Origin of the sequence: Dactylosporangium roseum, assembly GCF_025264685.1 — a bacterium.
GTDB lineage: Bacteria > Actinomycetota > Actinomycetes > Mycobacteriales > Micromonosporaceae > Dactylosporangium > Dactylosporangium roseum.
The window spans coordinates 5,656,683-5,772,025 of record NZ_CP073721.1; the positions used below are offsets into that span (position 1 = coordinate 5,656,683).

A 115,343-nucleotide genomic window follows, 5' to 3' on the forward strand; every position below is an offset into this window, starting at 1 on the left:
CATTTGCAGTCGCCGAGGCTGGCCCCGAGGGGAACGGAGTTCGTCGCCATGCCGAATTCGACACAATCTTTACTCGCTGACCTGATCGAGAAGGGACTGCGCCGAGAACCGCCGGACCGTGACGAACTACTCGCCGTGCTGGCCACCGGTGATGAGCAGATGATGGAAGTGGTCGCCGCCGCCTATCGGCTCCGCCACCACTACTTCGGCCGCCGGGTGAAGCTCAACTATCTGGTCAACCTGAAGTCCGGGCTCTGCCCCGAAGACTGCAACTACTGCTCGCAGCGGCTCGGCTCGCAGTCACAGATCCTCAAATACTCCTGGCTCAGCTCGCAGACAGCGGCGGCCGCGGCCGCGGCCGGTGTGCGCTCCGGAGCCAAACGGGTCTGCCTGGTCGCCAGCGGCCGCGGGCCCAGCGACCGGGACATATCTCGCGTCGCCGACGTCATCACCGCGATCAAGCAGGAGTCTCCGGACGTGGAGATCTGCGCCTGTCTCGGCCTGCTCGCCGAGGGTCAGGCTGCCAGGCTGCGCTCAGCCGGCGTCGACGCCTACAACCACAACCTCAACACTGCCGACGATCGGTACCGAAGTATCTGCACCACCCACACATACGCCGACCGCGTCCGCACCGTCGAGAAGGCTCAGAACTCCGGCATGTCGGCCTGTTCCGGTCTCATCGCCGGCATGGGCGAGACCGACGCCGACCTGGTCGATGTCGTGCTGGGGCTGCGTGAACTCGACCCCGACTCGGTCCCCGTGAACTTTCTCATGCCGTTCGAGGGCACTCCGCTGGCAGGGACGTGGCAGCTCACGCCGCAGCGCTGTCTGCGCATTCTGGCCATGGTCCGCTTCGCGTTCCCCGACTCCGAGGTGCGCCTCGCCGGCGGCCGCGAGATCCACCTGCGCAGTCAGCAGCCACTCGCGCTGTACGTGGCGAACTCGATTTTTCTCGGTGACTACCTGACCAGCGAGGGCCAGCCCGGACAGGGCGACCTGGACATGATCGCCGACGCCGGGTTCGAGGTCGAAGGCGTCGAACAAGAGACCCTTCCCGGGCATCGCCGGACCGAGTTGCGCCTGCGCCACCGCGGCGCCGGCACAGACCGGGCTGCCAACGCGTGAGCACACCGCCGGTCGCCGAACGCGACAGGCACGCAATCCTCTGCGGCGCCTGCGGATCCGAGCTGACCATCGTGGAGTACGTTGCGGTGGTCCGGTGCCCGACCTGCGATTCGCCGTTCAACGAGCGGTGCCGGCTGCACCACGACCTGTACTTCGAGACGCGGTGAGCGCCGATCACGAGGGCGTCCGCGAGCCGGCGCAGCCGGTCGGCCGGGTGCAGTTCGCCGATGTGGACATGCACGGCAACATGCACAACGCGCGCCTGCTGGTGCTCATGGAGGCGGCGATCGACGAAGCACTGCTCGCGGCGGGGATAGACCTTTCCTACGACCCAGCCACGGCCGAAGCGGCGTTTCTCGTGAAGCGGACTTCCGTCGAGTACCTCGCGCCGCTGCGATACCGCGACCACTACGCCTGCGCCCTGCGCTCGGTCGACGTCGGCGCCGCGAGCGTCACGTTCACCGTCGACATCCACCGGGTCCGGCAGCGCCGGGAACCGGCCGCGTCGGCCACCATCATGTGGGTGCGCGTGAACCTCGGGTCGCAGTCGCCGGTTCGTATCCCATCGCAGCTCGCCGAGGATCTGAAGGACATCGGTGCTACCTCGAACCGTTGACGCCCAGACCATCGGCCTCGATCACGTCACGGTCAATCGCGCCGGCAAGGACGTGCTGCGCGACATCACTCTCGAGCTGAACGAACGGCGCGTCGCGATCATCGGATTGAACGGCTCCGGCAAGAGCACGCTCGTCCGGCTGCTGAACGCGCTGGTGCTGCCGACGGCGGGCGAGGTACGCGTCGGCGACCTGGTCACCACCCGCGACGCGAAACGCATCCGCAGGCAGGTCGGATTCGTCTTCCAGAATCCGGACAACCAGATCGTCATGCCGATCGTCGGCGACGACATCGCGTTCGGCCTGAAGAACCTCGGGTTGCGCGGCGCGGAGCTCGGCGATCGGGTCGGTGAGATCCTCGCCCGGCTCGGCGTGGCGCACCTGCGCGACCGCGAGTCGCACACGCTCAGCGGCGGCGAGAAGCAGATGATCGCCCTCGCGTCGGTGCTGGTGATGTGTCCGTCGACGATCGTGTTCGACGAGCCGACGACCATGCTCGACCTGCGCAACCGGCGCCGGTTGCAGCAGCAGATCGACCGGCTCGACCAGCGCGCCGTCGTGGTCACCCACGACCTCGACATGATCGCGAGCTACGAACGTACGATCGTCGTCGACGACGGCACGATCGCGTTCGACGGCGCCCCCGCCGACGCGCTCGCCTTCTACCAGGAGCTGTGCGGGTGACCGGCAGGCCCGGCACGGCGCCCGCCGCCGGCGCCGGCGCGTCGAGCGGGGTTCTTGCCGCCATCCCGGCCGGCTACAAATTCGTCTTCCTCTTCCTGGCGGGGATCGGCGTCTACCTGCTGTCCGACCTCGTCGTGCAGGTCGTCGTCTTCGCCGTCGCGGTGCTCGCCGTGCTGCTCACCCGCGTCCCGGCGCTCGCTCTGCTGAGGATGACGTCCGGACTGCTGGTCATCACCGGCATCGTCTTCGTCACCACCGGCGTGAAGACCTCGTGGGCGGCGGCCACCACCGCTTGCCTGCGGCTGCTGACGCTGTGCCTCTTCGCATACGCAATCAGCCTCACCACCCGCTTCAGCGAGATGCTCGCCCTGTTCGAGGCGGCACTGCGGCCGACCCGGCGCATCGGCCTGAACCCGGAGCAGATGAGCCTCGCGCTCGCGATGACCGTGCGGTTCATCCCGGAGATCCGGAACAAGTACCTCGAGATCCGCGAGGCGCAGTTCGCCCGGGGACTGCGGAACAGTCCGGTGGCCGTTGTCGTGCCACTCATCGTGCGCACCCTCGAGGCGGCGCAGGAGATCTCCGCGGCCATCGACGCACGCTGCTATGACACCGAGCCCCGCGCCGACGGGCGCGCTGTCCGATGACTCGCCGTACCGAAGGAGATCCATGGTCCAGACTCGGTCCGCCACCACGCAGAACACCGTTCTCGTCGCCGTCTTCGCCGCGATCATCGCGGCGCTCGGCATCGTGCCGCCGATCACGGTCGGCGTCACACCCGTGCCGATCACGTTGCAGACCCTCGGGGTGATGTTGGCCGGCGCCCTGCTCGGCGCGTGGCGCGGCATGCTCTCCGCGCTGGTCGTCGTGGTTCTCGCGGTGGCCGGCCTGCCGATCCTCGCGGGCGGCCGGGGCGGGTTCGGGGTGTTCCTCGGTCCCACCGGCGGCTACCTCGTCGGCTGGATCTTCGGCGCGTTCGTGGTCGGGTTGCTCGTGCAGCGCTGGGCGATCAGGCAGGACAACGTCGTCGTGCGGCACCTGTGCGTCGGCGCCGCCACGATCATCGGTGGCATCGGGGTCGTCTACGCCTTCGGGATCCCGTGGACCAGCGTCTCGACGGGGTTGTCGCTCGGCACGTCGTTCACCGGGTCGCTGGTGTTCGTGCCGGGCGACCTTCTCAAGGCGGTCGTGGCTACCCTGGTCGCCGTGCGGGTGCACGCCGGCTACAGCCGGCTGCTGGACGCCTGATCATGCCGCTCGGCAGCCGTCTCGCGCGGTGGGCGGCCACCCGGCCGGATCATCTCGCCTTCGCCCTGGGCGAGGACCGGATGACGTACGGGCAATTGCTGTCCTCGGCGACCGGCCTCGCGCGCGGCATCCGGGAACATCGCACGGACGCCATCCGGTTCGGGCAGCGGTGGCCCGAGCCGCTCGTGGCCATCAGCCTGCCCAACTCGGCGTCGTTCGTGCGCGCGTTCGTCGCCGCAGACCTCGCCGGTGCGGCCGTCGCCGTGCTGGATCCGGCGTGGCCGCCCGCGCAGGCGCAGGCCGCGATCGGCCTGCTGCGTCCCGACTCGATGATCACCGAGGATCCGGAGGTCGCCCGGCGCGGTCCGGCCGAAAGCGAGCGTACGGCCTGGCTGCTGCCGCCGGGCGACGCCGCGCGAGCAGCCGCGCCCGACTGGGCGCCGCCGGACCCGGCGGGTCGGTTCCTCATCGGGTTCACCTCGGGCACGACGAGCCGGCCCAAGGCGTTCGTCCGGACCCACCGTTCCTGGCTGGAAAGCCTGCGCCACAGCGAGGCCGTGTTCGCAGCGCACGAGCGGTCGGTGACGCTCGCTCCCGGTCCGCTCGCCCACGGACTCAGCCTCTACGCGCTCGCCGAGTCGCTCTTCAGCGGCGGCACGTTCGTCTCGCTTCCCCGGTTCAGCGAAGCCGAGGTGACCGCCGCCGCCGAGCGCCCGGCACCGACACGGTTCGTCGGCGTGCCGACCATGTATCAGCGGCTGCTCGAAACGCCCCGCACGGCGAGCGCGCTGGGCACAATCAGCACGTTCATCTCCAGCGGCTCCAAGATGCCCCCGGCGGTCCTGAGCCGCCTGTTCGCGGCCGCGCCCGGCAGCACGTTCCTGGAATACTACGGCGCCTCCGAGCTGAGCTTCGTCTCGGTGAGCAGGTCGACCGCGGCGACCGCCGGCGGCGCGGCCGCCACGGACGTCACCGACGTCGGCATTGCCTTCCCCGGCGTCGAGATCCAGGTGCGCGACCCGTCCGGCGACGTCCTGCCGGACCGGCACTCGGGACTGGTGTACGTGCGAAGTCCGCTGGTCAGCGACGGATACCTCACCGAGGAACGCTCCGGCTTCCGGCACGACGGGCAATGGTGCACCGTCGGCGACTACGGTCACCTCGACGCCGGCCGCCTGCACATCCTGGGCCGCGAGGGCGACATGGTGATCGTCGGCGGCAACAACGTCTACCCGTCCGAGGTCGAGGCGGCGCTGCGGTCCTTCGGCGCGATCGAGGACGCGTACGTGGTCGCGGTCGATGACCCACTGCGCGGCGCGAAGCTCGTCGCGATCGTGTCGGCGGCCGACGCGGACCGGCTCGACACCGCGCTGCTGCGCGCACACCTCACCGCCCGGCTCCCGCGGTACAAGCTGCCGCGTGCGCTGGCGGCGATCTCGCGCTGGCCGATGACCAACAGTGGCAAGGTCAGCAAGGAGGCGCTGCGGGCCGCGTACCTCGCCGCCGCGCCCGACATCCAGGAGTTGCCGTGGAACTGACCGAAGCCGTCTTGATCGCGGCCCGCCGCACCCCCGTCGGGCGCGCGGGCGGAGCCTTCGACGGCATTTCGGCGGACCGGCTGCTCTCCGCCGTCATCCGCGCGTGCCTGCGCGACGCGCGGATCGAACCGCACCAGGTCGAGCAGGTCGTCATCGGCAACGCGGCCGGGCCCGGTGGCAACATCGCCCGGGTCGGCGCGCTGGCCGCCGGCCTGCCCGTCACGGTTCCGGCGACCTCCGTCGACCAGCAGTGCTCGTCCGCGCTCGAGGCCGTCAACTTCGCGGCCCGCCTGGTCCAGACCGGCGCCGCGCGGATCGTCGTCGCGGGCGGGGTGGAGAGCGTCAGCACGGCGCCTTGGCGGCAGACCCGTCCCCGCAACCGGCTCGAAATGCCGCGCCTCTACACGCGGGCCCGATTCACGCCCGAGGGCATGGCGGACCCGGAGATGGGTGTCGCGGCCGAGACCCTGGCCCAGCGGTACCACGTGAGCCGCGAGCGGCAGGACGAGTTCGCCGCCGAAAGCCACCGCCGCGCGATCAGGGCTCAGCAACTCGGCACCTTCGCCGCGGAGATCGCGCCGCTGACCGGCGCGGAGGCCGACGTCGCCACCGACGAATGCCCCCGCCCGGGACTGACCGTCGAACGACTCGCCCGGCTCAAGCCCGCGTTCGTGCCCGGCGGGACCGTCACGGCCGGCAACTGCTGCCCGCTCAACGACGGTGCGAGCACGGTCGTCGTCGCCTCGGCGGAGGTCGCCCGCGGCCTCGGTCTCCAGTACGCCCTCGCCTTCGCCGACAGCGGCGTCGGTGCCGTCGACCCGGCCGAGCTCGGGCTCGCGGCCGTCCCCGCCTGCGCCAACCTGCTGGCGCGCCACCCTGAGCTCAGCCTCGCGGACATCGAGGTGATCGAGTTCAACGAGGCGTTCGCGGCGCAGACCCTCGCCTGCCTCGACCAGCTCGGCATCGACCCCGCGCGGGTCAACCGCGACGGCGGCGCGATCGCGCTCGGCCATCCGTACGGCGCGAGCGGGGCGATCTTGACCACGCGCATCTTCTCCCAGCTCGTCCGGACCGTGAACCCGCGTGCCGGGCGGACCGGGCTCGCGCTCATGGCCGCCGCGGGCGGGGTCGGCGCGGCCGCCCTCTTCCGGACGGTCCGGCTGGCCGCCTCCGGCTGACCCACCACCGGCGGATGCGACAATCTCCGGCACGCGGGACCATCCCGCTCCCGGCGCCCAGACTCGGAGGACCAACGTGCGCAGAGCGCTGGCGACAAGACCCGGCCGCGCCTCCGCGGTTGTCGAACTCGTCGACGCGCAACCGGAGCCGGTGATGCCGGGCGACGTGACGGTGCGGATGCTGACCACGACGGTCAACCCGTCCGACCTCATCACGATCTCGGGAGCGTACGCGTCGCGAACCACCTTCCCCTTCGTGCCGGGGTTCGAGGGCGCGGGCGAGATCGTGGCCGCCGGGCCGGGGGTGGACAGCGGCCTCGTCGGACAGCGGGTGGTCCCGATCGGCGGCGTCGGGAACTGGCAGCAGTACCGGACGGTGCCCGCGTCCTGGTGCTTCCCGATCCCGTCCGACATCCCGGACACGGTGGCGACGTTCGCGTACATCAATCCGGTCACCGCCCTGCTCATGGTCGACGCGCACGTGCCGGCCGGGGCCCGGTCCGCGGTGATCACCGCCGCGGGGTCGGCGATCGGCGGTCACCTCGCGGACCTGCTTCGCGCACGAGGCGTCGCCGCCATCGGCCTGACCACCGGGCGGGCGCCCCGGTCGGCGGCCGATGCCGGGCGTTTCACGGCGATCGTCGACCGCCGTGACCCGAACTGGCCGGACGCGCTCGCCGCGGCGGCGGGTGGCCCGGCCGACGTGGTCTTCGACTGCGTCGGCGGCCCGGACGGGCCGCGGCTGTTGTCGCTGCTGCGCCCCGGGGGGCGGCTGGTGCACTTCGGCCTGTTGTCGGGCGTGCCGCTCATGACGGCGGGGCCGGACGCGCCTGCCGGGCGGACGGTGCACCTGTTCCGGCTGCGCGATCGGGTGTACGACATGGACCGCTCCGAGATCCAGCAGGCCTTCGGCCGCGTCTTCGCTCACCTGCGGGCCGGCCGGCTCGGCACGCCGACCGCGGCCGAGTACTCCTTGGACGATCTGGGCAGCGCGCTGCGCCGCGCCGAGACGAAACCGGGAAAGGTCCTGATCCAGATCGGTCAGTAGCCGGCCGCCGGCCGGGCGGGCACCTACCGCGGCAGAGATTCGGTGTGCCGGTCGGCCGCCTTGTTCATGGCGGCGGCCCGGCCGAGTTCCCGGCGGGACACGCCGACCCGGCTGAGCACCGGCAGGAACACCTCCCTCAGGAACACGGCGCGGTTGATGCCGATCGAGCGCATCACCTCCACCCGGCGTTCGTAGTCCGGAACCAGGTCGTAGGCGGGCATGGTGAACTGCGAGGACACCCGGTACAGGTCGGCGATCGTGCCGTCCCGGTCCTCGGCCAGGCAGGCGCCGATCACGTCCAGGTAGAACCCGCCGTGCGCGGCCTCGTCACGCGAGATGAACCGGTAGACGGACGCCAGCAGCTCGTCGCCGGCTTCCCGGGCGGCCATCATCTGGCGGCGGTAGATCATCCAGGTGGTCTTCTCCTGGAGGGCTCCGTAGCACACCATCTGCCGGATGGTCGGGAACGGCGGCTTCCACCGGCGCGACAGCGCGTCGGCCTCGAAGTCCAGCATGTGCTCGGCGGTGCGCTGGCCGGTGCGCACCAGGTATTCGCGCAGGGAAAGGGCGTGCTTGGCCTCCTCGTACCCCCAGTTGACGTGCCACCACGCCTGGCCGAAGGACTCCCGGACCAGGTTGAGCCCCTCGGCCACGTAGTCGGGCATGTACGACTCGACCGCGCAGAACGTCTCGGCACACAGCGCCAGGTCGGCGTTGGGTTGCGTACGGTCCGCCAGCGCCCAGGGCAGGTCGTCGAAGACGCTCCATCGCCGCTTGCGTTCGGCGATCTCGAAGAACTCCATGTACCTGCGGTACAGGTCCTTCTCGCTCAGATAGGTCACGGGAGGTCCCTTCGTCGCAGACCGAACTGCGCCAGGCTCTGGTATCGCCGCTCGAAGGCCAGTACGCAGATCGACAGATAACGTTCGTAATCGAGATAGACCTGGTCGCCCCACCGTTGCCGGATGGTGTCCTCGTGCCCGCGCAGCCGGCGCAGCCATTCCGCGCAGGTCCGGCGGTAGTGGTCGCGCCGGGTGCGCAGGCTGACGATCTCCCAGTACGGCTCGGCCGTGGCGTAGATGTCCTCCAGCCGCGGACTCATACCGCCGGGAAAGATGGAGTTGGTGACCCACTGCAACCGGGCCAGGTCCTCGCGGTCGCGCGGGATGCGATCGCGCAGGATGACCTGCAGGCCGAAGCGGGCGCCCGGCCGGCTCCAGGAGTGCGCCCGGCGGAAGAAGTCGGCGTAGACGGCCAGGTGCTCCCCGGACCACACCTGGTCGGGTCGCACGACGTGTTCGAGCATGCCGATGGAGATCAGCGCGTCAAACGGTTCGTCCGTCCGGTAGTCGCGGTAGTCGCGCAGCTCGGCGGTGGCTCCGGGCAGCTCGCGGGCCAGCGTGAACTGCAACTGCGAAGGGCTGAGCGTGATGCCGCACACCCGGCTGACCCCGCGCTGCTCGACCTGGAAGTGCATGTTGGCGCCCCAGCCGCAGCCGATGTCCAGCACCCTGGTTTGCGGTCCGGTGCCGGCCAGGTCACTGAGGTAGGCGAGCTTGCGCCGCTGCGCGGCTTCCAGATCATCGTCCGCGCCCTGCCACAGGGCACAGGAGTAGTTGCGCTGCTCGTCGAGCCAGAGGGCGAAGAACTCGTTGCCGACGTCGTAACTGACCTCGATGTCCGCCTGCGTGGACATCAGTGTCCGTCCGCGGAGCCGGCGGCGACGACCAGGGCGATCAGGCCACCGATGGTCTCGACACCGGAGAGCTCGTAATCGGGGAGGGTGACCTCGAAGTGCTCCTCGACGCGGGCAACCAGCTCGATCATCTGCACGCTCTCGATGCCCACGTCGGCGATGTGCACCTCGGGCCGTAGCCGCTCGGCGTCGAGCCCGGGCACGAGCTTCGTCGCCTCGGTCCGGATCACGTCGAGGATGTTGTTCTCGGTCGCGGTAGTCATGCTTGGCGTCTTCCCGTCACTTCGAGGGTGGTCAGTCGATACGGCGAAGCAGTAGCCGGGTCAGCGTGAGGCGGTTGTCCGTCAGGGCTCGGGCCCAGCCGGTCACCGCCTGCTCGAGTCGCTCGGTCCGCTGGGGCCCGAACCGGTCGTGCAGGGACCGCCGGCGGTCGCGCACCGAGCCCAGCACTTCCCGGGCGGTGCGCGCGTAGTCGCTCTGAAGGGAGTCGGCCTGCTCGACCTCCCAATGGGCGCCGCACGCCATGACGACCTCGGCGAGCCGGAATCGGTGGGTCTCCGGGTCCAGCAGGGCGGCGGCGTCGGGCTCGGTCTCGGCGGACCCGGACACGGTGGCGGTCAGCAGCGCGAAGCGGGCGCCGGAGGCGGTCAGCGCCCGCACCCGGCGGAACGTCGCGGCGAGGGCTTTGCGGGGGTTGCCCGCGCTGATCCGTTCGACCGCCCGCACGCTGACGACCGCGTCGTACGGGGCGCCGCCGGACGCGTCGCCGAGGTCCGCCGCGACCGTGACCGCGGCGCCGTGCCGGGCGGCCCGGCGTGCGACGGCCGGCACGCCCTCGTCCGTGGGCGCCAGCACGAGGAGGGTGCCGCCCGGCTCCAGCCACAGGCTCTCCAGCAGCCGGCGCGCCCCGCGGTCCTGGGCCGCCGGCAGGTCATCGCCCGGCTCCCACACCGCGCAGGTCGCGTCGCCGTCGGGCAGCAGGCCGGAGAGCATCGGGACAACGGTCATGATCGAACCACCAATTCGCCGGTACGCAGGAGTTCAGCGGTCCGTGCCCGCCGGAGTTTGCCGGAGCTGGTCTTCGGCAGGTCGCCTCGGACGATCAGGATGTCGTGCACGGACAGCCCGAGCTCGCGCCGCACGGCCCGCCGCACCTGCTCGGTCACCTGGTCGCCGTCGGCGCCACGGGCCAGCGAGAGCACCAGGCGTACGCCCTCGGAATGCCCGTTGCGCACCGGCAGGGCCGCGATGTTGCCCGCCCGGATCCCGGCGACGGTGCCCGCGACGCGCTCGATGTCGTGGGGATGATGGTTGATCCCGTTGACCAGGATGATGTCCTTGAGCCGGCCCGTGACGTACAGGTGACCGTCGCGCAGGAACCCCTGGTCGCCGGTGTGCAGCCAGCCGTCCGCCCAGGCTCGGGCCGTCTCCTCGGGCCGGCCGTGGTAGCCGTCGGCCAGGCTCGCGCCACGCACGCAGATCTCGCCCTCGACGCCCGGGCCGCACCGCTCGCCGCCGGGACCGAGGATGCGAACCTCGGTCCCGGCGACCGGCACGCCGCAGGACACGATCTCGCGGCCGTCGAGCCGCGTGGTGCGCAGTCCGCTGCCGGCGGGGGTGAGCGTGACCGCCAGGGTGGACTCGGCCAGGCCGTAACTGGGCAGGAAAGCGTGCCCGGCGAAGCCGGCCGGGGCGAACCGCTCGGCGAAGGCTCGCAGCGTGTGCGCCTGCACCGGCTCCGCGCCGCACCCGGCGACCCGCCAGGCGGAGAGATCGAGGGCGGCGACGTCGGCGTCGGTGGCCCGCGTGGCCAGCAGCCCGTAGGCGAAGTTGGGCGCGTAGGCGATGGTGGCGCCGACCGTGCTGATGAGCCGCAGCCAGCCGATCGGGGAACGCGCGAACCGCAGCGACGACTGGTACCACGTGGCGATCTGATTGATCACCGGGACCACGAGGAAGCCGACCAGCCCCATGTCGTGGTACAGCGGCAGCCAGCTAACCGCCCTGTCCGCGGGTTCCGCGCGCAGGCCCGCGCGGATGGCCTCGGCGTTGGCCAGCAGCGCGCGGTGGCTGACGACCACCGCCTTGGGAGCGGCGGTGGTCCCGCTGGAGAACTGCAGGAAGGCGGTGTCCTCGGGGCGTGGCGCGCGGATCGCGCCGGGCGCCGCCGCCCGCAGGTCCGCCGGCTCGTGGACCGGAAGGCTCAGCTCGGCGCCGGCCACCACCTCGCGCAGGGACCCGCCGACCAGGCAGCAGGTCGCCGCGGAATCGGTGACCATCCGGCGCAGGATGGCGCCGTACTGCTCGGCCTGCCCCATCCGATAGGGCGGATGCACCGGCACGGCGATCACGCCCGCCCGCAGGGCGGACAAGAAGAGCAGCGCGAATTCGTACCCGTCGTCCGCGACCAGCACCACCCGGTCGCCGGGGCCGACGCCCAGGCCCGCCCATCGTGCGGCGAGATCGGCGGTCAGCTCCCCGACTTCGGCGAAACTCAGGTACGTGGCAGCGGTGTCCGCGTTGAAGGTCAGCCCGCGCGACCGGTCGCGCAGCCGGTCCAGCGCGGCGGCCATGGTCCGCGGCGGCGCATCGTCCGGCACGTCGTCGTACCCCCTGGTCGTCGCGACGAGCGGTGCCGGCCGGCCGCTCATCGGACCAGCTCGGCGAGGACGGGCAGGGTGCCGTCGACGTAGCCGTCCCGGCACCGGCCGCGCTGCACCTTTCCCGACGAGGTGCGGCGGATGGTGTTGCGGCGCACCACGACGACGCGGTCCGGGGCGTGCCGCAGGTCGGCCTGCAACCGCTCCATGACCTGCTTCGCCACCTCGGCGGGATCGGAGCCGGCCACCTGCTCGACGACGATGATCATGCGCTCGGTCTCCGGGACCGCGAAGGCCGCGCAGATGACTTCGGCGCCCACCGCCTGACCGGCGACGACCTCGTAGTCCTCGGGATAGAGGTTGGCACCGCCGACAATGATCATGTTCTTGAGGCGGCCGCAGATCACCAGCCCGCGTTCCATCCGGTAACCCAGGTCGCCCGTGCGCAGCCAGCCGTCGCGGAACACCGCGGCGGTGGCCTCGGGATCGCGCCAGTAGCCGATCATCACCGAAGGCCCCCGCACGCAGACCTCGCCGACGACCCGGTCGGCGACCGGGCGCCCGTGCTCGTCGGTCACTGCGATCTCCACGCCGGGCACCGCCGTGCCGCAGACGGCCAGGGTGCGGGTGCCCGGGGCCCCCTCGGCCGAAGGAACCGCCCGGCCGCCGGCCAGTGCGTCGCGTTCGACGTGATCCCAGTGCAAGCGTTCGGTCCGGCTGCCCATCGTCACCGACAGGGTCGCCTCGGCCAGCCCGTACATGGCGGTCATTGCCTCGGGTCGCAGCCCGTACCGGCCGCCCGCCTCGACGAACGCGCGCACCTCCGCGGCCCGGGTCGGCTCGGAGCCGTCCCCGCAGACACGCAACCGGCTCAGGTCGAGCGGGCGGGGCCGGGTCTGCATGCTGCGCGCGGCCAGGCCGTACGCGAAATTGGGGGTTACCGTGCTCGTCGCCCGGTGCCGGGACAACGCGTCGACCCACGAGTCCGGCGCCGCCAGGAAGGTTTCCGGTGCCTGCAGCACCAGTGTGATGCGGGCGGCGGTGCACGCGACCGTGGCCATCAGCCCGAGATCATGGTAAAGCGGCGCCCAGCTAACGTGGACGCTGTCGTCACCGTCGAGCATCAGTCGCTGGCTGCACACCACGGCGTTGGTGAGGAACTGCCGGTGGCTCAGCGCGACCGCCCGTGACGCTCCCGTGGTGCCGGAGGTGAACTGGAGGCAGGCCAGCGCGTCCGGATCGGGATCCAGCACCGGTGGGGCGTCGCGGCGAGCGGTGACCAGCTCGCCACAGGTCATGATCGAGCGCTGCGACCCGACGCGCTTCCGGATGAAACCGCCGAACGCGTCCGCCACGATCACCGCCCGGGCGTCCGCGTGGTCCAGGCGGCGGCGCAGATCGGCGACCAGGTCGGCGAGGCCGGCCAGCCGATGCGGCGGCGCCAGCACGACCGGCACCGCGCCGGCCCGCCACACGCCGAACAGGCACAGCAGGAGTCTCGCGCTGGTGGAGGAGACCAGCGCGACGCGGTCCCCGGGCTGGACGCCGCGCTCAGCCAGCGCGGTGGCGACCCGGCGAGCGCCGGCGGCCACCACCCGGTACGGCAACGGCGAGTCCTGGCCGTGGCCGTCGACCAGGACGATGCCGCGCGAGCTGCCCGCGGCCGCCTCGACCACCTCGGGAATGGTCACCGCTCCGAAGTGGTCCTCCGGGGTGGTGTAGTCGTCGGTCATGGCGACCTCGGGTGCTCCCGTCGCGGTGCTCATGAATCCGCCGGCCACAGGGTCGGGACGACGCGGGTGCCGTGGCGGGGCACCAGCGTGACGTTGCGGACGTACGCCCGCTCGGGCCGCGCCGTCACCGGCCGGATGTGGTGGGTGCGCAACAGTTCGCCCAGCACCACCGTCATCTCCATGACCGCGAAGCCGGCGCCGACGCAGCGGCGCGCCCCGCCGCCGAACGGCAGCCAGGTGTGCGCCGGCGGCTGCCCGCCGAGGAATCTCGCCGGGTCGAAGGTCGCCGGCCGGTCGAAGTGCTCCGGGTCGGCGTGCACCAGGCCCACGGCCGGCATCACCGCGGAGCCCGCGGGCAGCCGATAACCTGCGATCTCGACCGGTGCGGCCAGCTTCCGCGCGACCTCGTACACCACTGGGTAGAGCCGCAGTGTCTCCTTCGCGATCGCGCTCAGGTACTCCTCGTTCCCGGCGACCGCCGCCTCGTGCGCGGCCGCCAGCAGGTCGGGACGCCGGGAGAGCTCGTGCAGCGCCCATGACAGCGAGGCGGAGCTGGTCTCGTGACCGGCCAGCAGCAGGGTGATCAACTGGTCGCGCAGCTCGTCGTCGGAAAGTCCTTGCCGCTCGGGATCCTGAGCGGAGAACTGCACCAGCCGGGTCAGCACATCCTTGCGGTCGCCGAGGTCGCTCATGCCCCGGCGCTCGGAGATCTCGGCGTGCAACAGCTCGTCCAGGCGTAGCTGCCGGTCCGCGAGTTGCCGCCAGGGCGGCAGACGTCGCAGCGGCGGGGTGGTCAGGCCCAGCAGGGTCAGCGGTCCGATGGAGGCGACCTGGTACACCAGGGGCCGCATCTCGCGGAGCCGGTCGGCGTCCGAGACACCGAACACGACCTTGAGGATCACCTCCAGGGTGAGGGCCTGCATCCGGGGATAGACCGTCAGCGGCCGGCCCAGCGGCCAGCGGGCGATCTCCTGCCGGGCCAGCTCGGCCACCACTTGCTGGTATCCCGCCAGGGCGGCGCCGGAGAAGGCGGGCATCACCAGTCGCCGGAGTCGTTTGTGCTCGTCCTCGTCGGCGATGAGCACCGAGCTGTCGCCCATCACCGGGGCGAGGACGGCGTACCCGGCGTGGAAGGTGGTTACCGGGCCGCCGAAGACCGCTCGGAAGTGCGCCGGGTTGGCCAGCACCGTCACCGTGTCGGCGAACTGTGCCAGCTTCAGGGTGAACACGTCGCCGTGCCGGCGCTGGACGCGGGGCAGCAGCAGATGGCGGTACTTGCCGTAGAGAAAGGTCTGCGCGAGCGCCGGAAGGCGTGAGCCACGCGGCGGTAGCACGGCACCGTCCGGCGTCGTACGTGAAGTCGTGGTCATTGGCGGCACCCCACAATGGCGATCGGCGTGTTGCTGCTGGTTGGCTGGGCTCTCCCCGCCAGGTGCGGGGAGAGCCCGTCGCACCGGTGGTGCGGTCAGGACCGGGGCTCGGTGGAGGCGCCGGAGACCTTGGCCCGCGCGACGGTGGCGGCGCTCGGCCTGGCCCGGGTGAACTCGTCGTGTCCCACCAGGGTCGACGCCCACACCTGATCCGGGGTGGAGGACGAGGTCAGCAGCCACTGCGTGACGATCCGCTCCGGGGTGCCGGGGAAGTACTGGCCGCTCCAAGAGGTCGCGGAGTTCGCGTCGCGGCTGTCGTTGCGCCATGCGACGGTCCAGCCGACCGCCTCGCCGGCGCCGCTGGGCGCGGTGGTGTCGTAGCGTCCGGCCAGGCGGTAGTCGCCCGAGGCGTTGCCCACCGCTGAGTTGTAGGTGCCGGTGATGGTGCCGTCGGAGTTGATCGTCAGCGTCACGCTGGAACCGAGCTCGTTGTACCAGGTGCCGGCCAGGCTTTGTGCCGCGACCGCCGCACCGGACTCCCCGGAGGGGCTGAACTGGGCGAACGCGCCGCTCGAGCCGGTACCCACGGCCGAGAGGCAACATACCGCGGTCACCGCGGCGAACTTGCGAACCGATGTCATGACGAGCCTTCCCGTGTCGGAGCTGTTTCCGGGTGATCCGCGCCGCGGCGCGTGGCCGCGTGATCACCGCTGGTCGAGGAGTTGGATCTCGGGCATCACGTGTGGTCCGGCCGCACCTCCTTCACCAGGTGTTCGAGTTCGGCGACGTACCGCTCGGCGAGCGCGGCGATCGTGGAGTCGGCATGCAGTCGCGTGCTGTAGTTCCACACCAGTTGCAGGCCGCCCCGCAGGGACATCGCCATCAGATCCAGCGGCCGGGGCCGGCGGTTGCGGTCGCCGCGGTGGTGGCCGAACGCCTGGACGGTCGGATTCGCGTCGGCGGTGAAGTACTCGCTGACGTCACCCCAGTAGTTGAATCCGAGTTCCGGGGCCGGCATCTCGAGCGCCGCCCGGACTCCGGCGTCCGGGTGCTGATATCGCAGCAGCCCGTATCCAGCGCCGCGCTGCGGCACCGCCCGGATCTGGGCGCGGATGTCGTGGAGGTCGCCGTCGCCGTCGAGCAGCACCGGCACCAGCGTGGAGAACCGGGCGACGGTACGCGACACGTCGAGCCCGCCGAACACCTCGTCCCGGCCCAGCCCCTCGACTTCGATCAGGGTCTGCGGGTGGCCGGTCCACCAGTAGATCGTCCGGCTCAGCGCTGCTAGCAGGGTCTCCCTCGGCTCGATGCTGTACGCGGCCGGCAGGTCACGGCACACCAGGGTGGCGAGCGGGCCGTCGACGGCCTGCACCAGCCGGCGGGCGGCGGCCTGCACGTCGGGTCCGCGCCGCCGGTCCACCGGCAGCGGGGCCGGCGCGCGGCGGGCCAGGGCCGTCCAGAACGGCAACTCCGCGGCGAGTTCGGCGCTGCGCGCGTACCGGTCCAGGCGGGCCACAGCGGCCCGGACCGAGACGGTCTTCGGCGGCAGCTCCACCGCGTCGCCGCGCTCCAGCGCGAAATAGGCCGCGCGCAGATCCTCGTAGAAGATGCGCGACGAGTAGTAGTCGAGCACCAGCCAGTGCGCGCTGACGAGCAGCCGGGACGGGCGGCCCGGGCCGAGGTCGACGTAGGCCAGGCGCACGACCGGACCGGCGTCCAGGTCCAGCGATCCGTGACAGCGCGCCACCAGCCGGTCGAGGTGCTCCTCCAGATCGGCGTCGGCGGTGCCGCTGAGGTCCACCACCTCGACCTCGGCTGCCTCGACGGCGGCCTCCCCGTCGATCCACGCGTGCCAGCCGGCACCGTCGCGGTGGTATCGGGCGCGCAGGTTGTCGTGGTGACGCAGCACCGCCCGGAACGCGTCCGCCAGCAGGTCCGGCCGCAGCGGCCGGTCCAGCTCGAACAGCGGCCACATCCCGTTCCAGTGCTGCGGATCCGCGAACTCCTGCGCCATGAACCACCGTTGGCTCGGCGTCAGCTCGACCCGGCCGGTGATCATGGCCTGTTCGGCGTCGCCGGCCGCGACGGCGCCGGCCGCGGCGGCCTGGGCGGCGAGCGTGTGCTGCTCGAAACAGTCGCGGATCTTCAGGTGGAGGCCGTTCTCGGCGGCCTTGGCGACCAGCCTGACGACCAGCAGCGAGTCACCGCCGAGCGCGAAGAAGTCGTCCCGCCGACCGACCCGCTCGACCCCGAGGATCCGCGTCCAGACGGCGGCGAGCGTCACTTCAGCCGCGGTGGCCGGCGGCTCGAAGCCGCCGGCCAAGCCCGGTTCCGGCAGCCGGGAACGGTCGACCTTGCCGTTGCGGGTCAGCGGCAGATCGTCCAGCAGCACGACCACCGCCGGGCGCATGTAGGCGGGCAGCCGCCGGGCCAGATGCCCGCGGACATCGTCCTCGGTCAGGCCGCCGGCTTCCGGGCGCGGCACCGCGTACGCGACCAGTTGGCGTGGATCGCCCGACACCACGCACACCGCGGCGCGCACACCGGGGTGGTCTAGCAGCACGGCTTCGATCTCGCCCAGCTCGATCCGGTACCCGCCCAGCTTGACCTGGGTGTCCTCGCGCCCGAGGAACTCGATGACGCCGTCGGGCCGGTACCTGCCGAAGTCGCCGGTGCGATACAGCCGCTCGCCGCTGACCGGGCGCCGGACGAACCGGAGCGCGGTCGTTTCCGGGGCGCCCCAGTAGCCGTCGGCGACGCCTGCCCCGCCGATGTAGAGCTCACCGGGCACCCAGTCGGGTCGCGGCTGGAGCTTCTCGTCGAAGACGTGCCAGGACTGGTTGCGCAGCGGCCTGCCGTACGGGACGCTCGGCGCTCCCGGTTCCAGGTCGTCCATCGGATGCCAGATCGACCAGATCGCGGCCTCGGTGGCGCCGCCCAGGCTGATCAGGCGGACCGGTCGCGCCTGCACCGCGCGCACCCGGGCCGGCAGCGCAGTGGGGATCCAGTCGCCGCTCAGCAGAGCCAGCCGGAGGGTGGGCGGCAAAGCGGCACCGAAACGCTCGCAGTACTCGACGAGTAGTTCCAGCAGCGCGGGCACGCTGTTCCACGCGGTGACCCGGTGCTCGCGGGCCAGGCGCAGCCAGCGTTCGGGATCTCGGGCCACGTCCGGGTCCGGCACGACCACGGCACCTCCCGTGCCGAGCACCCCGAAGACGTCGAACACCGAGAGGTCGAAGCTGAGCGAGGACAGCGCCAGGATCCGGTCCTGCGGGCCGAACGACCATCGCGTGGCGACGTCGTCGACCGTGTTGACCGCGCTGCGGTGGCTGATGCTCACGCCTTTGGGCTGCCCGGTGGAGCCGGAGGTGAAGATCACGTAGGCCAGATCGGCCGGGGTGGTCGCGACGGCCGGCACCGGGCGGGCGGGGTCCGTGGGTGGCTCGTCGGCAACCACGAGGGCGGTCACGCCGTCCGGCGGCGTCACCGTGGACTGGGTGACCACCACGCTCAGCCGGCCCGCGGCACATAGCTGCGCCACCCGCAGTTCCGGCAGGTCGGTGTCGATCGGCAGGTAGGCGGCGCCGCTGCGCAGCACGCCGAGCACGGCCACGACCTGCTCCCAGCCCTTGTGCATGTGAACGCCGACCAGGGTGTTCGGTCGCACGCCCAGCTCGCGTAGCTGACCGGCCAGGTGCTGGGCTCGATCGTCCAGTTCGCGATAGGTCAGTGTCCGGGTGGCGGTGATGACGGCGGGTGCGTCCGGCCGCGCCCGCACCATCCGGTCGACGCCGGCGTGCAGCAGCTCGTCGGGGAACGGAGCGGCGGTGTCGTTGACCCGTTCGCGGACGGCAAGCTGCGCCGGCGGAACGGCGACGCGGTGATCCGTCGCGCCCGCCGCGACTCGGCGTAGCGCGTCGGCGTACGCGTCGAACATGTCGGCCAAGACCGTACCCGGGAAGATCGCGTCCACCGCGTCCCAGTTGACGATCAGCTCCCCGCCGTGGAGCAGAACCTGGTTGTCGAGATACACCTGCGGAGTCTGGGACAGGCCGTACCCGAGTTCGTAGACGATGCCGTCCAGCTCGCCGAGGTCGTCCTGCTCCTCCAGCAGGCAGGTGAAGACCACCGGCATCCACGGTTGCCGCGGCCCGCCCCGCTTGGCCAGTTCCCGCTGCACCCGGACGCCGCTGAACGTGGCGTGGACCAGGTCCTCGTGCAGGCGGCGCTGGAACGCCCGGGCCCGGACGGGCAGGCCGGCCGCGGACCGCAGGTCGCACTCCAGCAGGATCGTGCTGGTGAAGTCGCCGATCAGCCGCGGCAGGCCGGGATGCCACCACGGCCGGTCGGCCAGGGTCACGTTCAGGCTGAAGTGCGCGGACCGGCTCCAGGCAGCCAGGACGTCGGCGAACAGGGTGCCGAGCAGGACGGCGGGAGTGACGCCGAGTTCCTCGGCGCGGGTGAACAGATCGCGGGTGGTCGCGGCGTCGAGCCGGGTGTCCCGCCGGGTGAACCGGGCCGGGCCGCCGGACGGCTCGGCGGTCACCGGGAGGTCGGGCGCGGCCGGCAGGGTCGTCAGCCGGTCGGACCAGTAGGCGCGGGCGGCCGCGTACTCCGCGCCCTGGCGGAAGCGGCCCAGGGCCAGCACGTAGTCGCGGAACGTCAGCTCGGACGCCGGCGGCGAGCCGGGCGTGCCCAGCGAGCGCCGGATCCACTCGGCGATCAGCATCCGGAGGCTGGCCGCGTCGAGGAACAGCAGGTCGACGCTGATGTGCAGGCGGAGCCGGTCGCCCGGTACGGTGGTGGCCCGCACCTCGTACAGCGGCCATCGGTGCGGGTCGAAGGCCTGGTGATCGAGTTCGGCCCGGACGGCCGCGAGCCGAGCGGCCGAGCGCGCCTCGTCGTGGTCGCCGAGGTCCTCGTGGGCGATGCGGTAGTAGGGCACCTCCGGCAGCACCCGCTGCCGGCCGCCGGGCACGATCACCGCGCGCAGCATGTCGTTCTCGGTGATCAGCGTGTTGAACGCCTTCTCGGCGTTCTCCAGCGAGACGGCGAGCAGGTCGATCTCCAGATAGACGTGGGTCGAGCGGCCGCCGAGGTAGACGGCGTCCCGGCCGAGCAGGTAGGCCTGCTGCACGTCGGTCAGGTCGAACGGTTCGTGGCGGGCGCACGGGTCGGGCAGCAGCGCGGACTCCGGCTGCCGGCGTGCCGGTCGCGTTCGCGCCGCGCCGGCGAGCACCCGCAGGGTGCAGTCGCCGAAGAACAGGTCGAGGGGCAGGTCGACACCCAGCCGGGCCTGGATGCCGGACCGGAACTCGACCGCGGTCAGCGACTGCAGCATCAGCGGCTCGTCCGCGCCGCGGCCGCGTGCGTCGCCGGTGATCTCGTCCAGTAGCGCACCCAGCTCCGCGGCGAGCGCGTCGAGGTCGGCTCCGTTCACCTCGGGTATCCCCCTGTGGGCGAGGCGGCGTCCGTCGCGAGCGCGATGTCGCGCAGGTAGCGATACAGACCGATCCTGCGGGCGCCCCAGGCCGCGAGACGCGGCGACACCGCGCTCACCACATCGGCGATCCGCTCCGTCGCCGGCGCCACAGTGACCTCGACCCGGTCCTTGCGGACGCAGTCCACCACCGCCTGGGCGACCCGCTCGGCGGACACCTGCCGCAGCAGCGGCGGACGGCCCGCGGACGGCCAGCGCGCGGCGATGCCGACCCTGCCGACCAGCGTGGGGTGGACCACCGACACGCCGACTCCGGTGCCTCGCAGTTCGGCCCAGAGCGACCAGGTGAAGCCGGTCAGTCCCTGCTTGGCGGCGCTGTTGACCGTCCCGTACGGGTACGGGATCCGTCCCGCCACCGAACCGATGTTGACGATGTGCCCGCGGCCCTCGGCCAGCATGCCGGGCAGCACCAACCTGGTGAGTATCTGCGCACCCAGCAGGTTGGTGAGCAGGACGTCCTTGATCTGCGCGGTCGTCAGGTCCTGGAACCGGCCGATCCGTTCGATCGCGGCGTTGTTCACCAGCAGCGCGGGCGGCCCGAGCCGGGTGCGCACCGTGTCGGCGATCCGGATCTGGTCGGCCTCGTCGCCGATGTCGGCCTGGATCACCAGCGGCGCCCGGCCGGTCGCGGCGATACGCCCCGCCGTCTGCCGGAGGCCCTCGGGATCGCGGGCGACCAGGGCCAGCCGCAGTCCCGCGGCAGCCAGGCGCTCGGCGATGATCGGGCCGATCCCACGGGACGCACCGGTCAGAATGGCGACTGAATCAGCGAAAGGAAACGACAAGGATCCCCCCGTTTCATCGGTGTGAACGACGTGACCGACGGCGGGTCAAACGTTCAGCCGATTCCCAGCAAAGAACTGTTCGCGTCAGGTCCGTGAACAACGCGCAGGTGGACAACGCCGTCCGGACAGCATTGAATTACCGACATGCGAGGTATCGAAGTGACACTCGCGCCGGTCGATCTCGAAATGTTGGTCGATACGGCCAATCCCGCAAGCGAACGTAGCGCATCGAGTTTCCTCGCGCAACGGCCCGAGCGCTGTGCGTGACGGCGGCGGGTCCCATGTGGAAGCGGAAACGGTCACCGATCGCCGCGGCGCCCGCCCGGCCGGGGACATGATCACGACCGCACCGGCGAGGTGAGCACGGCGGCCCGGTGCCTCCCGGAGATCGAAGCCCTTCGGTACGGAAGTTGACCGGACAATGATCGAAGATCTGTCGAGCCGCTACGAGTGTCCTACGTCACCTCCGGCCCCGAGAATGCGACGCGCGTGCAGTAGACTCGTCGATGGCCCACTCGAGCGAGCAGTCCAATGCCAGATTTCCGAGTGAGCGCCTGATCGAGGAGCGCCATCGCCGAATGACGCTTCCGCCGGACGATTATCAGGCTGTAAACGACTTGACACGGGGAATGCAGGCACGGTTCCGCGCGGCACATCGCTGCCGCGCCCGCGAACCGTGCATTGCGTGCGACAGGAGCTCCTATGCCTGCTGATGACGCTCGAAGCAACCAGCCAGCCGCCCCCTTGCGCGGACCGGCCGTCGAACACCGCGCGCCGCACGGGATTCCCGGCCTGTTCCGGGATGCGGCCGACCGCACGCCGGACGCGATCGCCTGCGTCGGAGCGGAGGGCGCCTGGACCTACCGAGAGCTGGAGGAGGTCTCCGACCGGCTCGCCGCCACGCTGATCCGGCGCGCCGTTCCCGCCGACCGCCCGGTCGCCGTGCTGGCGCACCGCAGCCCGTACATGGTCGCCGCGTTGCTCGGCATCCTCAAGGCGGGCCTGGCCTATCTGCCGCTGGCCACCGACGAGTCGGCCGACCGGCTGGCGCTCATCGTCGCGACCGCGCGCCCGTCCCTCGTGGTCGGCACCACCGAACCGCTGAGCACCTGGTCCGGGCCGGCCGAGCTGGACCTGCTCGACGTCGTGCCGCTCGCCGAGGAGCTCGACGCGGCCTTCGCGCCGGCGCCGTTGCGGCCGGTGTCTCCGCGGCAGCCGATCAACATGTACTTCACCTCCGGCTCCACCGGCGTGCCCAAGGGCGTCGTGGTACCCAGCGGTGGTATCACCAACCGGCTGCTGTGGGGCCAGCGCCACTACCGGCTGGGCGCGGACGACCGGGTGTTGCAGAAGACCCCCTACACCTTCGACGTCTCCGGCTGGGAGATCTTCTGGCCGTTGATCACGGGCGCGCGGCTCGTGCTGCTCGATCCCGGCGCGCACGCCGACCCGGCCGCGATCATCAAAACGATCATCGAGTACCAGGTAACCGTCTGCCACTTCGTGCCCTCGATGCTGGAGGAGTTCCTCCGCTGGCCGGACGCGGGCGGCTGCACCAGCCTGCGGCACGTGTTCTGTAGCGGCGAGGCGCTCTCGCCGGCACTCGCGCGCGCCTGCCTGGAGCTGCTCGACGTACGGCTGCACAACCTGTACGGCCCGACCGAGGCATCGATCGAAGTCACCTATTGGGACAGCCCGGCCGGCCGGGACGCGATCGACGACGTGCCGATCGGCCGGGCCATCGACAACTGCACGCTGCTGGTCCTCGACGACGAAGGCCGGCCTGCCGCCGAGGGAACCGTCGGCGAGTTGCACATCGGCGGGGTCCCGCTCGCCCTGGGCTACTGCGATCGGCCCGACCTGACCGAGCGTGTCTTCGTCCCGGCGCCGGCCGGTAGTGGCCTGCACCGGGTCTATCGCACCGGCGACCTGGTGAGTGTGGTCGACGGGCAGATCCGGTTCCATGGGCGCCGCGACGAGCAGGTGAAGATTCGCGGCGTACGCGTCGAGCCGGGCGAGGTCGAGGCCGTGCTGCGCGAGCATCCCGGCGTCGCGGAGTGCGCGGTCCTCGGCGTCGGCGACCGGGCACCCCGCCTGGTCGCGTTCGTCCGCCCCGCCAGCGCCGCCGGGATCCCCGCGGACGACTGCCGCACGTACCTCGCGGACCGGCTGCCGGGTGCGTACGTGCCGGGCACCTTTGTCGTGCTCGACGTGATGCCGCTGACGGCGAGCGGCAAGCAGGACCGGGCCGCGCTGCGCCGGCAGGCCGGCGCCCTGGCCGCACCCCGGCCGGCCGGCCCGGCGGCCGGCCAGGATGCGCTGGCCCGGCTGTGGGCCGAAACGCTCGGCCTCGGCGCGGTGGACGAGGACGCCGACTTCCTGAGCCTGGGCGGGCACAGCCTCGCGGCCGTACGGCTGCGCGGTGAGTTGCTGCGCACCTACGGCCTGGACGTCGCCCTCGCCGAGCTGTTGCGCGGTGGACTCACCCTCGCGGCTCTGCGGGCCCGCGCGGGCGACGCCCGGCCCGCGCCGGTGCGACGGGTTTCCCCGCCGCGGCGTGTGGACCGCACACGCGCGCCGGTGTCGCCCGGCCAGCGCCGGCTGTGGCTCATGGAACGGCTCTATCCGCGGCTGAGCGCCTACAACGTGGTCGCGGCCCTGCGCGTCCCGGGCGGCCTCGAGGTGGATCGGCTGCGCGCGGCCCTGGCGACGGTGGTGCGCCGGCACGAGTCGTTGCGCACCCGGATCGTCGAGGGCGATTCCGGTCCGTACCAGGAGATCGTGGCCGCGGCCGGCGCGCCGCTGACCATCGGCGTCTCCGACGCCCCGCTCGACGCCGGCCGGTGCCGCGCCCTCGCCGCGGAGGCTGTGGACGAGCCGCTGCCGATCGACGAGGCGCCCCTGCTGCGCGTGCGATACACCGCCGACCCGGCGGGAGACGCCCTGCTGGTCGCCGTCCTCCACCACGTGATCGCCGATCAGCGCTCCGTCGATCTGTTCCTGGCCGATCTGGCCGCCGCCTACGACGGCCGCCTCGGCGCGGACGAGCCGCCGCAGTTCGGCGACGTCCTGACCGACCGGGCCGGCCGGACCGGCGACCAAGCCGACGTCGGGTACTGGACCGCCCGGCTGCACGACGCCCCGCGCTCGCACGGTCTGCCCTTCCAGGGCCGCCGCCCGCTCGTCACGACGTTCGCCGGCGGCGCGGTCGACGCGGTCGTCACCGGCACCGGGGCCGCACGGCTCGACGCGGTGGCGCGGGATCTCGGCGTCACCCCGGTCGCCGTGGTGCTCGCCGCGTTCGCCACCGTGCTGACCTCGTGGAGCGGGCAGGACGACGTCGTCGTCGGCGTGCCCTGGTCCTCGCGCGACGGCGGGCCGTCCGACCAGGTGATCGGGTTCCTCGTCGACACCCTGCCGGTGCGGATCGGCGTCGCCGGCCCGGACCGGTTCCGCGAGCTGGTCCGGCAGGTGTCGGCGGCGCTGCTCGACGCCCACGCCCACGCCGGGGCCGACTTCGAGCGCATCGTGGAAGCGCTCGGGCTGACCCGCAACCTGAGCCGCAACCCGCTCTATCAGGTGTGGTTCAACGACCTCACCCACGCCGCGCCGCCGCCATCGTTCGGCGGCGTGGCGGCCACCGAGATCGAGCCCGCCACCACCGGCTCACTGTTCGACCTCGGCCTGTACCTGCGCCGGTCCGCGGCCGACGGCTATCGGCTGCGCCTCGTGCACGCCGTCGACGTGTTCGACCGGGACACCGCCGGCCACCTGCTCGACCAGGTCGTGCGGCTGCTCGACCAGGTCCCGGGCCACCTCGGCCGGGCGCCGGCCCGGTGGCCGCTGGGTGAGGAGCGGCCGCCCGCCACCTTCGTCGCGCCAGCCGGTCGGTCCACGGTGACCGAGTTGTTCGAGCGGGCCGCCGAGCGGTACGCCGCTCGCGACGCGCTGCTGCTGCCGGACGGCCGGATGACCTACCGGCAGCTATACGAGCGGGTCACCGCGCGTGCGGGCGCCCTGCGCTCGGCCGGATGGCACGACCGTACGGTCCTGCTTCCGGGCGATCGCACCGCCGGCACTGTCGTGGAACTGCTCGCGGCCTGGCGCGCCGGCTGCGCCGTCGCGCTGATCGACGGCGATCTGCCTCCCGGCCGCCGGCAGGCCGTGCTCGCCGGCGCCGGCGCCGAGGCCGTCCTGGCTCCCGGCGCCGGAACCGGCCCGGGCACCGGTCATCCGGATCAGGCGGTGCCCGTGCTGACCGGGTCGCCGCTGTCCCGGCCCGCCGGCGACGCCCCGGTTCCCGGCTTCAGCCATGTGCTGTCCACGTCGGGCACCTCGGGAGCACCGAGCATGGTGTTCGTCGCGCCCGACGCGCTGCCGGAGGCGCTGCACCACTACCGCGACGCGTTCGGCGTCGAACCGGACGACCGCTTCCTGCTGCTGTCCGCGCCCGGCCACGACCCGGTGTTCCGTGACGTCCTGACCCCGCTCATCCACGGCGCGGCGCTCTGTGTGCCGGCCACGACCGAACCCGCGGCGACAGCTAAGCTGATCGCCCGGGCGGGCATCACGCGGCTCAACGCCACGCCGGGCGTCGCCCGCCTGCTCGCCTCCGCGGCCCGGGCCACCGGCCGGCGCTTCGACCGGCTACGCAGCATCGTGCTGTCGGGCGCCCTGCTGACCGATCCGATCGCCCGCGAGTTGCGCCGGTGCGCGCCCGCGGCGGAGATCTACCACGGTTACGGCACCACCGAGACCCCGCAGCTCAGCACGTGGCTGCGCTGGCGTGACCCGGCGGCCGACCCGGTGCGACGCCGGCGGGACCGTGCCGGGGTGCCGCTGGCCGCCACCGGCCCGTGGCGGGAGCTAGTGATCGAGGGTGCCGGTGTCGGCCAACTGGGCGAGATCGTCGTACGCGGCCGCGGCCTCGCACTGCGTACCCACCCGGACCGGCAGCCGTCACCGTTCGCACCCGATCCGCACGGGCGGCCGGGCGTCACGTCGTACCGCACCGGCGATCTGGGCCGGTACACGCCGGACGGGCACATCGAGTTCGCCGGCCGGCTCGATCGGCAGGTGTCGGTCGCCGGCCACCGGCTCGAGCCGGCCGAGATCGAGGCCGCCCTGCTCGCCCAGGAAGGCATCGTGCAATGCCTGGTGGTCGTCGCCGACACCGGCATCACCGCGTACGTCGCGCGGTCCGGCGCCGTCCCGGTCGTCGCCGAGCAGGTCCGCGACGAGCTGCGCGCCGTCCTGCCGAGCTGGGCTGTGCCGGAGCAGATCGTCGTGCTCGACAAGCTGCCGGTGAACCAGAACGGCAAGGTGGACGTCTCGGCGGTTGCGGCCGCGCCCGCTGACACTGCCCCGGCGCCGTCCGCCGCGATCGAAGACGTCGTCCTCGCCACGCTGCGCGAGCAGCTCGGCGGTTCCGGACACCCCGACCCGGCCGTCAGCTTCTTCGAAGCCGGCCTGAACTCGCTGAGCCTGCTGAGGATGCACGACCGGCTGCGGGTGCACGGTATCGCGGTCGAGGTCGTGGACCTGTTCCGGTTCCCCAGCCCGCGATCGCTGGCCCGGCACCTCAGCGGTGCGCCGGCTCGCAACCACGGCGGCGAGTCGTTCGCGCGCCCCGACCCCGTATCGCTTCCGGCGGTGGCCGTCGCTCGGCGTAGCGTCCGCCGCCGGCTGGACGATCAGAAGAGGAATCTCCGCAATGCGTAGGCCAGCGCAGGACCACGACACCACCCGGCGGTCGCCGGAGCCGGTCGCCGTCATCGGCATGGCCAGCCGGCTTCCCGGCGCCGAGAACCTTGAGCAGTTCTGGCAGGTCCTGTCCGAGGGCACCGACTGCTTCAGCACCCGGACCGACGACGACCTGCGGGCCGCCGGCGTCGACGAGAAGCACCTGGCCGACCCGGACTACGTCCGGCGCGTCCCGCTGCTGGCCGACGCTGACGGTTTCGACGCCGAGTTCTTCGGTCTCACCCCGCGTGAGGCGGACATGCGCGACCCCCAGCAGCGGCTGTTCCTCGAACTGGCCCACGCCGCGCTGGAGGACGCCGGATACGATCCGTTCGCCGTGCCCGGCAGCGTCGGGGTGTTCGGCGGATCGGCCGCCAACCGCTACGCCGAGTTCAACATTCGCGCCAACAAGGAGCTGGCGGCCCGTACCGCCGCGCTCTCGCTCGACATCTACAACAACAACGACTATCTGGCCAGCACGGTCTCCTACCGCCTCGGGCTCACCGGCCCGGCCCTCTCGGTGGCCACCGCCTGCTCCACCTCGCTGGTCGCCGTCCACCTGGCGTGCGAGGCGCTGCGCAACGGCGAGTGCGAGACGGCGCTGGCCGGCGGGGCCGAGCTCGAGATGCCGTACGGCCACGGCTATCGCTGGGCGCCGGGCAGCATCTACTCGCAGGACGGTTTCTGCCGGCCCTTCGACGTCAAGGCCAACGGCACCGTCTTCGGCAACGGCGGCGGCGTCGTGGTGCTGAAGCTGCTCGCCGACGCGCGGGCCGACGGGGACCCGATTCGTGCGGTCATCCGGGGCTCCGCGGTCACCAACGACGGCGCCGACCGGGTCAGCTTCAGCGCCCCCGGAGTGGACGGTCAGCTCCGCGCTGTGGTCGAGGCGATGACCGTGGCCGACCTGACTCCGGCCGACATCGACTACGTCGAGGCGCACGGCACCGGCACCGACATCGGCGACTCCATCGAGGTGGAGGCGCTCACCGGCGCCTACCGCTTCCTGGCCGGTGACGCCGCGCACGCGACCCCGGCGATCGGGCTCGGTTCGGTCAAGTCCAACATCGGCCATCTCGGACCGGCCGCCGGGGTCGCCGGGTTGATCAAGGCGGTGCTCTGCATGGAGCACGGCGAACTGGTGCCCACCGTCCACTTCACCGAGGCCAATCCCAAGCTCAACCTCGGCGAGACGCCGTTCCGCGTCGTTCAACGGCGTGACCCGTGGCCCGTCCCGGCGCATCGGCCGAGGACCGCCGCCGTGAGCTCCTTCGGGGTCGGCGGCACCAACGCCCACGTGGTGCTCGAACAGGGTCCACCGGCCGCGGCCGGCACCGCGGCCGACGGCCCGGAACTGCTTGTCTGGTCGGCGCGGACGGACGCCGACGAGCCCGCCGTCCGCGCCCGCCTGGCCCGCCACCTGACCTGGCACGGCGAGGACGGCTTGGTGGACACGGCGACGACCTTGCGGCACGGCCGTACGGTGCACCGGGTACGCCGCGCCGTGGTCGCCCCGACCGCCCGGGCCGCGGTCGACCTGCTCGACGACCCGGCAGAGCAGGCGCTGCTGCGCCCCGCGCCCGGGGCCGCCGCCCGGCAGGTCGCGCTGCTCTTCCCCGGCCAGGGCGCCCAGCGGGCCGGCATGGCCGCCGGGCTGCTCGGCTACGACACCACGTTCACCCACACGATGCGCCGGTGCCTCGACATCGTGGCCGAGCTGGGCGTCGACCTCGAACCGGCCTGGCACGGCCCGCACGCCGCCGAGTTGCTGACCCGCACCGAGTTCGCTCAGCCGCTGCTGGCGTCGGTCGGTTACTCGCTGGCCGCGATGTGGCGGGCCTGGGGTGTCGCTCCGGTGGCGCTGCTCGGCCACAGCGTCGGCGAACTCGTCGCGGCGATGGTCGCCGGGGTGACCACCCTGGAGGACGGCCTGCGCCTGGTCACCGCCCGCGCGCTGGCGATGCAGGCGATGCCGGCCGGGAGCATGCTGGCCGTCGCCGTGCCCGAAGAAGACGCTCGGGCCCTGCTCGGCGGCGACATTGCGCTGGCCGCGGTCAACGGTCCCCGGCAGTGCGTGCTCAGCGGGCCGGCGGAGGCGATCGAGGCCGTGGCCGGGCAGGCCCGCGCCGCCGGTGTCCGGGCCAAGCTGCTCGACACCTCGCACGCTTTCCACTCCCCGGCCATGGCCGGCGCCGCCGACCGGTTCCGCGAGGCGTTCGACGGTGTCCTTCTGTCACCGCCGGCCATCCCGATCGTCTCCGCGGCCACCGGGCAGCCGCTCACCGACGAGCAGGCGGCCGACCCGGCGTTCTGGTCCGGCCAGCTCACCGCGCCGGTCCGGTTCGGACCGGCCCTGGCGCGGCTGCTCGACGAGAGGAAGCTGACCACGCTGGAGGCCGGCCCCGGACGAACGCTCACCGCGCTGGTGCGCGGTCACGGCCCGGCTCACCACGCCGTCGCCGGCCTGGGCACCGGCGACGACCGGACCGACGTGCTGGCCGCCGCGGGAGCGCTCTGGACCGAAGGGCACGATCTGCGCTGGGACGCCGTCGGGCCGCCACGTCCGCGCCGCCGGATCGCCCTGCCGGGCTACCCCTACCGCCGGGCCCGGCACTGGATCAGCCCGTCCCCGGTGATCGGTGCCCGGCCCGTGACAGCCGATCAGCCCGCGCCGGAAACGGCGCCGGTCATCGCCGAGACCGCCGCCGCGCCGGCCTCGCCGCTGGCGGTGCTGCGCTGGCGGGAGACGGCACCCGGCCCCCGGCCGCCCAGGCACCGCGGCACCGTCGCGCTGACCCTGATGCCGCGCGATCCGGACGCGGCACGCAGGGTGACCCGCCTGCTCAGCGCCGCCGGGCACCGGGTCGTGCCGGTCCAGCCGGACACCCTGCCCGAGGTGCTGCGGGAGCTGCGCGGCAGCGGTGCGGAACCCGGCGTCTACGTCCACGCGGCCGCCACCGGAGCATGGCCGGAGGCCACCGCGGACACCATCGACACCCAGCTCGCCGACAGCGTGGAGAGCGCCTACGACCTCGTCCGTGTCGCCGCCCGAACCGCATCCGCCGGCCGGCCCGGCCGGTTCCTGTTCCTGGCCACGCAGGCCGCGGACGTCTCCGGCGGAGAACCGGTGCACCCGGCCAAGGCGGCACTCGCCGGACTGGCCCGGACCGTCCCGCTCGAGCTGCCCGGCGCCGCCTGCCTGCTGCTCGACGTGTCTCCCGGCACCGACCAAGCCATGATCACGCAGCAGCTCCAGGAGCGGGACTGGCCCCCGGTCGTGGCCCTGCGGGGCGACCGGCGCTGGATTCCCGCCGAGGTACCGATCCCGCATCGCCCCGCGACCGAGGCGCCCGTCCGGCCGGGCGGCACCTACCTCATCACCGGCGGGTACGGCGGCATCGGCCTGGCCGTCGCCCGAGGGCTGGCCCGGACCGGCCTCGCGCCCACCCTCGTCCTGGTCGGCCGCTCGGGTCCCCGCGACGCCGCGGCGGCCGAACTCTCCGAACTCGAGCAGCTCGGCGCGCGCGTGCTGATCGAGCGGGCCGACGTGACCGACGAGTGGTCGATGCGCGCCCTCGTCGAGCGAGTCGAAGCCACCGCCGGCCCCGTCCACGGCGTGCTGCACGCGGCGGGACTACCCGGCGACGGCATGATCGCATTCCGCACACCCGAGCAGGTACGCGCGGTGCTGCGCCCGAAGATCGTCGGTGCCCTAGTGCTGGAACGCGTCTTCGCCGAGCGGCCCCGGCTGGACTTCTTCACCTCCTTCTCCAGCCGCGCCTCGATCGCCGGGCTGGTCGGCAGCGCCGACTACGCGGCCGCCAACGCCTTCCTGGACGCCCACGCGACGGTCTCCCGGCAGCGCTGTGTCAGCATCAACTGGCCGAGCTGGGCCGAGGTCGGGATGGCGGCCCGCGCCACGGTGGACCCGGGCAGCGGCGAACCGCTGAGCTCGTGGGCCGCGACCCGGCGTACCGCGACGGAAAGTCTCGTTCATGAGGAGGAGCTGACCGAGCAGAGCTGGGTGCTGGACGAACACCGCTTCGCCGGCCGGGCGGTGCTCCCCGGCACCGCCCACCTCGACCTGGTGGTCCGGGCCGTGCGACGGCTGTGCCCCCCGCTGGCCGGCATCCCGATCGTGCTGCGCGAGGTGACCTTCCACCAACCCCTGTTCGTCCAGGGCGCCCAGCGCGTACGCGTGATACTCGAGCCGCGCGACAGCCACTGGGACTTTACCGTCCAGGCCGGCGCGACCGTGCACAGTTCCGGACGGGTCGCGGCCGCCGCCGAGACTGACGCGCCGCGCGCCGACCTCGCGGCCGTGGCCGCGCGCATGACCGAGACGGCCGACGCCACCGGCGCGGGTGACCTCGCCGAACTCGGACCGCACTGGCTCAACGTCGAGCAACTGCGCCGCTCGGCCAGCGAGCAGCTCGCCACGCTGCGCCTGGCCGACCGGTTCCACGGCGAGCTCGCCGAGCACCCCTTGCACCCGGCGCTGCTGGACAGCGCGACCGCGCTGACCCGCCGGGCCGAGGACCACCACCACCTGCCGATGCTGTACGGCGAGATCACGGTGTTCAGCGACCTGCCCGGCGCCGTGACCGCGCACGTCCGGCACCGGGACGGCGGCCGCGGTCTCCTGGTCACCGACGTCGACCTGGTCCGGCCCGACGGCCTGGTGGCCGTGGCCGTCCGCCGCTTCACCATGCGCCAGGTGAGCGCCGACGCGTTCACCGTCGCACCCGGTGGCGGCGACGACCGGCCGACCGGGCTGCCTCCGTCGGACGGCATCCCCCCGGGCGAGGGTGTGGCGCTGCTCTTCGACATCCTCGGTGACCGGCCCGGCAGGCAGGTCGCGGTACGCCCGTACCGGGACGGCAGGCCGGTGCCGGGGGAACAGGACACTCCGGCCGCCGCCGAACCGGTGATTCCCCCGGCGGCGGCACCGGTGCCCGCACCCCGGCCGTCGGCCAGCACCTGGCAAGAGCAGGACCTCGCCACCGTGCTCGAGCAGGCGTGGCAGAACGCGCTGGGCCGGTCAGTTGCCGGGCCGCAGGACGACTTCTTCGCCCTAGGCGGGGATTCGCTGAGCGCCGTCGGGCTGATCGCCGAGCTGCGGGACCGGCTCGGCATCGAGCTCAGCGTCGGCATGCTGTTCGAGTTCCCGACGATCGGGTCGCTGTCGGCCACCCTGCGCGGCCGGATGGAGGGCGGCCAGTGACCGACTGGTTCCTGCGCGGCGGGCACCAGGCCGCCCCTCGGGTCCGGCTCTACTGTTTCCACCACGCCGGTGGCAGTGCCGCCGAGTTCGCCCATTGGCATCGGTACCTCCAGGACACCGTCGAAGTGTGCGCGGTCCAGCTTCCCGGCCGGGCGGCACGGATAAACGAACAGCCGTACACTCGCATGGGGCCGCTCGTCGCGGACCTGACCGCGCAACTGCTGACCGATCTACCGGTGGTGTTCTTCGGGCACAGCTTCGGCGCACTCGTCGCGTTCGAGGTCGCCAGGGCACTGGCGGCCGCGCGGCGGCCCGAGCCGCGTCACCTGTTCCTGTCCGCCCGTCCGGCGCCCGGCCTGACAAGCTATCCGGAAACCATCCACGATCTGCCCGAGGACGACTTCTTCGAGGTCATGCAGCGCCGGCACGGGCGGCTGCCAGCCGAGCTGCGGGAGCATCCCGAACTACGCGCGCTGGTCCTGCCCTATTTCCGCGCCGACTACGAAGTTCTGGAGACCTATCGGCTCGGCCGCGGGGAGCCGCTCGCGGTGCCGGCGACCGTGCTCGGCGGCACCGACGACGGCATCCCGCTGTCCCACCTGGAGGCGTGGCGCGACCATCTGTCCGGATCGTTGCGGGTGCGGATGTTCCCCGGGGATCACTTCTTCCTGCGGCCCTGGCGTACCGCGCTGATCGGCCTCATCCGTGAGGTGACGACGTGACCCGAGCCCCCGGGGATCGCCGTAGGGGGCACTTGGGCGCGGATTACGGACTGCTGCTGTTCGCCTTCGTCACCTCCGGGCTCGGCAACTGGATCTACCGGCTGGCCCTGCCCTTGATGATCCTCGAGCGGACCGGGTCAGCGCTGAACACCGCGGTGGTCTACGCCCTGGAGTACGCCCCGCTGCTCGTGCTCTCGCTGCCGGGTGGCGTATTCGCCGACCGGTTCGACCGCCGCCGCATCCTCGTCGCCGGCGACCTGACCGCAGCGGTTCTGGCCGGGCTGCTCGCGGTCGCGGTGACGGTCGGCTCGTCGTCCTTGCTCATGGTCTACCTCGCGGCGTTCCTGCTGGCTTGTGTCGAGCCGTTGTACTATCCGGCTTTCCAGGGGCTGGTGCCCGCCCTGGCCGGCAAACGCGATCTGGAACGGGCCAACGCCTGGCTGCAGGCGGGCGACAACGTGATGAGCCTGGCCGGGCCGGCCGTGGCCGGCGTGCTGATCGCGGTCCTCGGCTTTCAGGGCGCCATCTGGGTCGACGCGGGCACGTTCGCAGTGTCGGCGCTGACCATCCTGGCGATCCGCAAGAAAGCCGGGAACGAACCGGGCGAACGGACCCCGCCCGGCCTGCTCGGCGAGATCCGGGCGGCTCTGGTCCACATCGTCCGCGACAACCGCATCCTGCTCAGCGGCTCCGTCCTCTTCGCGCTGGCCAACTTCGGCACCTGGTCAGTGCAGGCCAACCTCGTCTACTACCTCAGCGACTATCGCGCGATGTCACCTGCCCTGGTCGGCGTGGTGATGTCCGCCCAGGGCGTCGGTGCGGTGCTCGGCGCGGCCATCTGCCCGTGGCTCGGACACCGCTTCCCACCGGGCCGGATCATCCTCGTCGGCACCGTCCTTGCCGGAGCCGGGATCGTCGCCCTGATCCCGTTGCGGGACGTGGTCAGCATCTCGATAATGTGGGCGCTGGTCTACGGCATCGGCACCGTGAACATGGTCACCTGGTTCGTCCTGCGGCAGCGCATCGTGCCGCCCGAGCTGCTCGGCCGCGTTGTCGCTCTCACCCGGATGGTCGTGTTCCTGTCGATCCCGGCCGCCGCCCTGCTGGCCGGTGCGCTGGAACAGCGGCTGCACAACATGTATCTGATCATCGCGCTGGCCGGCGGCCTGCGGATCGTGGCCGGTCTCGGCGGGCTGGCCACACCGCTGCGCTCCCGCATCGGAGCGGCCGAGCCACCGGCCTCCGCGACCGTGGCGGCGGTTCGCTGATCATCCCCGTGGCCGAACCGGCAGAAGATCAGACACAGCAGGCGAGGCGGCACGATGCACCATCATCCCGCAACCCGACCCAACCACGTCGCCGTTGGTCAGCGCCACACGAAGACAATGAGCCCCTACAGGCCCGGCGCGGACCGGGCCTTTCTGAGCAGCATCCTGCGCGTCAGCGCGCCGACTGTCGCGCCCATTATTGACTACCGGGACCAACGCTCCATCTGGGACGCTAGCGATTGCCGGGAACTGCGGAACGCAGCGAAGTCGATGTTGAAAGGATGCCAAATTGAGTCAGCACCTGACGACCTCACCCTATCGGGGCACCCGGGACTTCCTCCCGGCCGAGATGTCGGTGCGGACGCAGGTGTTTCATCGACTGTACGAGGTCATCGAACGCTATGGTTTCGTCCGCTACGACGGGCCGATTCTGGAGTCCGCCGAAATCTACGAGGCCAAGTCCGGTCAGGAGATCGCCGACCTGCAGCTCTACACCCTCACCGACCGCGGTGGTCGGCGGCTCGCGCTGCGTCCAGAGATGACCCCCTCGGTGGCACGCATGATCGCGGCCAACGCGAACACGCTGCAGTTCCCGGTCCGCTGGTACTGCCACGTCAACTGCCACCGCTACGAGCGGCCCCAGCGTGGGCGAGTCCGCGAGCACTGGCAGATCAACGTGGACACGTTCGGCTCGGACAGTCCGAATGTGGAGACAGAGATCTTCGAGCTGATCCACGACATGATGGCTGCGGTGGGCGCTACCCGGGACATGTACGTGCTGCGGGCCAGCGACCGGGTGCTGCTCGACGGCATCCTCACACAGATCGTCGGTATCCCGGCCGACCAGGTCAGGGCGGTGTCGTCCATGATCGATCGCTGGGACAAGTATCCCCGCGAACAGCTTGCCGAGGACGCGGACAAGATTGGCATCTCCGCAGCACAGTTCGACCGCTTGGAAGGCGCGCTCCAGGCTGGCGACAAACTTCTCGCCGAGATTCCTGCCGATGTCCTGGAGCGCTCTCAGCTCGCTAAGATTCTCGATGGGCCTGGCCGTGAACTGGTCACTTTTGATCCGCTCATCGTGCGGGGTTTCGATTACTACACCTCGACCGTCTTCGAGGTGTTCGACCGCGATCCCGTCAACAACCGATCCCTGTTCGGCGGCGGAGGCTACAGCGATCTCGTGGGGCTGTTCTCCGATAGACGAATCCCGGGATTCGGGTTCGGCATGGGGGACGTCACGCTGTTTGACTTCCTGGAAACCCACGGGTTGCTGCCGAAGCCGTTACCGGAGGCGGACGTTGTCGTTATTCCCAGCCGGCCCGACTTGTACAACGCCGCCGCGACAGTCGCCCGGGTCCTACGCCGCGACGGATGGCGAACCACAGTGCCGCTGGAGCCGCGCAAGCTAGGCAAGGAGATCGGCCGAGCGGACAAGGCGGGCGCCCGAGTGATCGTGATTCTCGGCCCGTCCGACTGGGCTGAGGGCAACGTCGTGGTCAGGAGCATGCTCACCGGGGACCAGCAGACGGTATCGGCTGACTCAGCCGGCGAGACCGTCGCGGGGATCCTCAGATCAGAGGCGCACTAGCGTCGACAGTCCATTGTGGATTTAGGCGCCAGTCTGGTTCAGGAGTACGGGATCGCCGTGATCTGGTGCGGGCTGAGCGAGACTGTCAACCGGATCCCGCCGATCACCGTCGTATTGTCGGTGTCGACGTTCTTGCTCGCCCATTCCTCGGCTGGCTTACGGTTCTCCGACCGGTTCAGGTACAGCACGTCGGCCATGGTGGCGAACAGCGAGCGGCACATCTCGGCGCCGGGCTTGAAGTTGCAGCTCGCTTCAACCTGGGTCAACTGGTTGTCGCCGTCGTACTCGATGGCGACGTCCACGTCGTACTTGAGATCCTTGTCGGTCGGCACGCACTCCAGCCGGTTCTTCGCCTCGCTGAGCCGATAGTCGGCCTGCTCCGGTGGAGTGCACACCCAGCCGTTGTCCTTCTTCATCCACTGCTCGGCGACGTCGTTGATGGTCGTGCCGGGCAGGTACCGCTGGTTGGTATTGGGAAACTCCGCCGGCATGTTCGGTGGCTCACTCGGCCCGTCGGGCTGGGTGAGCCCGCCGCCGAGGGCCGCGCCGATGCCGGCGCTGGGAACACCACAGCACAGCAACGTCAGGCCGATCAGCAGTACCGCCAGGATTGTCACCGGTCCCTGGCGCTTCGGCTTCGCGGGCGGCGCCATCGGCGGCGGGCCGAAGCCGCCGGGCGCCGCGGGGCTGCTGGGCGGCCCGGACCTGGCGGGCGGCCCGAATCCGCCCCTTGCCTCGAATCCGTTCGGCGCACCCGCCGGCCACGGCTCGCCGAAACCGGGGTTCGGACCGGCCGGCGGTTGGTAGGTGCTCACGACGAATCTCCCCGGATGCGCAGTTGCAGGTTGCGGCTCCGCTCGGCGGTCAGCTCGTAGATGTATCCGCCGATGACCACCTCAGCGTTCTTGCCACCGGTCAGCAGCGGCACCAGCCAGTTCTCGATCTCGGAGACCGTCGTCTGGTCGTTGTTGAACGGCAGCGCCGCGAACCACAGCAGGAACGCCTTGCGCGCCGGGCTCACCTCCTGCTCGTCGGCGCTACGCGACCAGCCCTGCACTTCGCTGATGAGCCCGTCGCGGATCTGGACGAACACGGTGTACTCGTTTTCGCCCGCGACGAACTTGCACTCCCAGTTGTGTTCCTCCTTGCACGCGAAACCCTTGCCGGTCAACGCGTCGACGACTTTCTTACCCTGCAGCGTGGGTATGCACCCCGCGCCGCCGCACGAGGCGACGTACTTGGCCTTCGCGGCGTTGCCGCCGCCGAAGTAGCCGGCCGCCCCGCCGCCGCCGACCGCGACCAGCGCGACGGCGACCATGATGACGACGAGCCGACGCCAGGTCATCAGGATCCTCCCCGGACGAACCCGGCCCAGCGCTTCTTGAAGTCGGCGCTCGACATGCCGAGCGCCTTCTTGCAGATGCCGTCGAAGGCCGGCGTGTCGACCATCTGCTCGTCCTCGAGGTCGACGTACTGCACGACCTGGTGGTAGAAGTCCACGACCGCGGCCCGGCCCTTGAGCTTCTCGACGCAGTCAAAGACCGTGCAACTGACCGCGTAGTTGTAGCCGGAGTCGTCGTAGAACGTCCGCGAGTGCGGGATCGCGCCCTTGAACGACGCGGCGGCGTACTGGCGTGGCACGTCACCGCGCCCCTCGGTCCAGCGGGCGAATCCTTCGAGAGCCCAGCGCGGGGCGCCCAGCACCCACAGGCCGGGGCTGACGGCGGTGGCCCGGCTGGAGATGGCATGGGCCAGCTCGTGTCGCATGACCAACCGCGGGTCGTCGCCGATATCCTTGATGCGCCGCAGGTTCACCACAATGCGCGAGCCGGCGTACTGCTCGCGGTAGATTTCACCGGCCTGCCGCACCCCGTACTGCGGGATCTGGAAGCCCTCGACCGTCGGCGCGAAGTTGCTGGCCGCGCCGAGGCTGAACCACGAGGCGAAGTTCCTCTCGTCGTTGGTGAAGAACAGCACGTACCCCGGGAACCGGGTCCGGTCGCCCCACAGCGACTCCAGGGTCTTCGCCTCGGCCTCGGCGGGCACGGCGTAGCGGTCGAGATCGGTCACGCTGGCGTCGGCGATGAGGCAGACGTTGCCGGCGTGGCTGACCTTCAGCGGCGTGAGGTGCCAGGGCGCGTGCGCCGGCAGGCCGTTGGAGATGCCCAGTTGCTCGGCGTTGTCCGGGGTGAGCCCCGCCAGTTCGGTGATGACGAGCTTGCCGCCGCGCTTGACCGCCGAGACGCGGAACGTGCCCGCCGGCGAGACCCCGCCGGGCCCGGCGTCCGCGGTGAGCTGCACCACCTCGTGCACCGGTGCGAACTGGTACACCCCATTCTCGACCCTAGCGCCGTACACCCGCTTGGCGATGTAGCCGAACGCGGCGAGCTTCATCTGGCGCAGGTTGGCGAACACCATCTTCTGCTGCTCGATGAGCTTGGCGTTGTTGGGGTCGAGGTCGGCCAGGAAGGCCCGCTCGTCGCCCTTCTGCAGTGCGGCGGCGCGCCGGTCCAGCAGCGGCTGCAACGTCTGCCCGCCGACCTCGCCGGTCGCCCCACCAGCGTCACGGATCGTCGGACGCTTCCTCTTTTCCGCGCAGCCGACGAGGGCGAGGCCGCTCGCCACAAGCAGGGCACGCCTCGACCACTGCAGGCCGCACCCGGCCGGTACCGGATGATGTGCTGTCACGTGCTGGTCCCCCAGAAAGCCCGGATTCGGTACGGGTCGTCCCCTGCGCGAGCAGCCCACACTGTAGGCAGCCGCGCCGGGACGGCACATCCGGCGCTGGTTGGACTCGTTGGGCACAACCAGCGCGGTAGGCCGGCTACACCCAGGGGTGGAGGGCGGGTGTGCATACCCGACAGCGACGTCCGCTGACCCGCGTCGGGTCGTCGGCCACGCCGTCGTCGCCGGGATGCCGCTCGGCGATGTACCCTGCCAGTTGCACGCCGGCCAGCAGATAGTTGTAGCGGGTGGTGTCCGGATGGTTCGCGGCCCGCAACGTGCGGTCCCAGTCCCGCAGGTAACCGGCCCGCACCGGCGCGAGTCCCGCGGTCAGCCTGTCGAGTTCGTAAATCCGGTTCGGCTACGCTGCCTGCGAGTATTCGTTGATCAGTCCGCCCAGGATCGGGCGTCGTCGGACTCGAGCGGTGTTGAGGTCAACGATCTGCGGCGGCGGGTTCGGTGGTCGCTGGTCGAGTGTCCGGTGTGGGCGGTGGCCGTTGTAGTGCGCGGTGTACCCGGTCAGGACGTTCGTCAGGTGCCGTTCGCCGGCGATGAGGATCCGGTCGGTGCACTCCCGCCGGACGGTGCCGACCCAGCGCTCCGCAACGGCGTTTACTCTCGGAGCTTGCGGCGGGGTGCGGAGCACGTCGATGCCGCGGCGGCAAACACCGCGTCGAAGGCCATGGTGAACTTGGTGTCTCGGTCCCGCAGCAGGAACCGTAGCTCGTTCGACGTCCTTCGCGCCGCCGTCCCGGGCTAGCTGGGTCAGCATCTGCAGGATCTGACGCAGGAGCAGGTACACCAGCGAGGCTGCCATGCCAGAGATCGTCCCAGCTACCGGTAGCTGAGCCACGGACAAATCCGCACGTCACAGCCACCGAACCGAATTTACGAGCCGCACAGGCTGAACGGGCCCCGCTCGAACCGTCGGTGTCAGGCCCGCCGCAGGCCGGGCCTGACCGGATCGCTGACGAACGATGCCACCGTCGACGAGGGCGACGATGTGGAGAGGATCGTCGTCACGGCCCGGAAGTCCGCACGTAGCTGGCCCGGGGTCAGCTCGACCGTGACGTATCCGCGGCCGTTGCCTGCGAACCGCAGATGCGGAGTCTCGGGCACGGGGTCGAACTTGGCGGTCACCTTCTCGTCCACACCGATCCTCGACGACGACGAGATCGACGTGGTCGTGAACTCGACCCCGAGGGTCTTGGACGCCGGGTCGGAGAAGTCTCGCTTGAGGTCGGCCGCCCTGTGCTTGTGGATGTCGCCGGAGAGCACCACCGGGTGGCAGTTCGGGTTCGCGGCCATGCCGCGAAGGATGTTCTCGCGAGCGGCGCGGTAGCCGTCCCACTTGTCTTCCGGGTGGCCGATGTCCGGGTCGGCGAAGAACGGCACCTGCTGCGCCAGCACGTCCCAGGAGGCGCCGGTGTGCTTTAGGTGCTTCAGGAGCCAGCGTTCCTGCTGCGCGCCGAGGATCGTGCGGCTGGGGTCGTAGGCCTCGGGCGAGTCGGCGTCGGTGACCTGGTTGCTCCGGTACTGCCGGGTGTCCAGGATGGTGAACGTGGCCAGTTTGCCCCAGTACAATCGGCGGTACACCTGCATGTCCGACCCGCTCGGCCGCTGCGCCGACCGCAGGGGCATGTGCTCCCAGTACGACTTGTAGGCGGCGGCCTTGCGGAGGCGGAACTCCTCGACCGTCGCGTCGGCGCCCTGCCCGGTCTCCGGTATGTCACCGGCGTAGTTGCCGGAGACCTCGTGGTCGTCGAATGTGACCACGAACGGCGCGCTCGCGTGGATGGCCAGCATGTCCGGGTCCATGCGGACCTGGGCGATCCGCACGCGGTAGTCGGGCAGCGTCATGCACTCGCCGATGGGTAGGTGCTGACGTCCCACCGGCCCGGCCCCGTTGTCCTTCTCGTAGAAGTAGTCGCCGAGATGAAACACCAGGTCCGGATCGTAGCGCAGCATGTCCTGGTACGCCGTGTAGTAGCCGTCGGTGAAGCGCTGGCAGGAGGCCGTGGCGAAGCGCACCCGCGCCGGCCTGGAGCCCGGGACCGGCGCGGTGCGGGTGCGCCCGGCGGGGCTGATCTGACCCCCGGCGCGGAACCGGTAGTAGTACTCGCGCCCGGCGCGAAGGCCGCGTACGTCCACGTGCACCGAGTGCGCGTCGTCGGCCGTCGCCGGCCACGTCCCGCGGTGCACGACCTTCTGGAACAGTTCGTCCTCCGCGATCTCCCAGTCCACCGGGAACGTTTCGGGCGGCATGCCACCCGTGCCGTCGAGCCGCAGCGGGTCGGGCGCCAGGCGGGTCCAGATCACGACCGCCTCGGGCAACGGGTCGCCCGAGGCGACGCCCAATGCGAAGACCTCATCGGGCAGCTTCGGCGAGGGCCGGGAGGACGCCAGTGCGGGTGTGGCGACCGCGATGCCCACCGCCGTCGTGGCGCCGGCCGCAAGGAGTGTTCGCCGCGTCACCCCGCTCCGGTGGGCGGGCCGGGCCGGTGGTGTCTCGGCAGAGATGTCGTCGCTGCTGGCCATACTGATCCCTTCTCGTTGGTGCCGCTTTTCGTCGGTGCCGTCGGCGACCAGGTTGAAGCCTTGTGGCGAGGTGGGTTGCCGGCTCGAGTCCCGGGACGCGCCGTGAGCACCGGTGGTGGTCGGTGCGGGGCGGTCCGGCCGGCACCACGCCGCCGCGTGGGCGAGGACCGGATTGCGGTCGGTTCCGGCGGCGGCGTGGGGCGCCATCGATGGCCGGGTCAGGTGAAGTAGAACGATCTAATCGCCACTAGAGCAGCGTTTCACTGGGATGTCAAGGGAAGGTTGTGACGCGCGAGAGGCGCGCCGCCACCCTGAAGTGCTCGACGCGACGGCGCCGCACCGCGAGGACTTTCCGGGACGATGCACAATTGGCATGCGCAAATAGGACATCGCCCTGATCGCGACTTCTCGATCCAGTCGTCCGCATTCGGCCGAGACGGGCTCGGTTCGAATGGCACAAGGTTCTTGACACACGATGGAAACACTGCTCTAGTGGCGATTAGATCGATCTACTCGGTCAACCGCCCGGGTGCCTGGATGGCTGCCCCCGCAGCCCGACGACGCCCCGGCTCGAATTCCCGCAGGTCACTGCCGGATGCGGCCACATAGCAGCCTGGGCCCGTTCCGCCGTGCGCCGGCACGGTCATACACCCAGCCCGATTCCCCACCCCAACGAGGGAGCGCCGATGCAGCAGAGCGAGAACGACGACATCCCGCAGCGGATGCGGGCCGTCGTCTCGTACGGCCCCGAGGACTACCGGCTCACCGATCTTCCCGTGCCCCGGCCCGGCCCGGGCGAAGCGTTGCTGCGCGTCGCCGCGGTCGGCATCTGCGCCAGCGACCTCAAGTGCTACCACGGCGCGGCGAAGTTCTGGGGCGACGAGAGCCGCCCGGCCTGGGCCGAGACCGAGGTGGTGCCCGGCCACGAGTTCGTCGGCGACATCGTCGCGCTCGACGACGAGGCCCGCGCCCGCTGGGGCGTCGACGTCGGTGACCGGGTCGTCGCCGAGCAGATCCTGCCGTGTGGGCAATGTCGCTACTGCGAGCGCGGTCAATACTGGATGTGCGCCGTGCACGACATCTTCGGCTTCAAACGGGCCGCGATGGGCGCGATGGCCGAGTACGTTCTCCTGCCGGCCCGGTCACTGGTGCATCCCATCTCCGCGAGCGTCCCGCCGGCGCACGCCGCGTTCGCCGAACCGCTGTCCTGCGCCCTGCACGCGGTCGAGCGGGCCGGCATCACCTTCGACGACGTCGTCGTGGTCGCCGGGTGCGGGCCGATCGGGCTGGGCATGGTCGCCGGCGCCGCGGCGAAGAACCCGGCCAAGGTGATCGCGCTGGACATGGCCGACGACAAGCTGGCGCTGGCCCGTGCGTGCGGCGCCGACCTCACGCTCAACATCAACCGTGACGACGTCGTCGGCACCGTCCGCGAGCTCACCGGCGGCTACGGCGCCGACGTCTACCTCGAGGGCACCGGGCACCCGTCGGCCGTGCTGCAGGGCCTCAACCTGCTCCGCAAGCTCGGCACCTACGTCGAGTACAGCGTCTTCGGCTCCGACGTGACCGTCGACTGGAGCATCATCAGCGACGACAAGGAGCTCGACGTGCGCGGCGCGCACCTCGGGCCGCACTGCTGGCCGGCGGCGATCCGCATGATCGAGTCGGGCCGCCTGCCGCTGGAGCGCATCTGCACCCATCAGCTTCCCCTCGACCGCTTCCAAGAGGGCCTCGACCTGGTGGCCGACGGCTCCGCCTCGATCAAGGTCTCCCTCCTTCCCCGCTGAGCGCCTCCGTCCCCCAGGAGCTTCCATGGACCGCCCTCTTCTCGCGCCGATCTCCCGCCGCACCCTGTTCGGCGGCGCCTTCGCCGCCGCTACCGGCCTGCTGGCCGCCTGCAGTGACTCGCCCGCCCCCAGCGGCGATACGGGCGCGACCACCTTGCGCATCGGCACGCCGAGCGACGTGCTGCTCGGCAGCATCCAGCGATTCCAGGCGCACAATCAGCCGCTGCGCCGGACTGTCTTCGACTACCTCATCGACAAGAACACCGACGGCACCTACCGCGCCGCGCTGGCGACGCAGTGGGAGTGGAATGCGCAGAACACGTCGCTGGTGCTGAAGCTGCGCGAAGACGTCACCTTCCACACCGGGCGGGCGTTCGGTGCCGACGACGTGCTGGCCTCGATCAATCAGGCGACCGCCGGGGGGTCGGGCGTGCAGGCCGCGCAGTTGCTCAAGCGGGCGTCCGGCGTGGCCAAGACCGGCCCGTACGAGGTCACCGTGACCTTCGGCAAGCCCTTCACCGGCTACCTCGATGCGCTGGCCATGTTGCCGATCATTGACAGCGAGACGTTCGCCCAGCTCAAGGACGGCAAGCAGGTCATCGGCACGGGGCCGTTCAAGTGGCAGTCGTGGACGCCGGGCAGCAAACTCGACCTGGTCCGCTACGACAACTGCTGGCGTGGCAAGGCCAACTTCGAGACGCTGGCGTTCAGCATCATCCCCGACGCGCAGGCGATGCTGGCCGCGATGCGCTCGGGCAGCCTCGACCTGGCGCTGCGGATGATCGCCCGCGACGCTGACTCGCTCAAGAGCGACAGCCGGTTCGCGGTGAGCAGCACCGTGGGCTATGAGATGTACGTCGGCGTGAACGTGAAGGTCAAGCCGCTCGACGACATCAGGGTCCGCCAGGCGGTCGCCTACTCCCTGGACCGCGCCCGCATCGCCGATCAGGTCTACAAGGGCTTCGCGACGCCGGGCGCGGTGCCGTGGGGCGAGGGCACGCCCGGCATCACCAAGGAGCAGATCGCCGGCAACGGCTACGACGTGGCCAAGGCCAAGGCGCTGCTGCAGGAAGCCGGGGCGGTCGGCACCGAGGTGTCGATCGCGGCCCTGGCTGCGGAGCCGACCTACAAGTCGATCCAGGACATCGTGCAGTACGGGCTCGAGCAGGTCGGCTTCAAGGTCAAACCGGTCAGCTACGACTCCGCCCAGTTCCCGCAGCACGTGCAGGCCGGCGACTTCCCCGGCCTGTGGATAACCGACGTCGCGCTGACCTCGATGGGGCAGGTCACCTCGCTGTTGACCGCCAACCCGCTGACGGTCGGCAAGAACACCTCGAACTTCATCACCCCCGAGTACGCCGCTCTGGTCGAAGGGGTGACCTCGGCCCAGACCGCCGAGCAGCAGGCCGGCAGCAGCACGAAGCTGACCGACTATCTGCTGCAGCAGGCGTTCCACAACAGCATCGCCCAAGCCAAGACACCGATCGTCGGCGTCAAGGGCCTCACCGGCGTGAGCGCCGACCTGACCCTGGCGATCGACCTCACGCAGGCGAAGTTGTCGGCATGACCCGGTACGTCATCACCCGGCTCCTCGGCGCGTTCGCGGTGCTGGCGGTCGTGTCCGTCGTGGTGTTCAGCCTGCTGCACCTGGCCCCCGGGGACCCGGCCGTCATCATCGCCGGCGCCGACGCGGACCAGGCCACGGTGGATCGGATCCGGACCGACCTCGGGCTGGACCGGTCGCTGACGGCTCAGTACTTCGACTGGGTGCGCCAGCTATGCACCGGCAACCTGGGCACCTCCTACACGCTGGGGCAGCCGATCAGCAGCCTGATCGCCCAGCGGCTGCCCGGCACGCTGCAGTTGACCGTGGCCGCGACGCTGGTGATGACGGTATTCGGCCTGCTGGCCGGGGTGGTGCTGGCCACCACCCGGTCACGGGTCCTGCGATGGGTGATCGACCAGCTCTCGACCCTGTCGCTGGCGCTGCCGCCGTTCGTCAGCGGCGTGGTGCTCATCTTCTTCTTCGCGGTGCTGTGGCGGGTGCTGCCCAGCGGCGGCGACGCGTCGCTGCTGGACACGCCCGCCAGCTCCATCCGCCGGCTGATCCTTCCCGCCGTCGCGATGGCGCTGCCGGCGATCCCGGTCGTCGCGCGGCTGCTGGCCACCGAGATCCGGCGCAATCTCGACCAGGAGTACGTCCTGACAGCCCTGGCCAAGGGCGCCACCCGCCGCCGGATCACCTGGCGGCACGTCCTGCCCAACAGCCTCAGCCCGGCGGTGCTGGAGCTGGCGATCCGCATCGGGCACCTGTTGGGCGGCGCGATCGTCGCCGAGGCGATCTTCGCCCGGGCCGGGCTGGGCAGCCTGCTGGTGCAGGCGGTACAGACGCGCGACTACCGCCTCGCCCAGGTGCTGCTGCTGCTCGCGATTGCCGCGGCCATTGTCATCCAGCTCCTGTCGGAGCTGCTCATCGCCCGGATGGACCCGCGCATCCGGTTGGGAGGCAAGGCATGAACCCGTCCCCGCGGAGGTCGCATGTGCAGCCGGAGCCGCAACCGGAGCTCGGCGCACCGGCGGCCGCGGAAGCCACGCCGGGCGCTGTACCCGGGCCGGCCGGAGGGCGGGGCCGACGCAGCCGCTACCTCGCCGCGCTGCGCACCCCCGGCGGGATCGCCGGGCTGAGCCTGGTGCTGCTCATCGTGCTGGCCAGCCTGGTCCTGCCGTTGCTGCTGCCCTACGGGCCGTACCAGCAGGGACCGGACAGCCTGCTGTCCCCGGGCGGCGACCACCCGCTCGGCACCGACGAGGTCGGGCGCGACCTGCTCGCCCGCGTCGTCGCCGGCACCCGGCTCGACCTGCTGATCACGCTCATCGCAGTGCCCATAGCGGCCGTCGCCGGCACCCTGCTCGGCCTGCTCAGCGTGGTCAACGGCTGGCTGGGCGCGTTCTTCCAGCGGGTGTTCGACGTGCTGCTGGGCGTGCCGGCCGTCATTCTCGGCGTCGCGGTCACCATCGCCATCGCCCCCGGCACCGAGGCGGTCATCATCGCGATCGTTCTGGTCGTGATGCCGGTCTTCGGCCGCCAGGCCCGCAGCTCGCTGCTGGGCCAGCTACCACTGGACTACGTCGCTGCCGCCGAGGTCCTGGGCTACCCGCGCCGCCGGGTGATGCTGCGGCACATCCTGCCCAACATCGTCGACGTCATCTTCGTGCGCTTCGCGGTGGAGATGTCCCACGCCATCATGGTCGAGGGCGGCCTCAGCGTCATCGGCCTGGGCATCCAGTCACCCGATGCCTCCCTCGGGTCGATGATCAAGTCGGGCAGCGGATACCTGCTCGACCACCCCGCCTACGCCCTCGCCCCGGTCGTGGTCGTCGTGCTGCTGGTCGTCGGCTACACCCTGCTGTCCAACGCTCTGAACCAGGCGGTGCTGCGCAAATGACCCGAGCCGATCACCCGGCAACGCCGGTCCGGCCGGCACGACCGGTCCTCGAGGTGTCCGGCCTGTCGCTGCGCCTGCGCACGCCGGGCGGTGCCGCCCCGGTCGTCACCGACGTGAGCTTCCAGGTCAACCCCGGCCAGATCCTGGGCGTCGTCGGTGAATCCGGCTCCGGCAAGTCGCTGACCGCGCTATCGGTCATGCGCATGCTGCCGGCCGCCGTCACCGTCGACAGCGGCACCGTGAGCTACCTCGGCCAGGACCTGCTCACCATGCCCGAACGGGAGATCACCGCCCTGCGCGGCGACCGGATCGGCATGGTCTTCCAGGACCCGATGGCCTACCTCAACCCGCTGATGACCGTCGGCGCGCAGATCCGCGAGGTGCTGCGCCTGCACGGCATGGGCCGCAAGGCGGCAACCGCCCGCGCCGTGGAGCTGCTCGACCTGGTCGGGGTGCGCGACCCGGGCAAGCGCGTCGAGGACTATCCGCACCAGTTCTCCGGTGGCATGCGCCAGCGGGTCGTCATCGCGATTGCGGTGGCCAACAACCCTACCCTGCTCATCGCCGACGAGCCCACCACCGCGCTCGACGTCACCGTGCAGGCCGGCATCCTCGAGCTGCTCGGCCGGCTGCGTGACGAGCTCGGCACCGCACTACTGCTCATCACCCACGACATCGGCGTCGTCGAGGACGTCTGCGACTCGATCATGGTGATGTACGCCGGTCGTGCCGTCGAACAGGGTGCGGCCGCGGCGGTCCTCGGCGACCCCCGCCACCCGTACACCCGGGAGCTCATGCGCTCGACCCCGCGCCTCGACGTGCCGGTGCTGCGCCGGCTGCCGGCCATCCCCGGCCAGCCACCGGACGTGACCCGGCGGCCGGGCGGGTGCCCCTTCCACCCGCGCTGCCCGCTCGCGTTCGACCGGTGCAGCGAGGAGATGCCACCCGCCCGGGACACCGGCGCCGGGCACCGCGCCGCGTGCTGGCTGTCGGCCGAGCCGCTGCCCGCGCCGGCGGTGAGCACCGCGCCGGTCCGCGAAGCCCGGCACGACGACGAGCGCACACCGATCCTCGACGTCGCGGACGCCCGCATCACCTACGGGCGGCCATCGCCGCTACGGCGCACCCCGCCGCGGATCATTGTCGATGGCGTCTCGCTCAAGGCATACCCGGGGCGGACCCTCGGCCTGGTCGGCGAGTCCGGTTCCGGCAAGTCGACACTCGCCCGCACGATCGTCGGACTCGTGCCGCTGCTGTCCGGGCGGATCAGCATCGACGGGATGCAGTGGACCGACCGGGACCGCCGCGCCGAGCTGCGCCGCACGGTGCAGATGGTGTTCCAGGACCCCTACCAGTCGCTCAACCCGCGACAGACGATCGAGACCCTGCTGACCGAGCCGCTGACCGTGCACCGGCTGGTCCCGCGGGAAGGGCGGGCACGCCGGGTCGCCGAACTGATGTCGCTGGTCGGCCTGCCCCAGAGCCTGCTGGAGCGCTACCCCTACCAGCTATCCGGCGGTCAGCGGCAGCGGGTCGGCATCGCCCGGGCCCTCGCTGTCGAGCCGCGGCTCATCGTCGCCGACGAGCCGGTCTCCGCGCTCGACGTCTCGGTGCAGGCGCAGATCATCAACCTGCTCGCCGACCTGCGTGACGAGCTCGGACTGTCCTATGTGGTCATCGCCCACGACCTGAGCGTGGTGCGGCACCTGTGCGAGGACGTGGCGGTGATGCAGGCCGGGGTGATCGTCGAGCAGGGGCCGGCCGAGCGGGTGTTCGCCGACCCGCGGCACGAGTACACCAGGGCGCTGCTGGCCGCATCGCCGGGATCCAGGGAACAGGTGGTGTCATGACCCAGCAACGCATCGGCCGCACCCCGGCCGAGTCGCGGGAGCGCTGGCCGGAACTGGGCGGCCGCAGCCGGGCCGCCGGCGCGCCCAACGTCGTGGTCATCCTGCTCGACGACGTCGGCTTCGCGCAGTACGGCTGCTTCGGCTCCACCATCCAGACCCCGGCGATCGACCGGCTCGCTCGCGAGGGCTTGCGCTACGTCAACTTCCACACCACGGCCGTCTGCTCACCGACGCGGGCGTCGTTGCTGACCGGGCGCAACTGCCACGCGGTCGGGTTCGGACACGTGACGGAGCGGCTGGCCGGCTACCCCGGCTACTCGATGCGGCTGCCGGACAGTGCCGCGACGGTCGCGGAGATCCTGCGTGGCAACGGCTACACGACGTGGGCCGTCGGCAAGTGGCACCTCACCCCGTCCTACGAGACCGGCCCGCAGGGCCCGTTCGAGCGCTGGCCGCTGGGCCGCGGATTCGACCGGTTCTACGGCTTCCTCGGCGGCTCGACCGACCAGTACGCGCCGGAGCTCGTGCGCGACAACACGCCGGTCAGCCCGCCGCGCACCGCCGCGGACGGCTACCACCTCAGCGCCGATCTGGTCGACGAGAGCATCCGACAGATCCGCGATCTGCGGGCCGTCGCACCGAACCGGCCGTTCATGCTCTACCTGGCCACCGGTTGCGGCCACGCGCCGCACCAGGCGCCCGCCGAGTGGATCGAGCGCTACCGCGGCGTCTTCGACGCCGGCTGGGACGCCGAACGGGACCGGGTCCTGGCCCGCCAGATCGAGCTGGGCGTGATGCCGCCAGGCACACGATTGGGGCCCTCCAATCCGGGGGTACCGGCATGGACCGATCTCACCGCCGAGCAACGCCGGCTGGCCAGCCGGATGATGGAGGTCTACGCCGGCTTCGTCAGCTACACCGACGCGCAGATCGGCCGCCTGCTCGACGCGCTCGAGGCAACCGGCGATCTCGACGACACGGTCGTGATGCTCTGCTCCGACAACGGCGCCAGCGGCGAGGGCGGCCCGGAGGGCAGCGTCGACGAGGGGCTCTACCTCAACGACCGGCCGCAGCGCACCGAGGACGGGCTGGCGCACATCGACGAGCTCGGAGGGCCCCGCCTCTACAACCACTACCCGTGGGGGTGGGCGCAGGCTGGCAACACCCCGTTCCGGTGGTACAAGCAGTTCACGCACGCCGGCGGGATCACCAACGGCCTGCTGGTGCGCTACCCGGGCGGCGGCGCGCCGGCCGGGGGCATCCGGCGGCAGTACCACCACGTCATCGACATCGCTCCGACCCTGCTGGACCTCACCGGGACAGCGGCGCCGGCGGCGGTGCGGGGCGTTGCCCAGCAGCCGATGCACGGCGTCAGCATGCGGTACTCCTTCGCCGACGCCGACGCGCCGGGACACCGCCACACCCAGCACTACGAGATGTGGGGCAACCGCGGGATCTGGCAGGACGGCTGGATGGCGGTGTGCCGGCTCCAGCCCGACGGCGCGGGCGCCTTCCCGCCCCAGCGCCCGCCGGCGACCCTCGACGAGCTGCGTTGGGAGCTGTACGACCACCGCAGTGACCCGTCGGAGTGCGATGACCTCGCCGAGCGGGAACCGGCCCGGCTGCGGGCCATGACGGAGCTGTGGTGGGCCGCTGCCGGCCGCTACGACGTACTGCCGGTCGACAACCGGGCCCGCGCCGAGCGCTGGCCCGCCGACCCGCCGGCCCCGCCGGGATCGGACCCGGCGCGAGCCCGCTTCCACGGCCCCGGCGGCCCCTACGAGCGCGGCGTCGCGCCCCGGGTGGCGGGCCGGTCGTTCCGGATGTACGCCGAGGTCACCATCGGCGATGCGACGGCGCCCGGCGGGAGACCGCGTGGGGTCCTCTACGCGGTCGGCGGCGGGCACGGCGGCTACTGCTGGTACGTGCAGGACGGGCAGATCCGCTTCGAGGTGGCCCAGTCCTCGGTGCAGACGGAGACCGTCGCGGCCCCGTTCGTCGTGGCGCCGGGCCGGCACCGGCTGGAGGTGGCCGTCGACGCGGCGGCCGACCTGTCCGCGCGGATCATGTTCACCGTCGACGGCGCGGCCGTGGGCGGCGGCAGCGTGTCGCGCCTGCTGAAGCGAGTGCCGATCGGCTCGGGCCGCACCTACGTCGGTCACGTCATGAGTAGCCCCGTCAGTGGCGCCTTCACCGCGCCCAACCCGTTCACCGGTGAGCTGCACGAACTGGTGGTGCTGCCCGGCCCGCCCGCCGGGGCCGCACCGGCCGTGCAGCGCGAGACCGCCGACGCCGAGATGAGGGAACAGTGAACACGAGCGGCTTCCCCGGCCGGATCGGCCGCACGGTCGACGACGCCACCCCGTGGTGGCCCCCGTCGCGCACCGGGCGAGGGCGGCCCAACGTGGTGCTCATCGTGCTCGACGACGTCGGTTTCGCGCAGCTCGGCTGCTACGGCTCGGCCATCCGCACCCCGCGGATGGACGCCCTGGCCGCCGGCGGCGTGCGCTACACCAACTTTCACGTCGCCGCGCTGTGCTCGCCGACCCGGGCGAGTCTGCTCACCGGCCGCAACCACCACTCGGTCGGCATGGGATTCCTGGCCGCGTTCGACACCGGCTTTCCCGGCTATCGCGCCGAGGTGACGCCGCGGGCGGCCACCGTCGCGGAGGTGCTGCGCGACACCGGGTACGGCACCTACGCCGCGGGGAAGTGGCATCTGGCCCCGCCGACGCAGCTCACCGCGGCCGGCCCGTTCGACCAGTGGCCGACCCGGCGCGGGTTCGACCGGTACTACGGGTTCCTCTGGGGCGAGGACGACCAGTTCGAGCCGGAGCTGTGGTCCGACCAGCACCGCGTCGACGTGCCTGACGATCCGGACTACCACCTGTCGGAGGACCTGGTCCGCACCGCATGCGGATTCGTCGCCGACCACGTGACCGGCCGCCCTGACGACCCGTTCTTTCTGTACCTCGCCTTCGGCGCCTGCCACGCGCCGCACCAGGCGCCGCCGTCGTTCCTCGATCGGTACCGAGGGGCGTTCGACCACGGCTGGGACGCCGAGCGCGAGGCCGTCCTGGCCCGGCAGGTCGAGCTGGGCGTGGTGCCGCCGCAGACGGAGCTGCCGCCGCGCAACCCGGACGTGCGCGCCTGGGGCGAACTGCCGGGCGACGAGCGGCGCCTCTACACCCGGATGCAGGAGGTGTTCGCCGGGTTCATGGAGCACACCGACGAGCAGATCGGGGTGCTGGTGGACTTCCTCGACCGGCACGGGCTGCTCGACGACACGCTGCTGCTGGTGGTGTCGGACAACGGGGCCAGCGGTGAGGGCGGGCGGCACGGCACCGCCAACGAGTACCGCTACTTCCTCGGCCTCGGTGACTCCATCGAGGACGGGCTGGCCGCGATCGACGACCTCGGCGGCCCGGCCGCGCACAACCACTATCCGTCGGGCTGGGCGCAGGCCGGGAACACGCCGCTGCGCTACTACAAGAAGCACACCTACAGCGGCGGGGTTCGGGTGCCGCTCATCGCTCACTGGCCACGCGGCATCGATCCGGCGGTGCCCCTGCGCGGGCAGTTCCACCACGCGGTCGACATCCTGCCGACGATCACGGCGCTCGCCGGGGTCGAGATGCCGGAGAGCTACCGCGGTCACGAGCAGATCCCGGTGCACGGCACCTCGATGGCGTACACGTTCACCGACCCGGCGGCTGCCTCCACCCGCACCACGCAGTACTTCGAGACCGCCGGTTTCCGCGGAATCTACCGCGACGGCTGGAAGGCGGTCGCCGACCACACGCCCGGCACCGCCTACGACGACGACCGGTGGGAGCTGTTCGACCTGACCACCGACGTGTCCGAGGCGCACGACCTCGCCGCCCACCACCCCGGCCTCCTGCGTGAGCTGATCGACGAGTGGGACCGCCAAGCCGGGCAGTACGGCGTGCTGCCCCTCGACGACCGGATGGGCACCCGGATCGCCGGGATGGACCCGGCCGCGGACCGGCTGCACTACCGCATGCTGCCGGGCACCCGGATCATGAACAGCGTGGCCGGCCCCACCTTCGCCGGGCGCTCGTTCCACATCAACGCGGTCCTGACCGGTCCGCCGGCCGACGGGGTGCTGCTGGCCTACGGCCGGCGCGCCCACGGCTTCACGTTCTACGTGCGCGACGGCCGGCCGGTGTTCGCGCTGAACCTGGCCGGGGACCGCACGGTCGTGCGCCCGGCCGACCCGCTGCCGGCCGAGGCGCGCCGGATCGGCCTGCTGGTGCAGGACGGCCCCGGCGGGGTCCACGCCGAGCTCACCGCCGACGGCACCGCCCTGATCCGCGGAGCGCTGCCACGGCTGCTGCCCGGCGGGATGGGTACCCTGTCGCTGCAGTGCGGGCACAACGCCCCGTCGGCGGTCACCGACGACTACACCGGGCCGTTCCGCTACACGGGCGAGCTGCTGCACGTCGAGATCGACCTGCAACCGCGCTCGCTCGACACCCGCAACGCCGACTGGCTCGCGGAGGTGGCGACGCAGTGAAGCCGAACATCGTGTTCGTCCTCATCGACGACATGGGCTGGACGGACCTCGGCTGCTACGGCAGCTCGTTCTACGAGACGCCCCGGCTGGACCGGCTCGCCGCCGAGGGCGCCCTGTTCACCGACGCGTACGCGGCCGCGCCGGTCTGCTCGCCGACCCGCGCGAGCATCCTCACCGGCCGGTACCCGGCCCGGGTCGGGGTCACCCAGTACATCGGCGGGCACGGCGTCGGCCGGCTCTCCGACGTGCCGTACAACCAGTTCCTGCCGACCAACGAGCTGTCCCTCGCCCGCGCGCTGCGGGCGGGCGGCTACCGGACCTGGCACGTCGGCAAGTGGCACCTCGGGCCTCGCCGTACCTGGCCCGACCAGCACGGCTTCGACGTCAACATCGGCGGCTGCGAGCAGGGACACCCGAAGAGCTGGTTCAGCCCCTACGGCAACCCCACCCTGCCCGACGGTCCCGACGGCGAGTACCTCACCGACCGGCTCACCGACGAGGCGATCCGGCTCATCGAAACCGCCGGCGACACGCCGTTCTTCCTCAACCTGTGGCACTATGCGGTGCACGTGCCGATCCACGCCCCGGCCGAGCTGATCGCCAAGTACGAGCGCAAGGCCGCCGAGTCCGGCCTCGACGCGGTCGAGGCGTTCGAGCCGGGCGAGCGGTTCCCGGCCTGGCACCAGCGCGCCGCCCGGGTGCGCCGACGGGTCGTGCAGTCCGACCCGGCCTACGCGGCGATGGTGGAGAACCTCGACACCAACATCGGCCGGCTGCTCGATGCGCTGGAGGCGGCGGGCAAGGCCGACAACACGATCGTCGTGTTCACCTCCGACAACGGCGGCCTGTCCACCGCGGAGGGCTCGCCGACAAGCAACCTGCCGCTGTCGGAGGGCAAGGGCTGGGTCGCCGAGGGCGGCGTCCGCGAGCCGCTCATCGTGCGCTGGCCCGGCGTCGTCGAGCCGGGCCGGCGCATCGCCGCACCGGTCACCAGCCCAGACTTCTACCCGACCCTGCTGGCCGCGGCCGGCATCGCCGGAGTGCCCGAGCAGCACGTCGACGGGGTCGACGTCACGCCGCTGCTGCGCGGCGAGCCGTTCGAGCGCGGCCCTGTCTACTGGCACTACCCGCACTACAGCAACCAGGGCGGCCGGCCGGCCGCAGCGGTTCGCGAGGGCCGGTGGAAACTCGTCCATCAGTTCGAGGGCGACCCCGACACGCTGTTCGACATCGTCACCGACCCCGGTGAGCACCGCGATCTCGCCGCGGCGCACCCCGACGTGGCCGCGGCCCTGCGGGCCCGGCTGCTGTCGTGGATCGCCGAGGTGGGCGGGCTCGTGCCGGCGCCGAATCCGCAGCCGGAGCCGTTCACCGACCTCGCCGGCTACTTCCTCGGCGGCCAGGTCGCCGAACCCGGCGCCGACGTGGCCTGGACGGTCGGAAAGGATCAGCCATGCTTGTGATCGGTGTGGACATCGGCACGTCCAGCACCAAGGGCGTGCTCGTGACCCCGGACGGCGACGTGCTGGCCACCGCCACCCGTGCACACGGCATGTCGATGCCGCGGCCGGGCTGGGCCGAGATGGACGCCGAACAGGTGTGGTGGGGCGACGTCGTGGCGGTCACCCGCGAGCTGACCGAGGCCGCCGGGGCCCGGCCGGTGGCCGCCGTCTGCGTCAGCGGAGTCGGCCCGTGCCTGCTGCTCACCGACGCCGAGCTGCGCCCCGTCCGCCCGGCCGTCCTCTACGGCATCGACATGCGCGCCACCGCGGAGATCGAGCGGCTGACCGAGCACTTCGGCGCCGAGGCGATCCTGGCCCGCGGGATGAGCGAGCTGACCACCCAGGCCGTCGGCCCCAAGCTGGCCTGGGTGCGCCGGCACGAGCCGGACGCCTGGCAGCGCGCCCGGCGCTGGTTCAGCTCCAACTCCTACGTGGTGGCGAAGCTGACCGGCGCGTACGTGCTGGACCACCACACGGCCAGCCAGTGCGACCCCCTCTACGACATGCACCGCGCGGACTGGGCGCACGACTGGCTCGCCGAGGTCGCCCCGGGCCTGCCCGCACCGCGGCTGGCGTGGCCCGGCGAGGTCGTCGGACACGTCCTGCCGGCCGCCGCGGAGGCTACCGGCCTGGCCCCGGGCACCCCCGTCTGTGCCGGCACCGTCGATGCCTGGGCCGAGGCGCTCAGCGCCGGGGTACGCCGGCCCGGCGACCGCATGCTGATGTACGGCTCGACGATGTTCTTCGTCCACATGCTCGCCACACCGGCCGCGCACCCGGGCATGTGGAACACCGCCGGGGTGTACCCCGGAACGTGGAGCACCGCGGCCGGCATGAGCACCTCCGGCACGCTGACCGACTGGGTGCGCCGGCTGACCGGCGGCGCACCCTTCGCGGAGCTGGTGACGGCGGCCCGCAACGTGCCGCCCGGCTCCGACGGGCTCGTGCTGCTGCCCTACTTCGCGGGCGAACGGACCCCGATCTTCGACCCGCGCGCCCGAGGCGTCGTGGCCGGGCTCACCCTCAACCACGGCCCGGGGCACCTGTTCCGGGCCGCCTACGAGGGCATCGCCTACGGCATCCGGCAGATCCTCGACCTGCTCGACGCGACCGCCGGCCCGGCCGGGCGCACGGTCGCCGTCGGCGGGGGCACGCAGGGCGGCCTGTGGACCCAGATCGTCAGCGACGTGTGCGGTCGCGAACAGGTCGTCCCGGCCCAGTCGATCGGCGCGAGCTACGGCGATGCCCAGCTCGCCGCGGTCGCCGCCGGGCTGGCCCCGGCCGACGCCGACTGGGCGGTCGAAGGGCGCCGCGTGACGCCCGAACCGGCCAACCACGCGGTGTACGCCGAGCTGGCCGCGATCTACGACGGCCTCTACCCGGCCACCCGGGACGCGGTGCACCGGCTGGCCGCGCTGCAGGAGAACGCCGGCCGCGGGGCGGGTGCGTCGTGACCGGCCCGGCGACCCACCTCGGCGGCGGCACAGCGGTCAGCGCACCGGCGTTGGCCGATGTAAGATGCCGCGCGGGATTGGAGCGTCCATCGTGAACAAGCGCGTCACGCTGGCCGACGTGGCCGCACACGCCGGGGTCTCGCGCGCCACCGCGTCGCTGGTGATCCGCGACGCCGGCAACCTCGCCGACAGCACCCGCGAGCGGGTGCGGTCCTCGATGCTGGCGCTCGGCTACGTCTACCACCGCGGCGCCGCGTCCCTGCGGGCCAGCCAGACGAAGACCGTCGGGCTGATCCTGCCCGACCCGGCCTACGCATTCATGGGTGAGATGGCAATCAGCCTCGAGTCGGCGCTGGCCGAGCGCGGCCTGCTGCTGCTCACCGCCAATGCGTTCGAGGACCCGCAGCGCCAGGAGCGGCTGCTGCGGGCCCTCATCGAGAACCAGGTCGATGGCCTCGTGGTGCTGCCCGCGCTCGGCACCGACGAAGCGTTCGCCGACCGGCTCGCCGCGACCGGCATACCCACCGTGGTCACGATCCGGGCCGAGGCGGCCCACCGCACCACCTACGTCGGCATCGACAATGTCCGCGGTGGCGAGCTGGCCGGCGAGCACCTGCTCGCCCACGGCTGCCGGCAGTTCGTCTACCTGGGTGGCCTGGTCGGTTTGCGTCCGCGGCAGGACCGGATGACCGGCCTCAACGCGGCCCTGGCCCGGGTGCCCGGCGCCCGGCTGGTCGCGCACCGCCCCGGGCCCGCGCTCGGCCGCTGGGCCCGCGACGCGGCGGCCCGGCTCCTCGCCGAAGGCCCGGTGCCGGACGCGATCGTGTGCCACAACGACCCCGTCGCGTTCGGTGTCTACCGCGCCCTGCGCGATGTCGCGCCCCACCTGGTCGACCGGGTCCGGGTCGTCGCGTTCGACGACGTCGACGAGGCCGCACTGTGGGAGCCGCCGATATCGTCCGTGGCCGCCAACGGCCGCGAGGTCGGCCGCCGCACCGCCACCGCGCTGCTGCGCCTGATGGACGACCCCCTGGCCGAGCCCGAGGTCGTCCTGCTGCAGCCCGAGCTCGTCGTGCGCCGGTCGTGCGGCTGCCCGGCCGCCTGACCGCACGCCCCTGCACTGCTACTGCCGGCCGCGACCCGTGGCACTGAAGTAGATCGATCCACTGTACTCGAGAGGAACACCGACGTGTCGGACACCGTCCAGGAGCCCTTCGCCGGCCGCATCGGACGCACCTACCGCGACTCCGTGCCGTCGTGGCCGAGCCGGCCGACGTCGACCGGGCGGCCCAACGTCGTGTTCGTCGTGCTCGACGACATGGGCTTCGGCAGCCTCGGCTGCTACGGCTCGGAGATCGACACGCCGGTGATGGACCGGCTCGCCGCCGACGGCGTCATGTTCACCAACTTCCACGCGACGGCGCTGTGCTCCCCGACCCGGGCGAGCCTGCTGACCGGGCGAAACCACCACGCCGTCGGGATGGCCTACCTGTCCCACGTCGACGACGGCTACCCGGGCTACCGCGGGCGGATCACCCACCGGGCCGCAACCCTCGCCGAGATGGTGCGCGAACACGGCTACAACACCTTCGCCGTCGGCAAGTGGCACCTCACCCCGATGGACGAGACGACCGCCGCCGGACCCTACGACCAGTGGCCGCTCGGCCGCGGCTTCGAGCGCTACTACGGCTTTCTGGAAGGCCTCACCGACCACTACTTCCCCGAGCTGTACAGCGACAACTCGCCGGTGCCGCCGCCGGACGCCCGCGACGAGGACTACCACCTCACCACCGACCTCATCGACCGCTCCATCGGGTTCGTCCGCGACCAGACCTCGATGACGCCTGAGAAGCCCTTCTTCCTGTACCTCGCCTTCGGCGCCACCCACACCCCGTTCCAGGCACCCGCCGACTTCGTGGCGAAGTACCGCGGGCGCTACGACGAAGGCTGGGACGTCATCCGTCGCCGCCGCTACGAGCGGCAGCTCGACACCGGGGTCATCCCGGCCGGCACCCAGCTACCGCCGGCCAACGACGGGGTGCCCGCCTGGGCGGACCTCGGCCCGCAGGCGCAGCGGCTCTACGCCCGTTTCCAGGAGGTGTACGCCGCGTTCCTGGACCACACCGACCATGAACTAGGCCGGCTCGTCGCCTACCTGGAGGAGATCGGCCGGCTCGAGGACACCATCGTCGTGGTGGTGTCGGACAACGGCGCCAGCCAGGAGGGCGGCCCGCACGGCGTGCTCGACACCACGTCCTACGAGAACGGCCGCTTCCCGTCCCTGGCCGAGAACCTGGCCCGTATCGACGAGATCGACGGGCGCACCGCGCACGTCAACTATCCGCTCGGCTGGGCGCAGGCGGGCAACACGCCGCTCAAGCGGTACAAGCAGAACACCCACGCCGGCGGCATCCGCACCGCGATGATCGTGCGGCCGCCCCGGGCCCTGGCCGACGTGCCCCGCGGCGGCGTCCGCGACCAGTTCCACCACGTCACCGACGTCGTCCCCACCGTGCTGGACCTGATCGGCATCGAGGCGCCCGGCACCCTCGGCGGCCTGCCCCAGCTACCGATCGACGGGGTGAGCATGCGCCGCACCCTCACCGACCCCACGGCCGCGATCGACCCCCGCGCGCAGTACTTCGAGACCCTCGGTCACCGGGCCATCTGGAAGGACGGATGGAAGGCCGTCGCGTTCCACCGCCGCGGCGCGGACTACGACGACGACCGCTGGGAGCTGTACCACCTGGAGAAGGACTTCTCCGAGAGCACCGACCTGGCCGCCCGCATGCCGGACAAGCTCGCCGAACTCGTCGACGCGTGGTGGGCCGAGGCCGAACAGAACAAGGTGCTGCCGCTGGACGACCGCGGCTTCGCCGAGCGGGCGACGGTCAACATCCGGCCCGACTCGCCACGCAACCGCAGCCGGTTCGTCCTCCACAACGGCATGCATCACATCGGCACCGGCGCCGCCCCGGTCGTGGCCGGTCACCCGTTCGAGATCAGCGCCGCAATCGACCGTCCCGCCGACACCGGCGACGGGGTCCTGCTGGCCTTCGGCAGCGTCAACAGCGGCTTCGCGCTGCTGGTGCGCGACGGCCACCTGGAGTTCGACTTCAACCACTACGGCACGCACCACATCACCCGCACACCGCAGCCGCTGCCGGCCGGCGGCAGCGCGGTGGCGGTCCGGGTCGAACCGACCGGCCAGGGCACCGCCGCCGACGTAACCCTGCTCGTCGACGGCGAGCCGGCGGCCTCCTCCCACCTCGCCGAGACCTTCGAGCACTTCGTGGCGTTCCAAGGGCTCGACGTCGGCGGCGACCGACTGTCCCCGGTGCGCGCCGGCGGCGACGGGCCCTTCCCGTTCACCGGCACGCTGCGGCAGGTCGTGATCGAGCTGCTCGACGGCGGCCCCGGCCGCGGCCACGAGGTGAACGACTGACATGCCCGACCAGTTGAACGGACCACACATGCAACACCATGACCCGCGGCTGGAGCCGTCGCCCTTCGGCGGTGTCGTCGCCGACACCGTGGCCGACTCGACCCCCTGGTGGGCCCCGGCGGTCCGGCCCGGCGACGGCACGCCCAACATCGTGATGATCGTCCTCGACGACGTTGGATACGGCCAGATCGGCTGCTACGGCGCGGCCACGCACACCCCGGCCATGAACGCCCTCGCCGCGTCCGGGGCCTGGTTCGCCAACTTCCACGTCACCGGCCTGTGCTCGACCACCCGGTCGAGCCTGCTGACCGGCCGCAACCACCACGCGGTCGGGGTCGGATTCCTGGCCGACTTCGACACCGGCTTCCCCGGCTACCGCGGCGCCGTCACCCCGCGCGCGGCGACCCTCGCCGAGATGCTGCGCGACGCCGGCTACGGCACCTACGCCGTCGGCAAGTGGCACCTGACCCCGCCCGCGCACATGACCCCGGCCGGGCCGTTCCACCAGTGGCCGACCGGCCGCGGCTTCGACCGCTACTACGGTTTCCTCTGGGGTGAGGACGACCAGTGGGCGCCCGACCTGTGGGAGGACCAGCACCACGTCGAGCCGCCCCGCCGCGACGGCTACCACCTCAGCGAAGACCTCGTCGACCGGGCCCAGCGCTACGTCTCCGACCACGTCAGCGCCGCCCCCGACCGGCCGTTCTTCCTCTACCTGGCGTTCGGCGCCTGTCACGCGCCGCACCAGGCGCCCCGCGAATACCTCGAGCGCTACCGCGGCCGCTTCGACCACGGCTGGGACGTCGAACGCGACCACACCCTGCGGCGCCAGATGGCGCTCGGCGTCGTGCCGCCGGGCACCGCCCTGCCACCGCCGAACGAGGGCGTGGCCAACTGGGCCGACCTCGGCGACGACCAGCGCCGGCTCTACGCCCGGATGCAGGAGGTGTTCGCCGGGTTCATGGAGCACACCGACGCGCAGATCGGCCGGCTCGTCGACTACCTGCGCGGGATCGGCGAGCTCGACAACACCCTGCTGGTCGTGCTGTCCGACAACGGCGCCAGCGGCGAGGGCGGCGCCGACGGCTCGGCCAACGAGTACCGCTACTTCCTCGGCCTGGCCGACCGGTTCGAGGATGCGCTGGAGCAGATCGACGAACTCGGCGGCCCGGCAACCCACAACCACTACCCGTCCGGATGGGCCCAGGCCGGCAACACCCCGCTGAAGCTGTACAAGAAGCACACGTTCGGCGGCGGCGTGCGCGCGCCGCTCATCATGCACTGGCCCGGCAAGATCGCCGCGCCCGGTTCGGTGCGCACCCAGGTCCACCACGTCATCGACGTGCTGCCGACGGTACTGCAGGCGGCCGGAGTGCAGGCGCCCGACTCCTACCGGGGCGTGCCGCAGCTTCCCGTGCACGGCACGTCGATGCTCTACACGCTGAGCGAGCCCGGCGCCGCCGGACAGCGACGGCAGCAGTACTTCGAGACGGCCGGGCACCGCGGCATCTACCGCGACGGCTGGAAGGCCGTTACCACCCACCGGCCCGGCACCCCGTTCGACGCCGACCGGTTCGAGCTGTACCGCCTCGACGAGGACTTCGCCGAGTTGCACGACCTCGCCGCCGAACATCCGGAGATCGTCGCGGACCTCGTGACGGCCTGGTGGGAGGACGCACGTGCCTACGGCGTCCTGCCGCTCGACGACCGGATGCAGAGCCGGGTCGCGGTCAAGGACCCGGCGTGGGCCCGGCCGCGGTACCGGCTGCTGCCGGGCGCCCGCCTCGCCAACGGACCGGCCGGCCCGGACTTCGCAGGGCGTCACTTCACCGTCACCGCACGCCTCGAACGGCACCGGCCCGGCGACAACGGTGTCCTGCTCGCCTACGGGCGGCGGGCGGCAGGGTTCAGCTTCTTCGTCGACGACGGCCGGCTCTGCCTCGACCTCAACCTCGCCGGTCGGCACACCGTCGTGACCGCGCCCGAGCCGCTGGTACTGGGACCGGCAACCGTCGCCTTGACGTTCACCGGGGACCACGACGGGGCCGAGGCCACGTTCACCGTCGACGGCGTGGAGGTGCACCGGGCTCCCGTCCCCGCCGTGCTCCCGGCCGGCCTCGGCTGTCTGTCGCTGCAGTGCGGGCACAACTCACCGTCGCCGGTGAGCCCGCGCTACGAGCCGCCGTTCACCTTCGCCGGTACCCTGCACGAGGTGTTCATCGACCTCGGCCCGACGGTGGCCGATCCGCACCCGGCCGCTGAGCGGCCGCTGGCGATGGACTGACCGCCGTGCCGGCCGAATCGGTCTCCGCGGCGGGGCCGGGCACGCGAGGCGAGGGCGCGGAGGCCGTGCCAGAGGTCGAGCACGAGCCCGACTACCGCTTCACGCTCGCCAACGAGCGCACCGTGCTGGCCTGGCTGCGCACCTCACTCGCGCTGATGGCCGCGGGCGTCGCCGTCGTGCAGTTCGTGCCGCTGCTGGGCCGGCCCGCCGTGCGGGAGGCGACCGGGCTGGGCTTCACCGTCCTCAGCGTCGTCACCGCGATCGCCGCCGTGCTGCGCTGGCGCACCGTGCAACGCGCGATGCGTCGCGGCCGGCCGCTGCCCGGCTCGGCGACCGTCTGGGTCGTGGCGGCCGGGCTGGCCGCCACCGGGCTCGTGGTGTGCGTCATGATGCTGGCCGGGCCGTGAATGGCCCTCCTCGACCCCGGCTTGCAGGCCGAACGTACCGCGATCGCGTGGACCCGCACCGCCGCGTGCTGCCTGGCGAACGGGGTGCTGTTCATCCCGCGCTATCTGCGGGACCGGACCGACCTGACGGTGCTGCTGCTCGTCGGGTTGGCGTTCGCGCTCACCGCCGCGACGTTCGTGACCGCGCGCCGGCGGCGGCGCACCCTGGCCCGGCCCGAGCCGCCCCGGCCGGCAACGGCATGGCCGCTGGCCACCCTGGCCGCCGGCAACGCCGTCTTCGGTGTGCTGTTCCTGCTGGATCTCCTGGCGCACCGGCCGTGACCCGCGCCGTGTCGAAAGGGCAAGAGATGACGAATAGCTGCTGCTCCCCCGGACGGGTGCCGCCGCCGGCCACGGCCGAACCGTCCGCCGGCCGATCCGCCGCACCGACCGGCGGCCGCGGCACCGACGACGCCGCGATGGTGACCGTGCCCGCCGGGAGCTTCCTCATGGGCGGCGACGACCCCGACGCGTTCCCCGCTGATGGAGAGGGCCCGATCCGGGAGGTGACCCTCCCGGCGTTCCGGATCGACACGACGGCCGTGAGCAACGCACGGTTCGCGGCCTTCGTCGCGGCCACCGGATACTGTACCGAGGCCGAGGAGTTCGGCTGGTCGTTCGTGTTTCATCGGCTGCTGCACCCGGCGGCACGGCCGCACGTCATGGACGCGACCGTGCCCGGGGCACCGTGGTGGCTCGCGGTCGAGGGCGCCACCTGGCGCAGTCCGGAGGGCCCCGGCTCCGACGTCACCGACCGGCCGGACCACCCGGTGGTGCACGTGTCGTGGAACGATGCCGTCGCGTTCGCCGCGTGGGCGGGCAAACGGCTGCCGACCGAGGCGGAGTGGGAGATGGCCGCCCGCGGCGGACGCGAACGAGCCCGCTTCCCGTGGGGCGACGAACTGACACCCGGCGGGGTGCACCGGTGCAACACCTGGCAGGGCACGTTCCCCCAGGTGGACACCGCCGAGGACGGCTATGCCGGCACCGCACCGGTCGACGCGTTCGAGGCCAACGGATTCGGCCTGTACAACACCTCCGGCAACGTCTGGGAGTGGTGCGCCGACTGGTTCAGCGCCGACTGGCACCGCCAGGCGACCCGCCAGACCCGCATCGACCCCAAAGGCCCACCGTCCGGCACGGCCCGCACGATGCGCGGTGGCTCGTACCTGTGCCACGTGAGCTACTGCAACCGCTACCGGGTGGCCGCCCGCACGAGCAGCACCCCGGACAGCTCGACCGGACACTGCGGCTTCCGCTGCGCCGCCGAGGTGCCGTAGCCGCATCCGCTCGACGAGCTCCGGACCCGCGCCATGGTCGTCGGCCTGGTCTCGATCCGGCTCCACGGTGTTGATCGGCGAGGCGCGCGCACGCCGACCGGAGCGCGATTGCGTTTGGGCAGACTGCGATCCGACACGACATGAGCACCGCAGACGGGTGGCGCAAGCCGATCGACGCTGACCGGATGACCGACGCGGGACGGCTCACCGCGTTCTTCATCGCCCACTTCAAGGCCGCGCAGCACGTCATCGGCGGTGACCCGGTGACCGACACCGCCCGGTCGATGCTCGCGCTCGCACGGTCAGTTCGCGGGGTGGGGCGAGGTGGTCGTGTTCGCCGCGTGCACCGCCGCCCGGATCGGCGAGGTGTCCGGCGTCCGGGCCGAGGACGTCGACCCCGACACGTGGACATGGACCGTGCGCCGGCAGACCACCCCCGGGCCGGGTCGCCTGATCGACAAGGGGACAAAGGGCAAGCGGTCGCGGCGGCCTGACGTGGCTCGCCGACGCAGGCGTGCCGGTCCACGTCCTGCGGAAGATCGCAGGGCACGGGTCGATCACCACGACACAGCGATACCTGCACCCGGACCGCCGCTCCATCGAGGACACCGGAACGGCACTGACCTCCATAGAACCGCCACCGGCACGAACCACAAACGATGTTCCCACCACAGCGTTGGGCAGCAGGAGGCAAACCGTGCCCGCCACCTGCATGGATGGCATTATCGGCAGGCGCAGTGTCCGCTTCCCCGCTGGTGATCAGCGAGGCGGGACAATCCACCGGGTGCGGAGGTCGGATGCGACTGTTGCGATGTCATCGAAATCGCGGTCGTGGTGCACCAGTACGGCGCCGTGGACGCGGGCGACCGACGCGATAATAAGGTCGGGGAGCGGCTTGCGATGCATGCCGGCCGCAAGCATCGCTTCCTGGAGGTCGGCGGCAGCGATCAGCGTGTCGTCGCTGGTTTCCAGCCACACGCACTGATCCCGCAGGTAGGTTTTGAGCCGCCGGTGGTCGGTGGGATTACGGGCGGAGTACAGGATTTCGAGTTCGACGATCGCGCACGTGGCCAGTACGCCGGTGACGGCCATGGTCTCGAATGTCCGTCGCGCGTCGGGATCACGCCTGGCGAGCTCGTGCGCAGACTTGTCCAGCAGAAACAGCATCAGCGGTCGGTCAGGCAGCCCGCCATGCCTGGCCTCGATCGGTATCGTCCAGGTTCAGCTCGGCAAGCAGATCTAGGTAGGCGGCCGTACGCTTCCGGGCCGCAGCAAGGCGTAGCGCCTCGTTCACCGTAGCCACCTTGGTCGTCGTGCCGAGCTCAGCCGCTGCATCGGCCAACGCATCATTGTCCAAATCGATCACGGTCCGCATCCCGAACCTCCAGCTTGATATCAACTCAACCTCCGCAATGATATCATCACTTCACGGGAACTCGCCCTGCGGCAGCACGGGAGCGCTCGGCTCTCCCACCAACGCGGAAACTCGACTTGTCGGGCTCGTAAATCCGGTTCGGCTACGCTGCCTGCGAGTATTCGTTGATCAACCCGCCCAGGATCGGGCGTCGTCGGACTCGAGCGCCGAGTCGGCGATCGAGGTGATCCGGTTCCCCGCGTCGTACGTGTAGGTGGTCTGGCTCTCGGCGGTCGCGCCCGAGAGTGGCCGGCGCCGTCCGGGCGGTACGGTCTGCGGTGTTCACCCATGAGACGTGGGCGGCGATACGGGCTCGCTGGAAACGTTGACGTGCTGTCATCCTGCCGCCAGGAGCGCCGGAGCGTTGCTGTTGTTCAGACACGTTCGCCGATCCCGATGCGCGTCTGCGTCTCTTGAGCTGGGTGGCGCGGAAGTCACCGCCCTGAAGGTCACCCGGTCGGCCACCCGAGCTTGGCCACGTGCTCGTCGAAAAGCGGCTTCAGCGGCGGCACGTCGAAGCAGACAGCCCACAGGTGCGGGTGGGCGGCGGCCAGCCGGGCGACCAGGTTGCCACGCGCGCCGCCGAGATCGGCGACGGTCCGCACCGCGTCCTAGTCGAACCGCTGGGCCAGCGCCAGCGCCGCCGGGGCGGAGACGCTGTCCATGGCGTCCATGAAACGGCACGCCGCGTCGAGGTCGCGATACCACTCGCTGAAGGTCTCGCGGCCCTCCTGCCGCTCCCCCGTGCGGATCAGCTCGGGCAGCCGGCTCCAGGGCGGATACAGCGTGTGGCGCATGAAGAGGAAGAAGCCGCCGACGTACGACTCCTGCGTCCGGTCGAGATAGCGGGCGGCGGTCGGCGAGTTGGTGTAGCGCCCGCCGTCGCGGCGCAGCAACCCGAGCGCGGCGAGCGAGTCGAGCAGGTCGTCACCCGCTCCCGGGCGCAGGCCGAGAGAGGCGCAGATGTCCGCCGCAGTGGCGGGCTTCCGGGCCAGCAGGCTGAACAGGTCTAGCTCGACGGCGGTGAACAGCGCCTGCGCCCGCCAGAACCCACTGGCGAGGTCCATCATCGCCTGTAGGCCGGCGTCCTGCTGCTGGATGTCGGCGTCGGTGACGGGGGGTGGTCAGCACCATGGTTCGTCCCTTCGTGAGGCGGCGTCGTCGTTCGATCGCACTGGCAGCATGCGCCGGGCCGGACAAGAAACACTGAAGGTCCGGTCGGGGCCGGAACCGTCCGCCAGCTTGCCGGATTTCGGCGCCGGAACGAGAAATGATGCCGGTATCCGCCGCAGAATCGCCGCCGACTGGATCTCAAGTCCGGTGCCCCCGATGCTGAACCCACGATCGGGCGGAAGGAATCGAAAGATGCGGAAATGGTGGCCCCTCGTGGCGGTCTGCCTGGGGTCGTTCATGTTGATCGTGGACACCACCGTGGTGACCGTCGCACTACCGGACATGGCTCGCTCCCTCGGCGCACCGCTGTCAGACATGCAATGGGTGCTCAACATCTACACGCTGGCGCTGGGCATCGTGACACTGAGCGCCGGGTCGCTCGGCGACCTCTTCGGCAAGCGGCGGATCTTCGTTGTCTCGCTGATCGTCTTCGCGCTCGCCTCGCTGGCCTGCGGGCTGGCCGGCAACACCGCGGTGCTCATCGCGGCCCGAGGCGTACAGGGCGTCGGCGGCGCGGCGATGATCGGCACCACCCTGGCCCTGCTCGGCGGCTGCTACGAGGGCAAGGACCGCGGCACGGCGATCGGCTACTGGAGCGCGGTGCTCGGCATGGCCGCCGCCGCCGGGCCGATCCTGGGCGGCGTGCTCACCCAGTACCTGAGCTGGCGGGCGATCTTCTTCATCAACCTGCCGATCAGTGTCGTCACCCTGCTGCTGGCGGTGCTGTTCGTGCCCGAGTCGCCGCGGGCCGAGCGGGCCCGGGTCGACGTCGCCGGCATCGTGACCTTCGCGGTCTTCGCCGGCGCGCTGACCTACGGGCTGATCCGGGCCGGCGAGCACGGCTGGGCGCAGGGCGCGACGCTGCTGTGCTTCGGCATCGCCGCGGCCGGCCTCGTGCTCTTCGCGGTACTGGAGCAGGCCCAGCAAGCGCCGATGCTCGACATCCGGCTCTTCGGCAACGCGTCATTCTGCACCGTGATGCTCGGCGTCATGGCGTCCTCGGTGGCGTTCGCCTGCCTGGTGTACACATCCATCTGGCTGCAAGGCGTGCTGCGCCTCTCGCCACTGGGCGCCGGCGTCGCCCTCATCCCGATGGCGGTCACCTCGTTCCTGGCCTCATCGCTGATCGGCAAGCGGCTGCACACCGTGTCGCCGCGGGTCACCATCGGCCTCGGGCTGCTGCTCAACACCGTCGGCTGCGGCCTGGAATATCTCATGCTGCACTCCTCGGCCAACGCGTGGACCCTCGCGCCCGGCCTGGTGGCGATCGGGCTCGGCATCGGTATCGGCGGCCCGGGCACGAACGGCGCGGTGCTCGCCTCGGTGCCGACGGAGCGCAGCGGCATGGCCTCCGGCGCGATGGCCACGTTCCGGCAGTTCGGTCAGGCGCTGGGCGTGGCCGCGCTGGGCGTGGTGTTCCTGTCGGCGATGTCGCACCGGCTGGCGGGCGGCACCGCCGACCCGCGCACTGCGGCGGCCTCCGTGGCCTCCGGCGCGGCCCCCGATCTGCCCTCGGTGCACGATGCCGGCGCCTACGCGCTGGGCCTGGTGTTTCTGGCCACCGCGGCGCTGAGCGCGCTGGCCTGCCTCTGCACGGTGCTGTGGGTGCGCGGCGCCGAGGCTCCCGCGCACGCGCCGGAGTCGGCCCGGGCCACGGGCCAACCCGCGCAGACCTGAGCATCCGCGGGGCGGTTCGGGGCCGGCCGCCACGGGCCGCCCCGCGGACGCCCGTCCACACGCACGACGACGAGAAGGGCACTGTGGAGATTGATGGACAGCGACGAATGGCCTGCCAAACCGTCGGCGCTCGTCACCGACATCGATTCACCGATCATGTTCGCGGTCGCGGAGGCGCTGCTGCGCAGCGGTGTCGTGGTCACCGTGCAGGACACCAGCCGGCGCGCCATCGCCGCGCCGGTGGACCTGCTCTCCGAGCGCCACGACCCGGTGGGCCTGACCGGTGTCGTCGCCGACCGCGACGTCTCGGTCGACCTCGTCGTGCCGGCCGCCGCGACCGGGGCACCGCCGCCGGCCGGGCGGGTCGCCGATATCGTGCTGGCGGCGATCCACGGCCGGCGGCCGGCGGCGCGGGCGGTCGTGACCTACGTCGACGACCCGTCGGCCACGGTGCCGCCGGGCTGATCGGTGCCGCTGGGCTGCCCGACCGGAAGCCGCCGCGGCCTGCTCACCGCGCGGCGAACTGCTGGAGCAGGCCAGCCCGGTCGACCATCGGCCAGACCTCCACCACCCGGTGGTCGACCAGCCGATAGAACACGTGCGCCCGCTCGCTCACCCGGCGTCCGGTCGGCGGATGCCCGGCGAAGGGGCCGGTGTGCACGCCGGTGGTCGCGCTGAGCTCCCCATCGCAGCCGTCCTCGATGCAGGCGCCGAGCATCACCCGCCGCAGCGGGTCACGGTCGGCTGCCCGAACCGCGGGTCGGCGGTCATCTGCGCCCGGGCGTCGGCGGCGGCCGGGTTGAACGGCAGCCCAGGCAGCCGACCGCCAGACGTCCGGTCGCAGGGACGGCGCAGCGGCGTAACCTGGTTGTTCATGCGTGACCCCCGCCTGCTGCGCGATTACGGTTAGTATTTACCAGCTCTCAGGAAGTAATTAGCGCAGATCTATACCGACCGCCAGTCGTGACGCAGCGAGCGACGAAATCCGTCGCGCAATACCCTGAAGCGATGGATAGCGTCAAACTAGACCGTGCCGATCGGGGCCTGATCCACGCGCTCCAGATCGACGGGCGCGTGCCGTTCGCTCGGGTCGCCGAGGTGCTCGGGGTGTCCGAGAACACCATCGCCCGCCGCTACCGGCGGCTGCGCTCGACCGGCCTGGTGCGCGTCGTCGGCGCCGTCGTGGGCGCCCGACTCGGCCACATCGCCTGGACCGTACGGCTGCGCTGCACCCCCGACGCGGCCGAGGCTATCGCCCGTGCCCTCGCCGTCCGGACGGACACGTTCTGGGTCCACGTGATGTCCGGCGGCACGGAGATCTCCTGCGTCGTGCAGGCACGCACCGACGAGGAGCAGGAGGGGCTACTGCTGCAGAAGCTGTCGCGCACCACGCGGGTCACGTCCGTGACCGCGCACTCGATGCTGCAGGGCTTCGCCAGCCCGCGAGGCTGGGCCGGGCTACGGTACCTCGACAACGACCAGGCCGACCGGCTGCGCCCCGAGATCGAGATCGACGAGGAGTCGCCGGTGGCGCTCAGCGACGAGGACCAGGAGCTGCTGGAGCTGCTCGGCCGGGACGGGCGGACCAGCCACAAGGCGCTCGCCGACGCGATCGACTGGTCCGAGTCACGAGTGAAGCGGCGCATCGAGCAACTGGAGCGGCTCGGCGTGCTTTCCTACGAGCTCGACATCCCGGCCGCGGCGCTGGGCTACCAGGTGGAGGCCCGGCTGTGGATGTCCGTGCGCCCTTCGGCCCTGGTCGCGGTGGCGACCGAGCTGTCCACCCACCCGGAAGTGTCCTTCGCCGCGGTCACCACCGGGCCCACGAACCTGGTCGCTGCCGTGATCTGCCGGGACTCCCGCGACCTGTACCGCTACCTGACCGAGCGAGTCGCCAGCCTCGACGACGTGCACGCCCTGGAGACCGCGCCGGTCAACCGCACCGTGAAACGCAACGGCACAATCCTGGCCGGCTGAGCCGTGCTCAGGCGCCGGACAGCCAGAATGCTTGGCGCCCTCGCCACCGTCACCGGCCCAGACACCGAGGATGTCGCGGTGGCCGTCGACGATGACCGCCATCCAGGTCGACGAGCCGGCGCTACGGGAGCTGCTGCCGCCCCGACCAGCAGGCGCACCTGGACTGGGCGGTCACCGCCTTCCGCCTGGCCACCAGCGGCGCCGCCGACGCCACCCAGGTGCACACCCACCTGTGCTACTCGGAGCTCGGCGAGGTCCTGCCGGCCATCGACGCGCTCGACGCAGACGTGACGAGTGTCGAGGCGGCCCGGTCGAGGATCGAGATCCTCGACGATCTGCATACGGCCGGCTAACCCGCGGTGTGGGGCCCGGGCTGTACGACATCCATTCGCCGCGGGTGCCGTCCCACGACGAGGTGGTCCGGGCACTGCGCCGAGCCGTCGCCGTGGTTCCGGCCGACCGGCTGTGGGTGAACCCCGATTGCGGCCTGAAGACCCGCGGCTACCCCGAGGTCGAGCGGGCGCTCGCCCAGCTCGTCACGGCCGCGACCCAGCCGCGTTCGAGCGATCACGCGGCACACCGAGCGTGACGTGCCGGACGCGACACGCCGACACACCATGTGGTGTTTCTCTTTCTCAGCGAATCCCATATATGGTGTTCACCGTAGCTGGTTCGGCCGGCCCTTCGCGGGGTGGCCGTGGCAACAGGGAACCCGGTGTGAGTCCGGGACTGCCCCGCAGCGGTGAGTGGGAACGAAAGCCGTCAACGAAGCACTGGACCCCAGGGTCTGGGAAGCGACGGCCGGTAGGCGCGAGCACGATGCCCACGAGTCCGAAGACCTGCCAGCGCACCGCGGGCCGACCGGGTCCGCGGTGGTCGGAGGCCGCGCGGGACGGCCGACGCCATCGACCGGGGCCTCGCCCGGTGGCGTCCTCCTGCGCGCCCGTCGACGTTCGGGCACGGGTGACGAGGGGGACACATGACGGTTACGCAGGAGCCGGCCGCACCGGGCCGGAGGTCGGCGGAGCCGCGCCGGCACGCCATGCAGGTCCGCAAGCGCAACGGTGATATGGAAGCGGTCGACGTCAACAAGATCGTGAAGGCGGTCGAGCGGTGGGTCGGGGACCTCGACGAGGTTGACCCGCTACGGGTGGCGACGAAGACGATCAGCGGCCTGTACGACGGGGCGACGACGGCGGAGCTGGACAAGCTGTCGATCCAGACCGCGGCCGAGCTCATCGGGGAGGAGCCGCAGTACTCCCGGCTCGCGGCGCGGCTGCTCGCCGCCTACGTCGACAAGGAGATGCGCGGTCAGGAGGTCGCGAGTTTCAGCCAGTCGATCCGCTACGGCCACCAGCTCGGGCTCATCGGCGACGAGACGGCCGCGTTCGTGGCGCGGAATGCCCGTAAGCTCGACGACGCCGTCGACCCGGACGGTGATCTGCGGTTCGAGTACTTCGGGCTGCGCACGGTCGCCGACCGATATCTGCTGCGCCACCCGCACACGCGTCTGGTGGTAGAGACGCCGCAGTACTGGCTGCTGCGAGTGGCGTGCGGGTTGTCGCAGACGCCCGCAGAGGCGGTCGGCTTCTACCGGCTGATGTCCTCCCTGGCCTACCTGCCGAGCTCGCCGACGCTGTTCAACTCGGGCACCCGGCACACGCAGATGTCCTCGTGCTTCCTCGTCGACTCGCCGCGCGACGAGCTGGACTCGATCTACGAGCGGTACCACCAGGTGGCGAGGCTGTCAAAGTTCTCCGGTGGGATCGGGATCTCCTGGTCGCGGGTCCGCGGCCGGGGCGCGCTCATCCGCGGCACCAACGGCAGGTCCAACGGCATCGTGCCGTTCCTCAAGACCCTCGACGCCGGCGTTGCCGCCGTCAACCAGGGCGGACGACGCAAGGGCGCGGCCTGCGTGTACCTGGAGCCGTGGCACCCGGACGTCGAGGAGTTCCTGGAGCTGCGCGACAACACCGGCGAGGAGTCCCGCCGCACGCACAACCTCAACCTCGCCAACTGGATCCCCGACGAGTTCATGCGCCGCGTCGAGGCCGACGAGGACTGGTCCCTGATCGACCCGTCCGACGCGCCGGAACTGCCGGACCTGTACGGAGCGGCCTTCGAGACGGCCTACAAGGCGGCCGAGAAACGGGCCGTCCGGACGGTGAAGGCCCGCGACCTGTACGGCAGGATGATGCGGACCCTCGCCCAGACCGGCAACGGCTGGATGACCTTCAAGGACCGCTCCAACGCGCTGTCCAACCAGACCGGCGCGCCCGGCAACACCATCCACCTGTCGAACCTGTGCACCGAGATCCTCGAGGTGAACTCGGACGACGAGACCGCCGTGTGCAACCTCGGCTCGATCAACCTCGGCGCGCACGTCACCGCCAACGGCGTCGACTGGGAACGGCTGCGCGAGACCGTGCGCACCGCCGTGCTGTTCCTCGACCGAGTCATCGACATCAACTACTACCCATCGGCGCAGGCCGCGGCATCGAACCCGCGCTGGCGACCGATCGGCCTCGGACTGATGGGCCTGCAGGACGCGTTCTTCACCCTGCGCCTGCCGTTCGACTCCTGCGCCGCGCGCGAGCTGTCGACACGGGTCCAGGAGGAGATCTTCCTCACCGCGCTGGAGGCCTCGGCCGACCTGGCCGCCCGGCTCGGCCCGCACCCGGCCTTCGCCGAGACCCGCGCCGCCCGCGGCGAGCTGCACCCCGATCTGTGGGACGCACCGACCGCGGACGAACGCTGGACCGCACTGCGCGAGCGGATCGCAGCTACAGGCCTGCGCAACTCGCTGCTCATCGCGATCGCCCCGACCGCGACGATCGCCTCGATCGCCGGCTGCTACGAGTGCATCGAGCCGCAAGTCAGCAACCTCTTCAAACGCGAAACCATGTCCGGTGAGTTCCTGCAGATCAACAACTTCCTGGTCCGCGAACTCAAGGCGCGAGGTCTGTGGACCGGACCGATCCGGGACCAGATCAAGCGGGCCGAGGGCTCCGTGCAGGCCATCGCCGAACTGCCCACCGACGTGCGCGAGCTGTTCCGCACCGCGTGGGAACTGCCGCAGCGGGCGCTCATCGACCTGGCCGCGGCCCGCGCGCCCTACATCGACCAGTCCCAGTCCCTGAACCTGTTCATGAGTGCCCCGACGATCGGGAAGCTCTCCTCGATGTACCTCCACGCCTGGAAATCCGGCTTGAAGACCACCTACTACCTGCGGTCTCGCCCGGCGACCCGCATCCAGCAGGCGACCGTCGCCCTCGCGCCTGCGGCCATGGCACTCAAGCCGATCACGTCCGCCCTCACCGTCGCCGACGCCGACGCGCTCGCCTGCTCCCTGGAAAACCCCGAATCGTGCGAGGCCTGCCAGTGACCACCATCCCCGAACCCCGCGTCCACGCCCCCACGCGGCACATGCTGCTCGACCCCGGCATGGACCTGACGCTGCGGCCCATGCGCTACCCGCAGTTCTTCGAACGGTTCAAGGACGCGATCAAGAACACCTGGACCGTCGAGGAGGTCGACCTGCACGCCGACCTCGCCGACCTGTCCAAGCTCTCCGCGGCCGAGCAGCACCTCGTGTCCCGGCTGGTGGCGTTCTTCGCCACCGGCGACACGATCGTCGCGAACAACCTGGTGCTCAACCTGTACCAGCACGTCAACTCACCAGAGGGCCGGCTCTACCTGTCCCGGCAGCTCTTCGAGGAGGCCGTCCACGTCCAGTTCTACCTGAACCTCCTCGACACCTACGTGCCCGACGAACAGGCACGCTTCGAGGCGTTCGCCGCCGTCGAGAACATCCCCTCTATCGCCCGCAAGGCCGAGTTCTGCTTCAAATGGATCGACTCGCTCGGCGAGTTGCACGAGCTCAAGACCCGCGAGGACCGCCGGGCGTTCCTGCTCAACCTCATCTGCTTCGCCGCGTGCATCGAGGGCCTGTTCTTCTACGGCGCCTTCGCCTACGTGTACTACCTGCGCTCCCGGGGCCTGCTGCACGGCCTCGCGTCGGGTACCAACTGGGTGTTCCGCGACGAGTCCATGCACATGGCCTTCGCGTTCGACGTCGTCGACACCGTCCGCGCCGAAGAACCCGACCTGTTCGACGACGACCTGGAGGAGCAGGTCCGCGACATGCTCGCCGAGGCCGTGGAGTGCGAGGTCCAGTTCGCCGCGGACCTGCTCGAGCAGGGTGTCTCCGGCATGTCGCTCGCGGACATGCGGGAATACCTGCAGCACGTCGCCGACCGCAGGCTCGCGCTGCTCGGGATCGAACCGCTCTACGGCAGCCGCAACCCGTTCACGTTCATGGAACTGCAGGATGTCCAGGAACTGTCGAACTTCTTCGAACGGCGAGTCTCGGCCTACCAGGTCGGCGTCACCGGCACCGTGTCCTTCGACGACGACTTCTGAGTCACATGTCGGTGCCGCCGTGCCCGCCTCAGCCGGGGGCGGCGGCACCGTGGTCTGATTCCCACCCGTCATCGTCCGTCAACGGCGTACGGGATGACGGTGCGCCGGTTCTCGTCGACGACGAGCCGGCCGGCGGCGGGTGGCCGGGCGCGCTGGGCGCAGTCCTGGCGTTCGCAGATCCGGCAGCCCGGCCCGATCGGCGTGGCGGTGCGGGAGTTGTCGAGCGTGAGCCCGTCGCTGTAGACCAGCCGGTCCGCATGGCGAAGGCATGTTCGAGGTGGACTTTGCTCAGGCCGGTGTAGCGGGCGTGGCGGATGCCGGTGACCGCGATGGTCTGGCTGATGGTGTCCTCGATTCCGGCGCGGGCGCGGTAGTCGGCTTTCCACGCGTCGGTGGTCTGCTCGACGCGTGCGTGGCGAAGGGCATCGTGGACCGGCTGGGGTCGGATCGATCCGCAAGGCACGGCCGGACGGCGCGCCGGTCTACGTCATCCTGGACAACCTGTCCGTGCACAAAGGCAAAGCGATCCGGGCGTGGGTAGCCCGCAACCGGGTCGAGTTGTGCTTCACCCCGACGTACTCGTCGTGGGCGAACCCGATCGAGGCCCATTTCGGGCGACTGCGGATATTCGTCGTGGCCGGCTCCAACCACCCCAACCACCCGGTCGCCACCCAGGCCCTGCACGACTACCTACGTTGGCGCAACTCCAACGCCCGCTACCCCGACATCCTGGCCGCCCAACGCCGCGAACGAGCCGGGTCCGCTCCGAACGACAACGCCGGTGGGGCCAAACCACCGCCAAGGCGGCGGGCTGACCAACCCGGCCATCGTTTCCGGTCACAGCCCTAGCTGCGAGGGCGACTCGTCGTCATGCTCGTCACGTCGGTGCTGCTGTACCGCTACCTGCGCAAGGCCGGCTGGCTGTGACCCCCTGGCGGTCTCCGGTCCTCGCCTTTGCTGCTGACCTCGGCCGGTACAGTCCGATGGGGAGGGGCGTCCTCCTGCGATGACCGTCGCCGACCGCGTCTCGGAGGCAGCCGTGACCAGCAGCACGCAACCGATCAGGCCCGATACCGGACCGGCGGCCGGCCACGGTGCGGTCGCGCCGGGCAGTGCGCGCTTGGCGCTGGCAGTGGGCGCGCTCGGGGTTGTCTTCGGTGACATCGGCACCAGCCCGATCTACACCCTGCAGACCGTCTTCTCGCCGAGCGATCCGCACCCGGTGCCGGTGAGCCCCGACAACGTGTTCGGCGTCGTGTCGCTGGTGTTCTGGTCCGTGATGATCATCGTGACGGTCACCTACGTGCTGCTCGCGATGCGCGCCGACAACGATGGTGAGGGCGGCATCATGGCGCTGATCACGCTGCTGCGCCGGTGGGGCGGGCGGCGCGGCGGGCGGGCCACCGTGATGCTCGCGGCGCTGGGCATCTTCGGCGCCGCGCTGTTCCTCGGCGACAGCATGATCACGCCGGCGATCTCGGTGCTGTCCGCGGTCGAGGGCCTCAAGACGGTGCAGCCGTCGCTAGCCGAGGCCGTGGTGCCGATCACCGCCGTGATCATCCTGATGCTGTTCCTGGTGCAGCGGCGCGGCACCGCGGCGGTCGGGCGGGTCTTCGGGCCGGTGATGATCGTCTGGTTCGTGACCATCGGCGTGTGCGGGGTGGCGGGCATCCTGCGGTACCCCCAAATCCTGAAGGCGCTCTCGCCGACCTATGCCATCGGCTTCCTCGCCGGGCACTTCGGCGTGGCGTTCTTCTCCCTGGCGGCGGTCGTGCTGGCGGTCACCGGCGCCGAGGCGCTCTACGCCGACATGGGCCACTTCGGCCGCCGCTCGATCACCCGGGCCTGGCTGTTCCTGGTGTTCCCGGCGTGCGTGCTCAGTTACTTCGGGCAGGGCGCGCTGATCCTGAAGGACCCGGCCAACCTCTCGGGCCCGTTCTTCCTGTTGGTGCCCGAGTGGGCGCGGCTGCCGCTGGTCGTGCTGGCCACCGCCGCCACCGTGATTGCTGCGCAGTCGGTGATCACCGGGGCGTATTCGGTCGCCGCGCAGGCCGCTGAGCTCGGCTACCTGCCGCGGCTGCGGGTCGCGCACACCTCGGAGTCGCGGATCGGCCAGATCTACGTACCGTGGATCAACTGGCTGCTGCTGGTCTCCGTGCTGACCCTGGTGTTCGCGTTCCGCAGCTCGACGGCGCTGGCGTTCGCGTTCGGCATGGCGGTCACCGGCGCGATCACCATCACCACGCTGATGTTCTTCTACATCGCCCGGCGCAAGTGGAACACGCCCCGCTGGCTGCTCGGCGCCGGTGCGGCCGTGCTGCTCACCGTCGACCTGCTCTTCTTCGCCGCCAACCTGACCAAGTTCGTGCACGGCGCCTGGCTGCCGCTGCTCATCGGCCTCACCGCGTTCACGGTGATGACCACCTGGCAGAAGGGCCGGGCGATCGTCACCGCCGAGCGGGAACGGCAGGAGGGGCCGCTGCGCGAGTTCGTCGACCGGCTGGGCACCGACCCCTCGCTCACCGTGCGGGTGCCCGGTACCGCCGTCTTCCTTAACCGCGGCAAGGAGACCGCGCCGCTGGCGATGCGGGCCAACGTGGACCACAACCACGTCCGGCACGAGCACGTGCTGATCCTGTCCCTGCAGACCCAGCCGGTCCCGCGGGTGCCGCCGGCCGAGCGGATCACGGTCGACGACCTCGGCCACGCCCACGACGGCATCGTCCACGTCATGGTCAGCTTCGGCTACATGGACACCCCGGACGTGCCGGCCGCGCTGCGGCTGCTCGACCCGGCCACCACCGAGGGCGTGGTGGACCTGGACCAGGCGTCGTACTTCCTGTCGAAGATCGACCTGCGCTGCGGCGACCAGCCCACCATGGCCGGCTGGCGCAAGCGGCTGTTCATCGCCACCTCGTACATCACCGCGGACGCCGCCGAGCACTTCCGCCTGCCCCGCGACCGCACCGTCATCATGGGCTCGCACATCCAGGTGTGACGTCATTGGTCAAGTCACGGTGGGTCCGCCAGCACGGCTGACCACGCACCAGGCACCGTCCTCCTGCACCAACGGGAATGCGTACTGGTCGGTGAAGCCGCTGTCGAGCGTGAGGCGCATGTTCACCGTTGCCGTGGTCCGCCCGTTGTAGTTGGTCACGTTGACGCCACGCACCTTGTGACTGCTGATCTTCGGCCGCCACCAGCCCTCCGCCAGGTTCAGCCAACAGGCCCGCTTCGGGATGAACACCTGCTGGATGCGGGGATGCCGGGCCAGCCACTGGCGGACCTTCCGGCTGGTGTGGCTGGAGAGGTTGTCGGTGACCACCCGGATCGGGCCACGGGGATTGTCCTCGGCGATGCGAGCCAACAACTGTGTCCAGCCGTCACTGTTGCGCGCCGGGGCGCAGTACGTGACCTCGGTGCCGTCCCGGATCCGCAAACCCCCGTACACCCACAGCTTGTCGCCGCCCCGGGCATACTCCAGCGGCGCTTTGACGCGATGGCCGTCGGGCGACCAGCCCGCCGCGGGCGGGAACGTCCGCGGGATCACCGGACCCAGCTCGTCGGCGCAGATCACCGTGGTCCGCTCCGGCGGGTGGGTGTAGAGCTCGACGACCGCCGCCCTTTTGCGACGAAGTCAGGGTCCTCGCTGTGCGCCCAGGAACGCGTGTGCCGCCAACGCACGCGCTCGGCCAGCAGGATGCCGCGCACCTGACTGCGGTGCACCTCGATCCCCTCGGCCTGGGCGGCCTCGACCAAACTGTCCAGGGTCCACTGCGACGGGCCGTGCTCATCAGCGGCGACCAGATCCCCACCCGCCGTGCGTTGCGGCCGGCCCGGCGGGTCCGAGCGGGCCATCGCGATGATCCGGCCCCGCTCCCGCTCGGTGATACGCCGCGGCCGGCCCGGTATCGGCCGGTCACCCAACCCGTCCAGGCCCTCGGCGTTGAACCGGTGCAACCACTGCCGCACCGTCTTCGGATGGCAACCCAACTCGGCCCCGATCGCCGTGGTATGCAACCCGGTCCAACTCAACGTAACGATCTTCGCCCGCTGGACCCAGTCCGCCGGCGCGTGCCTGGCCCCGGCCAACTTCCGGATCTTCTGCTTCTCAACCGCATCAACCGCAGGACGGGCGTACAAAAACATCGGCATGACACCCACCCCCCGGGAGCACCCCACACCGGCCCTACAGAACCCAACCTACCCAGGCTTAACGAACGTTGCACTAGTGCGCTGTCATCGGCTGCGACCGGATGCCCAGCCACGGCACGCCCACTCACCGTCGGTGATGCGCTGACCGGCGCCGCGCTCCCGCAGCGGCATGACAGGGCGTTGGATCGTGGCGTTGTGTCACGGCGCCGAGACGTTGGAATTCCGCTCGGCTCGTTGTCGTCGAGCCGCTCCCACTCGAACCGCCAGCGCTGGGCCTACAACCTCGCGGTGCCGAATGGATTGTCGATGACGTACCGCCAGCAGCCATCGGGGCCGCGACGTGCGACGTCGGTCGCGGTGCCTTGAAGGTGCACATGCTGCCCATCGGCGCCCTGGCCATCAATCGTCCAGTCGACAATCAGTAGGGCGATATCGTCAGCCACGTAGACGTGGCGTGGGCGAACGTCGATCGGCAGGCCCAGATCGAGGAAGCGTTGGTTGGCCGCCGCCCTAGCGGCGCCGGCGACAGGTTGACCCGGCGCGGCGACAAAGACACCGCCCGGTTCGTAGACCTGCTCGACAACTGCGGCATCGCCCGTATTGAACGCCCGGGCAAACGTCCAGGGGTGTTGGCTGGCGTCGTTGGTCAGGTTGACACTGTCAGTGTGGATGTTGAAGTCGGAGGTCATGCGGTCAGTCAAACTGAACCCGCCGCGGGTAACCAAGCGGTAAGCAGCGGCTGGGATCGCGATCTGGTCCCGGACACCCGCGGTGAGACAAGGCATCCCGAGCCGACTTGCCCCGTGGAAGCGGCGCTCGCAGCCGTCGGCGGCCGGTGGACGACGCTCCTCCTACGAGAACTCATGCATGGACCCCGCTCGTTCGGCCAGATGCGGGCAGCGTTGCCAGCGCTAAGTGCGAAGGTCTTGAGCGAGAGGCTGGCCAGGCTGGCAACGGACAATTTGATCGCGTGCCACCGCCAAAAAGGCTTCCCCTCTCGCACCGTCTACCAGCTCACCGCCGCTGGTCAGACGCTCAAGCCTTTACTGATCGAGCTGTACCGGACCGGCGACGCGCTTCTACGTGAGACCTCAGCGCATCGCCGCCGCAGCGGCGCCTGAACAGGGCCGCCGGGACATCGAGCGACGTCCTCAATTCGGCAGTTGTGGGTTCCGAGCGTCGGCCCATCTGGTAACGCTGCGTTGCGCGCGGATCGTGGCAAATCCGTGCGCGGCCCTCGCTGCAGCGCTCTTCCCCAGAGCCGGATGGAAGGGGACAGCCCGGCATGGCAGCATCGCTGCGATGACGGCTTCGAGCGACTGGCATGAATGGCACCTGCCGTACGGCGAACACGGATCACCGCTGTCGCGACGGCTCCGGCTCATCCAGCAACACATCAGCGACTGGGTTGACGAGCGGCCAGAGTCCACGCTTCGGGTGGTCAGCGTGTGCGCCGGGCAGGGCCATGACCTCATCGGCGTCCTCTCGCAGCGGCCGGACGCCGATCGGGTGCGGGCCGAGCTGATCGAGCATGACCCCCGCAACGTGGCCGCCGCCCGAGCCGGTATCGCCTCGGCCGGGCTCGAGGGGATCACCGCCATTGAGGCAGATGCCGGGGACTTCGCCGCGTACCGTCATGCGATCCCCGTCGATCTGGTCATCCTCGCCGGCGTGCTCGGCAACCTCACCGATTGTGACGTACAAGCAACGATCAACGCCATGCCAGCGCTGTGCGCACCCCGTGCGACGGTGATCTGGACGAGGACCCGCCGCGCGCCTGACCCACACCAGCCGTTCGCGACTGGTTCGCCGACGCCGGCTTCACCGAGAAGGCATTCCACGCGCCGCCCGACGTACTGTTCTCGGTCGGCGTGCACCAGTTCGACGGGCAACCACAGCACCCGCCGCTCAGCGGCCGGATCTTCACATTCGTCGTGTAGCGGTCAGCAGTGCGTGGCCAGCGGCGAGCCGATCTACTCCGCCGGACTCTCTTGGACAGACGTTCCTCCACAATGGGTGGCGTGAACCTGCGCCAACGGAAGAAGCTGCAGCGGCGCCTGATGGAGTCGGCGGGTTGGGGTGATGCCAAGCAGGTCGCCGCATTGTTGCGGGCGGGCGCCGATCCGAACATGCCCGACCACGGCAGGAGTACGCCGCTGTACCGCGCGAGCGTGCAGAACATGGCGGACAACGTCCGGGTGTTGGTGGCGGCCGGGGCAGACCCGAACGTCGAAAGCGGTACGGGCGAGGAAGGGCTGCCGTTGTGCGGTGCCGCCTGCTGGGGACACGACGCCACGGTACGGGAACTGCTGGCCGGCGGCGCTGATCCGAACCTGCGAGAAGACCAAGGACGCGGGCGCACGGCGGTGGAGTGGGCCAACCTCGGTGGACGTCGCAGCACCCTCGACCTGCTGCACGCTACTGCCATGACACCGCCGGTGCGGTCTACGGAGCGCGCCGCCGGATAGGCGTACGGACAGTGACGGCCGCTGCCGGCCCGCCACTCCTTGTCAGCGGCATGCCCGCGCACTCGATGACGGTTCTGGTCGCCGGAGGATGCCTCGATCGGGGCGGTGCCGTTCCAGGACGCGAATTGCGCGGCGGTACGAAACCGGCCGATATCACCGATATCACCGATGAGCCGGGCTGCGCCGGACGGGCCGATCCCGTTGAGGTCGGTCAGCGAGCTGCCGTTGGCGGTGACGAGCTGGCACAGCTGCTTGTCCGCTGCCCGGATCTTGGCGTCGATGACGGTGAGCTCGTCGATGAGTTCCCTGGCCAGCTGGTAGCGGGTCTGGGCCACGATGCCCGCCGGCGCCGACGCGGTGCGCAGCAGGTAGCTGGCCTGGCCGCGGGTGAGGAACTTCTTCGCCCCGCCGGGAAGGATCTCGAGCAGCATTTGGTGGATGCGGTTGACGACCTCGGTGCGAGCACGGCCCAGTTCAGCGCGGCGATCCACCAGCAGCCGCATCGCGACCGTCGCGTCGTCGATCTGAATCTGGCGCAGCCCTGGGCTGCGCAGCCCGGCTACGGCCACGCTGTGTGCGTCGACCGGGTCGGTCTTGCGACCTTGCCCGGTGTTGAAGACCCGCACCCGCGCGGACAGCTTTGCCGGCACGTCCAGGACGGTTTCCCCGTCGGCGAGCAGGCGTTGAGCGATGTGCCGGCCGGTCCCGGCGCAGCCCTCCACCGCCCACACTCGATCCGGGAACCGCCGGCCGGCCGCCAGCATCGTTTGGTAGCCGTCGGTATCCGTGCCGTACCGGCCCTGGGTGAGTACTCGTTCGCGTGCATCGATGACCTCGATCGTGGCCGACCGCTTGTGCGGGTCCATCCCGATCACCACACGACCCATCCGCTACATCTCCTCGCTCGTACACTGTGGACGATTGGAGAGGAGGGCAACGCTACTTTGAGCTGGGCAATCCCCTCTTGAGCCACTCCCTGCCGCGGTGACCGGCGGGCGCACGCCAGATGAGAGTCACACCCATGAGCCGTGGACAGCCGCAAGTGAGAGCAACCCACCGGCCACCTCGACCCAGCCTGGCCGGGCTGAGGTCGTAGATCAAATAAAACAAGTAGCCGCGATGTGCGCTCTACACAGCGTGATGGCCCGGCCGCTGCTCGGCGTAGCGATCTGCCGAGATGAGTTCGCCGCGCGGCTTCATTTCGGAAGACCTGGTTCACCCGTGTCCGAGCGCCTGCCATCCGGGCCATCGCCAACTGTCGACCTCAGGCCAGGTTGCCACGAGCCCGGCGGAGAGTACGCCGCCGAATGCCACGGTTCCCTCGTGGGATGCGTAGGCGATCCAGTCGTGATGCTCGTCGGTCCAGAGCCCTTCCGGCCCGGTGTATCGCGGGGCGAAGATCTCGACATCCAGCAGGTAGTTGGCCCCATACTCGCGCAACTCGACTACACGCGGGCGGTGCAGCTCTTGCAGCACTCGGCGGACGTGGTCAACGGCGTCGTCCTCCCACATCGACTCCCCGGTCAGCACCAGCACGTCCCGCAGAACCGAACTGGTCAGCAACGGGTGCCAGCAGCCGTTTTGCACACCCCATCGCTGCTGCAGCGACGTCCGCCAGGCCAATGGCTCCCGGGCGTCAGCACACGCCGATACGGGACTGGGTCGGTGCGGAAATTGGCCTGCGCCCTCCAATGCTGCACGTTTGCAGCGAACAGCCGGCGCTCATCGGCCATGGCCTGTGCTTCGACCCCGTCGTACGGGGGCTCGGTGAACGGAGAGTTCGCACTCTCGGCAGCCGTGAGCATCATGCTGGCCACTACGTCAACGCTGGGAAGCCGGTCCGGACCGAGTCGCTCAACCTCCATGAGCATGGCGTCCACGACGTTGTAGCGGGGGAAGATCCGCTTCGATTCCGTGGTGTAGTGGTACCCATCGACCTGGCGGCCATCATTGGGCAGCCGGCCATACTCCCTCTGGAGTTCCTCGTATCGCGTCGTCAGATACCGGCGTGATGCCCAGTACAGCGCTGCGGGATCCACGCACACATCCTCTCCGGTCAGTCCACGGCGCGAAACCTGCCAGCTCCCGGCTGCTTGTTCTAACAGCACCGCCGCGACGCAAGACGAAGGCCCAAGACCCTTGAGCTCCAGGCCCGGCACGCTTCATAGGTGTACGTAGCCACGATCCGCGTGTTCAGCAGCCTGCCGAGACGGTCATGGACGCGCGACAAGTGGGCGTAGAGGGTGCCGCCCGGATGATCGATCGTTTCGGCTCCGCGCTGCCGCAGCTATGCCCGCATGTCCTGCTCGGCACTCATGCCACGACCCTAGAGCCACTTGTCCGCGTCGGTGGCCCGCCAGGCTGCGCGGTTCGTCACAACCGCTGACCGCATCCGCACGACGGCGCGATCGACGCGCTGATCGGCTTCGAACACAGCACGTCAGGAAGCGGCAGGTATCCCAGCGCCTGCCAGAACCTCAGCGCCTCCACGTTGTCCGGCATGACCAACAGGTTCACCCTCGGACACCCCAGGGTCGCGAAACGGGTCTCCAACTCGCGGACCAGGCGACTGGCGATGCCACGTCGACGATGCGCCGGATCGACCGCCAGCCGCAGGATCCAACCCCGCCGACCGTCGAAGGTGCCAAGTACCACCCCCGCCAAGGTGGCGTCGCGCTCGGCCACCAGGAACAGTTGCGGATCACGCACCAGCTTGGCAGCAAGCTCCGCGCGGGGCAGGACGTCGCGGCCCGCCGACTTCCACACCTCGATGACGCCGTCGTAATCCGGCCAGGCGAACTGCCGTATGTGAGCCACAGCATTCATCCTTGCCGCAACCGGCGAGAAAGCGGTTGGGTCAATGACATGCCTCGCATCGCCTACAACAATCACGACGCGGCAGCGTTCGAAGCCACCCGCCACATCCCCGACCAGGGACTTGCCGCATGGCGCGACGCGGTAACCCGGCACCTCGATCCTCGGCCCGGCACCCGACTGCTCGACCTCGGCGCGGGCACCGGCATGTGGGCAAGGGCCTTCACCGACTGGTACGACAACATCGACGTCATCGCCGTCGAGCCGTCCGAGGCCATGCGAGCACGCTGCCTGCACCCGCAGGTCCTCGCCGGAGACGCCGCGAACATCCCGTTGGCCGGCACCAGCGTCGACGCGGCCTGGCTGTCCACCGTCATCCACCACGTGCCGGACCTCACCGCCGCCGCGTGGGAACTGCGCCGCGTGCTGCGCCCCGGCGGCCCGGTACTGATCCGCTCCGCCTTCGCCGGCCGCCACCACGGGATCACGCTGTTCCGGTTCTTCCCCGAGGCCATCCGCGTGCTGAACACCTACCCCAGCGTGGACGACGTCGAAGCTGCCTTCGCCACCGCCGGCTTCACCACGGTCTCGTTCGAACAGGTCCCGCAGACGACCGCGCCGTCGCTTCGTGAGGTCGCGGCCAACATCCGCCGGGAAGCGCATACGCCCCTACAACTGATCACCGACGACGAATACGCCACCGGTCTGACTCGACTCCACCACGCCGCTCAAAACGAATCCGGCCCGATCATCGATGCACTCGACCTTCTCGTCCTTCGGTAGCAGGTCGTCCCAGCGCCCAATCCAAGATCCGCCCATCAGTCAACCACCCAAACAAGATCGACCGAATCCGCCAATTAGATCTGGACGTCGCGCGATCGAGTCGTCCACATCTACATGGCGGACCGCAGCTCGGCGCCCAGGCCGAACGTCACTCTTACGTGGACCGGACACGCGTACGAGTCACCACGGCAGCCGGCTCCGCCCGCGGCCGGGCGCACACGGCCCCACACGTAAGGCAGATCACAGGCCCGCTTCGCGGTTGAACATCATTTGACCCCTGGCGATCAACTTCGCACTGCGGACCACCACACACTGGTCGTGCTCAGGGTCCACAGCTACATCGGCGCTAAGACCATGCGCGACCTCACCGTCAGCAACATCCACACGTACTATGTGCTCGCCGGTGACACGCCTGTACTGGTGCACAATCAAGGTGGCGACGATTACAACCAGGCGCGCAACAAGGCTTTGGCATGGCTTGACGAACGCGGATTTGTAGCCGAAAGGACAACCTACGGAAAGTTCGGTACTATCGCCGGACAACCCATTGGTATGCAGACGGCTGACGGCAAGACTGGGTTTAGAATCGAATTTGATGAGCGGAACGGAGCTCACAGTGTGCTCAGCGCCGGGACCCGGCCGGTGAACCCGAGCCGGTGGCTGGCGGCCGGGTCGAGGTCGTCGGCCCAGTCGGTGATCGCGGCGAACGTGGCCGCGCCGGCCAGGACCGCGCGCACGGCCACCGCGAGCAGGCTGGCCAGGGGGTAGCGGAGCCCGCGCCGGTCGCGGGGGTCGGGCACTCGGGCCAGGGCCGCCAGCAGGCCGTACGGCTCCTCGACGCGAGGCGCCATCGTGCGGCTGGTGGAGGTGGGTGCGTGCTGGCGGATCACGTCGATCAGCGATGATGGCATCAGCGGGTGCGGTCCTTCGTCGGTGTCATGTTGTCTCAGCAACTCCATGATCACCGATGGATCGCACCCGTCCCGCATCACCCCAACCCGGCTGCGGACGCCTACATCCGCCCAGGTCAAACACCTGTCAATCGACTACGCAACGCCCTGGTCTTCAGCCAACGCAGCACGAGGCGGTTTGAAATCATCCCCACGCAGAACGATTCCGAAGGGCCACAATCCTTCGTCTCCTGAACAGCATCATCAGCCGAAAGTCCTGCCTACCTCATCAGACTCCCTTCGATGTTCGTGACACACGCCCCGGCAAAGTTGTGATGCCAGGAGGGGCCAGGTGCGGCAACTTCCCAGGTATGGGGGCGGTCCGGCGTGGACCGCCCCCAAATGGTGCTACGTGGCGGCTCGTTCGGCGACGCTGCGTTCCACGCAGAACTCGTTGCCTTCCGGGTCCGCGAGCGTGACCCAGCCGGTGCCGTCCGGCCGGCGGTGGTCCTCGAAGAGCTTCGCGCCGACCCCGATCAACCGGTCGACCTCTTCATCTCGGGTGCGATCCTGAGGTTGCAGATCGAGGTGTACGCGGTTCTTCACCACCTTGCCCTCAGGCACTCGGATGAACAGCATCGTTGGCTGCCCCTCGGCGATCAGCGACACCTCGGGGTCGCCAGGCTCGTCCTCGACGCGCATCGGGCGGCCAACTACCATCGACCAGAACTGTGCCAGCTTGTATGGATCACCAGTCGTATCGAAGGTGATGTTGTGAATGCTTGTGACCATCACACTCTCCAAAGTGGATGAATGCGCCCCAAGTCACAGCAGGTCAGCGGTGCCGGCGATGGGGCGCGGTGGACTCATCGGTGAACATCTCAACCGCACCTCCTCTCGCCAAAGGGCTGACCACGTGATCGTCGCATCCCCCAACCAGATCGTGCAACCCGCAACCTCCCCGATGGCTTGGCCGCCGAGTGGTTGCGTGAAGCTGCTCGCTGTCAGCGAGGGAAGCCCACTTCGACCTGCCGCAGACCTCGTCGTCCCGCACCACACGGCTGACCTGGCGCGGTGAACACCCGCACCTCTACATCGGCGCGTGGGACGGTTTATGCTGGCACGGGCGACCGAGTCTGTCCCGCCTGAAGCGGGGATGTGTCAGAGCGCCTCGTGGCGCACTGGTTGCCCTTGACGGTCAGGACCCAGTGCGCGCCGCGCCCGGCGAGGTAGGCGACGTGGTCGCGTTGACAGTGCAGCGCGTCGGCGGTCACGACGGTGCCATGCAGGTCACCGATCTGATCCAGCAGGGTGGTGAAGCGGGTGATCTCGTTGGTCTTGGTGTCGACGTCGGTGCTGGCCAGGACGATGCCGGTGCGCTGATCGGCGGCTGCGAGGACGTGCCGGGCGGCGCTGTCGCGGGTGCGAGAGCCGCGCAGGGTCTTGCCGTCCACGGCGATCGCTCGTCTGGACCCGGGTGCTAGTGCGGGGATCCTTGCGGCGAGCCAGATTCCGATCGCCGCAGTGAGCAGATCCGGGTCGATGGCTTGGAGCAGTCTGCGGATCATCGCTTCGGATGGCCGACGGTCCGCGTCGATGCCCAGCAGTACCGCGGTGTCGGCGGGCAGGTCGGCGACCCATTCGGCGATCGCGGTGTAGGAGCGGTAGCCGGCCACGACCGCGCAGACAGCCGCCGTGAGCACCACGGTCAGGTGATGGCGGATGCCCCGGCGGGCGCGCGGATCGGGCACCGCGGCCAGGGCTGCGGGCAGACCGACGGTCAACTCCGGCGGGCGGAGTCCTGTGGGACTCGTAAATTCGGTTCGGGGCTGTGACGTGCCGTTTCGGCGCGAGGTCGCCCGGCCGTAAGCGCCACCATGGAGGCATGACCGCTTCGCTGGTGTATCTGCTCCTGCGCCGGATCTTGCAGATGCTGACCCAGCTCGCCCGAGACGGCGGCGCGAAAGACGTCGAACTGCTCGTGTTACGGCATCAGGTGGCGGTGCTGCGCCGGCAGGTGCACCGCCCCGACCTGCAACCAGCCGATCGGGTGGTGCTGGCGGCGTTGTCACGGCTGCTGCCCCGTTCACAATGGTCGGCGTTCTTCGTCACCCCAGCCACGCTGCTGCGCTGGCACCGGCAACTGATCGCCCGGCACTGGACGTATCCGCACGCACGGCCCGGCCGGCCACCCATCGACCGGGAGCTCCGTGCGCTGGTGCTGCGGCTGGCCGCGGAGAATCCGACTTGGGGTCACCGCCGCGTGCAGGGTGAGCTGGCTCGTTTGGGCTACCGGATCGCGGCCAGCACGGTCTGGAAGATTCTGCACCAGGCCGGCGTCGACCTACTGCACGCCGACCACGAACCACAATCCCCAGACGAATGGGAGCAATGGTTCACCGCCACCCGCAAGGCCCTGCGCCGACAGGCGCTGACCCCGCACGGCGGCGGCCGCGACGATCAACACCACCATCTCGTGCACACCCACTGCCGCCGACGTTACGAGGCCGAAACGGCACGAACCTGGCGTCCTTCTGCACCACCTGCCAGCCCACGTGGGGCTTGCCTGGGCCGTGTGCGGTGAAAGTCGCATGCACGGTCCTGAGGGGGCGGCGGCGCAGCAATGCGCCATCGCTACCCGGCCCCGGCGCAGCAATGCGTCGGGGCTACAATTACAGCCGACTGAAGCACCGGCTGAGACCGATGCGCGGGCTACGAACCGAGCAGACAGCACAGGTCATCATCGCCGGACACGCCTTCATGCAGAACCTCCGCCGCGGCCACTACGAACCCGCCGTCGACGCTCCGCCCGCGCTGCGGGTCGCCGCTGCGTTTGCCGAACTCGCCCGGGCGATCTGACTACGGGCCACGAGGACGACTTCCGCATCATCGATCTCTCAACGCAACAGCGCCGAATGAACGCCCGACCCGTCCAAATCCAGCCGGTGCGGTCGAGTCTTGTCTAACGTTTTTCCCACTGACTGCCGCCCGCTCGTTTGGATAGTGTCCTCCCGGCGGTATCCGAGCGATCGGGAGTGGATCTATGGCGGTCGTGGGCTATCTGGCGGCTATCAACCGGGCGCTCCATGACGAGATGGCGCGAGACCCGGCGGTCAGCGTCCTGGGCGAGGACGTGCGCGTCGGCGTGACCGGGCTGACCAAAGGGCTCTTCGACGCCTTCGGCTCCGATCGGGTGCTGGACACCCCACTTTCGGAGCAGGCGTTCACCAGTTTCGCGACGGGCGCGGCGATGACCGGCCAGCGCCCCGTGGTGGAGTTCCAGATCCCGTCGCTGCTCTATCTGGTCCTCGAACAGATCGCCAACCAGGCGCACAAGTTCTCGCTCATGACCGGCGGGCAGGTGAACGTGCCCGTCACCTATCTGGTCCCGAGCTCCGGTTCGCGGTACGGCATGGCCGGCCAGCACTCCGACCACCCCTATAGCCTTTTCGCGCATGTGGGCGTCAAGACCGTGGTCCCCGCCACGCCGGCCGACGCCTACGGAGTGATGCTGTCGGCCATCAGAGACCCCGACCCGGTGGTGTTGTTCTTTCCCGCCTACCTGATGGGTGTGACCGAGGAGGTTCCGGGCGAGCTTCCCGCGGTACCGCTTGGCCGGGCCCGTGTCCACCGGGAAGGAACCGATGTCACGGTGGTGGCGACCGGGCATCTGGTGCAGCAGGCGCTCGCCGTCGCGGAAAGATTGGCCGGGGACATCTCGATCGAGGTGGTCGATCCCAGGACGCTCTACCCGCTCGACTGGGTAACGCTGCGCGAGTCGGTCCACAAGACGGGACGGCTGGTGGTCGTCGACGACTCCAACCGGATGTGCGGCTTCGGCGCGGAGGTCGTCGCGACGGCCGCGCAGGAGTTCGCGCTGGTCTCGCCGCCCGTGCGGATCTCGAGGCCCGACGGGGCGGTCATCCCCTACGCGGTCGAGCTCGACATTGCGTTGCTTCCGAGCGAGCAGCAGCTCGAGGAGGCCGTCCGGGCGGTGTGCAAGTGAGCGACGGCGCCCCGGACGGCGGCCCGCCGAAGGTCGCCACCGTCACGGTCGGGACCAACGAGCTGAAGTGGCTGGACCGGTGCCTCGGCTCGTTGACGAAGTCCGACACGACCGGGTTCGAGCTGGAGTGCCACTACGTCGACAACGCGTCCGCCGACGGCAGCGCCGATCATGTCGCCGCCGCCTATCCGTCCGTGTGCATCACGCGCAACGAACGCAACCTCGGCTTCACCGGGGCCAACAACGTGGGGATCCGGAAGGCGCTGGACGGTGGCGCGGACTACGTCTTCCTGATCAATCCCGACACCTTCACCCCGCCGGGCCTCGTCCGTGGGCTGGTGGAGTTCGCCGAACGCTGGCCCGACTACGGGGTCATCGGTCCGATGCAGTACCGCTACAACCCCGACAGCGACGAACTGGCCGACTTCAACGACTGGTCGCAGACCGCACTGTGGCTGGGCGAGCAGCACGCTTTCGCCGGTGACGGGATCGTTCACCCGTCACCGGCGGGCCCGATGACCGGCCGGGCCCCGCGAACGTTCGAGCCCGCCTACGTCCAAGGGGCGGCGTTCTTCGTGCGGGCCGAGGTGTTCGCGAAGATCGGGCTGCTCGACCCGGTGTTCCACACCTACTACGAGGAGACGGACCTTTGCCGCCGGGTCCGGTGGGCCGGGTGGCGGGTGGCGCTCCTGCTGGACCTCGGCGTACAGCACTACGGCGGGGGCGGCACGGCGGCGAGCGAGTACACGCGCGTCAACATGCGACGCAACCGCTACTACTACCTGCTGACGGACGTGGAGTGGTCGCCGTTGAAGACCGCCCGGCTGGTGTCCCGTTGGCTGGTCGACGACCTGCGAGGACACAGCGTCAGCGGTGACACGGCCCCGGCGATCGGACGCCGCGAGACCGCGCAGGCGCTCGTGTGGATCGCCCGGAGACTACCGACGATCCGCAGCCGCAGGGCCGAACACCGGCGGCTCGCCGGGGCGCGGGCTCGGTGAGCCGTCCGCGCATCGCCATCGCGGGAAACCTTCGCTGGAACGCGGGGTTCAGCGAGACCGTCGCCAACTACGTGGCGGCGGCCCCCGGCGTGGGCTGCGAGATCGCGGTGGCGGCCCCGGTGTCGCGGATGGACGCCGAGGTGCCGAAGCACCTGCCCGTGGTGGAGGACCTCGGCTGGGCGACCCACCTGGTCGTGATGTTCGAGGCCCGGCAGTTCCTCTCCGACGAGCAGCGCGAACTGGTCTCGAGCATTCCCCGCGCCCGCCGGGTCGTGATCGACTTCGATGGACATTACGACCCGGACGCGGCGACCGAGGTCGGCCCCGGACCGGTGACGGCCTGGCGCGAGTTGTACCGGGAGCTCAGCGACCTGGTGCTACTGCCCAAGCTCGGCGGGCGGCTGCCGCCGGGCGCCGCGTTCTTCCCCTGCATGGGGATGCCCGCCACGGTGCGCCGGCCACCGCTGCACGGGGACACCGACTACGACCTGCAGTACATCGGCAGCAACTGGTGGCGCTGGGATCCACTCACCGAGGTCGTCGAGGCGGCGCTGGCCGCCGAGCCGGCGCTCAGCCGGATCCGGGTGTGCGGCCGCTGGTGGGACGGCGAGGTCTGCGTCGGGCACGAGAGGGCCAGCGCCAACGAGCCCGGCTGGCTCCGGGAACGCGGCGTGGAGGTCGCTCCGGCGGTGGCCTTCGGCCGCGTCGTCGCGGAGATGGGACGGTCCCTGGTCTCCCCGGTCCTGGTCCGCCCGCTGGTCGCGGGGACCGGACTGCTGACGCCCCGGATGTTCGAGACGCTCGCCTCGGGCAGCGTGCCCGTGCTGCCACCGGCCGCCGAGTTCATGGCGGAACTCTATGGCGACGGCTGCGAGAAGTTGATGCTGGGCAAGGACCCCGCCACGACGCTCGGCCGGATCGCCACGAACCGCCGGACGTACGCCCGCGTGGTCGCCGAGATCATGGAACGGGTCCGCGAGCGGTACAGCTACCGCCGGGTGCTCGATGACCTGCTGGGGTTTCTGGGCTGCCGCGGCGACGGCCGGTAGGGACCGCGTCCGGAGCGGCGCCCGTCAGTGTTCGCGGGCGATACCCAGGAGGGTCGCTCCGCCGTAGACGACCGTCAGGAGAAGGGAACGCCACCGCGCCTCGGGGGCGTTGCGATGGCGGTCCAGCTCCTTGCGGAAGCCGGGCACGGTGGATTTCCGACGGACCTCGGAGCGGCCCTGCCAGTAGGCCCGGCGAAGCAGGTACCGCAGCCGCAGGCGGTGCGGGTCCACGTCGTGGACGACCGCGACGTGCCCGAGCAGCCGTTCGCGGGCGCCGTACTGTTTCATCAGCCCGATGAACGAGGTGTCCTCGCCGGACAGCAGGCCGCCACCGGTACGGCTGAGGGCCAGGTCGAAGTCCAACCCGTGGGCGGCCGCGAAGGCCGAGTCCACGCCCATGCAGGCACCCCAAATCTTGATCTCGCCCTGGGGCCGGTGCCAGCCGATGAGGTGGAACTGCCCCGACGTGACGAAGAACGGGAGCTTGCGCAGTGTCGACGGCCTGACCAGGCGAGTGCCGGTGACGTGGGCACCCGCCCTGAATGCGGCGCGGACCTCGTCCACCGCGGTGGCGTCGAGACGCACGTCATCGTCGATGAAGAGGATGTGGTGGTGCGGCCGTTCCCTGAGGATGGTGTTGCGCGACGCGGAGAGGCCATTGTTGGCGCCCAGGACACGCATGCTGCCGCCCTCGGCCCGGACCTTCTCCGCGACCGCCTCGGCCTGCGCACTGTGCGGCCGATCGAGCAGCACGACGTATTCGTCGTCTCTTAGCTGGGAGATGTTGTGCCGGAAGTTCTTCTCGACGTTCTCCACCCGATAGGCACAGACGGCCACCACCATCGGATGGTCGGATGGGCTTCCCGCTCCTGTCACTGGGCTGAGCATAGTGCACCAATGCCTAGGGAAAACGTTAGTGGTACCGGCCTCGGCAAAAGATAGGATGTCACGAAACTCTCTGGACCGGCGTCCGGGTAACGCGACCGCCTGGTGAATCACAGTAGTGAGATCCCTAGTCACAGGCTTACCGGAAATTGTTAAGGTCGCTATTCGTGAATCTCGAACGATCTTAGGGCGGGCGATGACTCGGGAACGTTATCAGGCGTGGGAATGGGACACCGCGGAGGGCATGCAACTGCGTCTGGCGGGGTTCCTGCCGCGCCCCGTGTACCTTTCCGACCGGCAGCGCCGGGTCGACTGGGTCGCCGATCGCCTGGCCCTGAACGCCGACAGCGAGGTGCTCGAGGTCGGCAGCGGCGAAGGTGTGATGGCGGCGGCGCTGGCCTCCCGAATCCGCATGATCTGCTGCGCCGACGTGAGCAAGTCGTTTCTGGACAAGGCGCGGGAGACGTGCTCGGACCACGCGAACGTCACGTACCACCTCATCGACGACGACTATCTTGAGACGCTGCCGTCCGCGTCGTTCGACGCAGGCTACTCCCTGAACGTATTCATCCACCTGGACGCCTACGAAATCTTCCAGTACTTCCGGGAGCTTTCCCGGGTGCTGCGTCCCGGCGGCCGGTTCGTCATGAACTTTCTGGAGCTCGGCGAGGTCACGTGGCCCTTCTTCCGGGGCGACCTCGCGCGATACCGGCAGGCGCAGGCCGTCGAGGCCAAGGGAATGGTCAGCTGGCACCACCGGGTCACCGTGGCGGCGCTGGCCCGCGAGGCGGGCCTCGAGCCGCTGCCGGAGAGCCTGGAGGACGAGGGTGGCGTCGTCTACCTGACGCTGCGCCGCACGCCCACGGCCTGACCGCGAACCCCGCGGGCGTTCCGGGACGTCCGGCGTGACATCGATTGCCAGATGAGGAGCACGATGGCCCCCCAAACGCTGACCGAGGAACAGATCGAGGACTTCGTCCGGGACGGGTTCGTCCGGATCGAGGGCGCCTTCCCCCGCGAGCTGGCCGACCAGGTACGGGCGTCGCTGTGGAAGCAACTCGACATGGATCCGGACGACCCCACCACGTGGACGAAGGAAGTGATCCGGCTCGGCTTCTGCGACGAGGAGCCGTTCGTCCGCAGCGCGAACACGCCCCGATTGTACTCGGCCTACGACCAGCTCGTGGGGCCGGGGCGGTGGAAACAGCCGACCACCATGGGCACCTTCCCCATCCGGTTCCCCACCAAGGACAAGAAGCCCGAGGACGCCGAGGACTTCGGCTGGCACATCGACGCCGGCTTCCTCGCCGTCGACATCGGCGTGGAGACGTACAAGGAGTGGCAGGGTGAGATGGCCGTCATCCCGCCGAACTACGAGGAGACGTTCCGCTACAACGTCTGGTCGAAGGGTCGGGCCCTGCTCATGCTCTTCCTCTACTCCGACACCGGCGAGGCGGATGCACCTACCCTGATCAGGGTCGGATCGCACCTCGACGTACCGCCGCTGCTGGAGCCCGCCGGACGTGAGGGAAGGTATCTGCACACCGACGACGTGGGTGTGGACCGGCCGCTCGCGTCGGCTACCGGGAACGCGGGCGACGTCTACCTTTGCCACCCGTTCCTGGTACACACCCCCGTCGCCAACGTGGGCAGCAAGCCAAAGTTCATGGCGCAACCAAACCTGGAGCCGGTGGCCGAGCTGGAGCTGGATCGCGCGGACGGCCGATACACCCCGTTGGAGCGGTCCGTCCGGCTTGGGCTCGGCAGATAGTACACCTATGCTCGGTCTCCGGGACCGAGGGCCGGAAGGGGGCCGGGGTGAGCTACCGCCACGTCGTCGTCAAGAGCGACTACACCGATCTGGCAAGCGGATCCGTGTTGCATTCGGCGCCCGGCTTCCCCGCCTTCCCGGTGCGGCTCGCCTCGGAGATCTTCTCGCGCGCCATGGTGTTGCGCGGCGGCGACGACCCCGCGGTGGTCTGGGACCCCTGCTGCGGCGGCGGCTATCTGCTGTCGGTGCTGGGGCTGCTGCACCGTGGGGCGATCGCGTCGCTGGTGGCCAGCGACATCGACCCGGCCGCGCTGCAGCTGGCCCGGGAGAACCTCGGCCTGCTCGACCCGGCCGCGCTCGACGACCGGGCGAGAGCGCTCGAGGAGCAGGCCGAGCGGTTCGGCAAACCGTCCTACCTGGAGGCCGCCGCGGCGGCGCGCAGGCTCGGGACGGCGCTGGCGGCCCAGGGCGGACCGCTGACGGCGATCGTCCGGCGGGCTGACGTCTTCGACCGGGCCGGGCTCGAGGCGGTGGTCGACGGCGCCGCCCCGGACATCGTGATCGCGGACGTGCCCTACGGTGAACAGACGACCTGGAGCGGGAGCGCCGGCGACGCCGGCGTGCCGGAGATGCTCACCACCGTCGCGTCGGTCCTCACCTCCGGCGCGGTGCTCGCCGTCTCCGCGCGTGGCCGCAAAGTACCGCTGGGCGGGGTCTGCCGGCCCGTCGAGTCATTCCGCGTGGGCACCCGCGCCGTCGCGCTGCTGCGGCCCACGAACTTCACCGGCCGCTGACCCTACCGAACCCTACGCGGACAAGAGCCGGAGGAGCTGCTTCCGGTCCGGGCCAAGGGTGGGCAATGGGGCCCCGTGACCCTGCCGCTCAATCGTGTCTTTGATGCCGGGCCGCTCGAGTACTTCCCGCGGCAGCGCCAGGCAAAAGGCGATCTCCAGGAGGGCGCGGAAGGCATCGGCGTCGTGGAGCGCGGAGTTGGCCAGGCGACCCATGTCCGACTCGGGTGCGGACCACTGACGGCCCTCCCGCAGCGCCGTCATCTCCGCCAGGCGGGCCCGGTCGGCGCCGATCTGGCTCCAGTAGTACGGAGCGACAAGTTCCTCGGTGTGCTTGTGCCATGCCCGCGCGAAGCCCGCCCGGTCATCCAGATAGTCCCGGACCGTGTGCCGCAGCAACTGGGCGTGCACCATCCCGGTGGTGACGCCCCGCCCCACCGAGGGGTCGGCACGCAGCTCGTCCCCGCCGGAGGTGCGCACTCCCGTGACATGCGGAACGCCCGGAATCGCCGGCAGCCCGGCGATCAGCTCGGTCACGCGCACACCCCGGCGGATCACTATCCCCGGCTGCTCGGCCGCGATCCCGGCTACCACGTATTCGACCACCGGGCGGCGGCCGGTCACGAACCGCAGCCCCGCGTCGCCCGGGCGTGGCTCCCGGTCGGAGACGCTTGGCGGCAATGCCTACAGCGGATCCCGCCACACACAGCCCGCCGCCAGCAGCCGGTCGGTCATCTCAGGCAGCTCCTGGTCGCAGACCTGCCGGAATCGCGGCATCAGGCCGTGCGGCTGGCGGAACTGGGCGACGCCCGTGCGCGGCCAGGAGCGCCATGCCTCGCCGGGCGTCGGCGGAACGCTCGCGGGGTCGGCCTCCAGGACCGTGACCTGGTGGCCGTCCCACGCAAGCATGATCGCCGACGCGAGCCCGATCACGCCGCCACCGCAGACCACGATCGTTCCCATGCCGGTCCCTCACATCCCGCAGCCCGCGCCATCCCGGCGCCCGCTGATCAGACCGCGCGTACAGCCAAGCTAAAAGATCGGGAGCCACAACGCAACGGTCGTTCTCGATGCCTCATGGTGTTCCCGTTTGCACGGATCGAGTTGGTCTGATATATGGCGCACTCCCAAGATTGCCGCGCCATTCTTCCATTCCGGCGTTTCCGATCGGCGCCAACCATCCGCCGGCCACGGGGGTCGCATCGCGCGTGGCATGTGTCACAGCCGATTGATACAACTCCATCGGTTCCCGCGACGTGGCAGCGGGCCTAGTGTTCCCACTAGGTTGGTTACACGACGGGGAGAAAGCCATGCCAGACGCAGGTGTTCCCGCGGGGCGGTGTCGAGCCCGCCCGCGGCGGTGACCGGATTCCGCAGCGGCGGTCGCCGCCGACACCGCGGCCGCAACGATCGTCCGTCCCATGTGCAGTTGACCGCGCACGCCACCGGACTACGCGTGGTCGCCGACGCCGATCGCTCGGAATTTTGAGTTGATTTCAACCGTGCTCGTCATTGCCGATACACCACGGTGGAGGTGCATGCATGGAGACAATGACCAAGTTGTCCAGGATGGAGTGCCGGATTATCGAATGCATTGCGGCGGGGGACTCGACGACAAGTATCGCGCAGAAGCTCTACCTGAGCCGCCAGGGGGTCGAATATCACGTCAGCCGGTTGCTGCAGAGGATGCGGGTGCCAAATCGGCCCGCACTGGTGGCCAAGGCGTATTCGATGGGGATTTTCGACTCGTCGGCATGGCCACCCAAGGTGGACGACGAGTTATAGGTGTCGTGCGTTTCCGGGTGCCATAAAGACCATTGCTAGTATTCTCCCATGCGGGACAGAGACAGCCGGTCCGTGCCACATCGCCGGCGCGATGCCGGGCCGGGGTCGGCCCGGGCCGCGCGGCGTAGTGAGACGCCGGACCGGGTCCACAGCCGCAACGACCGGTTTCAGGTGTGGAAGGCGCTGCTCACCAACCGGAGCCAGCGACAGCGGCTCGGCGAGTTCCTGATCCACGGCGTCCGGCCGATCTCCCTTGCCGTCGAGTACGGTTGGCCGCTGCGCCGCCTGCTCTATCCAGCCGGGCAGAAGCTGTCTTCGTGGGCGGACGGTCTCCTTCGGGAGAGCGGCGTCGCGTCGGTCGCGGTGGAGCCGGAGCTTTTGCAGGAACTCGGCGAACGCGAATCCGCGCCCGAGCTGATCGCGGTCGGCGCCATCCGGCCCGACGACCTGGGGCGCCTAGAGCCGGGCGCCAACTTCCTCGGCCTGGCACTCGACCGGCTCACGAACCCGGGCAACATCGGCACGTTGGTTCGTTCCGCCGACGCGTTCGGCGCGTCGGGACTAATCGTCACCGGTCATGCGGCCGACATTTACGACCCCAAGGCGGTGCGGGCCAGCACCGGTTCGCTGTTCCGGTTGCCGGTGGTCCGCACCGCCGCCCCGGGCGACGCGCTCGACTGGGTGGTCGCCCGACGGCAGGACGGCCCGCCGATCAGGATTGTGGGGACCGACGAGAACGGCGACACGTCGGTCGCCGACTGCGATCTGACCGGGCCGGTCCTGATCGTCGTCGGCAACGAGGCGAGCGGGATGAGCGCCCGGTGGCGGGAAATCTGCGACGAGATCGTGAGCATCCCCATCGGCGGCGCCGCGAGCTCCCTCAACGCCGCGTCGGCCGGCACCCTCATGCTCTACGAGGCCGCCCGGCAGCGCGGATTTCCCCCGGTGCTCTAGCGTCTTCCCCACTGATCGCCGCGGCCCGTTCGGGTAGTGTCGTCCCGGCTGGATCCGAGCCATCGGAATACACCTACGTCAAGTCACATTGACGTGCGTCCAAGTGTCCAGCACTGTTCAGTTGGACACCGCGCGGCCAAGCAGACCGGGACCCGCGGTCATCGGGAGCGCTCACCGATCAGCACGTGCCGCTCGTCTCGACCGAAGTCCGTGGCAGCCAGCGCGGCGGTGGGCCGGAAACCGATCTCGTGGAGAAGGCGTTCCCAGGTCGCAACGTCCGCAAGCGGCGCACCGGGCAGCCGCACCTCGCGGTCTTCCGCCCGCCACCAGCCGTCCAACAGGCCGAACGTCATCGTGAGGAAGCGCAGGAACGACGTGGTCTCCAGGAGCACCATGCGCCCGCCGCCCGCGATCAGGTAGTCGACGTGCGCAAGGGTGTCGCGAAGGTTACGCGTCGCATGCAGCACGTTGGCCGCGATGACGGCGTCGTAACCGCCCTGCTCGAATCGCTGGCCGCCGGGATCGCTCTCGATGTCAAGCCGCTTGAACTCCATGCCCGGGTGATCCGCCTGGAACTGCCGGCGTCCGTGGCGCAGGAAGCTCGGAGAGATGTCGGTGTACGTGTAGGCCACACGGTCGCCGTAGGGTTTCAGGGCAGCGAGCACGTGCGCCGTCGTTCCACCCGTTCCGGCTCCGACCTCGAGCACGCGCAGCGCGGTTCGGTCGCCGTCTGCGTCGACGTGCGCGGCTACGGCCTCCGCGACCAGCTCGTTGAGCCGGTCGGAGAAGGGGTCGCCCCGGTAGGTGCTCGCCACCATCTCCATCGACGAACTCGGGAACATCACCCCGATCGGCTGGATCTCACCGCGCAACAGCCGCGGGTATTCGTTCACGCACGTCCGTAGCAGCCTCAACTGGGCCGCCAGTTCGGGATGCTCGGTGACCAGCAGCTCAGCCTCGGCGTCCAGGTCGGCATCCGCTATACGGGCCAAGGAATCGGTTGCTCGCAGGAGGTCGCCGTCGCGCTCGAGGAGACCGTCCGCCACGACGATGTCGAGCAGGGTTCGCCACAGCCGAGCGTGTACGGGGTCGATGGCCAGGACCGTCGCGAGATCGCCGGCGGGCCGCACCTCCCCCGGCGTCGTGAAGGCGCCCATGCTCTGGATGCATCGCGCGAGTATCCGCGCGCTGAACGTCTCCCGTCGTTGCCAGCCCGCCGCCAGTCGTGCGCCATCCAGCGGGTCGGGCCGCTCACGCCCAGCGAGCGCGTCCCACGGCGCCGCATCGCCTGTGGGCTGCGCGTCGTTGCGGGTGACGGCAGTCGGTGCCTCGCTGGACAGCTTCACGTGTACTCCCCACGCTTTTACAATGGGTCGCCTGGCACCACATACCGCTACAACGTTGGCGGGAACAGGTGGAGACAGCGCGCCATGTCATTGGTTACAACGAACCGCAGTGTAGCCGCGAGACCGACTGATACGCCTCCGTACCAAGCCCGACCGCGCCCGTAGACGCAATACATCGACGTCAAATTGCATTGGCGCGCGTCCAAGTGCCCAGCGCAGTTCAGTTGGACACCATGTTGCGGCGCAACGAGCGACGGCCGCAGTCACCGGCCGGGTGGCCTGCCGCCGGTCAAGACCCGGCATCCGGGCGGGCGAGGAGCGTCGCACCGGCCGTCCCGCCGGGGTCGACGGACGTGACGAGCGCCAGGCGGACGGCGCCGCCGTTTAGGACCGCGGCAGTTAGCTGGAACGCGGCGGACGCGGCGGACGTGTCGCCGATCAGCGCACGCAGGCGCACCTCACGGGGGGCGTGCCCGCCGAGCGCCTTGCGCAACCCGAAGTCCTCGGCCGCACCGAGTGTCCCGCCGCAGTCCGCCGGCACGACCAGGTCGACCATTGGCGGAGCGACACCCGCCGCGTCGAGGGCGGCGCCGACCGCGCGCGCCACCGCCTCCGGTGCCTCGTCGGGAGTCGCGAACGCGGTGAACCGGCTGGCCAGCACCCCGGCCAGGGATCGGCGCCCATGAGCGACGGCCCGCTCTTCGGATGATTCCACAAGCAGCACGGCGCAGCCCTCGCCGAGGGGCCCGGGCGCCTGCCGGTCGCTGTTCGCGCGGCTGTGGTGCTCGAGCCACGCGCGGTGCGGCGAGTACTCCTCGACCGCGCCGACGATTATCGCGTCCGCATGGCGCCGGCGCAGGAGCCGCACCGCATAGTTCAGGGCCAGCAGTCCGGTGAGCGCCCCGCCCGAGACGGTGACGTTCGGGCCCTGCACGGTGTGGCGGATGGCGCTCATCCCGGCGGCCGCGTTCAAGCCGGAGACCGGGATGGAGGCGACGTCGACATGGTAGGGCTTCGCGGACACCAGCGTTTCGCGCGTGAAGTCCATTTGCGTCTTCACGCTGCCGTGCCCGGTGCCGAGCACGATGCCGAGCGCCTCGGGGTCGGCGGCGGCGAGGCCCGGCCCGGCATCCGCGAGGACCAGGCCCATCGTGGCCACCGAGAAGGCGGTGAACCGATCGAACGACCGGGTACCCTTGCGGCCCAGCAGCGCCTGCACGTCGAAATCGGGCACCCAGCCGCCCTCCGCCATCGGGCTGTCCCCGCGCAGCTCGGCCGGCAGCGCCCGGATCGTGGAGCGGGCGGCGGCCAAGCCGTCGCGGAAGGCGGCCGGATCAACGCCGTACGGCGAGATGGCCGCCCATCTCGAGATGACGGGTACCGCGGCGGTGCGGGCTGGCATGTCGGGCGCATTCCTTACGTCATCGGGCCGGCTCGGCTACCGGTCGCGGGTATCGGCCGAGGATCAGCACGGCGTTGTTGCCGTTGAACGCGAGCCCGTTGTTCTGCACGACGGCGGGATTCGCCGGCCGAGCGTGGTTGGGCACGCAGTCCACGGCGCAGTCCGGATCTGTGTTTTCGTGGTTGACGGTCGGCGGGATGAAGCCGTGCGTCATCGACAGCGCGCACGCGGCCGTGGCGATCGCACTCGCCGCGCCCATGGCGTGACCGAGCATCGACTTGAGACCGACGACCGGCGGCAGCGGGACGTCGCCGAACGCCTGGCGCAGCGCCGCCACCTCGGTGACGTCGTTGGCCATGGTACCGGTGCCGTGGGCGGACACGTAGTCGATGTGTTCCGCCGCCGTGCCGGCGTCGCGGTGCGCGGCCCGGATGGTTCGCGTGATGCCGTCGCGGTCCGGTGCCGTCGGGTGGGTGGCGTCGCAGGTGAGGCCGTAGCCGAGGATCTCCGCGTGGATCCGGGCGCCGCGGGCCAGCGCGGACTCGAGCGTCTCCAGAACGAGGATCGCGGCGCCCTCGCCGGGGAGCAGGCCCTGGCGGTCGACGTCGAACGGCCGGCAGGCGTCGGGCGCGATGGTGCCGAGGCGGCAGAACGCGGCGAAGGTGCGACGGCACATGGCGTCGGCCCCGCCGGCCAGCGCGATGTCCACGTCGCCGCAGCGCAGCGCGTCGAGGCCGTAGCCGATCGCGTAGTTGCCCGACGCGCACGCAGTCGGGACGGTGACCGCCTCGACGTCGGTCAGGCCGAACTCGGCGACGATGCCGTTGGACAGCTGGGCCGCCGGGTATCGGCGGGCGACGGTCGCCGGGAACGCCCCGAAGCCTTGTTCAAGGCCGACCGCGACCAGTCCCTCGAGGTCGTCGGAGCCGCCGTCCGTGGTGCCGACCGCGACCAGCGCCCGCTGCCGTCGCAGTTGCTCGTCGGCGAGGCCGGCGTCCAGCACCGCCATGCGGGCCGCCGCCACCGAGAACCGGGCGGCCTTGCTCAGCTCGACGAGCGGCACCCGCCGGATCCACCGGGCCGGATCGAAGCCGGTGACCTCGCATCCGTTGTGGTGGTTGAAGCCCTCCGTCGAGAACGCCGTGATCGGCAGTACGGCGCGGCGCCCGCTGCGCAGCCCGTCAGCGAACTGCTCAAGGCCGATGCCGATGGCACTCACCACGCCCATGCCGGTGATCACCACCCGCGGGGCGGTCGCTGTTGGCGTGCGGGCGTCCTCGTCTTCGCGCGCCGTGGCGGAGCCGGGTGCACTCATCCGGCGGACCGCGCCTCGATGATCTCGTAGATGCCGGACAGACTCGCGATCTGCTGGATGTCGCTCTGCTCGATCGTCACCTGCAGGCGCTTCTCCAGTGCGGCGACAATTTCGATGGCCATCAGCGAATCCATGCTCAGGTCGTCGCGGAACCGCGTTTCTTCGTTGACCTCACTCTCGTCCACCTCGAGGATCTCGCAGACCAGCTGCTTGATTTCCTGCTTCTGCTCGTCGGTGAGATACGACAGAGGGGTGGGCGATGCCATCTTCTGCTCCTGATCGACCGAAGGGAGACCGGACCGGAAACGCCGGTCGACGGGCCGCCGCAGCCACGGATACCCGGTGCCACAAAGGGCAGTGCGGAACTAGCCGCTGAGGTGGCTCCGGCGCCGGCGTGACGATAACAGCCGCCGAAGTCGGTCAACAATGTTCGCACCGGTTGAACGCGGGCTGGCGAATTGAGGGCAGGGCCGGCGGCGGCCTGCGCACGTTGACACCGGGCGCGTGGGCCGGGCATCGTCGGGGGGCCGGATCTCCGCGGCACCCGCGACGACACCACGTCCACGGGTCCACGGCGAAAGACGTCGATCGTCCCTTGGCGCATGCGGAAACCTTTGGCGCATGCGGAAACGGCAACCCGGATCTCCTCGTACGGAGGGATACATGGCGCGTGTCCGCGAGTGCGTGGACAATCTCCATGGATTGTTGACGGCACCGGCGACGAGCGTGCCGGATCAGGTCGCAATCGCCGAGTCCAGTATCGGCGAGGCTCCGGCCGTCGTTTCGTATCGGCAACTCGTCGAACAGGTCGAGCGGTTCGCCGTGGCGCTCGACGCCCTCGGGCTCGACGTCGGTGACCGGGTAGTCGTCGAGTCGCGCACGTCGGCTGCGGCGATCGCGTTGTTGCTGGCCTGTTCGGCGCTGGGTCTGCCGTTCGTGCCGGTGACCGCGGAGGTGCCCGATCGCCGGGTACAGGCGATTGTCGACGCCGTGGAGCCCGCTCTCTACGTCCGCGACGCGGGCACGGATCGCACCGGTGTGATGACGATGGACGGCACGGCCCGGTTCGGCTGGAACGAATGGGAGGTCGACCGGCGACCGGCCGCTCGCGTGCGGCGCCGCCGTGAGGTCCTCGCCACCGACACGGCGTACATCGTCTTCACCTCCGGTACCAGTGGCCGGCCGAAGGGCGTCGTGATGAGCCACCGGTCGGTCGTGACGTTCCTGCGGGCCGTGCTCGGCGACGGGCGCGTGCTGTCCGGTGACCGCATCGCGTCGACTTCGCCGCTGCACTTCGACTTCGCGCTGTTCGACATCGGCATCGCGCTCGGTGGCGGCGCGACGCTGGTGCCGGTTCAGCGTGAGCTGCTCGCCTCTCCGCGCCGGTTCGTCGCTCACCTGAAGGCCAACCGGGTGAGCCAGGTCAACGGTGTGCCGTCGATCTGGCGCCCGGTGCTGCGTCACAATCCCGAGCTGCTCGGCGGGCTGACGGATCTGCGCAGCATGCTTTTCGCCGGCGAAGAGTTTCCGCTTCCCGAGCTGCGCCGGCTGCAATCCGTCGTGCCCGGTGTGCGGGTCGTCAACGGCTACGGCGCGACGGAGTCGATGGCGTGCTCGTTCACCGACGTGCCGAACCCGCTGCCGGTCGACGCCGATCGGCTCTCGATCGGCGCGCTGCACACCGGCGCCGAGGTGATGCTCATCGGCGAGGACGGCACCGTGGTCACCCACCCGGGCGTCGTCGGCGAGATCCATCTGCGCAGTCCGGCGCTGTTCAGCGGCTACTGGAACGATCCCGAGGCAACGGCCGCGGTCCTGGTGCCGGACCCGGTCGACAGCCGCCACGGTCAGGTCGTCCTGCGCTCGGGGGACCTGGCGTGCTGGGACGCGGAAGGTGGTCTGTACTTCTGCGGCCGAGCCGATGCTCAGGTACAGGTCCGAGGCAACCGGGTCGAGCTGGGCGAGGTGGAGGGCACCCTGGGCAACCTCCCCGGCGTGGACATGGCGGTCGTCGTCGCGGTGGCCCGGCCGTCCGGTGACCGCGCGCTCGTGGCGTACGTCGTACCTACGCGTCCCTGGCCCGATTTCGACCAGGCCAAGGCGGTGGAGTTCTGCGCGCGCGAGCTGCCCGCCTACATGGTGCCACGGAGGATTGACGTCGTCAGCGAACTCCCGTTGACCGCCAACGGGAAGGTGAACCGGGAGCTGCTACGACGGCGCGCGACAGCGGACCTATCCGTCAACCGATCCTCCGTAACCACGCGAACCGAGGCGACGCATGACTGACACCAACACCCAAACCCTCACGCTCACCCTCGACCGTCGGGTCCAGCTATCGGACATCGAGTCGGCGGCGACGACGCTGACCCCGGTCGCGCTCGACGAGGCCGTGCGCGCACGTGTTCGTGCGTCCCGCGAAATCCTGGAGGGCTTCGTCGATCAGGGCCGGGTCATCTACGGCGTCAATACCAGCATGGGTGGCTTCGTCGACTGGCTGGTCCCGGTGACCATGGCCCGGCCACTGCAGGAGAACCTGCTCAACGCGGTCGCCACCAACGTCGGTGCGCGGCTCGACGACACCACCGTGCGCGCCATCATGCTGTCGCGCATCGTGTCGCTCTCGCGCGGCAACTCCGCCATTTCGCTGACGAATCTCGAGCGCTTGATCGCCGTGTACAACTCCGGTGTGGTGCCGTGCGTGCCGGAGAAGGGCTCGCTCGGCACGAGCGGTGACCTCGGCCCCCTCGCCGCCATCGCGCTCGTGTGCATCGGCCAGGGCGAGGCTCGCCATGGCGGTGAGACGATGAGCGGCGCCGAGGCGCTCGCCAGGGCCGGCCTCGAACCGATGACCCTCAACTTCAAGGAGGGCCTGGCCCTCATCAACGGCACTTCCGGCATGGTAGGCCTCGGCGCCCTCGTGGCCCAGCGGGCCCAGCGGCTCTTCGACACCTACCTGCTCGTCTCCGCACTGTCGGTGGAGGCGCTGCACGGAATGACCAAGCCGTTCGACCCGCGGGTGCACCGGCTCAAGCCACACGTCGGCCAGCTCGAGGTCGCCGGGTACCTGTGGGACACCCTGAAGGACTCCGGGATGGCCGTCGACGAGCACGGCACCGAGGCGACCCTCTCGGCCGAGATGAGCGACGAGGCGGTAGCCGGGTCGCGCCCGATCGAGGACGCCTACTCGATCCGCTGCACCCCGCAGATCCTCGGCCCCGCCCTGGACAGCCTGCGCCTGATCGCCGGGACAGTCACCGACGAGCTCAACTCCACCAACGACAATCCCGTCGTCGAGCCGGACGCGGCCGAGGTGTTCCACAACGGACACTTCCACGGCCAGTACGTGGCGATGGCCATGGACCATCTTGTCATCGCGCTGGCCACGATGATCAACCTGGCCAACCGTCGCATCGACCGCTATCTGGACGAGAGCAACAGCAACGGGCTGCCGCCGTTCCTGTGTCGTGAGGAGCCGGGGCTGCGGCTGGGCCTCATGGGCGGCCAGTTCATGACCGCGTCGCTCACCGCGGAGACCCGGGCGATGGCGATGCCGATGTCGATTCAGTCGCTCAGCACGACGGCCGATTTTCAGGACATCGTGTCGTTCGGGTTCGTCGCCGCCCGCCGCGCGCGTGAAGTCCTCAACAACGTGGCCCACGTGATCGCGTTCGAGTTGATGTGCGCGTGCCAGGCGGCCGACATCCGCGGCGCCGACGGTCTGTCCAGCGCCACTCGGCGGCTGTACGAGCAGACCCGTGAGGTCGTGCCCTACCTTGCGAAGGACATCAGCATCACCGGGTACGTCGAGGCGCTCGCCCAGCGGTTGCTGGCCCATCCGGACCGGGACTGACCGCTGTGCGTCCCACGCGTTACGCGACCGCCTTCGACGCGCTGGCCGAACCGCCGGTCGTGCGGCGAACGAGCGGCCGGGTGGACGTGACCCTGCGCGTGCGTGTGGATGACGCGGCGGAGATTCTTGCCGGGCACTATCCGGGAGTACCGATCATGCCCGGCGTGCTCGTCCTGGACGCCGTGCAGCAGGCGGTCGGCGCCGCCTGCGGATCAGGTGTGCGGATCACCGCGGTCGAGCGGGTCCGGTTTCTCAGCCCGCTACGGCCGGGCGACGTGCTCGCTCTCACGGTGTCGATCACCGTAGAGGGCGCGGTGCGCGCGCTCGGCCGGCAACGGGACGGGCGGCTCGCCATTGACCTGCGGGCCCGGCTCGACGGGACGCCGGCCGATGATTGATCATGCCGGGGTGCGGGGGCTGCTGCGGCAGCGGTACCCGATGCTGCTGCTGGACCGGGTCGTCGCCGCGACGCCACGGTCCCTGGTCGCGGTCAAGGCGGTGACCGCGGCCGAGCAGTGTTACGCGAATCTGGGCGATGAGATCGACGCCGGCGGATTGCACTATCCGCTCGCACTGCTGGTCGAGTCGTTCGGGCAGGCGGTGTCGGTGCTGTGGGCGCTCGGCGGCGGGGCGCCTGCGGGTGTTCCGCTGCTGGCAACCCTGCGCGATGTGGTGGTGGGTTCCCCAGCGCTGCCCGGCGACGTCCTGGAGCACCACGTGCGGCTGGAGCACGTGTCGGGCCGCTCCGCGATCTTCAGCGGTCACACCGAGTCGGCCGGCCGGCGGATCCTGGACATCGGATCGTTGATGACGGCGGTGCGCTCCGAGTCCGATCTGACCGCCTGACGGCCGCGGCGCTCATCGGCGACCTCGCCGCCGATTCTCGACCTCGTCCATCGACTGTGGTGAAACCACTAGTCCGCTATCCCGCGCGACTCTATAAGGTCGAATCCTATGGGTCGCCAGGTGGCTGAGCGTCGGCGGTTTCCGAAAACCTGAATGTCTTCGCCGGCTCTGCCGTCAACGAGGTCCGGATCAGCCCCAGAACGACGCGCCTGAACGCGCAGCGTGGACTTGCGCCGGCCTCGAGCAGAAGGGGACACGCCCAGCCATGACTTCAGTGGTGACGGACACTACCGCGCGGATCGAGCGCTTCCACAAGGACGGGATCGTTCGGGTCGGTCCGGTACTCGGCGAGGACGTGGTGCGCCGCCTCAAAGCGGGCGCCGCGGCGCTGATCGCCCGCTTCACGGACCACGGCCATGTTTCCGACGACTACTGGTCGTACCCCGTCGAGGGGGAGCCTCCGGTGCTGTACCGCATCCACAACCTGGAGAAGCAGGACTGGCCCGAGTCCGAACTGCTGCACAGCCCGGAGCTCGTCAAGCTGGCCGCCGAATTCGTCGGTGAGCCGGTCGTCTCCACGGTCTTCGCCCTCGTGCTCAAGGAACCGCGGCGCGCGGCCGGCGTGCCGTGGCACCGGGACCGTCTCCAGGTCGCGCCGCACACCGTGTGCAACCTGAGCATCTGCCTCGACACCGCCGGGCCGGAGAACGGCTGCTTGGAGGGTGTCCCCGGATCCCACCTGCTGCCCGACGAGGTCGACGTCAAGGCCGTGCGCGACGCGGGTCCCCGGGTGCCGGTGCCTTCCCAGGAGGGTGACGTCATCGTGCACGACGTCCGGCTCGTACACGGGTCGGGACCGAACCCGAGCGACCAGTGGCGCCGAACCATCGTCATCGAGTTCGCCCATCCGGCGATCTCCTTCGCGTCCTGATCCGCCTTCACGAGGAGTACTCAAGGTGAGCTTGCTGAGCTGGCTACCGGCGGTGGGCTCGCTGCTCGACGGCGGGCGGGCGGCCACCGCGGCGGAACCTTCCCTCGACGAGGTCATGGCGGAACGCTTCCGCGAGCGGATCGACCCGCGCCCCGGGGATTGGGCGTACGCCCACTTCCTCGACCTGCGCGACGCGCTCGCCGAGACGCTGCGGGACGCGTCCGGCGTGTGGCTCGACTACGGGGCGGGCACCTCGCCGTACCGGGAATTGTTCGGCCGGGCCGCACTGCAGACGGCCGACATTCCCGGCGGGGAGTCCTACCCCGCCGACCATGCGCTGGACCGCGACGGCCGCTGCCCCGTTCCCGACGGCACCTTCGACGGAGTGCTGTCCACCCAGGTCCTCGAGCACGTCGCCGACGCGAACGCCTACCTGCGCGAGGCGTTCCGGCTGTTGCGGCCCGGCGGCACGCTGGTGCTGTCCACCCACGGCGTGTGGGAGGAGCACGGCGGTCAGGATCTGTGGCGCTGGACGGCAGACGGCCTCGCCCTGCAGGCCGAGCGGGCCGGGTTCACCGTCGAGCGGAAAGTGAAACTGACGTGCGGCCCACGCGCGCTACTGCTGTTGCTGCGCTGGTACGGGCGCGACCATGGCTGGCCCGGCGGCGGGCCGGTCGGGCTCGCGCTGAAGGCGCTGTGGCTGGTGGACCGTGTCCTGCCCCGGTCGGTGGACGCCTACCTCGACCGCGCATTCGGCGATCTGGGCCGTTCCGAGGGCCCGAACAGCCCGTTCTACCTGGACATCCTGCTCGTTGCCAGCAAACCCGGCGGCGCGGCGGCCGACGCGAAGGACCCCACTGTGGAGAAGGAGATCGGTACGTGAGCCAGCTTGCGACGGCCCAAGGCGAGAACGCGCGGGCGGCGCTCGTCGAGCGGACGAACTGCCGCGTCTGCGGCGGCACGCTCCGCACGATCCTCGATCTCGGGGACCAGTACCTGCAGGGATCGTTCGTCAAGCCCGGCGTCAGCGACCCGCCCACGGTCAGGTTCCCCCTCGAGCTCACCCGGTGCGCCGAGCCGGTGGAAGGCGGCCGCGACGCCTGCGGGCTCGTGCAGCTGCGACACACCCTGCCCGGTGGGTTGCTGTACGACACCTATTGGTACCGCTCGCGCATCAACGACAGCATGCGGGCGCACCTGACGTCGATCGCCGAGTCCGCGGTCGCCGCGCTCGGCCGGTCGCCCCGGCGGGTCCTGGACATCGGCTGCAACGACGGCACCCTGCTGGAGAACCTATCGGGGGCGGACCGCTGGGGCATCGACCCGTCGAACGCGACGGACGACGCGCCGGACGGGATCACGTTGGTCAGGGACTTCTTCCCCAGCGACGCGCTGGAGGAGTACGCCGGCAGCTTCGACATCGTCACGTCGATCGCCATGTTCTACGACCTCGAGGACCCGGTCGCCTTCGCCCGCGCGGTCGGGCGGATGCTGGCGCCCGGCGGCGTCTGGGTGGTGGAGGTCGCCTACCTTCCGACGATGCTGGAGACCACCGGGTACGACAGCATCTGCCACGAACACCTGTCGTACTACTCGTTGAGCACCCTGCAACGGATCCTCGGCGAGGCCGGCCTGAAGATCCGCAGGGCGAGCCTCAACGGCGTCAACGGCGGCTCGATCTGCTGCGTCGCCACCCGATCGGGCGAGGGCGCCGGCTGCGCCGACGGGTCCGTGCCGGAGATCGCCGGCCGGGAGCGCGAGCTGCGACTGGACCAGGACGCGCCCTACGAGCAGTTCGGGGATCGGGTGCGCGCGCACCGCGACGAACTCGCCACGCTGCTGCGCGGCCTGCGAGCGCAGGGCAGCACCATCCATGTCTACGGTGCCTCCACCAAGGGCAACACCCTGCTGCAATACTGCGGCATCGATCACACGCTCATCAAGTATGCGGCCGAACGCAACCCGGACAAGTTCGGGGCGCGCACGCTCGGCACGAACATCGAGATCATCAGCGAGGCGGACTCCAGAGCCCAGCATCCGCAGTTCTATCTCGTCCTGCCATGGCACTTCCGGGAGGAGATCGTCGCCCGGGAGGCCGCGATGCTCGAGGCCGGATGCCGCCTCATCTTCCCCCTGCCCGCCGTGCAGATCGTCGGGTCGCCCGATGCCAGCGTCTGAGCAGCTCGTCGCCGACCGCTCGGCGGGCCTCGTCCAGCGCCTCCTGTCCATCGTGGACGCTCCGGACGCCGCTGCCCGGCTCGCGGCCGAGGACCCGGAAGCTGTCGTGGCCGCGACCGTCGCCGAGGTGGCCGGCCGTACGGTCCTGTACCCGGGGCCCGGGTCGCCGGTCACCGTCCAGTTCGACGTGGCCGCACCGGACGGAGGGCGGATCGGGCACCTGCTGACCGTCGGCGGCGACGGTCACCACGCGCGCCCGGGACGCATCGACGAGCCCTGGGTGTGGATCAAGGACGACCTGGCGTCGTTGGTCCGTGAGGTGTTCGGGCCGCCCGACCCGCGCGCCGGGGCGAGCCGCGAGGTGGTCATGAGAGACGAGCCCGGGCCGGTCGAGTACCGGCCCGACGACCCGTGGCTGGTCCAGCGCGAGGAGGCGGTCCGGGCCGCGTACCAGGTCGTCCAGGCGTGCGGGCCCTACCGGGGTGACCTGTCCTCGCTGGCCGTGCGCTTCGGCTCGGACAAGTGGGGCGGCCACTGGTACACCCCCCACTATGAACGGCATCTCGGCAAGTACCGCGACCAGCGGGTGACCGTGCTGGAGATCGGAATCGGCGGCTACCACGAACCACACGCCGGCGGAGCGTCCCTGCGCATGTGGAAGCACTACTTCCACCGCGGCACGGTGTACGGGCTCGACGTCTACGACAAGTCGCCGCTGGACGAGCCCCGGCTCGTCACGGTCCAGGGGGACCAGAGCGATCCGGCGTTCCTCGCAGACCTCGCGGCGCGGTACGGCCCGTTCGACGTCATGGTCGACGACGGCAGCCACGTCAGCAGCCACGTCATCACGTCGTTCAACGCGCTCTTCCCGCACGTTCGCCCCGGCGGCATGTACGTGGTCGAAGACCTGCACACGTCGTACTGGCCCGAGTGGGGCGGCAACGGTACGGACCTGGCCGACCCCGCCACTTCGGTCGGTTTCCTGAAGACGCTCGTCGACGGGCTGCACCACCGCGACCGGATGCACGACGGCCCCTACGAGCCTTCCTACACGGACCAGAACGTGGCCGGGATCTTCCTGCACCACAATCTCGCGTTCGTCGAGAAGGGCCGCAACACCGAGCAGGCGAACGCCGCCTGGCGGCCTCGGTACGACCCGATGCGGGACCTTCCGGCACCGCAGATACCAGGGAAGGCGAGGGGCTGATGCGCGTAGTTCTGGTGACCATGGCGCTGCGGGTACCGACCGATCCGAGCCGGTGGATCACCGTGCCGCCGCAGGGCTACGCCGGGATCCACTGGATCGTGGCCAATCAGATGGACGGCTTGCTGCGGCTCGGCCACGAGGTGGTCCTGCTCGGCGCGCCGGGTACCGAGCCCCCGTCCCCGGAGGTCACCGTGGTGGACGCCGGCGAGATCGACGACATGCACGCCTGGCTGAACGGTCCCGAGGCGGCGGGCGTGGACGTCGTGCACGACTTCTCGTGCGGGCAGATCGACCCGGACCGGCTCCCCGCGGGGATGGCGTACCTGTCCTCCCATCACCTGACCGGCCGGCCCAAGTACCCGCGGAACTGCATCTACGTCTCGTACGCCCAGCGCGCCCAGGCCGGCAACGACAACGCGCCGGTGGTACGCATCTCGGTCAACGACGCGCGCTACCGCTTCCGGGCGGACAAGGACGACTACCTGCTGTACCTCGGGCGTATCTCGGAGTTCAAGGGCACGTACGAGGCCGCCGCTTTCGCCCACGCCGCCGGATGCCGGCTCGTCGTGGCCGGGCCCTCCTGGGAGGAGGACTACCTGAAGCGGATCGAGAGCGACTTCGGCGACACCATCGACCTCGTCGGCGAGGTGGGTGGCGAGCGGCGGCTCGAGTTGATCTCCCGCGCAACGGCGGTCATGGTGCTGTCCCAGAGCACGATGGGGCCCTGGGGCGTGGTGTGGTGCGAGCCCGGGTCGACGGTCGTGTCCGAGGCCGCCGCGTGCGGCACACCGGTGATCGCCACACCCAACGGCTGCCTGGCCGAGATCGTGCCGGCCGTCGGCGTCCTGGTCGCCGAAGGCTCGCAGTTCACGCCGGAAGAGGCGGCCGCCGCGGTGGCCGGACTGCCCGAGCCGGACGCAGTCCGGGCCGCGGCACTGCAGCGGTGGGATCACGTGCTCGTGGCCAAGCAGTTCGAGACGCTCTACCACGAGGTCCTGGCCGGCCGGACCTGGTCGTGACGGCAGGAGCGGCGCTGAGCCCATGTTCGACGATTTCGCAGGAGGGGGCAACTTGAGCACGATGGGCGTGGTGAGCACCATTGACCACCTTCGCCGGGAAGAGTTCCGCCGCGACGGGTTCGCGGTGCTGCCACAGGTCGCGGACGAGTCGGAGGTGGCGTGGCTGCGGGAGATCTACGACCGGCTGTTCGTCCAGCGGGCGACGCCGGGCTCGGAGAACTTCCACGACATCGCCGGCCAGAAGGACAGCGACGATCCGCCGTTGCTGCCGCAGATCGTCAAGCCCGAGAAGTACGCACCGGAGCTTCTGGACAGCGCGCACTTCGCGCGGTGCCGGGCGATCGCCTCGTCCTATCTGGACATACCCGAGGACGAGCTGGAGTTCTACGGGCACGCCATTCTGAAACCGCCGCGGTACGGTGCACCGACGCCGTGGCACCAGGACGAGGCGTACATGGACCCGCGTTGGAGCCGCCGCGGGTTGAGCATCTGGACCACGCTGGACGTCGCCACGGTCGAAAGCGGCTGCCTGCACTACCTGCCCGGCGGCCACCGCGGCCCGGTCCTGCCGCACCACCACATCGACAACGACGACCGTGTCCGCGGCCTGATGACCGACGACGTGGACCCGTCCTCCGGCGTCGCGTGTCCGCTGGGGCCCGGTGGCGCGGTGGTGCACGACTTCCGGACCCCCCACTACGCCGGGCCGAACCGGACCGACCAGCCGCGGCGTGCCTATGTACTCGTGTTCATGAGCGCGCCGGCCAAGGTCGACAACCCCGAGTCCCGGCCCTGGATGATATGGGAGTGACCGGTGTGAACCAGCCGCAGGCGATCGACCCGGCCCAGCTCAACGACGAGTACGACCGGCTCACCGTCCAGATCATCGAACGGGTGTGTACCGCGACCGCCGCCAGCATCGACATTGGTGCGGGGGTCGGCGAGATCACCCGGCACCTGGTCCGGGTGGCCCCCGAAGGCCGGCACTTCGCGGTCGAACCGCTGCCGGCCCTCGCCGACGAGCTGGCGGGCACGCTGCCGTCCGTCACGCTGATCAGGGCCGCCGCCGCCGAAACGACGGGTCCGCACAGTTTCGTGCACGTCGTGTCGAACCAGGGCTACAGCGGTCTGTACCGGCGCCCATACGACCGGCCGGACGAGACCCTGCGCCAGATCACCGTCGACACCGTGCGCCTGGACGAGGTGATTCCGTCCGATGTGGACATCGATCTGGTCAAGGTCGACGTCGAGGGCGGCGAGGTGGTGGCCCTGCGGGGCGCCCTCCGCACGCTGCGCCGCAGCCTGCCGGTGATCGTCTTCGAGCACGGCGGCGACCGCGTCATGTCCGAGTACGGCACGACGACCGACGACCTCTGGTCGTTGCTGGTCGGCGAGCTGGGGTACCAGGTGTTCACCCTTCCGGCGTGGCTGGCGGGCCGGCCCGCGATGGATCGTGCCGCGTTCGCGACGGCGTTGGAGCGGGACTGGTACTTCGTTGCGGCGGAGCGCCCCACACCCGTCCGTACGTCCGATCCCGCCTCGTCCCCGCCGCCCGAGCAGAGAGGTTGAGCGATGAACGCTGTCGCAGAGGTGCGCACGAGCGCCCGGGTCCCCGAATGTGACATCCGGCGGACCGGTCTGTTGCCGGAGCACGTCACCGAGTTTCGCCGGCAGGGCGTGCTCGCGGTGCGTGGGCTGCTCACACCGGAGGAGCTCGCCGACGTCCAGCAGGCCGGTAAGGCGCTCATCGACCGGGCCTGGTCGACGCGCCCCATCGACGACCACGTCTGGACCCTGGAGCCGCACCTTCCGGACGCCGCACCCGTACGGATCGAGTACGTGGTGGACAAGGCCCGCCCGATCGCCCTTCTGGCCGGCCATCCGCTGCTTCTGCGGATCATGGAACAGCTCGTCGGGCCCAACTTCATCCCGACCTGGGACAGCCTGGTCTTCAAGACCCTCGCCGGCGCTCCCCGGCTGGCCTGGCATCGCGACGCCGGGCTGTACACCGACGCGGTCGGCGTCACCGGAATGGGTCGCGTGATCGACGCCGGCATCTACCTCGACCCCGCTCCCGACGACAATTGCGTCTGGTGCATCCCGGAATCCAACTACTGGGACGGCGAACGGCTCACGGCCACGGCGGAGCGCCTCAACGCCAGCGAGTGGGACACCACCGGCGCGGTGCCCGCCGTGATGCAGGCGGGCGACGTGCTGCTGCACAACATCCTCACGCTTCACGGTGCCCCCGCGGTGGTCGGCAAGCAGCGCCGCGTCGTGTACTTCGAGTACCGGCCGGCCGAGGTGGAGTGGGAGCTCGGCCCGCACACCGAGGACTACATCGGTATCAAGCAGCAGGTCCTGCGCTCGTGCATCGAGATGCGCGCGGCCGACCGCCGCTTCGGCGACGAGGAACCGTTCGACTACCGGCCGGCCGAGTCCCTCCGGCGCTGGGTCGACCGGCCGGAGCTCACCACGCTCCGGGTTCCGCACGAGGAGTACTGGCGATGGTGAGCCCGGGTGGTGACGCCCCGAACGCGACCCTGTGCGTCCTGCCCTGGATCCACCTTTGCGCCTCGATCGACGGCGTCTACGGTCGGTGCTGCGTCGATGACGCGATGTACCACAACGAGCTGTACCAGCAGGAGGAAGAGCCCGTCTTCGCGTTGAACGACGACGCGATCGGCTGTTCGCCCGGTTCGCGGTACGCCAAGGACAACCCGGACCGGGTGGCCGGGATCGCCGAGGCGTTCAACAGTCCCAACATGAAGCGCACCCGGCTGACGATGCTGCGCGGCGAGCGTGTCGACGCCTGCAAGTACTGCTACTTCCGTGAGGACCACGGCGCCCAGTCCTACCGGCAGAGCATCAACCGCCGGTTCGAGCACGAGCTCGACGGGCTCGCCGCCCGCACCGACGCGGACGGCACCGTCGAGGATTTCCCGTTCTTCCTGGACATCCGGTTCGGCAACACCTGCAACCTGCGGTGCGTCATGTGCACCTATCCCGTGAGTTCCGCGTGGGGTGCCAAGCAGCGACCCGCCTGGTCCTCCGCGGTGATCGACCCCTACCGCGCCGACGAGGAGCTGTGGCAGACGCTGCGGGACAACGCGCACCTGATCCGCCGGCTGTACTTCGCCGGCGGCGAGCCCTTCCTGCAGCCTGGCCATTTCGCGCTGCTGGAACTGCTCGTGGAGACCGGGAACGCAGGCAACGTCGACCTCTCCTACAATTCCAACCTGACGGTGTCGCCCGACCGGGCGATGGCACTCTTCCCCCACTTCAAGAGCGTCGGCATCGGTGCGTCCTGCGACGGCGTCGGCGAGGTGTTCGAGCGGATCCGGGTCGGCGGGCAGTGGTCGATGTTCGTCGACAACCTGCGCAAGCTCAGGACCCAGGTGGACGTCTGGCTCCAGGTGTCACCCCAGCGGATCAACCTGTGGGACCTGCGCAACGTGCTCGAGTTCGCCCGCACCGATGGACTGAACGTCGACCTGTCCAACGTCGTGCAGTGGCCGGAGGACCTGTCGGTCGCCAGCCTTCCTCAGGACGAGAAGGCGCGGGCCACCGCGGAGCTGACCGACCTGATCGCCTGGTGCGTCGACCTCGGCTGGGACAAGCCCGCCGCCGACCTCGGCGCACTGCGTTCGTTCATGAACTCCCTGGATCCGGCCGACCTGGTCGACGAAGGGGCGTCCTGACCGGCGAGCCGGTCGGGACGCCCCTGGCGTGACCCGCGGCGCTCGCGACGCGGCACGGTGGGTCATCGGCGCTCGTCGGCCACCAGCCGTTCGAGGGTCTGGACCATCTCGGCAACGGCGGGCCTGGCAAGAGATTCGTGACGCAGAGCCGCGGCCCGGCGGGAGAAGTCGTCGTTCTCGAGTACCTCGACGATGTGCTCGCGCAGGCGCTGCGGGGTGAACGTGTAGGAGTTGGCCACGTACACCCCGGCACCGTGCTCGTGCAGGCCCTGCGCGAACTCGATGGGGCCCCAGTTGCGCTCCTCGTTGAGCAGGCTGCTCGGAATGATCAGCTGGGGCACACCGTGTTCGAGGGCGGCGCCGAACGTGCCGGCGCCGCCATGGTGTACCACGGCGGCGCAGGTGGGCAGGAGCGCCCCCAGCGGCACGAAATCTACTGGCCGGACGTTGTCGGGAACGCGCTCGACCACCCGCAGCTCGTCGGCGTCGAAGGTGGCGACGACTTCCACGTCCAGCCCGTCCACCGCTTCCAGTAGGGCGGCCACCGACGCCTTGCTCCCATAGGCCGCGCGAT

General features: G+C 70.5%; 105 protein-coding genes, 5 pseudogenes and 1 riboswitch (1 of these 111 only partly in view). Of the genes and pseudogenes, 66 read left to right on the plus strand and 44 right to left on the minus strand.

Annotated elements, in window-relative coordinates; translation table 11 throughout:
- Positions 1 to 48 precede the first annotated feature (48 nt).
- The 9 genes from bioB to Drose_RS26490 all read left to right on the plus strand — a co-directional run bounded on the left by bioB (position 49) and on the right by Drose_RS26490 (position 7,435).
- Entirely contained in the window at positions 49 to 1,125 is a 1,077-nt protein-coding gene (bioB, locus tag Drose_RS26450; protein ID WP_260724025.1) for a biotin synthase BioB, read from the plus strand.
- The gene (locus Drose_RS26455) at positions 1,122 to 1,292 is read left to right on the plus strand and encodes a CHY zinc finger protein (protein WP_260724026.1); all 171 of its coding nucleotides are present in this window, start codon (positions 1,122 to 1,124) and stop codon (positions 1,290 to 1,292) included. The genes bioB and Drose_RS26455 overlap by 4 nt, the downstream gene beginning before the upstream one ends.
- Positions 1,289 to 1,741 carry an acyl-CoA thioesterase gene (locus Drose_RS26460; protein ID WP_260724027.1) on the plus strand — a complete coding sequence of 151 codons (453 nt, stop codon included), beginning with the start codon at positions 1,289 to 1,291 and terminating at the stop codon, positions 1,739 to 1,741. Before Drose_RS26455 ends, Drose_RS26460 begins: the two co-directional genes overlap by 4 nt.
- Positions 1,722 to 2,423, plus strand: coding sequence for an energy-coupling factor ABC transporter ATP-binding protein (locus Drose_RS26465; RefSeq protein WP_260724028.1), 702 nt, complete (start codon positions 1,722 to 1,724; stop codon positions 2,421 to 2,423). The genes Drose_RS26460 and Drose_RS26465 overlap by 20 nt, the downstream gene beginning before the upstream one ends.
- Positions 2,420 to 3,070, plus strand: coding sequence for an energy-coupling factor transporter transmembrane component T family protein (locus tag Drose_RS26470; RefSeq protein WP_260724029.1), 651 nt, complete (start codon positions 2,420 to 2,422; stop codon positions 3,068 to 3,070). The genes Drose_RS26465 and Drose_RS26470 overlap by 4 nt, the downstream gene beginning before the upstream one ends.
- A gap of 22 nt (positions 3,071 to 3,092) precedes the next feature.
- Entirely contained in the window at positions 3,093 to 3,671 is a 579-nt protein-coding gene (locus Drose_RS26475) for a biotin transporter BioY (RefSeq protein ID WP_260724030.1), read from the plus strand.
- Positions 3,672 to 3,673: 2 nt separating this feature from the next.
- Positions 3,674 to 5,209, plus strand: a complete 1,536-nt coding sequence (locus Drose_RS26480) for a class I adenylate-forming enzyme family protein (protein ID WP_260724031.1) — start codon at positions 3,674 to 3,676, stop codon at positions 5,207 to 5,209.
- Entirely contained in the window at positions 5,200 to 6,387 is a 1,188-nt protein-coding gene (locus Drose_RS26485) for a thiolase family protein (protein ID WP_260724032.1), read from the plus strand. Before Drose_RS26480 ends, Drose_RS26485 begins: the two co-directional genes overlap by 10 nt.
- Before the next feature lie 76 nt (positions 6,388 to 6,463).
- Positions 6,464 to 7,435 (plus strand): zinc-dependent alcohol dehydrogenase family protein, encoded by a 972-nt coding sequence (locus Drose_RS26490; RefSeq protein ID WP_260724033.1) that lies wholly within the window; start codon positions 6,464 to 6,466, stop codon positions 7,433 to 7,435.
- Positions 7,436 to 7,458: 23 nt separating this feature from the next.
- Here Drose_RS26490 and Drose_RS26495 read toward each other — a convergent pair whose 3' ends face one another.
- The 10 genes from Drose_RS26495 to Drose_RS26540 form a co-directional block, all read right to left on the minus strand.
- Positions 7,459 to 8,277: an acyl-ACP desaturase gene (locus tag Drose_RS26495; RefSeq protein WP_260724034.1), complete on the minus strand. Its 819-nt coding sequence runs from the start codon at positions 8,275 to 8,277 to the stop codon at positions 7,459 to 7,461.
- Positions 8,274 to 9,131 (minus strand): SAM-dependent methyltransferase, encoded by an 858-nt coding sequence (locus Drose_RS26500; RefSeq protein ID WP_260724035.1) that lies wholly within the window; start codon positions 9,129 to 9,131, stop codon positions 8,274 to 8,276. The genes Drose_RS26495 and Drose_RS26500 overlap by 4 nt, the downstream gene beginning before the upstream one ends.
- Positions 9,131 to 9,394, minus strand: coding sequence for an acyl carrier protein (locus Drose_RS26505; RefSeq protein ID WP_260724036.1), 264 nt, complete (start codon positions 9,392 to 9,394; stop codon positions 9,131 to 9,133). Before Drose_RS26505 ends, Drose_RS26500 begins: the two co-directional genes overlap by 1 nt.
- 31 nt (positions 9,395 to 9,425) lie before the next feature.
- Positions 9,426 to 10,139, minus strand: coding sequence for a class I SAM-dependent methyltransferase (locus tag Drose_RS26510; RefSeq protein ID WP_260724037.1), 714 nt, complete (start codon positions 10,137 to 10,139; stop codon positions 9,426 to 9,428).
- Complete coding sequence (locus Drose_RS26515) at positions 10,136 to 11,782, minus strand: fatty acyl-AMP ligase (RefSeq protein WP_260724038.1); 1,647 nt, start codon at positions 11,780 to 11,782, stop codon at positions 10,136 to 10,138. Before Drose_RS26515 ends, Drose_RS26510 begins: the two co-directional genes overlap by 4 nt.
- On the minus strand, positions 11,779 to 13,497 hold the full coding sequence (locus Drose_RS26520; protein WP_260724039.1) for an AMP-binding protein: 1,719 nt from the start codon (positions 13,495 to 13,497) through the stop codon (positions 11,779 to 11,781). The genes Drose_RS26515 and Drose_RS26520 overlap by 4 nt, the downstream gene beginning before the upstream one ends.
- On the minus strand, positions 13,494 to 14,834 hold the full coding sequence (locus Drose_RS26525; RefSeq protein ID WP_260724040.1) for a cytochrome P450: 1,341 nt from the start codon (positions 14,832 to 14,834) through the stop codon (positions 13,494 to 13,496). Before Drose_RS26525 ends, Drose_RS26520 begins: the two co-directional genes overlap by 4 nt.
- Before the next feature lie 95 nt (positions 14,835 to 14,929).
- Positions 14,930 to 15,475 carry an avidin/streptavidin family protein gene (locus Drose_RS26530; protein WP_260724041.1) on the minus strand — a complete coding sequence of 182 codons (546 nt, stop codon included), beginning with the start codon at positions 15,473 to 15,475 and terminating at the stop codon, positions 14,930 to 14,932.
- A gap of 95 nt (positions 15,476 to 15,570) precedes the next feature.
- Positions 15,571 to 20,274 (minus strand): non-ribosomal peptide synthetase, encoded by a 4,704-nt coding sequence (locus tag Drose_RS26535; RefSeq protein WP_260724042.1) that lies wholly within the window; start codon positions 20,272 to 20,274, stop codon positions 15,571 to 15,573.
- On the minus strand, positions 20,271 to 21,119 hold the full coding sequence (locus tag Drose_RS26540) for an SDR family NAD(P)-dependent oxidoreductase (protein WP_260724043.1): 849 nt from the start codon (positions 21,117 to 21,119) through the stop codon (positions 20,271 to 20,273). Before Drose_RS26540 ends, Drose_RS26535 begins: the two co-directional genes overlap by 4 nt.
- A gap of 702 nt (positions 21,120 to 21,821) precedes the next feature.
- Between Drose_RS26540 and Drose_RS26545 the strand changes: the two genes are divergently transcribed.
- The 5 genes from Drose_RS26545 to hisS all read left to right on the plus strand — a co-directional run bounded on the left by Drose_RS26545 (position 21,822) and on the right by hisS (position 35,666).
- Complete coding sequence (locus Drose_RS26545) at positions 21,822 to 26,840, plus strand: non-ribosomal peptide synthetase (RefSeq protein ID WP_260724044.1); 5,019 nt, start codon at positions 21,822 to 21,824, stop codon at positions 26,838 to 26,840.
- Complete coding sequence (locus Drose_RS26550) at positions 26,833 to 32,085, plus strand: SDR family NAD(P)-dependent oxidoreductase (RefSeq protein ID WP_260724045.1); 5,253 nt, start codon at positions 26,833 to 26,835, stop codon at positions 32,083 to 32,085. The genes Drose_RS26545 and Drose_RS26550 overlap by 8 nt, the downstream gene beginning before the upstream one ends.
- Positions 32,082 to 32,807 (plus strand): thioesterase II family protein, encoded by a 726-nt coding sequence (locus Drose_RS26555; RefSeq protein WP_260724046.1) that lies wholly within the window; start codon positions 32,082 to 32,084, stop codon positions 32,805 to 32,807. Before Drose_RS26550 ends, Drose_RS26555 begins: the two co-directional genes overlap by 4 nt.
- Positions 32,808 to 32,839: 32 nt before the next feature.
- Positions 32,840 to 34,075 (plus strand): MFS transporter, encoded by a 1,236-nt coding sequence (locus Drose_RS26560; RefSeq protein WP_260724047.1) that lies wholly within the window; start codon positions 32,840 to 32,842, stop codon positions 34,073 to 34,075.
- 289 nt (positions 34,076 to 34,364) lie between these two features.
- Positions 34,365 to 35,666, plus strand: a complete 1,302-nt coding sequence (gene hisS, locus Drose_RS26565; protein WP_260724048.1) for a histidine--tRNA ligase — start codon at positions 34,365 to 34,367, stop codon at positions 35,664 to 35,666.
- Positions 35,667 to 35,704: 38 nt separating this feature from the next.
- On the opposite strand, the gene Drose_RS26570 is transcribed toward hisS, so the two are convergent.
- From Drose_RS26570 to Drose_RS26595, 6 genes are all read right to left on the minus strand, one after another.
- Positions 35,705 to 36,481 (minus strand): hypothetical protein, encoded by a 777-nt coding sequence (locus tag Drose_RS26570; protein WP_260724049.1) that lies wholly within the window; start codon positions 36,479 to 36,481, stop codon positions 35,705 to 35,707.
- Entirely contained in the window at positions 36,478 to 37,011 is a 534-nt protein-coding gene (locus Drose_RS26575; protein WP_260724050.1) for a hypothetical protein, read from the minus strand. Before Drose_RS26575 ends, Drose_RS26570 begins: the two co-directional genes overlap by 4 nt.
- Positions 37,011 to 38,354: a hypothetical protein gene (locus Drose_RS26580; protein WP_260724051.1), complete on the minus strand. Its 1,344-nt coding sequence runs from the start codon at positions 38,352 to 38,354 to the stop codon at positions 37,011 to 37,013. The genes Drose_RS26575 and Drose_RS26580 overlap by 1 nt, the downstream gene beginning before the upstream one ends.
- A 136-nt stretch (positions 38,355 to 38,490) precedes the next feature.
- Positions 38,491 to 38,703, minus strand: coding sequence for a hypothetical protein (locus Drose_RS26585; protein ID WP_260724052.1), 213 nt, complete (start codon positions 38,701 to 38,703; stop codon positions 38,491 to 38,493).
- A 48-nt stretch (positions 38,704 to 38,751) separates the two neighbouring features.
- Positions 38,752 to 39,207, minus strand: coding sequence for a transposase (locus tag Drose_RS26590; protein WP_260724053.1), 456 nt, complete (start codon positions 39,205 to 39,207; stop codon positions 38,752 to 38,754).
- A 116-nt stretch (positions 39,208 to 39,323) separates the two neighbouring features.
- Positions 39,324 to 40,928 (minus strand): alkaline phosphatase D family protein, encoded by a 1,605-nt coding sequence (locus tag Drose_RS26595; protein ID WP_260724054.1) that lies wholly within the window; start codon positions 40,926 to 40,928, stop codon positions 39,324 to 39,326.
- 686 nt (positions 40,929 to 41,614) lie between these two features.
- Here Drose_RS26595 and Drose_RS26600 point away from each other — a divergent pair.
- From Drose_RS26600 to Drose_RS38835, 16 genes and pseudogenes are all read left to right on the plus strand, one after another.
- Positions 41,615 to 42,715, plus strand: a complete 1,101-nt coding sequence (locus Drose_RS26600) for an alcohol dehydrogenase catalytic domain-containing protein (RefSeq protein ID WP_260724055.1) — start codon at positions 41,615 to 41,617, stop codon at positions 42,713 to 42,715.
- Between the two features lie 25 nt (positions 42,716 to 42,740).
- The gene (locus tag Drose_RS26605) at positions 42,741 to 44,282 is read left to right on the plus strand and encodes an ABC transporter substrate-binding protein (RefSeq protein WP_260724056.1); all 1,542 of its coding nucleotides are present in this window, start codon (positions 42,741 to 42,743) and stop codon (positions 44,280 to 44,282) included.
- A complete protein-coding gene (locus Drose_RS26610; protein ID WP_260724057.1) occupies positions 44,279 to 45,232 on the plus strand; it encodes an ABC transporter permease in 954 nt (317 codons plus the stop codon). Before Drose_RS26605 ends, Drose_RS26610 begins: the two co-directional genes overlap by 4 nt.
- Positions 45,229 to 46,161, plus strand: coding sequence for an ABC transporter permease (locus Drose_RS26615; protein WP_260724058.1), 933 nt, complete (start codon positions 45,229 to 45,231; stop codon positions 46,159 to 46,161). Before Drose_RS26610 ends, Drose_RS26615 begins: the two co-directional genes overlap by 4 nt.
- On the plus strand, positions 46,158 to 48,011 hold the full coding sequence (locus Drose_RS26620) for a dipeptide ABC transporter ATP-binding protein (protein WP_260724059.1): 1,854 nt from the start codon (positions 46,158 to 46,160) through the stop codon (positions 48,009 to 48,011). Before Drose_RS26615 ends, Drose_RS26620 begins: the two co-directional genes overlap by 4 nt.
- Complete coding sequence (locus tag Drose_RS26625; RefSeq protein ID WP_260724060.1) at positions 48,008 to 50,323, plus strand: arylsulfatase; 2,316 nt, start codon at positions 48,008 to 48,010, stop codon at positions 50,321 to 50,323. Before Drose_RS26620 ends, Drose_RS26625 begins: the two co-directional genes overlap by 4 nt.
- Entirely contained in the window at positions 50,320 to 52,548 is a 2,229-nt protein-coding gene (locus Drose_RS26630; protein ID WP_260724061.1) for an arylsulfatase, read from the plus strand. Before Drose_RS26625 ends, Drose_RS26630 begins: the two co-directional genes overlap by 4 nt.
- The gene (locus tag Drose_RS26635; RefSeq protein WP_260724062.1) at positions 52,545 to 54,011 is read left to right on the plus strand and encodes a sulfatase; all 1,467 of its coding nucleotides are present in this window, start codon (positions 52,545 to 52,547) and stop codon (positions 54,009 to 54,011) included. The genes Drose_RS26630 and Drose_RS26635 overlap by 4 nt, the downstream gene beginning before the upstream one ends.
- Positions 54,002 to 55,504 (plus strand): FGGY-family carbohydrate kinase, encoded by a 1,503-nt coding sequence (locus Drose_RS26640; RefSeq protein ID WP_260724063.1) that lies wholly within the window; start codon positions 54,002 to 54,004, stop codon positions 55,502 to 55,504. The genes Drose_RS26635 and Drose_RS26640 overlap by 10 nt, the downstream gene beginning before the upstream one ends.
- 91 nt (positions 55,505 to 55,595) lie before the next feature.
- On the plus strand, positions 55,596 to 56,609 hold the full coding sequence (locus Drose_RS26645; RefSeq protein WP_260724064.1) for a LacI family DNA-binding transcriptional regulator: 1,014 nt from the start codon (positions 55,596 to 55,598) through the stop codon (positions 56,607 to 56,609).
- 84 nt (positions 56,610 to 56,693) lie between these two features.
- Positions 56,694 to 58,949 carry an arylsulfatase gene (locus Drose_RS26650; protein ID WP_260724065.1) on the plus strand — a complete coding sequence of 752 codons (2,256 nt, stop codon included), beginning with the start codon at positions 56,694 to 56,696 and terminating at the stop codon, positions 58,947 to 58,949.
- Positions 58,950 to 58,977: 28 nt separating this feature from the next.
- On the plus strand, positions 58,978 to 61,233 hold the full coding sequence (locus Drose_RS26655; RefSeq protein WP_260724066.1) for an arylsulfatase: 2,256 nt from the start codon (positions 58,978 to 58,980) through the stop codon (positions 61,231 to 61,233).
- A 5-nt stretch (positions 61,234 to 61,238) separates the two neighbouring features.
- On the plus strand, positions 61,239 to 61,640 hold the full coding sequence (locus Drose_RS26660; RefSeq protein WP_260724067.1) for a YidH family protein: 402 nt from the start codon (positions 61,239 to 61,241) through the stop codon (positions 61,638 to 61,640).
- Entirely contained in the window at positions 61,641 to 61,961 is a 321-nt protein-coding gene (locus Drose_RS26665) for a DUF202 domain-containing protein (protein WP_260724068.1), read from the plus strand.
- A gap of 26 nt (positions 61,962 to 61,987) precedes the next feature.
- Positions 61,988 to 62,959 carry a formylglycine-generating enzyme family protein gene (locus Drose_RS26670; RefSeq protein ID WP_449245995.1) on the plus strand — a complete coding sequence of 324 codons (972 nt, stop codon included), beginning with the start codon at positions 61,988 to 61,990 and terminating at the stop codon, positions 62,957 to 62,959.
- A 291-nt stretch (positions 62,960 to 63,250) separates the two neighbouring features.
- Positions 63,251 to 63,587 (plus strand): annotated as a pseudogene (locus tag Drose_RS38835) (site-specific integrase); the annotation flags it as partial.
- Positions 63,588 to 63,718: 131 nt separating this feature from the next.
- On the opposite strand, the gene Drose_RS26675 reads toward Drose_RS38835, so the two are convergent.
- The 4 genes from Drose_RS26675 to Drose_RS26690 all read right to left on the minus strand — a co-directional run bounded on the left by Drose_RS26675 (position 63,719) and on the right by Drose_RS26690 (position 65,443).
- The gene (locus Drose_RS26675) at positions 63,719 to 64,126 is read right to left on the minus strand and encodes a PIN domain-containing protein (protein WP_260724069.1); all 408 of its coding nucleotides are present in this window, start codon (positions 64,124 to 64,126) and stop codon (positions 63,719 to 63,721) included.
- 10 nt (positions 64,127 to 64,136) lie between these two features.
- Positions 64,137 to 64,334, minus strand: coding sequence for a type II toxin-antitoxin system VapB family antitoxin (locus Drose_RS26680; RefSeq protein ID WP_260724070.1), 198 nt, complete (start codon positions 64,332 to 64,334; stop codon positions 64,137 to 64,139).
- A 488-nt stretch (positions 64,335 to 64,822) separates the two neighbouring features.
- Complete coding sequence (locus Drose_RS26685; protein ID WP_260724071.1) at positions 64,823 to 64,978, minus strand: hypothetical protein; 156 nt, start codon at positions 64,976 to 64,978, stop codon at positions 64,823 to 64,825.
- Positions 64,979 to 64,984: 6 nt separating this feature from the next.
- Positions 64,985 to 65,443, minus strand: a complete 459-nt coding sequence (locus Drose_RS26690) for a methyltransferase family protein (protein WP_260724072.1) — start codon at positions 65,441 to 65,443, stop codon at positions 64,985 to 64,987.
- 295 nt (positions 65,444 to 65,738) lie between these two features.
- Here Drose_RS26690 and Drose_RS26695 point away from each other — a divergent pair, with 295 nt between their 5' ends.
- A complete protein-coding gene (locus tag Drose_RS26695) occupies positions 65,739 to 67,223 on the plus strand; it encodes an MFS transporter (protein ID WP_260724073.1) in 1,485 nt (494 codons plus the stop codon).
- A gap of 93 nt (positions 67,224 to 67,316) precedes the next feature.
- The gene (locus tag Drose_RS26700) at positions 67,317 to 67,688 is read left to right on the plus strand and encodes a hypothetical protein (RefSeq protein ID WP_260724074.1); all 372 of its coding nucleotides are present in this window, start codon (positions 67,317 to 67,319) and stop codon (positions 67,686 to 67,688) included.
- Between the two features lie 43 nt (positions 67,689 to 67,731).
- Here the strand turns inward: Drose_RS26700 and Drose_RS26705 are convergent, their stop codons facing one another.
- Both Drose_RS26705 and Drose_RS26710 read right to left on the minus strand, forming a co-directional pair.
- Positions 67,732 to 67,941 carry an ester cyclase gene (locus Drose_RS26705; RefSeq protein WP_260729809.1) on the minus strand — a complete coding sequence of 70 codons (210 nt, stop codon included), beginning with the start codon at positions 67,939 to 67,941 and terminating at the stop codon, positions 67,732 to 67,734.
- The gene (locus Drose_RS26710) at positions 67,941 to 68,099 is read right to left on the minus strand and encodes a hypothetical protein (RefSeq protein ID WP_260724075.1); all 159 of its coding nucleotides are present in this window, start codon (positions 68,097 to 68,099) and stop codon (positions 67,941 to 67,943) included. The genes Drose_RS26705 and Drose_RS26710 overlap by 1 nt, the downstream gene beginning before the upstream one ends.
- Positions 68,100 to 68,231: 132 nt before the next feature.
- Between Drose_RS26710 and Drose_RS26715 the strand changes: the two genes are divergently transcribed.
- The 5 genes from Drose_RS26715 (at position 68,232) to Drose_RS26735 (ending at position 73,622) form a co-directional block, all read left to right on the plus strand.
- Positions 68,232 to 69,200, plus strand: coding sequence for an Lrp/AsnC family transcriptional regulator (locus Drose_RS26715; RefSeq protein WP_260724076.1), 969 nt, complete (start codon positions 68,232 to 68,234; stop codon positions 69,198 to 69,200).
- 185 nt (positions 69,201 to 69,385) lie between these two features.
- Positions 69,386 to 69,553, plus strand: coding sequence for a hypothetical protein (locus Drose_RS26720; protein WP_260729810.1), 168 nt, complete (start codon positions 69,386 to 69,388; stop codon positions 69,551 to 69,553).
- 8 nt (positions 69,554 to 69,561) lie between these two features.
- Complete coding sequence (locus tag Drose_RS26725) at positions 69,562 to 69,789, plus strand: hypothetical protein (RefSeq protein WP_260724077.1); 228 nt, start codon at positions 69,562 to 69,564, stop codon at positions 69,787 to 69,789.
- 62 nt (positions 69,790 to 69,851) lie between these two features.
- A riboswitch (cobalamin riboswitch) is annotated at positions 69,852 to 70,062 on the plus strand.
- A 117-nt stretch (positions 70,063 to 70,179) separates the two neighbouring features.
- Positions 70,180 to 72,585 carry a ribonucleoside-diphosphate reductase subunit alpha gene (locus Drose_RS26730; protein ID WP_260724078.1) on the plus strand — a complete coding sequence of 802 codons (2,406 nt, stop codon included), beginning with the start codon at positions 70,180 to 70,182 and terminating at the stop codon, positions 72,583 to 72,585.
- 41 nt (positions 72,586 to 72,626) lie between these two features.
- Positions 72,627 to 73,622 carry a ribonucleotide-diphosphate reductase subunit beta gene (locus tag Drose_RS26735; protein WP_260729811.1) on the plus strand — a complete coding sequence of 332 codons (996 nt, stop codon included), beginning with the start codon at positions 72,627 to 72,629 and terminating at the stop codon, positions 73,620 to 73,622.
- Positions 73,623 to 73,690: 68 nt separating this feature from the next.
- On the opposite strand, the gene Drose_RS26740 is transcribed toward Drose_RS26735, so the two are convergent.
- Positions 73,691 to 74,008, minus strand: a complete 318-nt coding sequence (locus Drose_RS26740) for a DUF2083 domain-containing protein (RefSeq protein ID WP_260724079.1) — start codon at positions 74,006 to 74,008, stop codon at positions 73,691 to 73,693.
- Positions 73,942 to 74,085, minus strand: a pseudogene (locus tag Drose_RS39200) (hypothetical protein); the annotation flags it as partial. The pseudogene Drose_RS39200 and the gene Drose_RS26740, both read right to left, overlap by 67 nt.
- On the opposite strand from Drose_RS39200, the pseudogene Drose_RS26745 reads away from it, so the two are divergent.
- Both Drose_RS26745 and Drose_RS26750 read left to right on the plus strand, forming a co-directional pair.
- A pseudogene (locus Drose_RS26745) lies at positions 74,067 to 74,437 on the plus strand (transposase); the annotation flags it as partial. The pseudogenes Drose_RS39200 and Drose_RS26745 sit on opposite strands and share 19 nt — an antisense overlap.
- A 224-nt stretch (positions 74,438 to 74,661) precedes the next feature.
- Positions 74,662 to 76,620, plus strand: a complete 1,959-nt coding sequence (locus Drose_RS26750; protein WP_260724080.1) for a potassium transporter Kup — start codon at positions 74,662 to 74,664, stop codon at positions 76,618 to 76,620.
- 9 nt (positions 76,621 to 76,629) lie between these two features.
- Here Drose_RS26750 and Drose_RS26755 read toward each other — a convergent pair whose 3' ends face one another.
- The 3 genes from Drose_RS26755 to Drose_RS26765 form a co-directional block, all read right to left on the minus strand.
- The gene (locus tag Drose_RS26755) at positions 76,630 to 77,199 is read right to left on the minus strand and encodes a transposase (protein WP_260724081.1); all 570 of its coding nucleotides are present in this window, start codon (positions 77,197 to 77,199) and stop codon (positions 76,630 to 76,632) included.
- Positions 77,196 to 77,777 (minus strand): helix-turn-helix domain-containing protein, encoded by a 582-nt coding sequence (locus Drose_RS26760; protein ID WP_260724082.1) that lies wholly within the window; start codon positions 77,775 to 77,777, stop codon positions 77,196 to 77,198. The genes Drose_RS26755 and Drose_RS26760 overlap by 4 nt, the downstream gene beginning before the upstream one ends.
- Positions 77,778 to 78,052: 275 nt before the next feature.
- Positions 78,053 to 78,466, minus strand: coding sequence for a YybH family protein (locus Drose_RS26765; protein WP_260724083.1), 414 nt, complete (start codon positions 78,464 to 78,466; stop codon positions 78,053 to 78,055).
- Positions 78,467 to 78,580: 114 nt separating this feature from the next.
- Between Drose_RS26765 and Drose_RS26770 the strand changes: the two genes are divergently transcribed.
- From Drose_RS26770 to Drose_RS26780, 3 genes are all read left to right on the plus strand, one after another.
- The gene (locus Drose_RS26770) at positions 78,581 to 78,898 is read left to right on the plus strand and encodes a winged helix-turn-helix transcriptional regulator (RefSeq protein WP_260724084.1); all 318 of its coding nucleotides are present in this window, start codon (positions 78,581 to 78,583) and stop codon (positions 78,896 to 78,898) included.
- Positions 78,899 to 79,079: 181 nt separating this feature from the next.
- Positions 79,080 to 79,802, plus strand: coding sequence for a class I SAM-dependent methyltransferase family protein (locus Drose_RS26775; protein WP_260724085.1), 723 nt, complete (start codon positions 79,080 to 79,082; stop codon positions 79,800 to 79,802).
- Between the two features lie 35 nt (positions 79,803 to 79,837).
- Positions 79,838 to 80,245: an ankyrin repeat domain-containing protein gene (locus tag Drose_RS26780; protein WP_390891455.1), complete on the plus strand. Its 408-nt coding sequence runs from the start codon at positions 79,838 to 79,840 to the stop codon at positions 80,243 to 80,245.
- 119 nt (positions 80,246 to 80,364) lie between these two features.
- On the opposite strand, the pseudogene Drose_RS26785 reads toward Drose_RS26780, so the two are convergent.
- From Drose_RS26785 to Drose_RS26800, 5 genes and pseudogenes are all read right to left on the minus strand, one after another.
- A pseudogene (locus tag Drose_RS26785) lies at positions 80,365 to 81,132 on the minus strand (IS110 family transposase); the annotation flags it as partial.
- Positions 81,133 to 81,460: 328 nt separating this feature from the next.
- Positions 81,461 to 81,808, minus strand: coding sequence for a hypothetical protein (locus tag Drose_RS26790; RefSeq protein ID WP_260724086.1), 348 nt, complete (start codon positions 81,806 to 81,808; stop codon positions 81,461 to 81,463).
- Positions 81,802 to 82,284 carry a hypothetical protein gene (locus Drose_RS26795; protein WP_260724087.1) on the minus strand — a complete coding sequence of 161 codons (483 nt, stop codon included), beginning with the start codon at positions 82,282 to 82,284 and terminating at the stop codon, positions 81,802 to 81,804. Before Drose_RS26795 ends, Drose_RS26790 begins: the two co-directional genes overlap by 7 nt.
- Positions 82,285 to 82,343: 59 nt before the next feature.
- On the minus strand, positions 82,344 to 82,532 hold the full coding sequence (locus tag Drose_RS39205) for a DUF6817 domain-containing protein (protein WP_343871201.1): 189 nt from the start codon (positions 82,530 to 82,532) through the stop codon (positions 82,344 to 82,346).
- 86 nt (positions 82,533 to 82,618) lie between these two features.
- A complete protein-coding gene (locus Drose_RS26800) occupies positions 82,619 to 83,071 on the minus strand; it encodes a GNAT family N-acetyltransferase (RefSeq protein ID WP_260729813.1) in 453 nt (150 codons plus the stop codon).
- A 39-nt stretch (positions 83,072 to 83,110) separates the two neighbouring features.
- Between Drose_RS26800 and Drose_RS26805 the strand changes: the two genes are divergently transcribed.
- Positions 83,111 to 83,842: a class I SAM-dependent methyltransferase gene (locus tag Drose_RS26805; RefSeq protein ID WP_260724088.1), complete on the plus strand. Its 732-nt coding sequence runs from the start codon at positions 83,111 to 83,113 to the stop codon at positions 83,840 to 83,842.
- 240 nt (positions 83,843 to 84,082) lie between these two features.
- Here Drose_RS26805 and Drose_RS26810 read toward each other — a convergent pair whose 3' ends face one another.
- The 4 genes from Drose_RS26810 to Drose_RS26825 form a co-directional block, all read right to left on the minus strand.
- Positions 84,083 to 84,457 carry a hypothetical protein gene (locus tag Drose_RS26810; protein WP_260724089.1) on the minus strand — a complete coding sequence of 125 codons (375 nt, stop codon included), beginning with the start codon at positions 84,455 to 84,457 and terminating at the stop codon, positions 84,083 to 84,085.
- A complete protein-coding gene (locus Drose_RS26815) occupies positions 84,454 to 84,753 on the minus strand; it encodes a transposase family protein (RefSeq protein WP_260724090.1) in 300 nt (99 codons plus the stop codon). Before Drose_RS26815 ends, Drose_RS26810 begins: the two co-directional genes overlap by 4 nt.
- A gap of 387 nt (positions 84,754 to 85,140) precedes the next feature.
- Entirely contained in the window at positions 85,141 to 85,524 is a 384-nt protein-coding gene (locus Drose_RS26820; RefSeq protein ID WP_260729814.1) for a VOC family protein, read from the minus strand.
- Between the two features lie 320 nt (positions 85,525 to 85,844).
- The gene (locus Drose_RS26825; RefSeq protein WP_260724091.1) at positions 85,845 to 86,516 is read right to left on the minus strand and encodes an ISAs1 family transposase; all 672 of its coding nucleotides are present in this window, start codon (positions 86,514 to 86,516) and stop codon (positions 85,845 to 85,847) included.
- 101 nt (positions 86,517 to 86,617) lie between these two features.
- Here Drose_RS26825 and Drose_RS26830 point away from each other — a divergent pair, with 101 nt between their 5' ends.
- From Drose_RS26830 to Drose_RS26850, 5 genes and pseudogenes are all read left to right on the plus strand, one after another.
- On the plus strand, positions 86,618 to 87,316 hold the full coding sequence (locus Drose_RS26830; RefSeq protein WP_260724092.1) for a helix-turn-helix domain-containing protein: 699 nt from the start codon (positions 86,618 to 86,620) through the stop codon (positions 87,314 to 87,316).
- Between the two features lie 86 nt (positions 87,317 to 87,402).
- Positions 87,403 to 87,591 (plus strand): annotated as a pseudogene (locus tag Drose_RS26835) (DDE-type integrase/transposase/recombinase); the annotation flags it as partial.
- A 184-nt stretch (positions 87,592 to 87,775) separates the two neighbouring features.
- Positions 87,776 to 88,738, plus strand: coding sequence for an alpha-ketoacid dehydrogenase subunit beta (locus Drose_RS26840; protein ID WP_260724093.1), 963 nt, complete (start codon positions 87,776 to 87,778; stop codon positions 88,736 to 88,738).
- Positions 88,735 to 89,739 (plus strand): glycosyltransferase family 2 protein, encoded by a 1,005-nt coding sequence (locus Drose_RS26845; RefSeq protein ID WP_260724094.1) that lies wholly within the window; start codon positions 88,735 to 88,737, stop codon positions 89,737 to 89,739. Before Drose_RS26840 ends, Drose_RS26845 begins: the two co-directional genes overlap by 4 nt.
- Positions 89,736 to 90,788, plus strand: coding sequence for a glycosyltransferase (locus tag Drose_RS26850; protein WP_260724095.1), 1,053 nt, complete (start codon positions 89,736 to 89,738; stop codon positions 90,786 to 90,788). Before Drose_RS26845 ends, Drose_RS26850 begins: the two co-directional genes overlap by 4 nt.
- Positions 90,789 to 90,812: 24 nt before the next feature.
- Here the strand turns inward: Drose_RS26850 and Drose_RS26855 are convergent, their stop codons facing one another.
- Positions 90,813 to 91,664, minus strand: a complete 852-nt coding sequence (locus Drose_RS26855; protein WP_260724096.1) for a glycosyltransferase — start codon at positions 91,662 to 91,664, stop codon at positions 90,813 to 90,815.
- Between the two features lie 205 nt (positions 91,665 to 91,869).
- Here Drose_RS26855 and Drose_RS26860 point away from each other — a divergent pair, with 205 nt between their 5' ends.
- The 3 genes from Drose_RS26860 (at position 91,870) to Drose_RS26870 (ending at position 94,238) form a co-directional block, all read left to right on the plus strand.
- A complete protein-coding gene (locus tag Drose_RS26860; RefSeq protein WP_260724097.1) occupies positions 91,870 to 92,544 on the plus strand; it encodes a class I SAM-dependent methyltransferase in 675 nt (224 codons plus the stop codon).
- Positions 92,545 to 92,607: 63 nt separating this feature from the next.
- Positions 92,608 to 93,444 carry a phytanoyl-CoA dioxygenase family protein gene (locus Drose_RS26865; RefSeq protein ID WP_260724098.1) on the plus strand — a complete coding sequence of 279 codons (837 nt, stop codon included), beginning with the start codon at positions 92,608 to 92,610 and terminating at the stop codon, positions 93,442 to 93,444.
- Between the two features lie 47 nt (positions 93,445 to 93,491).
- Complete coding sequence (locus Drose_RS26870) at positions 93,492 to 94,238, plus strand: rRNA methyltransferase (protein ID WP_260724099.1); 747 nt, start codon at positions 93,492 to 93,494, stop codon at positions 94,236 to 94,238.
- A 12-nt stretch (positions 94,239 to 94,250) separates the two neighbouring features.
- Here the strand turns inward: Drose_RS26870 and Drose_RS26875 are convergent, their stop codons facing one another.
- Both Drose_RS26875 and Drose_RS26880 read right to left on the minus strand, forming a co-directional pair.
- The gene (locus Drose_RS26875; protein WP_260724100.1) at positions 94,251 to 94,916 is read right to left on the minus strand and encodes a hypothetical protein; all 666 of its coding nucleotides are present in this window, start codon (positions 94,914 to 94,916) and stop codon (positions 94,251 to 94,253) included.
- A gap of 3 nt (positions 94,917 to 94,919) precedes the next feature.
- Positions 94,920 to 95,198 (minus strand): FAD-dependent oxidoreductase, encoded by a 279-nt coding sequence (locus Drose_RS26880; protein ID WP_260724101.1) that lies wholly within the window; start codon positions 95,196 to 95,198, stop codon positions 94,920 to 94,922.
- Between the two features lie 579 nt (positions 95,199 to 95,777).
- Between Drose_RS26880 and Drose_RS26885 the strand changes: the two genes are divergently transcribed.
- Complete coding sequence (locus Drose_RS26885; RefSeq protein WP_260724102.1) at positions 95,778 to 96,020, plus strand: response regulator transcription factor; 243 nt, start codon at positions 95,778 to 95,780, stop codon at positions 96,018 to 96,020.
- Between the two features lie 48 nt (positions 96,021 to 96,068).
- Positions 96,069 to 96,974, plus strand: a complete 906-nt coding sequence (locus Drose_RS26890; protein WP_260724103.1) for a TrmH family RNA methyltransferase — start codon at positions 96,069 to 96,071, stop codon at positions 96,972 to 96,974.
- A 158-nt stretch (positions 96,975 to 97,132) separates the two neighbouring features.
- Here the strand turns inward: Drose_RS26890 and Drose_RS26895 are convergent, their stop codons facing one another.
- The 4 genes from Drose_RS26895 to Drose_RS26910 all read right to left on the minus strand — a co-directional run bounded on the left by Drose_RS26895 (position 97,133) and on the right by Drose_RS26910 (position 101,303).
- Positions 97,133 to 98,320, minus strand: a complete 1,188-nt coding sequence (locus Drose_RS26895; protein WP_260724104.1) for a class I SAM-dependent methyltransferase — start codon at positions 98,318 to 98,320, stop codon at positions 97,133 to 97,135.
- A 289-nt stretch (positions 98,321 to 98,609) separates the two neighbouring features.
- Positions 98,610 to 99,722 (minus strand): beta-ketoacyl synthase N-terminal-like domain-containing protein, encoded by a 1,113-nt coding sequence (locus Drose_RS26900; protein WP_260724105.1) that lies wholly within the window; start codon positions 99,720 to 99,722, stop codon positions 98,610 to 98,612.
- 19 nt (positions 99,723 to 99,741) lie between these two features.
- Positions 99,742 to 101,037: a beta-ketoacyl-[acyl-carrier-protein] synthase family protein gene (locus tag Drose_RS26905; RefSeq protein WP_260724106.1), complete on the minus strand. Its 1,296-nt coding sequence runs from the start codon at positions 101,035 to 101,037 to the stop codon at positions 99,742 to 99,744.
- Positions 101,034 to 101,303, minus strand: coding sequence for an acyl carrier protein (locus tag Drose_RS26910; protein WP_260724107.1), 270 nt, complete (start codon positions 101,301 to 101,303; stop codon positions 101,034 to 101,036). The genes Drose_RS26905 and Drose_RS26910 overlap by 4 nt, the downstream gene beginning before the upstream one ends.
- Positions 101,304 to 101,700: 397 nt before the next feature.
- Here Drose_RS26910 and Drose_RS26915 point away from each other — a divergent pair, with 397 nt between their 5' ends.
- The 13 genes from Drose_RS26915 (at position 101,701) to Drose_RS26975 (ending at position 114,769) form a co-directional block, all read left to right on the plus strand.
- On the plus strand, positions 101,701 to 103,323 hold the full coding sequence (locus Drose_RS26915) for an AMP-binding protein (RefSeq protein WP_260724108.1): 1,623 nt from the start codon (positions 101,701 to 101,703) through the stop codon (positions 103,321 to 103,323).
- Positions 103,316 to 104,887 (plus strand): phenylalanine aminomutase (D-beta-phenylalanine forming), encoded by a 1,572-nt coding sequence (locus Drose_RS26920; protein ID WP_260724109.1) that lies wholly within the window; start codon positions 103,316 to 103,318, stop codon positions 104,885 to 104,887. The genes Drose_RS26915 and Drose_RS26920 overlap by 8 nt, the downstream gene beginning before the upstream one ends.
- 5 nt (positions 104,888 to 104,892) lie before the next feature.
- Entirely contained in the window at positions 104,893 to 105,285 is a 393-nt protein-coding gene (locus tag Drose_RS26925; RefSeq protein ID WP_260724110.1) for a 3-hydroxyacyl-ACP dehydratase FabZ family protein, read from the plus strand.
- A gap of 10 nt (positions 105,286 to 105,295) precedes the next feature.
- Positions 105,296 to 105,733, plus strand: a complete 438-nt coding sequence (locus Drose_RS26930; protein ID WP_260724111.1) for a 3-hydroxyacyl-ACP dehydratase FabZ family protein — start codon at positions 105,296 to 105,298, stop codon at positions 105,731 to 105,733.
- A 277-nt stretch (positions 105,734 to 106,010) separates the two neighbouring features.
- Entirely contained in the window at positions 106,011 to 106,664 is a 654-nt protein-coding gene (locus tag Drose_RS26935) for a phytanoyl-CoA dioxygenase family protein (protein WP_260724112.1), read from the plus strand.
- A gap of 25 nt (positions 106,665 to 106,689) precedes the next feature.
- Positions 106,690 to 107,547 (plus strand): class I SAM-dependent methyltransferase, encoded by an 858-nt coding sequence (locus Drose_RS26940; protein ID WP_260724113.1) that lies wholly within the window; start codon positions 106,690 to 106,692, stop codon positions 107,545 to 107,547.
- Positions 107,544 to 108,842: a class I SAM-dependent methyltransferase gene (locus Drose_RS26945; protein WP_260724114.1), complete on the plus strand. Its 1,299-nt coding sequence runs from the start codon at positions 107,544 to 107,546 to the stop codon at positions 108,840 to 108,842. The genes Drose_RS26940 and Drose_RS26945 overlap by 4 nt, the downstream gene beginning before the upstream one ends.
- On the plus strand, positions 108,829 to 110,049 hold the full coding sequence (locus tag Drose_RS26950; protein WP_260724115.1) for a class I SAM-dependent methyltransferase: 1,221 nt from the start codon (positions 108,829 to 108,831) through the stop codon (positions 110,047 to 110,049). Before Drose_RS26945 ends, Drose_RS26950 begins: the two co-directional genes overlap by 14 nt.
- Positions 110,049 to 111,068, plus strand: coding sequence for a glycosyltransferase (locus Drose_RS26955; RefSeq protein ID WP_260724116.1), 1,020 nt, complete (start codon positions 110,049 to 110,051; stop codon positions 111,066 to 111,068). The genes Drose_RS26950 and Drose_RS26955 overlap by 1 nt, the downstream gene beginning before the upstream one ends.
- A gap of 70 nt (positions 111,069 to 111,138) precedes the next feature.
- Entirely contained in the window at positions 111,139 to 111,879 is a 741-nt protein-coding gene (locus tag Drose_RS26960; protein ID WP_260724117.1) for a phytanoyl-CoA dioxygenase family protein, read from the plus strand.
- Positions 111,876 to 112,637 (plus strand): FkbM family methyltransferase, encoded by a 762-nt coding sequence (locus Drose_RS26965; RefSeq protein WP_260724118.1) that lies wholly within the window; start codon positions 111,876 to 111,878, stop codon positions 112,635 to 112,637. Before Drose_RS26960 ends, Drose_RS26965 begins: the two co-directional genes overlap by 4 nt.
- Before the next feature lie 3 nt (positions 112,638 to 112,640).
- Positions 112,641 to 113,582: a phytanoyl-CoA dioxygenase family protein gene (locus Drose_RS26970; RefSeq protein WP_260724119.1), complete on the plus strand. Its 942-nt coding sequence runs from the start codon at positions 112,641 to 112,643 to the stop codon at positions 113,580 to 113,582.
- Positions 113,576 to 114,769 (plus strand): twitch domain-containing radical SAM protein, encoded by a 1,194-nt coding sequence (locus Drose_RS26975; RefSeq protein WP_260724120.1) that lies wholly within the window; start codon positions 113,576 to 113,578, stop codon positions 114,767 to 114,769. Before Drose_RS26970 ends, Drose_RS26975 begins: the two co-directional genes overlap by 7 nt.
- A 62-nt stretch (positions 114,770 to 114,831) precedes the next feature.
- On the opposite strand, the gene Drose_RS26980 is transcribed toward Drose_RS26975, so the two are convergent.
- Positions 114,832 to 115,343, minus strand: the final stretch of a protein-coding gene (locus Drose_RS26980; protein ID WP_260724121.1) for a nucleotide disphospho-sugar-binding domain-containing protein. Its footprint extends 748 nt past the window's final position; the window shows 512 of its 1,260 coding nt (coding positions 749-1,260); its start codon lies off the right edge, out of view; the stop codon is at positions 114,832 to 114,834.

Excerpts from the sequence above, each read along its gene's own strand:
- Drose_RS26860 (WP_260724097.1), top strand. The coding sequence starts at position 91,870 with ATGACTCGGGAACGTTATCAGGCGTGGGAATGGGACACCGCGGAGGGC.
- Drose_RS26915 (WP_260724108.1), top strand. The coding sequence starts at position 101,701 with ATGGCGCGTGTCCGCGAGTGCGTGGACAATCTCCATGGATTGTTGACG.
- Drose_RS26950 (WP_260724115.1), top strand. The coding sequence starts at position 108,829 with ATGCCAGCGTCTGAGCAGCTCGTCGCCGACCGCTCGGCGGGCCTCGTC.
- Drose_RS26640 (WP_260724063.1), top strand. The coding sequence starts at position 54,002 with ATGCTTGTGATCGGTGTGGACATCGGCACGTCCAGCACCAAGGGCGTG.
- Drose_RS26885 (WP_260724102.1), top strand. The coding sequence starts at position 95,778 with ATGGAGACAATGACCAAGTTGTCCAGGATGGAGTGCCGGATTATCGAA.
- Drose_RS26505 (WP_260724036.1), bottom strand. The coding sequence starts at position 9,394 with ATGACTACCGCGACCGAGAACAACATCCTCGACGTGATCCGGACCGAG.
- Drose_RS26820 (WP_260729814.1), bottom strand. The coding sequence starts at position 85,524 with ATGGTCACAAGCATTCACAACATCACCTTCGATACGACTGGTGATCCA.
- Drose_RS26815 (WP_260724090.1), bottom strand. The coding sequence starts at position 84,753 with ATGCCATCATCGCTGATCGACGTGATCCGCCAGCACGCACCCACCTCC.
- Drose_RS26910 (WP_260724107.1), bottom strand. The coding sequence starts at position 101,303 with ATGGCATCGCCCACCCCTCTGTCGTATCTCACCGACGAGCAGAAGCAG.
- Drose_RS26955 (WP_260724116.1), top strand. The coding sequence starts at position 110,049 with ATGCGCGTAGTTCTGGTGACCATGGCGCTGCGGGTACCGACCGATCCG.
- Drose_RS26545 (WP_260724044.1), top strand. The coding sequence starts at position 21,822 with ATGCCTGCTGATGACGCTCGAAGCAACCAGCCAGCCGCCCCCTTGCGC.
- Drose_RS26700 (WP_260724074.1), top strand. The coding sequence starts at position 67,317 with ATGGACAGCGACGAATGGCCTGCCAAACCGTCGGCGCTCGTCACCGAC.
- Drose_RS26715 (WP_260724076.1), top strand. The coding sequence starts at position 68,232 with ATGGATAGCGTCAAACTAGACCGTGCCGATCGGGGCCTGATCCACGCG.
- Drose_RS26515 (WP_260724038.1), bottom strand. The coding sequence starts at position 11,782 with ATGAGCGGCCGGCCGGCACCGCTCGTCGCGACGACCAGGGGGTACGAC.
- Drose_RS26480 (WP_260724031.1), top strand. The coding sequence starts at position 3,674 with ATGCCGCTCGGCAGCCGTCTCGCGCGGTGGGCGGCCACCCGGCCGGAT.
- Drose_RS26625 (WP_260724060.1), top strand. The coding sequence starts at position 48,008 with ATGACCCAGCAACGCATCGGCCGCACCCCGGCCGAGTCGCGGGAGCGC.
- Drose_RS26775 (WP_260724085.1), top strand. The coding sequence starts at position 79,080 with ATGACGGCTTCGAGCGACTGGCATGAATGGCACCTGCCGTACGGCGAA.
- Drose_RS26520 (WP_260724039.1), bottom strand. The coding sequence starts at position 13,497 with ATGAGCACCGCGACGGGAGCACCCGAGGTCGCCATGACCGACGACTAC.
- Drose_RS26475 (WP_260724030.1), top strand. The coding sequence starts at position 3,093 with ATGGTCCAGACTCGGTCCGCCACCACGCAGAACACCGTTCTCGTCGCC.
- Drose_RS26730 (WP_260724078.1), top strand. The coding sequence starts at position 70,180 with ATGACGGTTACGCAGGAGCCGGCCGCACCGGGCCGGAGGTCGGCGGAG.
- Drose_RS26605 (WP_260724056.1), top strand. The coding sequence starts at position 42,741 with ATGGACCGCCCTCTTCTCGCGCCGATCTCCCGCCGCACCCTGTTCGGC.
- Drose_RS26800 (WP_260729813.1), bottom strand. The coding sequence starts at position 83,071 with ATGAATGCTGTGGCTCACATACGGCAGTTCGCCTGGCCGGATTACGAC.
- Drose_RS26595 (WP_260724054.1), bottom strand. The coding sequence starts at position 40,928 with ATGGCCAGCAGCGACGACATCTCTGCCGAGACACCACCGGCCCGGCCC.
- Drose_RS26830 (WP_260724092.1), top strand. The coding sequence starts at position 86,618 with ATGACCGCTTCGCTGGTGTATCTGCTCCTGCGCCGGATCTTGCAGATG.
- Drose_RS26705 (WP_260729809.1), bottom strand. The coding sequence starts at position 67,941 with ATGCTCGGCGCCTGCATCGAGGACGGCTGCGATGGGGAGCTCAGCGCG.
- Drose_RS26920 (WP_260724109.1), top strand. The coding sequence starts at position 103,316 with ATGACTGACACCAACACCCAAACCCTCACGCTCACCCTCGACCGTCGG.
- Drose_RS26780 (WP_390891455.1), top strand. The coding sequence starts at position 79,838 with ATGGAGTCGGCGGGTTGGGGTGATGCCAAGCAGGTCGCCGCATTGTTG.
- Drose_RS26665 (WP_260724068.1), top strand. The coding sequence starts at position 61,641 with ATGGCCCTCCTCGACCCCGGCTTGCAGGCCGAACGTACCGCGATCGCG.
- Drose_RS26695 (WP_260724073.1), top strand. The coding sequence starts at position 65,739 with ATGCGGAAATGGTGGCCCCTCGTGGCGGTCTGCCTGGGGTCGTTCATG.
- Drose_RS26550 (WP_260724045.1), top strand. The coding sequence starts at position 26,833 with ATGCGTAGGCCAGCGCAGGACCACGACACCACCCGGCGGTCGCCGGAG.
- Drose_RS26900 (WP_260724105.1), bottom strand. The coding sequence starts at position 99,722 with ATGCCAGCCCGCACCGCCGCGGTACCCGTCATCTCGAGATGGGCGGCC.
- Drose_RS26610 (WP_260724057.1), top strand. The coding sequence starts at position 44,279 with ATGACCCGGTACGTCATCACCCGGCTCCTCGGCGCGTTCGCGGTGCTG.
- Drose_RS26975 (WP_260724120.1), top strand. The coding sequence starts at position 113,576 with ATGGTGAGCCCGGGTGGTGACGCCCCGAACGCGACCCTGTGCGTCCTG.
- Drose_RS26510 (WP_260724037.1), bottom strand. The coding sequence starts at position 10,139 with ATGACCGTTGTCCCGATGCTCTCCGGCCTGCTGCCCGACGGCGACGCG.
- Drose_RS26805 (WP_260724088.1), top strand. The coding sequence starts at position 83,111 with ATGCCTCGCATCGCCTACAACAATCACGACGCGGCAGCGTTCGAAGCC.
- Drose_RS26615 (WP_260724058.1), top strand. The coding sequence starts at position 45,229 with ATGAACCCGTCCCCGCGGAGGTCGCATGTGCAGCCGGAGCCGCAACCG.
- Drose_RS26840 (WP_260724093.1), top strand. The coding sequence starts at position 87,776 with ATGGCGGTCGTGGGCTATCTGGCGGCTATCAACCGGGCGCTCCATGAC.
- Drose_RS26710 (WP_260724075.1), bottom strand. The coding sequence starts at position 68,099 with ATGAACAACCAGGTTACGCCGCTGCGCCGTCCCTGCGACCGGACGTCT.
- Drose_RS26590 (WP_260724053.1), bottom strand. The coding sequence starts at position 39,207 with ATGGCAGCCTCGCTGGTGTACCTGCTCCTGCGTCAGATCCTGCAGATG.
- Drose_RS26600 (WP_260724055.1), top strand. The coding sequence starts at position 41,615 with ATGCAGCAGAGCGAGAACGACGACATCCCGCAGCGGATGCGGGCCGTC.
- Drose_RS26970 (WP_260724119.1), top strand. The coding sequence starts at position 112,641 with ATGAACGCTGTCGCAGAGGTGCGCACGAGCGCCCGGGTCCCCGAATGT.
- Drose_RS26890 (WP_260724103.1), top strand. The coding sequence starts at position 96,069 with ATGCGGGACAGAGACAGCCGGTCCGTGCCACATCGCCGGCGCGATGCC.
- Drose_RS26530 (WP_260724041.1), bottom strand. The coding sequence starts at position 15,475 with ATGACATCGGTTCGCAAGTTCGCCGCGGTGACCGCGGTATGTTGCCTC.
- Drose_RS26675 (WP_260724069.1), bottom strand. The coding sequence starts at position 64,126 with ATGCTGTTTCTGCTGGACAAGTCTGCGCACGAGCTCGCCAGGCGTGAT.
- Drose_RS26500 (WP_260724035.1), bottom strand. The coding sequence starts at position 9,131 with ATGTCCACGCAGGCGGACATCGAGGTCAGTTACGACGTCGGCAACGAG.
- Drose_RS26655 (WP_260724066.1), top strand. The coding sequence starts at position 58,978 with ATGCAACACCATGACCCGCGGCTGGAGCCGTCGCCCTTCGGCGGTGTC.
- Drose_RS26865 (WP_260724098.1), top strand. The coding sequence starts at position 92,608 with ATGGCCCCCCAAACGCTGACCGAGGAACAGATCGAGGACTTCGTCCGG.
- Drose_RS26690 (WP_260724072.1), bottom strand. The coding sequence starts at position 65,443 with ATGATGGACCTCGCCAGTGGGTTCTGGCGGGCGCAGGCGCTGTTCACC.
- Drose_RS26735 (WP_260729811.1), top strand. The coding sequence starts at position 72,627 with ATGCTGCTCGACCCCGGCATGGACCTGACGCTGCGGCCCATGCGCTAC.
- Drose_RS26905 (WP_260724106.1), bottom strand. The coding sequence starts at position 101,037 with ATGAGTGCACCCGGCTCCGCCACGGCGCGCGAAGACGAGGACGCCCGC.
- Drose_RS26575 (WP_260724050.1), bottom strand. The coding sequence starts at position 37,011 with ATGACCTGGCGTCGGCTCGTCGTCATCATGGTCGCCGTCGCGCTGGTC.
- Drose_RS26525 (WP_260724040.1), bottom strand. The coding sequence starts at position 14,834 with ATGACCACGACTTCACGTACGACGCCGGACGGTGCCGTGCTACCGCCG.
- Drose_RS26765 (WP_260724083.1), bottom strand. The coding sequence starts at position 78,466 with ATGACCTCCGACTTCAACATCCACACTGACAGTGTCAACCTGACCAAC.
- bioB (WP_260724025.1), top strand. The coding sequence starts at position 49 with ATGCCGAATTCGACACAATCTTTACTCGCTGACCTGATCGAGAAGGGA.
- Drose_RS26760 (WP_260724082.1), bottom strand. The coding sequence starts at position 77,777 with ATGCCGATGTTTTTGTACGCCCGTCCTGCGGTTGATGCGGTTGAGAAG.
- Drose_RS26880 (WP_260724101.1), bottom strand. The coding sequence starts at position 95,198 with ATGGGAACGATCGTGGTCTGCGGTGGCGGCGTGATCGGGCTCGCGTCG.
- Drose_RS26670 (WP_449245995.1), top strand. The coding sequence starts at position 61,988 with ATGACGAATAGCTGCTGCTCCCCCGGACGGGTGCCGCCGCCGGCCACG.
- Drose_RS26620 (WP_260724059.1), top strand. The coding sequence starts at position 46,158 with ATGACCCGAGCCGATCACCCGGCAACGCCGGTCCGGCCGGCACGACCG.
- Drose_RS26680 (WP_260724070.1), bottom strand. The coding sequence starts at position 64,334 with ATGCGGACCGTGATCGATTTGGACAATGATGCGTTGGCCGATGCAGCG.